Origin of the sequence: Hydromonas duriensis (genome assembly GCF_004363775.1) — a bacterium.
Classification (GTDB): Bacteria; Pseudomonadota; Gammaproteobacteria; order Burkholderiales; family Burkholderiaceae; genus Hydromonas; species Hydromonas duriensis.
In genome coordinates this window covers 1-115,343 of sequence record NZ_SNZE01000003.1, presented here as the reverse complement: position 1 = coordinate 115,343, position 115,343 = coordinate 1, and the positions used below count along the sequence as shown (strand labels likewise).

General features: G+C 48.1%; 105 protein-coding genes (1 of these 105 running past the window's edge). 56 read left to right on the top strand and 49 right to left on the bottom strand.

Annotated elements, in window-relative coordinates; genetic code table 11:
- Together DFR44_RS02485 and DFR44_RS02480 are read right to left on the bottom strand one after the other, a co-directional pair.
- On the bottom strand, positions 1-384 hold the 5' end (the start) of the coding sequence (locus DFR44_RS02485; protein ID WP_133619140.1) for a 50S ribosomal protein L11 methyltransferase. 768 nt of this gene lie to the left of the window's left edge; 384 of the gene's 1,152 nt are visible here — the first part of the coding sequence; its start codon is at positions 382-384; the stop codon falls past the left edge of the window.
- Positions 385-451: 67 nt separating this feature from the next.
- On the bottom strand, positions 452-3,439 hold the full coding sequence (locus DFR44_RS02480) for an Rne/Rng family ribonuclease (RefSeq protein WP_133619139.1): 2,988 nt from the start codon (positions 3,437-3,439) through the stop codon (positions 452-454).
- A gap of 814 nt (positions 3,440-4,253) precedes the next feature.
- On the opposite strand from DFR44_RS02480, the gene DFR44_RS02475 reads away from it, so the two are divergent.
- The 3 genes from DFR44_RS02475 to DFR44_RS02465 all read left to right on the top strand — a co-directional run bounded on the left by DFR44_RS02475 (position 4,254) and on the right by DFR44_RS02465 (position 6,930).
- A complete protein-coding gene (locus DFR44_RS02475) occupies positions 4,254-5,255 on the top strand; it encodes an RluA family pseudouridine synthase (protein WP_133619138.1) in 1,002 nt (333 codons plus the stop codon).
- A 202-nt stretch (positions 5,256-5,457) separates the two neighbouring features.
- Complete coding sequence (gene argB / locus DFR44_RS02470; RefSeq protein ID WP_133619137.1) at positions 5,458-6,375, top strand: acetylglutamate kinase; 918 nt, start codon at positions 5,458-5,460, stop codon at positions 6,373-6,375.
- Positions 6,376-6,483: 108 nt separating this feature from the next.
- Positions 6,484-6,930 carry an HIT family protein gene (locus DFR44_RS02465; protein ID WP_133619136.1) on the top strand — a complete coding sequence of 149 codons (447 nt, stop codon included), beginning with the start codon at positions 6,484-6,486 and terminating at the stop codon, positions 6,928-6,930.
- Between the two features lie 18 nt (positions 6,931-6,948).
- Here DFR44_RS02465 and DFR44_RS02460 read toward each other — a convergent pair whose 3' ends face one another.
- Together DFR44_RS02460 and DFR44_RS02455 are read right to left on the bottom strand one after the other, a co-directional pair.
- Positions 6,949-8,367, bottom strand: coding sequence for a sodium:proton antiporter (locus DFR44_RS02460; RefSeq protein ID WP_133619135.1), 1,419 nt, complete (start codon positions 8,365-8,367; stop codon positions 6,949-6,951).
- Between the two features lie 181 nt (positions 8,368-8,548).
- Entirely contained in the window at positions 8,549-9,886 is a 1,338-nt protein-coding gene (locus tag DFR44_RS02455; RefSeq protein WP_133619134.1) for a dicarboxylate/amino acid:cation symporter, read from the bottom strand.
- A gap of 470 nt (positions 9,887-10,356) precedes the next feature.
- Here DFR44_RS02455 and DFR44_RS02450 point away from each other — a divergent pair, with 470 nt between their 5' ends.
- On the top strand, positions 10,357-11,304 hold the full coding sequence (locus DFR44_RS02450) for a D-2-hydroxyacid dehydrogenase (RefSeq protein ID WP_133619133.1): 948 nt from the start codon (positions 10,357-10,359) through the stop codon (positions 11,302-11,304).
- An 81-nt stretch (positions 11,305-11,385) separates the two neighbouring features.
- Positions 11,386-11,841, top strand: coding sequence for a DUF805 domain-containing protein (locus DFR44_RS02445; protein ID WP_246012024.1), 456 nt, complete (start codon positions 11,386-11,388; stop codon positions 11,839-11,841).
- A 71-nt stretch (positions 11,842-11,912) separates the two neighbouring features.
- Here the strand turns inward: DFR44_RS02445 and DFR44_RS02440 are convergent, their stop codons facing one another.
- The 9 genes from DFR44_RS02440 to DFR44_RS11555 all read right to left on the bottom strand — a co-directional run bounded on the left by DFR44_RS02440 (position 11,913) and on the right by DFR44_RS11555 (position 21,694).
- On the bottom strand, positions 11,913-13,433 hold the full coding sequence (locus tag DFR44_RS02440; protein WP_133619132.1) for a B12-binding domain-containing radical SAM protein: 1,521 nt from the start codon (positions 13,431-13,433) through the stop codon (positions 11,913-11,915).
- Between the two features lie 81 nt (positions 13,434-13,514).
- The gene (gene ggt / locus DFR44_RS02435) at positions 13,515-15,278 is read right to left on the bottom strand and encodes a gamma-glutamyltransferase (protein ID WP_133619131.1); all 1,764 of its coding nucleotides are present in this window, start codon (positions 15,276-15,278) and stop codon (positions 13,515-13,517) included.
- Positions 15,279-15,470: 192 nt separating this feature from the next.
- Positions 15,471-15,938, bottom strand: coding sequence for an 8-oxo-dGTP diphosphatase MutT (gene mutT, locus DFR44_RS02430; protein WP_281275599.1), 468 nt, complete (start codon positions 15,936-15,938; stop codon positions 15,471-15,473).
- Complete coding sequence (locus DFR44_RS02425) at positions 15,935-16,837, bottom strand: ATP-binding protein (protein ID WP_133619129.1); 903 nt, start codon at positions 16,835-16,837, stop codon at positions 15,935-15,937. Before DFR44_RS02425 ends, mutT begins: the two co-directional genes overlap by 4 nt.
- Before the next feature lie 104 nt (positions 16,838-16,941).
- The gene (gene argJ, locus DFR44_RS02420) at positions 16,942-18,165 is read right to left on the bottom strand and encodes a bifunctional glutamate N-acetyltransferase/amino-acid acetyltransferase ArgJ (RefSeq protein ID WP_133619128.1); all 1,224 of its coding nucleotides are present in this window, start codon (positions 18,163-18,165) and stop codon (positions 16,942-16,944) included.
- Between the two features lie 44 nt (positions 18,166-18,209).
- Positions 18,210-19,064 carry a DUF3025 domain-containing protein gene (locus tag DFR44_RS02415; RefSeq protein ID WP_133619127.1) on the bottom strand — a complete coding sequence of 285 codons (855 nt, stop codon included), beginning with the start codon at positions 19,062-19,064 and terminating at the stop codon, positions 18,210-18,212.
- Entirely contained in the window at positions 19,061-19,531 is a 471-nt protein-coding gene (trmL, locus tag DFR44_RS02410) for a tRNA (uridine(34)/cytosine(34)/5-carboxymethylaminomethyluridine(34)-2'-O)-methyltransferase TrmL (protein WP_133619126.1), read from the bottom strand. The genes DFR44_RS02415 and trmL overlap by 4 nt, the downstream gene beginning before the upstream one ends.
- A 15-nt stretch (positions 19,532-19,546) precedes the next feature.
- Positions 19,547-20,890, bottom strand: a complete 1,344-nt coding sequence (locus DFR44_RS02405; protein ID WP_133619125.1) for a tetratricopeptide repeat protein — start codon at positions 20,888-20,890, stop codon at positions 19,547-19,549.
- A 45-nt stretch (positions 20,891-20,935) separates the two neighbouring features.
- Complete coding sequence (locus DFR44_RS11555) at positions 20,936-21,694, bottom strand: ComF family protein (RefSeq protein ID WP_211336884.1); 759 nt, start codon at positions 21,692-21,694, stop codon at positions 20,936-20,938.
- A gap of 58 nt (positions 21,695-21,752) precedes the next feature.
- Between DFR44_RS11555 and DFR44_RS02395 the strand changes: the two genes are divergently transcribed.
- Together DFR44_RS02395 and DFR44_RS02390 are read left to right on the top strand one after the other, a co-directional pair.
- Positions 21,753-22,565, top strand: a complete 813-nt coding sequence (locus tag DFR44_RS02395) for a hypothetical protein (protein WP_133619124.1) — start codon at positions 21,753-21,755, stop codon at positions 22,563-22,565.
- Complete coding sequence (locus tag DFR44_RS02390; protein WP_133619123.1) at positions 22,562-23,206, top strand: SCO family protein; 645 nt, start codon at positions 22,562-22,564, stop codon at positions 23,204-23,206. Before DFR44_RS02395 ends, DFR44_RS02390 begins: the two co-directional genes overlap by 4 nt.
- A gap of 17 nt (positions 23,207-23,223) precedes the next feature.
- Here DFR44_RS02390 and DFR44_RS02385 read toward each other — a convergent pair whose 3' ends face one another.
- The 8 genes from DFR44_RS02385 to serC form a co-directional block, all read right to left on the bottom strand.
- The gene (locus DFR44_RS02385) at positions 23,224-23,772 is read right to left on the bottom strand and encodes a YaeQ family protein (protein WP_133619122.1); all 549 of its coding nucleotides are present in this window, start codon (positions 23,770-23,772) and stop codon (positions 23,224-23,226) included.
- 9 nt (positions 23,773-23,781) lie between these two features.
- Positions 23,782-24,504: an aldose epimerase family protein gene (locus tag DFR44_RS02380; RefSeq protein ID WP_162845124.1), complete on the bottom strand. Its 723-nt coding sequence runs from the start codon at positions 24,502-24,504 to the stop codon at positions 23,782-23,784.
- A gap of 4 nt (positions 24,505-24,508) precedes the next feature.
- The gene (gene aroA, locus DFR44_RS02375; protein ID WP_133619157.1) at positions 24,509-25,810 is read right to left on the bottom strand and encodes a 3-phosphoshikimate 1-carboxyvinyltransferase; all 1,302 of its coding nucleotides are present in this window, start codon (positions 25,808-25,810) and stop codon (positions 24,509-24,511) included.
- Between the two features lies 1 nt (position 25,811).
- A complete protein-coding gene (locus DFR44_RS02370) occupies positions 25,812-26,651 on the bottom strand; it encodes a DUF2059 domain-containing protein (RefSeq protein WP_133619120.1) in 840 nt (279 codons plus the stop codon).
- 88 nt (positions 26,652-26,739) lie between these two features.
- Positions 26,740-27,303 (bottom strand): putative glycolipid-binding domain-containing protein, encoded by a 564-nt coding sequence (locus tag DFR44_RS02365; protein ID WP_133619119.1) that lies wholly within the window; start codon positions 27,301-27,303, stop codon positions 26,740-26,742.
- Positions 27,300-28,217 (bottom strand): prephenate dehydrogenase, encoded by a 918-nt coding sequence (locus tag DFR44_RS02360; protein ID WP_246012023.1) that lies wholly within the window; start codon positions 28,215-28,217, stop codon positions 27,300-27,302. Before DFR44_RS02360 ends, DFR44_RS02365 begins: the two co-directional genes overlap by 4 nt.
- 7 nt (positions 28,218-28,224) lie before the next feature.
- Positions 28,225-29,322 (bottom strand): prephenate dehydratase, encoded by a 1,098-nt coding sequence (gene pheA / locus DFR44_RS02355; protein ID WP_133619118.1) that lies wholly within the window; start codon positions 29,320-29,322, stop codon positions 28,225-28,227.
- A gap of 17 nt (positions 29,323-29,339) precedes the next feature.
- The gene (gene serC, locus DFR44_RS02350; RefSeq protein ID WP_133619117.1) at positions 29,340-30,455 is read right to left on the bottom strand and encodes a 3-phosphoserine/phosphohydroxythreonine transaminase; all 1,116 of its coding nucleotides are present in this window, start codon (positions 30,453-30,455) and stop codon (positions 29,340-29,342) included.
- A gap of 222 nt (positions 30,456-30,677) precedes the next feature.
- On the opposite strand from serC, the gene DFR44_RS02345 reads away from it, so the two are divergent.
- The 4 genes from DFR44_RS02345 to DFR44_RS02330 all read left to right on the top strand — a co-directional run bounded on the left by DFR44_RS02345 (position 30,678) and on the right by DFR44_RS02330 (position 35,154).
- Positions 30,678-31,112 carry an EamA family transporter gene (locus DFR44_RS02345; protein WP_133619116.1) on the top strand — a complete coding sequence of 145 codons (435 nt, stop codon included), beginning with the start codon at positions 30,678-30,680 and terminating at the stop codon, positions 31,110-31,112.
- A gap of 244 nt (positions 31,113-31,356) precedes the next feature.
- Positions 31,357-32,370, top strand: a complete 1,014-nt coding sequence (locus tag DFR44_RS02340; RefSeq protein WP_133619115.1) for a porin — start codon at positions 31,357-31,359, stop codon at positions 32,368-32,370.
- A 294-nt stretch (positions 32,371-32,664) separates the two neighbouring features.
- Positions 32,665-33,762: a porin gene (locus tag DFR44_RS02335; protein WP_162845123.1), complete on the top strand. Its 1,098-nt coding sequence runs from the start codon at positions 32,665-32,667 to the stop codon at positions 33,760-33,762.
- 303 nt (positions 33,763-34,065) lie between these two features.
- On the top strand, positions 34,066-35,154 hold the full coding sequence (locus tag DFR44_RS02330; RefSeq protein ID WP_133619113.1) for a porin: 1,089 nt from the start codon (positions 34,066-34,068) through the stop codon (positions 35,152-35,154).
- A 95-nt stretch (positions 35,155-35,249) separates the two neighbouring features.
- On the opposite strand, the gene tpx is transcribed toward DFR44_RS02330, so the two are convergent.
- Positions 35,250-35,747, bottom strand: a complete 498-nt coding sequence (gene tpx, locus DFR44_RS02325) for a thiol peroxidase (protein ID WP_133619112.1) — start codon at positions 35,745-35,747, stop codon at positions 35,250-35,252.
- 170 nt (positions 35,748-35,917) lie between these two features.
- Here tpx and DFR44_RS02320 point away from each other — a divergent pair, with 170 nt between their 5' ends.
- The 9 genes from DFR44_RS02320 (at position 35,918) to DFR44_RS02280 (ending at position 46,681) form a co-directional block, all read left to right on the top strand.
- Positions 35,918-37,588: a bifunctional protein tyrosine phosphatase family protein/NAD(P)/FAD-dependent oxidoreductase gene (locus DFR44_RS02320; RefSeq protein ID WP_133619111.1), complete on the top strand. Its 1,671-nt coding sequence runs from the start codon at positions 35,918-35,920 to the stop codon at positions 37,586-37,588.
- 168 nt (positions 37,589-37,756) lie between these two features.
- The gene (locus DFR44_RS02315; protein WP_133619110.1) at positions 37,757-38,548 is read left to right on the top strand and encodes a lysophospholipid acyltransferase family protein; all 792 of its coding nucleotides are present in this window, start codon (positions 37,757-37,759) and stop codon (positions 38,546-38,548) included.
- A 143-nt stretch (positions 38,549-38,691) separates the two neighbouring features.
- On the top strand, positions 38,692-39,327 hold the full coding sequence (locus DFR44_RS02310) for a TetR/AcrR family transcriptional regulator (protein WP_133619109.1): 636 nt from the start codon (positions 38,692-38,694) through the stop codon (positions 39,325-39,327).
- Positions 39,328-39,362: 35 nt separating this feature from the next.
- On the top strand, positions 39,363-41,144 hold the full coding sequence (locus tag DFR44_RS02305) for an acyl-CoA dehydrogenase C-terminal domain-containing protein (protein ID WP_133619108.1): 1,782 nt from the start codon (positions 39,363-39,365) through the stop codon (positions 41,142-41,144).
- Positions 41,145-41,204: 60 nt separating this feature from the next.
- Positions 41,205-41,627 carry a DUF2147 domain-containing protein gene (locus tag DFR44_RS02300; protein WP_133619107.1) on the top strand — a complete coding sequence of 141 codons (423 nt, stop codon included), beginning with the start codon at positions 41,205-41,207 and terminating at the stop codon, positions 41,625-41,627.
- 121 nt (positions 41,628-41,748) lie between these two features.
- Entirely contained in the window at positions 41,749-44,142 is a 2,394-nt protein-coding gene (locus tag DFR44_RS02295; protein WP_133619106.1) for a 3-hydroxyacyl-CoA dehydrogenase/enoyl-CoA hydratase family protein, read from the top strand.
- A gap of 114 nt (positions 44,143-44,256) precedes the next feature.
- Positions 44,257-45,453: an acetyl-CoA C-acyltransferase gene (locus DFR44_RS02290; protein ID WP_133619105.1), complete on the top strand. Its 1,197-nt coding sequence runs from the start codon at positions 44,257-44,259 to the stop codon at positions 45,451-45,453.
- Between the two features lie 58 nt (positions 45,454-45,511).
- A complete protein-coding gene (locus DFR44_RS02285) occupies positions 45,512-45,895 on the top strand; it encodes an MAPEG family protein (protein WP_133619104.1) in 384 nt (127 codons plus the stop codon).
- A 30-nt stretch (positions 45,896-45,925) separates the two neighbouring features.
- A complete protein-coding gene (locus DFR44_RS02280) occupies positions 45,926-46,681 on the top strand; it encodes an enoyl-CoA hydratase (RefSeq protein ID WP_133619103.1) in 756 nt (251 codons plus the stop codon).
- A gap of 77 nt (positions 46,682-46,758) precedes the next feature.
- Here DFR44_RS02280 and DFR44_RS02275 read toward each other — a convergent pair whose 3' ends face one another.
- From DFR44_RS02275 to DFR44_RS02265, 3 genes are all read right to left on the bottom strand, one after another.
- Positions 46,759-46,998: a ZIP family metal transporter gene (locus tag DFR44_RS02275; protein ID WP_211336883.1), complete on the bottom strand. Its 240-nt coding sequence runs from the start codon at positions 46,996-46,998 to the stop codon at positions 46,759-46,761.
- A 166-nt stretch (positions 46,999-47,164) separates the two neighbouring features.
- Positions 47,165-48,586: an ATP-binding protein gene (locus tag DFR44_RS02270; RefSeq protein WP_162845122.1), complete on the bottom strand. Its 1,422-nt coding sequence runs from the start codon at positions 48,584-48,586 to the stop codon at positions 47,165-47,167.
- On the bottom strand, positions 48,570-49,277 hold the full coding sequence (locus DFR44_RS02265) for a response regulator transcription factor (protein ID WP_133619101.1): 708 nt from the start codon (positions 49,275-49,277) through the stop codon (positions 48,570-48,572). Before DFR44_RS02265 ends, DFR44_RS02270 begins: the two co-directional genes overlap by 17 nt.
- A gap of 347 nt (positions 49,278-49,624) precedes the next feature.
- Here DFR44_RS02265 and metX point away from each other — a divergent pair, with 347 nt between their 5' ends.
- The 6 genes from metX (at position 49,625) to DFR44_RS02235 (ending at position 55,374) form a co-directional block, all read left to right on the top strand.
- Positions 49,625-50,770, top strand: coding sequence for a homoserine O-succinyltransferase MetX (gene metX, locus DFR44_RS02260; RefSeq protein ID WP_133619100.1), 1,146 nt, complete (start codon positions 49,625-49,627; stop codon positions 50,768-50,770).
- Positions 50,767-51,417 carry a methionine biosynthesis protein MetW gene (gene metW, locus DFR44_RS02255; RefSeq protein WP_133619099.1) on the top strand — a complete coding sequence of 217 codons (651 nt, stop codon included), beginning with the start codon at positions 50,767-50,769 and terminating at the stop codon, positions 51,415-51,417. Before metX ends, metW begins: the two co-directional genes overlap by 4 nt.
- A 164-nt stretch (positions 51,418-51,581) precedes the next feature.
- Positions 51,582-53,189 (top strand): glycosyltransferase family 39 protein, encoded by a 1,608-nt coding sequence (locus DFR44_RS02250; protein WP_133619098.1) that lies wholly within the window; start codon positions 51,582-51,584, stop codon positions 53,187-53,189.
- A gap of 17 nt (positions 53,190-53,206) precedes the next feature.
- Positions 53,207-54,196: a glycosyltransferase family 2 protein gene (locus DFR44_RS02245; protein ID WP_133619097.1), complete on the top strand. Its 990-nt coding sequence runs from the start codon at positions 53,207-53,209 to the stop codon at positions 54,194-54,196.
- The gene (locus DFR44_RS02240; RefSeq protein ID WP_133619096.1) at positions 54,174-54,569 is read left to right on the top strand and encodes a GtrA family protein; all 396 of its coding nucleotides are present in this window, start codon (positions 54,174-54,176) and stop codon (positions 54,567-54,569) included. The genes DFR44_RS02245 and DFR44_RS02240 overlap by 23 nt, the downstream gene beginning before the upstream one ends.
- Positions 54,559-55,374 carry a ChbG/HpnK family deacetylase gene (locus DFR44_RS02235; protein WP_133619095.1) on the top strand — a complete coding sequence of 272 codons (816 nt, stop codon included), beginning with the start codon at positions 54,559-54,561 and terminating at the stop codon, positions 55,372-55,374. The genes DFR44_RS02240 and DFR44_RS02235 overlap by 11 nt, the downstream gene beginning before the upstream one ends.
- Positions 55,375-55,443: 69 nt before the next feature.
- Here DFR44_RS02235 and DFR44_RS02230 read toward each other — a convergent pair whose 3' ends face one another.
- Positions 55,444-56,067, bottom strand: coding sequence for a glutathione S-transferase family protein (locus tag DFR44_RS02230; RefSeq protein ID WP_133619094.1), 624 nt, complete (start codon positions 56,065-56,067; stop codon positions 55,444-55,446).
- A 22-nt stretch (positions 56,068-56,089) separates the two neighbouring features.
- Positions 56,090-58,645: a DNA topoisomerase III gene (locus DFR44_RS02225; RefSeq protein WP_133619093.1), complete on the bottom strand. Its 2,556-nt coding sequence runs from the start codon at positions 58,643-58,645 to the stop codon at positions 56,090-56,092.
- Between the two features lie 543 nt (positions 58,646-59,188).
- Between DFR44_RS02225 and mnmE the strand changes: the two genes are divergently transcribed.
- Positions 59,189-60,574: a tRNA uridine-5-carboxymethylaminomethyl(34) synthesis GTPase MnmE gene (gene mnmE, locus DFR44_RS02220; RefSeq protein WP_133619092.1), complete on the top strand. Its 1,386-nt coding sequence runs from the start codon at positions 59,189-59,191 to the stop codon at positions 60,572-60,574.
- Positions 60,575-60,663: 89 nt separating this feature from the next.
- On the opposite strand, the gene DFR44_RS02215 is transcribed toward mnmE, so the two are convergent.
- The 4 genes from DFR44_RS02215 to DFR44_RS02200 form a co-directional block, all read right to left on the bottom strand.
- Positions 60,664-61,122 (bottom strand): DUF494 family protein, encoded by a 459-nt coding sequence (locus tag DFR44_RS02215; protein ID WP_162845121.1) that lies wholly within the window; start codon positions 61,120-61,122, stop codon positions 60,664-60,666.
- Positions 61,123-61,212: 90 nt separating this feature from the next.
- Positions 61,213-62,160, bottom strand: a complete 948-nt coding sequence (locus DFR44_RS02210) for an ion channel (protein WP_133619090.1) — start codon at positions 62,158-62,160, stop codon at positions 61,213-61,215.
- Between the two features lie 35 nt (positions 62,161-62,195).
- Positions 62,196-63,341: a DNA-processing protein DprA gene (gene dprA, locus DFR44_RS02205; RefSeq protein WP_133619089.1), complete on the bottom strand. Its 1,146-nt coding sequence runs from the start codon at positions 63,339-63,341 to the stop codon at positions 62,196-62,198.
- Positions 63,342-63,346: 5 nt separating this feature from the next.
- Positions 63,347-64,249 carry a hypothetical protein gene (locus tag DFR44_RS02200; protein WP_133619088.1) on the bottom strand — a complete coding sequence of 301 codons (903 nt, stop codon included), beginning with the start codon at positions 64,247-64,249 and terminating at the stop codon, positions 63,347-63,349.
- A 76-nt stretch (positions 64,250-64,325) separates the two neighbouring features.
- Between DFR44_RS02200 and def the strand changes: the two genes are divergently transcribed.
- The 3 genes from def (at position 64,326) to htpX (ending at position 66,792) form a co-directional block, all read left to right on the top strand.
- Entirely contained in the window at positions 64,326-64,829 is a 504-nt protein-coding gene (gene def / locus DFR44_RS02195) for a peptide deformylase (RefSeq protein WP_133619087.1), read from the top strand.
- 66 nt (positions 64,830-64,895) lie between these two features.
- Positions 64,896-65,861 (top strand): methionyl-tRNA formyltransferase, encoded by a 966-nt coding sequence (gene fmt, locus DFR44_RS02190; RefSeq protein WP_133619086.1) that lies wholly within the window; start codon positions 64,896-64,898, stop codon positions 65,859-65,861.
- 64 nt (positions 65,862-65,925) lie between these two features.
- Positions 65,926-66,792, top strand: a complete 867-nt coding sequence (gene htpX, locus DFR44_RS02185; RefSeq protein ID WP_133619085.1) for a zinc metalloprotease HtpX — start codon at positions 65,926-65,928, stop codon at positions 66,790-66,792.
- 38 nt (positions 66,793-66,830) lie between these two features.
- Here the strand turns inward: htpX and DFR44_RS02180 are convergent, their stop codons facing one another.
- The 7 genes from DFR44_RS02180 to DFR44_RS02150 all read right to left on the bottom strand — a co-directional run bounded on the left by DFR44_RS02180 (position 66,831) and on the right by DFR44_RS02150 (position 73,814).
- The gene (locus tag DFR44_RS02180) at positions 66,831-67,082 is read right to left on the bottom strand and encodes a hypothetical protein (protein WP_133619084.1); all 252 of its coding nucleotides are present in this window, start codon (positions 67,080-67,082) and stop codon (positions 66,831-66,833) included.
- Between the two features lie 92 nt (positions 67,083-67,174).
- On the bottom strand, positions 67,175-68,761 hold the full coding sequence (locus DFR44_RS02175) for a DHA2 family efflux MFS transporter permease subunit (protein ID WP_133619083.1): 1,587 nt from the start codon (positions 68,759-68,761) through the stop codon (positions 67,175-67,177).
- A gap of 8 nt (positions 68,762-68,769) precedes the next feature.
- A complete protein-coding gene (locus tag DFR44_RS02170) occupies positions 68,770-69,432 on the bottom strand; it encodes an NAD-dependent epimerase/dehydratase family protein (RefSeq protein ID WP_133619082.1) in 663 nt (220 codons plus the stop codon).
- 75 nt (positions 69,433-69,507) lie between these two features.
- Entirely contained in the window at positions 69,508-70,740 is a 1,233-nt protein-coding gene (locus DFR44_RS02165) for an HlyD/EmrA/EmrK family protein (RefSeq protein WP_133619081.1), read from the bottom strand.
- A 51-nt stretch (positions 70,741-70,791) separates the two neighbouring features.
- Positions 70,792-72,273 (bottom strand): efflux transporter outer membrane subunit, encoded by a 1,482-nt coding sequence (locus DFR44_RS02160; RefSeq protein ID WP_133619080.1) that lies wholly within the window; start codon positions 72,271-72,273, stop codon positions 70,792-70,794.
- A 70-nt stretch (positions 72,274-72,343) separates the two neighbouring features.
- Positions 72,344-72,871 carry a MarR family winged helix-turn-helix transcriptional regulator gene (locus DFR44_RS02155; protein ID WP_133619079.1) on the bottom strand — a complete coding sequence of 176 codons (528 nt, stop codon included), beginning with the start codon at positions 72,869-72,871 and terminating at the stop codon, positions 72,344-72,346.
- A 391-nt stretch (positions 72,872-73,262) separates the two neighbouring features.
- Entirely contained in the window at positions 73,263-73,814 is a 552-nt protein-coding gene (locus tag DFR44_RS02150; RefSeq protein WP_133619078.1) for a c-type cytochrome, read from the bottom strand.
- 421 nt (positions 73,815-74,235) lie between these two features.
- Here DFR44_RS02150 and DFR44_RS02145 point away from each other — a divergent pair, with 421 nt between their 5' ends.
- From DFR44_RS02145 to DFR44_RS02115, 7 genes are all read left to right on the top strand, one after another.
- Positions 74,236-75,264, top strand: a complete 1,029-nt coding sequence (locus DFR44_RS02145; protein WP_133619077.1) for an asparaginase — start codon at positions 74,236-74,238, stop codon at positions 75,262-75,264.
- 27 nt (positions 75,265-75,291) lie between these two features.
- Positions 75,292-76,074, top strand: coding sequence for a TSUP family transporter (locus tag DFR44_RS02140; RefSeq protein ID WP_133619076.1), 783 nt, complete (start codon positions 75,292-75,294; stop codon positions 76,072-76,074).
- Between the two features lie 200 nt (positions 76,075-76,274).
- Complete coding sequence (gene mnmG / locus DFR44_RS02135; RefSeq protein ID WP_133619075.1) at positions 76,275-78,209, top strand: tRNA uridine-5-carboxymethylaminomethyl(34) synthesis enzyme MnmG; 1,935 nt, start codon at positions 76,275-76,277, stop codon at positions 78,207-78,209.
- Entirely contained in the window at positions 78,206-78,898 is a 693-nt protein-coding gene (gene rsmG / locus DFR44_RS02130) for a 16S rRNA (guanine(527)-N(7))-methyltransferase RsmG (RefSeq protein ID WP_133619074.1), read from the top strand. Before mnmG ends, rsmG begins: the two co-directional genes overlap by 4 nt.
- Positions 78,899-78,911: 13 nt before the next feature.
- Entirely contained in the window at positions 78,912-79,676 is a 765-nt protein-coding gene (locus tag DFR44_RS02125; RefSeq protein WP_133619073.1) for a ParA family protein, read from the top strand.
- Positions 79,677-79,684: 8 nt separating this feature from the next.
- The gene (locus DFR44_RS02120; RefSeq protein ID WP_133619072.1) at positions 79,685-80,575 is read left to right on the top strand and encodes a ParB/RepB/Spo0J family partition protein; all 891 of its coding nucleotides are present in this window, start codon (positions 79,685-79,687) and stop codon (positions 80,573-80,575) included.
- A 160-nt stretch (positions 80,576-80,735) separates the two neighbouring features.
- Entirely contained in the window at positions 80,736-81,335 is a 600-nt protein-coding gene (locus DFR44_RS02115) for a 3'-5' exonuclease family protein (RefSeq protein WP_133619071.1), read from the top strand.
- A 75-nt stretch (positions 81,336-81,410) separates the two neighbouring features.
- Here DFR44_RS02115 and yidC read toward each other — a convergent pair whose 3' ends face one another.
- From yidC to DFR44_RS02090, 5 genes are all read right to left on the bottom strand, one after another.
- Positions 81,411-83,084 carry a membrane protein insertase YidC gene (gene yidC / locus DFR44_RS02110; protein WP_133619070.1) on the bottom strand — a complete coding sequence of 558 codons (1,674 nt, stop codon included), beginning with the start codon at positions 83,082-83,084 and terminating at the stop codon, positions 81,411-81,413.
- Positions 83,085-83,196: 112 nt separating this feature from the next.
- On the bottom strand, positions 83,197-83,448 hold the full coding sequence (yidD, locus tag DFR44_RS02105; protein ID WP_133619069.1) for a membrane protein insertion efficiency factor YidD: 252 nt from the start codon (positions 83,446-83,448) through the stop codon (positions 83,197-83,199).
- Positions 83,445-83,900, bottom strand: coding sequence for a ribonuclease P protein component (locus DFR44_RS02100; protein ID WP_133619068.1), 456 nt, complete (start codon positions 83,898-83,900; stop codon positions 83,445-83,447). The genes yidD and DFR44_RS02100 overlap by 4 nt, the downstream gene beginning before the upstream one ends.
- 46 nt (positions 83,901-83,946) lie before the next feature.
- Positions 83,947-84,081 carry a 50S ribosomal protein L34 gene (gene rpmH, locus DFR44_RS02095; RefSeq protein WP_133619067.1) on the bottom strand — a complete coding sequence of 45 codons (135 nt, stop codon included), beginning with the start codon at positions 84,079-84,081 and terminating at the stop codon, positions 83,947-83,949.
- A gap of 154 nt (positions 84,082-84,235) precedes the next feature.
- Entirely contained in the window at positions 84,236-84,448 is a 213-nt protein-coding gene (locus DFR44_RS02090; RefSeq protein WP_133619066.1) for a hypothetical protein, read from the bottom strand.
- 18 nt (positions 84,449-84,466) lie between these two features.
- Here DFR44_RS02090 and dnaA point away from each other — a divergent pair, with 18 nt between their 5' ends.
- The 7 genes from dnaA to DFR44_RS02055 all read left to right on the top strand — a co-directional run bounded on the left by dnaA (position 84,467) and on the right by DFR44_RS02055 (position 92,751).
- Positions 84,467-85,885 carry a chromosomal replication initiator protein DnaA gene (gene dnaA / locus DFR44_RS02085; protein WP_133619065.1) on the top strand — a complete coding sequence of 473 codons (1,419 nt, stop codon included), beginning with the start codon at positions 84,467-84,469 and terminating at the stop codon, positions 85,883-85,885.
- 238 nt (positions 85,886-86,123) lie between these two features.
- Positions 86,124-87,239, top strand: coding sequence for a DNA polymerase III subunit beta (gene dnaN / locus DFR44_RS02080; RefSeq protein WP_133619064.1), 1,116 nt, complete (start codon positions 86,124-86,126; stop codon positions 87,237-87,239).
- Between the two features lie 127 nt (positions 87,240-87,366).
- Positions 87,367-89,811, top strand: a complete 2,445-nt coding sequence (gene gyrB / locus DFR44_RS02075; protein ID WP_133619063.1) for a DNA topoisomerase (ATP-hydrolyzing) subunit B — start codon at positions 87,367-87,369, stop codon at positions 89,809-89,811.
- Positions 89,812-90,469: 658 nt separating this feature from the next.
- Positions 90,470-90,940, top strand: a complete 471-nt coding sequence (locus DFR44_RS02070; RefSeq protein WP_133619062.1) for a hypothetical protein — start codon at positions 90,470-90,472, stop codon at positions 90,938-90,940.
- 4 nt (positions 90,941-90,944) lie between these two features.
- Complete coding sequence (locus DFR44_RS02065; RefSeq protein ID WP_133619061.1) at positions 90,945-91,367, top strand: hypothetical protein; 423 nt, start codon at positions 90,945-90,947, stop codon at positions 91,365-91,367.
- The gene (locus DFR44_RS02060; protein WP_133619060.1) at positions 91,364-91,810 is read left to right on the top strand and encodes a hypothetical protein; all 447 of its coding nucleotides are present in this window, start codon (positions 91,364-91,366) and stop codon (positions 91,808-91,810) included. The genes DFR44_RS02065 and DFR44_RS02060 overlap by 4 nt, the downstream gene beginning before the upstream one ends.
- Positions 91,801-92,751 (top strand): tetratricopeptide repeat protein, encoded by a 951-nt coding sequence (locus tag DFR44_RS02055; RefSeq protein ID WP_133619059.1) that lies wholly within the window; start codon positions 91,801-91,803, stop codon positions 92,749-92,751. Before DFR44_RS02060 ends, DFR44_RS02055 begins: the two co-directional genes overlap by 10 nt.
- Before the next feature lie 273 nt (positions 92,752-93,024).
- On the opposite strand, the gene DFR44_RS02050 is transcribed toward DFR44_RS02055, so the two are convergent.
- The gene (locus DFR44_RS02050) at positions 93,025-95,910 is read right to left on the bottom strand and encodes a M16 family metallopeptidase (protein WP_133619058.1); all 2,886 of its coding nucleotides are present in this window, start codon (positions 95,908-95,910) and stop codon (positions 93,025-93,027) included.
- Positions 95,911-95,981: 71 nt separating this feature from the next.
- Here DFR44_RS02050 and DFR44_RS02045 point away from each other — a divergent pair, with 71 nt between their 5' ends.
- A complete protein-coding gene (locus tag DFR44_RS02045) occupies positions 95,982-97,808 on the top strand; it encodes an ABC transporter ATP-binding protein (protein ID WP_211336885.1) in 1,827 nt (608 codons plus the stop codon).
- Positions 97,809-97,920: 112 nt separating this feature from the next.
- Complete coding sequence (locus DFR44_RS02040) at positions 97,921-98,364, top strand: hypothetical protein (RefSeq protein ID WP_133619056.1); 444 nt, start codon at positions 97,921-97,923, stop codon at positions 98,362-98,364.
- 67 nt (positions 98,365-98,431) lie between these two features.
- Here DFR44_RS02040 and DFR44_RS02035 read toward each other — a convergent pair whose 3' ends face one another.
- The gene (locus DFR44_RS02035) at positions 98,432-99,331 is read right to left on the bottom strand and encodes a DMT family transporter (protein WP_133619055.1); all 900 of its coding nucleotides are present in this window, start codon (positions 99,329-99,331) and stop codon (positions 98,432-98,434) included.
- 154 nt (positions 99,332-99,485) lie between these two features.
- Between DFR44_RS02035 and DFR44_RS02030 the strand changes: the two genes are divergently transcribed.
- The 5 genes from DFR44_RS02030 (at position 99,486) to prmA (ending at position 104,798) form a co-directional block, all read left to right on the top strand.
- Complete coding sequence (locus DFR44_RS02030; protein ID WP_133619054.1) at positions 99,486-101,126, top strand: NAD(P)/FAD-dependent oxidoreductase; 1,641 nt, start codon at positions 99,486-99,488, stop codon at positions 101,124-101,126.
- Positions 101,127-101,219: 93 nt separating this feature from the next.
- Positions 101,220-101,657 carry a type II 3-dehydroquinate dehydratase gene (aroQ, locus tag DFR44_RS02025; protein WP_133619053.1) on the top strand — a complete coding sequence of 146 codons (438 nt, stop codon included), beginning with the start codon at positions 101,220-101,222 and terminating at the stop codon, positions 101,655-101,657.
- A 230-nt stretch (positions 101,658-101,887) separates the two neighbouring features.
- Positions 101,888-102,334, top strand: coding sequence for an acetyl-CoA carboxylase biotin carboxyl carrier protein (accB, locus tag DFR44_RS02020; protein WP_133619052.1), 447 nt, complete (start codon positions 101,888-101,890; stop codon positions 102,332-102,334).
- Positions 102,335-102,453: 119 nt separating this feature from the next.
- Complete coding sequence (accC, locus tag DFR44_RS02015; protein ID WP_133619051.1) at positions 102,454-103,803, top strand: acetyl-CoA carboxylase biotin carboxylase subunit; 1,350 nt, start codon at positions 102,454-102,456, stop codon at positions 103,801-103,803.
- Between the two features lie 101 nt (positions 103,804-103,904).
- A complete protein-coding gene (gene prmA, locus DFR44_RS02010; RefSeq protein WP_133619050.1) occupies positions 103,905-104,798 on the top strand; it encodes a 50S ribosomal protein L11 methyltransferase in 894 nt (297 codons plus the stop codon).
- A gap of 38 nt (positions 104,799-104,836) precedes the next feature.
- Here the strand turns inward: prmA and DFR44_RS02005 are convergent, their stop codons facing one another.
- Positions 104,837-105,154, bottom strand: a complete 318-nt coding sequence (locus DFR44_RS02005) for a winged helix-turn-helix transcriptional regulator (protein WP_133619049.1) — start codon at positions 105,152-105,154, stop codon at positions 104,837-104,839.
- Positions 105,155-105,300: 146 nt separating this feature from the next.
- Between DFR44_RS02005 and DFR44_RS02000 the strand changes: the two genes are divergently transcribed.
- Positions 105,301-106,026 (top strand): SDR family oxidoreductase, encoded by a 726-nt coding sequence (locus DFR44_RS02000; protein ID WP_133619048.1) that lies wholly within the window; start codon positions 105,301-105,303, stop codon positions 106,024-106,026.
- Positions 106,027-106,068: 42 nt separating this feature from the next.
- Complete coding sequence (locus DFR44_RS01995) at positions 106,069-106,950, top strand: SMP-30/gluconolactonase/LRE family protein (RefSeq protein WP_133619047.1); 882 nt, start codon at positions 106,069-106,071, stop codon at positions 106,948-106,950.
- A gap of 115 nt (positions 106,951-107,065) precedes the next feature.
- Here the strand turns inward: DFR44_RS01995 and DFR44_RS01990 are convergent, their stop codons facing one another.
- From DFR44_RS01990 to ilvA, 3 genes are all read right to left on the bottom strand, one after another.
- Positions 107,066-109,333, bottom strand: a complete 2,268-nt coding sequence (locus DFR44_RS01990) for an Orn/Lys/Arg family decarboxylase (protein WP_133619046.1) — start codon at positions 109,331-109,333, stop codon at positions 107,066-107,068.
- Between the two features lie 112 nt (positions 109,334-109,445).
- Positions 109,446-110,081, bottom strand: a complete 636-nt coding sequence (locus DFR44_RS01985; RefSeq protein ID WP_133619045.1) for an MBL fold metallo-hydrolase — start codon at positions 110,079-110,081, stop codon at positions 109,446-109,448.
- A 15-nt stretch (positions 110,082-110,096) separates the two neighbouring features.
- Entirely contained in the window at positions 110,097-111,623 is a 1,527-nt protein-coding gene (gene ilvA, locus DFR44_RS01980) for a threonine ammonia-lyase, biosynthetic (RefSeq protein WP_133619044.1), read from the bottom strand.
- A 198-nt stretch (positions 111,624-111,821) separates the two neighbouring features.
- Here ilvA and DFR44_RS01975 point away from each other — a divergent pair, with 198 nt between their 5' ends.
- From DFR44_RS01975 to DFR44_RS01965, 3 genes are all read left to right on the top strand, one after another.
- The gene (locus DFR44_RS01975; RefSeq protein ID WP_133619043.1) at positions 111,822-112,310 is read left to right on the top strand and encodes a YqaA family protein; all 489 of its coding nucleotides are present in this window, start codon (positions 111,822-111,824) and stop codon (positions 112,308-112,310) included.
- A 67-nt stretch (positions 112,311-112,377) separates the two neighbouring features.
- Positions 112,378-113,382, top strand: coding sequence for a DUF2167 domain-containing protein (locus tag DFR44_RS01970; RefSeq protein ID WP_162845119.1), 1,005 nt, complete (start codon positions 112,378-112,380; stop codon positions 113,380-113,382).
- A 173-nt stretch (positions 113,383-113,555) separates the two neighbouring features.
- Positions 113,556-114,956 carry a tetratricopeptide repeat protein gene (locus tag DFR44_RS01965; protein ID WP_133619041.1) on the top strand — a complete coding sequence of 467 codons (1,401 nt, stop codon included), beginning with the start codon at positions 113,556-113,558 and terminating at the stop codon, positions 114,954-114,956.
- Positions 114,957-115,343: the final 387 nt, after the last annotated feature.

Sequence of the window (115,343 nt, the reverse complement as noted above, 5' to 3'; positions counted from 1 at the left end):
ATCTGGGGCGCGGCGCAGCGGGATGCTGAAATCACCGTTTAAAGGCAACAACAACATGCCTAAAATTCGGGCGCGTTGAGCTTGTGCTTGACGGTGCAAATGAAAAGCCGTTTTCGCATCAATGTCTGTTTTACTTTTTTTAGGCCGCTTGTCGATGCGACGGGTCAATGCTTGCAATAATTGTCGAGCATTTTGATAATCGCCGCGCCAAAGTAAAGCCGTTCCTTCGCAGGCCAATCGGTAGGCCACATCTGCAGGCGTGGCATCATTTGCAATGACAATACGCTTAGGCGCAGGTGCTCCATTTTCTGAGTGCCAAACCGCACGTTGCAGCTCATCGTTTTCCATCCATTCAACAAAAGACGCCGTATGGGTTAAATTCATATTGTTCTCTTTGGGTCGTATATTGGGCGTATAAAAAAAGCAGCCGAAGCTGCTTTTTTGACACAAATTAAGCGTTGTGACTGGTTTCAACCAATTGCAATGGCTCTTCCGATGCTTGTACACGCGGTTTGCGTTCGCGTGGTGGATGCGAGGGCACAGGCGCAGTCATGACATAGGGTGTCACGGCTTCGCTCTTGGTTTGCACCATTTCCAAGCCCACTTTATTGAGCACTTCATCCAAAGGCACTGTTATTGGCTCTACCGCTTGTAAAACAGGGGCTGCAATTGGAGCCACAACAGCAGGTACGGCAGCGGCTTCAGTCTCTTCTTTCACAACACGCACGGGCTCTGCTTCGAACACGTCTGTTGCAGGGGCATTGACGAAGCGGATGTCCGCCACTTGTGCAGGTGTTGCCACCGAGATAGGCGCTACTTTTTCTTCCTCTACTAAAACCGCAGGGGCTTCTTGAGTTGGAGCGACAACAGGTGCTTGAACTGCAACAGGCTCAACAACAAACGTGGTGGTGCTGTGTTGTGTTGTGGGCTGTGCTGGAATTTCAATTGTGATGGGCGAGTGATCCAACGCAGGGGCATCATCACGCATCAATTGCGAAATGGTGTTGGCTGTTGGGCTTAACTCCAACGATGCGCTGCCTGATTGTTGCTCACGCTGCTCCCGACGTTCGCGGCGTTCGCGACGGTCGCGTCCGCCTCGACTGCGACGTTCGGTTCGCTCGGCTTTTTCAACCTGCTCACCTTGGTCTTTGTGCGCGGCTTGTGTTGTTGCCTCGCTGCTTTTTACGTTGTGTTCGGCTTCAACAGCAAATACTGTGGCCGCACTCGCTTCAATCTGACTTGCAGCAGGTGAAACATTTGCAACAGCATTCACGGTCTCAACAACGACTGACGTATCCGCGTCGTCTTTACGTTCAGTGCGCTGGCGTTGACGTTGTTGGCGGGGCTGACGTTGCTGACGGGGTTGACGCTCTTCTTGCCCTTCATTTTCCTTGCGAGCTTCATTGCGCTGTTCTGCATTTTTTTCAGTACGCGCAGCATCGTTATTATCTTTACGCTCATTGCGGTCGTTACGTTGACGGCGTTCTTGGCGCTCTTGACGTTGTGCGGGTTGTGCCTGCTCGCTTTCTTTGCGCTCACCATCCTCTGCCTTGCTATTGCGGTCATTGCGCTCGTTACGGTTGCGACGACGTTCGCCACGCTGCGCACGGTCTTCGTTACGATTGCGGTTGTTGTGCGCATTGCGACCGCGCTGAGATGACTTTTTCTCCGATTCAGGAGCCGCTTTTTCGGGTGAAGCCTTAGGTGCACCGAAGAAAAATGCTTTTAAGCGAGCGATAAAGCCGAGGGCTTGTCCCGCAGCAGCATTCTTAGTTGCTGGGGCGCGCTCCGTTGGCGTTGGCGCGGGTGTCGTTGGCAAAATGCCTTTGACTGCCGCTTCTTGACGAGGTGCGGCGGCTTGAGCTTCTTTTAAATTGTATTCAACTTCTTCCGTTGGTTTTTCAACTTGAGTGTAGCTGGCCTGTACCAAGTCCAAACGCTCATCGTCGTGACGCATGCGGTCAAGTTTATAGTGCGGCGTTTCCAAATATTTATTTGGAATCAAGATGATATTGGTTTTTGTGCGGGATTCGAGAACGTGAATTTCAGCACGTTTTTCGTTTAACAAGAAGGTCGCCACGTCCACGGGAATTTGGACATTCAACGCGGCCGTGTGCTCTTTCATGGCCTCCTCTTGAATAATACGCAAGACGTGTAACGCCGACGATTCGATGTCACGAATCACACCTGTGCCGTTACAACGTGGGCAAGTGGTGTGCGAGCCTTCTGACAATGACGGACGCAGGCGTTGTCGCGACAACTCCATCAAGCCAAAGCGTGAGATTTTGCCCATTTGTACGCGCGCGCGATCGTGACGCAATGCTTCTTTTAAACGCACCTCAACGTCTTTTTGATTTTTAGACGACTCCATGTCAATGAAGTCAATCACAATCAAGCCGCCCAAGTCACGCAAGCGCAATTGGCGTGCGACTTCTTCGGCCGCTTCCAAATTGGTGCGGTAGGCGGTGTCTTCGATGTCAGAACCACGGGTGGCACGCGCGCTATTCACGTCAATTGAAACCAACGCTTCTGTGTGGTCAATCACAATCGCGCCGCCTGATGGCAAAGGCACGGTGCGCGCATAAGCGGTTTCAATTTGATGCTCGATTTGAAAGCGTGAATACAATGGAATGTCGTCGGTGTACAACTTCACACGATGAACATTTTGTGGCATGACCGCGCCCATGAAGGACTGGGTTTGCTCAAAAATTTCGGGCGTATCGATGAGAATTTCACCAATATCGGGCTGGTAGTAGTCACGAATGGCGCGAATCACAAGGCTCGACTCGAGGTAAATCAAAAAGGGCGCAGGGTTGTTGCGTTGACCTTTTTCATTCAAATCGGGTTCAGCCGCGCCCGCGATGGCGTTCCACAAACGCAACGAGTGGTCTAAGTCCCATTTTAATTCTTCGGCTGAACGGCCAATACCCGCTGTGCGTGCAATGATGCTCATGCCTTGTGGAATGTCGAGTTGGCTCATCGCCTCACGCAATTCGTTGCGTTCTTCACCTTCAATGCGACGAGAAACACCGCCGCCGCGTGGGTTGTTCGGCATGAGCACGAGGTAACGACCCGCCAATGATACAAATGTGGTTAAGGCCGCGCCTTTATTGCCGCGCTCTTCTTTTTCCACTTGAACAATGATTTCTTGACCTTCGGTCAAGGCGTCCTTGATGCTGGCGTTGCGTGCATCGACCCCTTGTTTAAAATAGCTGCGCTCTACTTCTTTAAAAGGCAAGAAACCATGACGCTCTTCGCCATAGTTCACAAAACATGCTTCCAAAGAAGGTTCAATACGGGTGATGATGCCTTTGTAAATATTGCCTTTGCGTTGTTCGCGTCCAGCGGTTTCAATGTCGAGGTCGATGAGCTTTTGACCATCAACAATTGCCACGCGCAGCTCTTCTGCATTCGTGGCATTAAATAACATGCGTTTCATTTTTATAAACTCCAATGCGAGTCAATACTCGCGTTCTAGCAACCGAGGCGTTGCAGACCGAGTCCTGGACGTGTGGAGTTAAAAAAGAAAGTTGTGTCGCATACTTGTAATGACAAGGCGCACATTAGACGCTATACGCAAGCGCACTGTAGGCTTGCGAATGCTGGCATTGCTGACGCGCCTCATTTAAACACGTAGATGTAGCTCAAGCCCAAATATGAAATGAGCATCGAACATCCAACGGTATGGGGGCGTTGCGTGAAATATTGGCAGTCGAAAACGACGTTGCATCACTCAAAATGCTGCGCGCATCAACATGCGTCATCAGCGAATCAACGAGCGATTCGGCGAGCACTTCATTTTTAATATGTACCCGTCGAATCAATATCTAACACTGTGCACCACCGCGTGGCGTTGGTAAAAACCATTGCCAATTTTTAAGTGGATTCAAAATGAATATTGGTATTTCAAACCCACTGCGCAATGACACGACGCATCGTGCCATCTAAATTCTTTTCAAAGTTCACATGACGTCCACATGGTGTTCTCACAAATGCCGTTCGCATGTGTGACCAACACCGTGTTTGGACACCCGTTTTCGGTGGCTTGCTGCTGGCATGGGGGTCGTTTCTTAACGACGATGCCCAATCAAATAGCAAACCATTAGGGAAAATCGGTTAAACCTGTTTACAATAGCGTCAATGAACGGTCTTTGGTCACAAAAGATCGCCCGTGCAGTTTGTAGGACCCATTGGTCTGTGACTTTAAGTTAAAAGTCTCTAGGCTGCACATAACGCCGACAAATTATAACAAAATGAAACACTTACGCAAGACTTTTGAACAAAAAAATGTCAGTTCGCTGCAAATCGCCGAAAAAAATACGACGCCTGCGCCCGTCAGTGTTCGTTTGCACACTGTTGGCGAAGAGGAAGCAGGGCAACGCATCGACAATTTTTTGCTGCGAATTTGCCGAGGCGTGCCTAAAAGTTGGGTGTATCGTGTCGTTCGCAAGGGCGAAGTTCGCGTGAATAAAGGCCGCGTGGATGTTGAATACAAATTGCAAGTTGGTGATGTGGTGCGCATTCCGCCCGTTAGGGTTGCTGAAAGAACCAGCAAACCCGTTCCTACGGCTCGCGCCACCAAGTTGCCCGTGGTGTACGAGGATGATGCTTTATTGGTCATCGACAAACCCGCTGGTCTGGCGGTGCATGGTGGTTCAGGCGTGTCATTTGGCGTGATTGAACAGTTGCGTGCGGCTTATCCAGATTTTAAATTTATCGAGCTGGTTCATCGGCTGGATAAAGAAACTTCGGGTTTGCTGATGTTGGCCAAAAAGCGCAGCGTTTTAGTGGCGCTGCATGAAACCATTCGTTTAGGGCAAATGGACAAACGCTATTACGCCATACTCAAAGGCGAGGTGACCGATAAAGAGAACCATGTGCGCGTGCCTTTATATAAATTTGTGGCAGCCAATGGCGACCGCCGAGTATTGGTCAGTGAAACGGGGCAAAGCGCGCACAGTCGCTTTAATATTGATAAAGTCCTGAATGGTTACACTGCGGTGCGCGTAAAAATCTACACGGGGCGCACCCATCAGATTCGAGTACACAGTGCGCATTTAGGCCATCCCATTGTCGGTGACGATAAGTATGGCGACTTTGATTTAAACAAGGCATTGGCGAAACAAAAATTCGACCGCATGTTTTTACATGCGCATGAATTGCGTCTTAAGCACCCCGTGACGGGTGAAATGTTGGCACTCACTGCTGAATTGCCGATTGATTTTGTTCAATTCATTAACAAACACTCTGTTTAATCGAAAATTGTGTGTTCACTATCGCCAAGCCAACCGCTCCACCAATCAACTCAATCATCGACCTTGATATAAAGCGACATATTTTTTCACGCCATCTGATAATGAAGCGTTTATACTTTTGAGGTTTGAATTATACGGTTGATTCGAACGCCCTCATCAATCAAATCACATTGAACTTTTAATGGAAAACCGAAAGCCAATCATGCCACACAACCCCGACGTTAAAGAACTTTACGAACAAATAGCAACCATTTCACCGAATTTAAAAGCTGGCATTCTGGCCGAGGCCTTGCCACATATTCGCCGTTTTCAAGGCAAAACCATTGTCATCAAATACGGCGGCAACGCCATGACCGATAAATACTTGCAAGAGTGTTTTGCCCGTGATGTGGTGTTGCTTAAACTCGTGGGCATGCAGCCGATTGTGGTGCATGGCGGCGGGCCCCAAATTGACAATGCCCTAACTCGCTTGGGTAAAAAAGGGGAGTTTATTCAAGGCATGCGGGTGACGGACAAAGACACAATGGGCATTGTTGAGGCGGTGCTGGGCGGGCAGGTTCAGGGTGAGATTGTGGGTTTAATTAATCATGCGGGTGGGGCGGCGGTCGGTTTGTCTGGTCGCGATGGGCATTTGATTCAAGTGAAAAAAATGTTTTTGCAGGACATCAAAGACGCGTCTATTCAACATGACATTGGACAGGTGGGTGAAGTTACCAAAATCAACCCTGCCGCGGTGACGGCTTTGATTAATGGCGGCTTTATTCCTGTGATTTCACCCATTGGTTCCGATGAGCAGAACCAGTCTTACAACATCAATGCCGATGTTGTGGCAGGCGAGTTGGCACGGACGCTGAATGCGGAAAAATTGGTGATGTTGACCAATATTAAAGGGGTGCTGGATAAGGACGGTACGCTGTTAACGCATTTAAACACGGGGACAATCGATGCGTTGGTGGCAGATGGTACGTTATCAGGCGGCATGTTGCCAAAAATTTCATCCGCGCTTGATGCCGCAAAAAGCGGAGTCAATTCAGTCCACATTATTGATGGTCGAGTACCACATTGTTTGTTGCTGGAGATTTTGACTGACGCGGGCGTGGGCACAATGATTTCAAATTGACCGAGCGGCTAAGGTGGGGGCATTTGTCTTTAACATCCCTCGCCCATTCGTTTTATTGTTGTAAACAATCATACAATCATTTATACAACCTTTTTTAGTAGAGAAATCATGCGTCCTATTTATGCCCCTAATCCGAGTTGTGAATTATGCTCTTCTGACGGCGGCGAGCTGGTTTGGCAGAATGACAACTTGCGCGTCATCATGGTCGACGACCCACATTTTGCTGGTTTTGTTCGGGTGGTGTGGCAGGCGCATGTGTCCGAAATGACCGATTTACAACCTGCGCAGCGCAGTCAATTGATGCAAACGGTGTGTTTGGTTGAAACGGTGATGCGCCAAGTTTTGCAACCCACTAAAATCAATCTTGCCAGCTTGGGCAATATGACGCCGCATTTACACTGGCATGTTATCCCACGCTTCGCGAATGACATTAACTTCCCCACCCCCATCTGGGCACTCACCAAAGAACAAGCCGCGCAAACTGCGCGGCCATGTGTATCGCCCGAACAACGAGATGCATTAGTGACCGCATTACGCATCGCACTTTGGGCATGATAACGCGGTGTATGGCTGCTAGCCAGCCCTGAAAAAAATCACCGTTAAGACTAAAAACAGCGGTATCAAGATTCCAAAAGACCACGCCAAATAACCAAAAAACGATGGCATTTTTAAGCCTGAATGCTCGGCGATGGCTTTAACCATAAAGTTCGGTGCATTGCCGATGTAGCTGAGTGCACCCATAAATACCGAGCCAGCGGAAATTGCGGCCAAAGTGCTGGCGTAGCTGGTTGTTAAATGCGCCACATCGCCCCCAGCAAGATTGAAAAACACCAAATAAGTCGGCGCGTTGTCTAAAAAGCCAGACAACAACCCTGTTGCCCAAAAGTATCGCCCATCAATCGGTACGCCGTTGGCATCATGCACCGCGCTCACCAAACTGGCGAACGGCCCTTGTGAACCTGCTTGCAACATGGCAATAACAGGCGCAATGGTCAAGAAAATGGCAATGAACAATTTTGCCACTTCAAATACAGGCTCAAAATTGAAATGATTAAGCAAACGCACATCCTGCGCGGTGAAGCGCCAAGACAATCCCGCCATCAGCACCAAACCGACGTCGCGCACCAAGCTCGGCAAAGGAAGTGGCGTGCCTAAAACATGGAACACCACATCCGATTGCCACAAGCCACTGAGCAACACGAACAGAACTGCGCCAAGTAGCCATACAAAATTCAAACCACCCTCAAAACCGATATCGCGCGTGTCGGGCGTCGGATCCATAATGGCGGGCATATCCTCCTCGCGGTTGTGGTAGTAATAAAGGTCAATCAAGTAAAAGACCACAAGCAACAGCGCAACGGACAGCAAGGTTTCAGGCAAGATGTTTTGTAAAGTCCACAAAAAAGGCACGCCTTTTAAAAACCCTAAAAATAGCGGCGGGTCACCCAACGGGGTTAATGAACCACCGATATTGGCCACCAAAAAAATAAAGAACACAACCACATGTATTTTATGTTTGCGATTGTCATTGGCTCGCAACAGAGGGCGAATCAACAACATTGCCGCGCCTGTCGTGCCCATTAAACTGGCTAAACCAGCACCAATCGCCAAAAAAGCGGTATTCACTTTAGGGCTGCCATGCAAATTGCCTTTGATGTAAATGCCGCCCGAAATGATGTACAAACTGGCAATGAGCGCAATGAAAGGAATATACTCGGCCAACACAGCATGCGCGGTGATATGAAGCACTTCACCGATGCCCAATTGAACCGCGGCTGGAATTAAAAATGCGGCCGCCCAAGCCGCAGCCACTTTGCCAAAATGTTGATGCCAAAAATGAGGCGCAACCAGTGGAAATATAGCAATAGACAATAAAACCCCAGCAAAAGGCAGTGCCCATATCAAACCCAGACTCGACAGCCCACCGCCTTCAGCAGCAAAGGCTGAATGACTAAACAACGATATCAATAAAATAAACAGATTTTTTAACATTAGAACAGCCTTTTCAAGAGAGGCTTCATTCTAACGGTCATCCCCCTTCGAGCACAAGTGCAAGTGCCGATTGCTTTCTGATGGTTTGTGATAACCCATAAAAAAAGCGAGCCTAAGCTCGCATTTTTTATGAGGTAAATAGTAAGGTTATTACCCGTCAGTACGGGTAATAAAGCCTTTTTTATGCCGCGTGATGATCCAAAGTCGCTTTGGCTTCAGCTTCAATATCAGCCGCACGTTTTGCGGCATCATCCGCCGAAAGTAATTCACCTTCCCATTTTGCCACAACAGCCGAGGCAATTGAGTTACCCACTGCATTAGTCGCAGAACGACCCATGTCGAGGAAGCGGTCCACGCCCAAAATCAACAACATACCTTCAACAGGCAGACCAAACTGCGCCAAAGTACCCGCAATCACCACCAAAGATGCGGCAGGAATACCAGCCATACCTTTAGAAGTCACCATCAACGTGAACAACATGGCGATTTGCGTAGTTGTTGACAACGGAATATTGTAAAACTGAGCAATAAACAATGATGCAAACGTGCAATACATCATTGAACCATCAAGGTTAAATGAATAACCCAAAGGCATCACGAAGCTTGAAATTTTGCGGTTCACGCCAAAACGGTCCAAAGCATCCAAGATTTTTGGATAAGCCGCTTCAGATGATGCGGTTGCAAAAGACAAGAAGAAAGCTTCTTTTACTTCGCGCATCAAAGTGAACACGCGTTTGCCCAAGAATACATAACCTGCGAGAATCAACAGCGCCCACAATGCAAACAACGCGATGTAGAACGAGCCCATGAATTTGCCGTAAGTCACCAAGACCGACAAGCCTTTTTCTGCAACCACTGTAGAAATAGCCGCAAAAACAGCCAAAGGCGCGAATTTCATCACGTAGCCTGTGAGCTTAATCATCACGTGGCTTAACTGGTCGATGATGTCAACCAAGCCATGACCTTTGTTACCGATGGCACCCAAAGACACACCAAAGAACACAGAGAAAAACACGATTTGCAACAATTTGTTGCCTGCAGCCGCATCAACAAATGAAGTTGGAATCAATTGTGCAGTAATAAACGCAACGAAACCAGAGTCTTTCACACCTTGAGAAAAGCCATCCAATTTGGCCTTACCCGCAGCGATTTGCTCAGGTGTCAACGCCGTTAACGTACTGCCAACACCTGGTTGGAATAAGTTAGCAAACATTAAACCCATGAACAAAGAAACAATCGAAGCCGTGACAAACCACAACAGGGCTTTCAGACCCACTCGACCCACTTCGCTACCTGAGCCCATTTGCGCGATACCCACAACCAAAGTTGAGAATACCAATGGTGCAATAATCATTTTAATTGCACGTAAGAACAATGTTGAGAGTAAACCGATATATGACATATCGACTTCAAACATTTTCGAGTACACCATCCAACCGAAAACGATACCCAAAACCATTGCGATAAGAATATAAGCCGCTAAACGACCACTGCCGCTTTTTGATGCATTGCTATTCATATTAGCCATCATATTTCCTTTTACCTTTTTACTTTATGTGTCACTTTAAAGGGGTGGCGCTGCCTTGTCTCCCCCGTTTAACCTTACGGCTTACCTCAACCTTTTCGCGGGATGAAACCCCGTGTGGATGATTCAATGAATGTGTTGTGAGTGCTACGCACTAAAAAAATTCACCAAGCCCCCGAAAAAGATATCGCATTATAAAGGCTGAAAACTGTTTTTCAAGTATTTAAATGGCATAATTGATAAAAGCGCAAAGTTTATGGTTAGACTAGATTTAATTGCTTTGTATTTATTGTTATTGCCAATAAAATCAATATAATTTATTACGTAAACGTGCTGTTGAAGTTAGGTTTAAGGTGGAAAAATGATGAAGAATACATTTTTTTCACTTTTAGAGGCCACCTAAAGTCAAAAATGTGTTTAAAAGAGACAACATTAAATCCAATTAATACATGTAAGGGCGAGACATGCGAGGATTGATTTTATCCAAATCTGCAAAAGATTATGAGTTGCTATGCCACACAATGGCATTACCCATCCAAGACATGTTTGTATGTGAGCGTGCAGATGCGGTATTGAACTTATCGGCCGCCGACAAATCAGAGATTTCATGGGTGTTTGCAGAGCCAAGTTTAGCGATACAAGTGCTCCATGAATTGCCCGCCTTGAAATGGCTGCAGTCGACATGGGCTGGGGTTGAGGGTTTGCTGGCGGCAGGCATGCGGCGCGATTACGCCTTAACCAACGTCAGGGGGTTATTCGCACCGTTGATGACCGAGTATGTACTCGCGCATGTGCTGGCACACGAGCGACAACTGTTTGCGCATCGTCAAGCCTTCCTTGAACGACGCTGGCACAACACACTCAACGGCGTGATTCGTGGCAAGACGATTTTGCTTTTTGGCGTTGGCTCAATTGGTGCGGGCATGGCACAAGCCTTTAAGGCTTTGGGGATGCGTGTGTTCGGTGTGATGAACCTCCCCCGTGAAGTGGCGCATGTCGATGTGGTTGGTGGTTGGACGGATGTACAGAAGTTATTGCCTCAAGCCGATTATGTGGTGAACGTATTGCCCAACACCCCCGCCACACAAAATATTTTTGACGCGGCGTTTTTTAAGCTCATGGCTCAACATGCTCTGTTCATTAACGTTGGGCGTGGGCAGGCCGTGGTTGAAGCGGACTTGGCGACGGCATTACAATCAGGCGACATCGCGGGCGCGGTGCTGGATGTGTATCGCACGGAGCCTTTGCCTGAGCACCATGTGTTTTGGGACACGCCACATTTAACTTTGACCTCACATACCGCCGCACCGAGCATTCCAGCCGAAGTGTTTGATATTTTCAAAGATAATTTTGAGCGGTTTAATCAAGGCTTGCCGCTGAAATATGTGGTTGATTTTGACAAGGGGTATTAAAAAATACTTCCCTCAATATTTGCAATCAATCTATGGCTTTCACGAATACAATTACAATTTATCGGTGGCAACATTTTTTTGATGCAATCTGGTGACAAATTAGACGGCTGTTTGCCCCACTGCCATCAAACCAAAAATCTTGGGGTTAAAATGAGAGGAAATGATATGAACTGGTATTTGGATGTCTTGAAAAAGTATGCACAATTCAGTGGAAGAGCTAGAAGAAAGGAATATTGGTATTTCACATTATTCAATTTTATTATTAGCATTGCACTGGGAATCATAGACATCCGCTTTGGCAGTTTTAGTTCTGAAGTGGGGGTGGGCCTACTTGAAGGATTCTATGCTTTAGCAGTATTAAGTCCAAATATTGCTGTATCAGTACGACGACTTCACGATACAGAACGCAGTGGTTGGTGGCTTTTAATCGCGCTGATTCCAATTGTCGGGGCAATAGTACTTCTGGTATTTATGACTCAAGATAGCAACCCTGGACAGAATCGATACGGCGAAAATCCGAAAAAATTGGCGTTCTAACACACTCATCAACGGTAAGGTAATCGCTGTTACTATACGTTGATGATGACGTATAAAGTATTTTCAAAAAATCAACCCATCTGATGTCGCGCTTGCCGCGCCAGTGCGGCATCGGTGCGTTGTTTGGTTTCAATGGTTAAGCCCCGCGCCATCCACGGCAGTTTGCCTTGCGAGCCGCTGCTGACATAATCCGCCGTGACAGCAGCGCGAATGTCATCATGCGCATGCGGTTCACTTTGACCAATCAGCCAGTTCGCCACTTCCGTGTACAGTCGTTCCAGCGCAATGCTGTGGCTGCGTTGCCATTGTGCATGCAGATATTGTGACAACTCATTAAAGCGCGCATACGGCGCATCGCCTAAAATCAAGGGCAAAGTTTGATTAAACCGCCCTGAGTTGGCGATGTTGTCCCAATATTTGGCAAAGTGCTTAAAATCATCCAGCTCATTTTTAGTCACATCGGCCGTGCTGATGATTTCGTAAGGCGGGCTGTCGCTGTAAACCATTTTGAAGGTTTTTGTATGGCGAATAATCGGCGTTCCGCGCAGGCGTTTTAAAATGCCCAATTGAATTTCATGCGCTCGCCAACTGTATAAACGGTCGAACCCTTCGGCAAAGCTCTGCATGGTCTCACTCGGCAAGCCTGCGATTAAATCCACATGCAGATGCGCTTGACTGTGCTCGCGCAACCAAGTGATGTTGTCTTGTGCTTTGGTTAAGTTGGTTTTGCGCGAAATGTGCTTTTGCACTGTTGTATTTAGGGTTTGGATACCCAGCTCAAATTGCAAGCTGCCCGCAGGGTATTGAGCAATGGCGGATTTGAGCAGTTCAGGCAAGTGGTCGGGAATCACCTCAAAATGCACAAACAATGGGTCATCGGGTGCCGCCGTGATTTTTTCTAAGAAAAAATCCAAAATGCGCCGACCTGTTTCGGGTTTAAGATTAAATGTGCGATCCACAAATTTAAACGTGCGCGCCCCGCGAGCGTACAACGCATTCATTTCAATTAAAAACACATCCAAGTCAAACGCCCATGCGGTTTTATCCAAACTCGACAAACAAAACTCGCATTTAAAAGGGCAGCCGCGTGAGGCTTCAACGTAAATATTACGATGTTTTAAATCATGGTCGGTGTACAGCTCATAAGGCAAGGCGATGTCGTTTAACGGCGGCTGTTCGCCTGCATGCACCTTCATGAGCGGCTTAGGGCCATGAATCAATGCGGTAAGCAGTTTGGGCAACGTCACTTCGCCCCAGCCCGTCACAATGTAATCAGCGGCTTTACAAATCGCTTGAGCGTCCACTTCATAAGACACTTCTGGGCCACCCAAAATAATCACGGTCTGAGGTGCGCGCGCTCGAATCGCTTCGATTAAAGCCAGTGTCTCGTTGACATTCCAGATGTAAACGCCCAGTCCGATGATGCGTGGCGCATCTTTGAGAATGTCCTCGCACATATCAGCAAGCGGGGTTTTGATGGTGTATTCGGCCAGACGCGTATAAGCTGCGTGTTCACCTAAATTGGCGAGTAAATAACGCAAGCCCAACGAGGCGTGAGAATAACGGGCATTAAGGGTGGCAAGGGTAATCATGGCGACATTATAGGGCTTATATCAAATGGGCACAAAAAAACAGCAGCTCGAAAGCTGCTGTTGATGTTGGCTAAGAATGAATTACTCTCCGCGCACCGTGCCTTCACGACGTGCATCCCCACCACCCAAATAACCATTTTGGGTTTTAACAATTGCAGACAAGCCGCTGACCATCTCGGCTTCTACCGCGTCATGCCCTTTGGCTTTCAGTTCTGGGATGAGTCCTGCTAAAGCTGTACCTTTTTCAACTTGGGTTTTTGGCCCGTTGCGGCTGCCGTAGTGCGGCGCATTCACGGCGGTTTGCGGATCCATTTTCCAATCAATTAAGTTGGTCAACGTTTGAGCCACATAGCCAATGATGAGCGAACCACCTGGTGAACCTACAACCATTTCAAGTTTTTTGCCTGTTTTGTCGAACACCAAGACAGGTGCCATTGACGAACGTGGGCGTTTACCCGCTTCAACGCGGTTGGCAACGAGGCCATTTTTGTCTTTATCGGCAAATGAAAAATCGGTCAATTGGTTATTCAACAAAAAGCCTTTGACGAATTGACGTGAACCGAACTGGTCTTCAATCGATGTGGTCATTGAAACCGCATGACCTTGCGCATCAACAATGGAAATATGCGAAGTTGAGGGCAACTCAGGCGAACCACTGTCGATTTGGGCGACTTTTGCACCTGCTGGCTCGCCTGCGCTGGCGGTGCCGAGGGTTTTGTCTTCAGAAATCAAGGCGGAACGGGTTGCAAGGTAATTTTTGTTGATTAAGCCCGCAGTCGGTACGCGCACAAAATCAGGGTCGGCTAAATATTTACCACGGTCGGCGAAAGCCAAACGCCCCGCTTCGGCGAAGTAATGCACGGCTTGTACCGAATCTGGTTTAATGGCTTTGAGGTTAAATCGCTCAAGTGCGCCGAGCATTTGCAGCACGGCAACGCCACCCGAACTTGGGGCGGCAGGGCCGCAGATTTTGTAATTGCGGTAATCGCCACACACGGCTTGGCGAATCTTGGGTTTATACGCCGCCATGTCCGCAAGCGTCAATTTGCCAGGGTTGGTTGGGTGACTGTTGACTTTATCCACAATGGCTTTTGCCACTTCGCCCGTGAGCAAGCCTTTTGAGCCTTTTTGCGCGATAACTTTCAGAACCGCCGCGTATTCAGGGTTGGTTAAAACCGTACCGACCTCTTTGGGCGTCACGCCGTCCGCTTGGTAAAAATACGCTTTAGCGGCTTCGTCTTTATTCAAATATTTTTCGCTTTTAAGCAAGGTGTTCAGGCGAGGGGAAATCGCAAAACCTTTGGTCGCCAATCGAATCGCTGGCTCAAACAAAGTCGCCCAAGGCAATTTGCCCTCGCGCTTGTGCGCCAACTCAAGCATCGCCACCGCGCCTGGCACACCGACCGAACGACCACCGACAACGGCATCATAAAACGCCATGTCTGCGCCTGCATCTGTTTGGAACAGCTTTTCAGTCGCCGACTTGGGCGAGGTTTCGCGTCCATCGTAATTGGTGACGTGATGGCCGTCAAAGGTCAATAAAAATGCGCCACCACCGATGCCCGACGACTGTGGCTCCGTTAAGCCCAACACCATTTGCGCCGCAACCGCCGCATCCACCGCAGAACCGCCTTTAGCGAGCATTTCATAAGCGGCATCCGTTGCCAAAGGATTGGCGGTTGCCGCCATGAATTTTTTAGCCGATACCGACGTTTTGCCTTTGGTAAAGCCGCTGGCTGCTTCGGGCGAGGCGCTATCAAACGCCCATGCGTTGTGCATCAAGCCAAGCGCAGCCAGTGCAACGGTGGTACTGAGAACATTTTTTTTGAACGATGTATGAAACATGAGTCTGACTCCATTGTTATAGTTTTCGAATGAGATGGGCTAAAACCAACCCCTGATTCATTAAGCGCGGGCTTAATCCGAGAACGATAACAGAAAAAAAGAGCCAAAAAAAGACTTTTACGCATCAGCCATACAAATTTAAGAGGATACTGACACAGCAAACGCATGTTTATTTAAATGATGAAGCACGCTTTAATGGTTTGGTGTCCATTGCGCCAATTGCGCCAACAACGGTACGGTTGCTGGCAACACGGGTTCGGTTGATGGCGTGCTGACCGTACCATCATCGTTGACGTACAATTTTTGCCAATGCAAGGCTTGGTTTTCGCGTCCGTGCGGTTTGCCGCGCCATTCGCTGATGATTCTAAAATGCAGCAACACATGCGCATGCGGATACACATGCTCAACCTCCAACCAGCGCATTGAATCGGCAATGTCAATGCCCAATTCTTCATGCAACTCACGCGCAAGTGCAGCGTGAATACTTTCGCCTGATTCCACCTTGCCGCCAGGGAACTCCCAAAATCCCGCCATCGGTTTACCCTCGGGGCGTTGCGCAAATAAAAACTCGCCCTGCGTATTGCGCAAGACCCCCACAGCAACATCAAGCCGTTTGGGCGCAATGTCTATGGTTGAATCAAAATGTGAAGGTTCGCTCACGATTGTCCTTGTATCATATTGGATAACAAAACTTGCCCCGCCCATTGCCGCGCAAAATGCTGCGCCACACGTGCGCTGCGAGAACCGCGCTCAAGGCTAAATTGCAAAGCGGCTTGTTGCATCGCTACAAGCGCCTCATTATCCGCCGCGCTCCAACCCAGTCGCGCCAAAGCATGCTCAACAATGCTTAAATAATCATTTTGTTTAAATGGATAAAAACTTAGCCACAGACCAAACCGCTCCGAGAGGGCAATTTTTTCCTCCACGGTCTCAGAAGGGTGCAACTCATGGTCGGATGGGTGCGAATAACCGACATTATCCGAATCATATTCAGGCAACAAATGGCGGCGATTTGACGTCGCATACACCAACACATTCTCAGCATACCCATTGAATGAGCCGTCCAGCACTGTTTTTAGCGACTTATAACCCGCATCCTGCGCCTCAAAAGACAAATCATCACAAAACACAATAAACCGCTCAGGACGATGACGAATCAAATCAACAATGAGCGGCAAGTCATGTAAATGTGCTTTCTCCACCTCAATCACCCGCAACCCTTGCGTTGCAAACTCAGCCAAACACGCACGCACCAACGATGATTTACCCGTACCACGCGCGCCCGTGAGCAACACGTGATTCGCAGGTAATTTATGGATGAACTGTCGGGTATTTTGCAGCACGGCGGCTTTTTGACGGTCAATCGACTGCAGCTCATCCAAATCTTGCAAACGCGGCTCTTTCAATCCCACCAAACAACCACGCCCATGCCGCACTTGCCATAAATAAGCATGCGCTGACCAATCGACATCCTGCTCGTTGGAGGGTAAAAGCAGTTGGACACGAGAAAGGGTGTCTTTAATCTTTTCGAGGGTTGTGTTAAGGAGAGTGTTGTCCATTCAATTCATATTCCAGTCATATTCCAGCCTATTCGAGGTCTTTCTGGTTTGAAACACCCAGCGGAAGCGCACATCGCTTTTATTTAAGTGGAAGTGTGTCGATTTTACGAGCGATAATCCGCATTAATCGTCACATATTCATGTGAAAAGTCGCACGTCCACACGGTCGCATGCGCTTCTCCGCGGTGGAGCACAATGCGCACGGTGATTTCGGCTTGATTCATGACGGCTTGGCCTTGTGCTTCGGTGTAGTCTGGGTGGCGGCCGCCTGCGGTGGCCACATGAACATCGTCCAAATACACGTCGATGGCATCAACGTCTAAGTCTTTCACACCCGCGTAGCCGATAGCGGCGAGGATGCGCCCGAGGTTTGGGTCGCTGGCGTAAAAAGCGGTTTTGACCAAAGGGGAGTGCGCGACGCTATAGGCGATGCGTTTGGCTTCATTGTCGTTTTCGGCGCGCTCGACCACAATCGACATGAATTTCGTCGCACCTTCGCCATCCCGCACAATGAGTTGCGCCAGTTCGGTGGCGACTTGTTGTAAGGTGTTGGCGAAAGCGGTGTAATCGGCCGTACCTTGGGTTAGCGTCACGCCGCTTTGGTGGGTTGCCATGATGATGAACGAGTCATTGGTTGAGGTGTCACCATCGATGGTGATGCTGTTAAATGAGCGGTCGGCGATGGTTTTGGTGAGGTCATCGAGGTCGGCTTGCGCGATGCCCGCGTCGGTCGCGATGTAGCCGAGCATGGTGGCCATATTGGGCTTAATCATGCCCGCGCCTTTAGAGATGCCTGTGAGGGTAATGGTTTTGCCTTGAATTTGAATCTGTTTCGAGACCGCTTTGGGCAATGTGTCCGTGGTCATAATCGCTTGCGCGGCGTTGTACCAATTGTCTTCTTTTAGATGTTCAATGGCGGCGGGTAAGCCTGCGAGCAGGTTGTCCATTGGTAGGTGCTCTAAAATCACCCCCGTCGAAAAAGGCAGGACTTGGGTATCATCAATGCCCAGTTGTTTTGCCAATTCGGCGCAGGTGCGCTCGGCGTTCGCCAAGCCCAATGCGCCTGTGCCTGCGTTGGCGCAGCCTGTGTTGACGACCAAGGCGCGGATGCCGCGACGCTGTGCAAGGTGGTTTTTGCATACACGAACAGGTGCGGCGCAAAAGGCATTGGTGGTGAATACGCCAGAGACGGTGGTCTGTGGCGCAAGCCGAATCACCAAAAGGTCTTTTTTATCCGCTTTGCGGATGCCTGCTTGTGCAAACCCCAGTTCGACACCCGCAACGGGGTGAAGCTGTTCTGCTGTGATGGTGGGAAAATTAACGGCCATTGTTCTTCTCTATGAAAAAGGGGTTGTATTCATCCGTAAGCGGGTCATGTCGATGCTAAAGGCATGAGGCGCGTGCGCCCAGCCCTGAAAACACGAGTGTCATTGTAAAACGTTTCATCCTCGTTGTCTGCGCAGAAATGCGGCACGCCGAGCATGGGGAGGGGACAAAAATCGCGCGGATTTTCTGACCAATTTTGTAATTCGTTCGCCAGTTGGACGTCCAAACTGTTTAAACGCTCCGTCAAGGGTTGTGCAAACCAATCCGCATCAACGACCATGACCCACGTATGAGCGCACATGGCTTTGCGCGGCGTTGTGAGTTTATCCATGAGGGCGTGGCCAAAGGTATACAACGCGGCTTTGGCATCGGGGCGATTCAGACAAGGCTCGTCCCAATCGGTTCGCGGAGCGATTAAAGCATTGTGCCAATCAAACGCGCGTAAAGCGTCGCCAATCTCAGGTGCGCTGGTGACTAAAATCGCTGCGTTTTCATCAAACAAAGTCAACGCATCGCGGGCGACCCCTCGGGTGTGTTGTACGCCATGAGCCGCAATATGGATGGCTTGGCGCGCGTTTAAAACCGCCTTGCTCAATGGAAAGGTCAACCAGATGCAGGCATTGAAAAAATCATGCAAATTCAAGCGCGTCGGCACGCCGCCTGTCGCAGCGATGTGCGCTTCATAAGCCACCCCAGCGGGCAAGTCATCTTGCGGAATGAAATGCAGGGGTTGCCCTTGCCCTGTCTTTTGATGTCGCCCCGCAAGCGTGTTGTTTAACGTCAAGATTAAATCGCTGCTGTGGGCTAAGTTTTGAAGTGGTTTTAGATGGTACAACCAAGGCGCAGACCAGTCGATTTGTGATTGCGCCTCGATGGGTAAACCGTTTGATAACCCGTTCATTGCCCACCTGCAAAGTCACATTGTCGCCACGCTTCATAAACAATGATGGCGGCGGTGTTGGATAAATTTAAACTGCGATTATTTGGCATCATGGGCAAGCGAATGCGTTGTTGGGTTGGAAAACAATCGCGCACATGGTCGGGCAAGCCGCGCGTTTCTGAACCCAACACGAACCAATCATTCGCTTGAAAGCGCGTTGAACTCAAAACGTGTGAGCCTTTGGTGGTCAAGGCAAACATTCGTTCTACATCGGGCTGGGCTTTGTCCATAAAATCACCCCAATCCTCATACACTTTCAAATTGGCAAATTCGTGATAGTCTAAGCCCGCACGTCGCATGCGCGTGTCATCCAACGGAAAACCCAGCGGTTTGACTAAATGCAATTGCGCACCTGTGTTGGCACACAAGCGGATGATGTTGCCCGTATTGGGCGGAATTTCAGGTTGTACAAGAACGAGATTAAACATGGGACTTTCGAGAGGTTAAATACTGAGATTCAGGTCAACTTGAAGTTGCTGAATCACGCCGCGCCAGTCGCCCAGCGTTGGTTGACGAATGATGGTGGTGTTGGGATACCATAACGACACGGTTTCCTCATTCATGTGTCGCCAATCAAGTGAACGACCCGCGAGGAAATATACTTTTTGCCCGATGCTGCCCGACAGATGCGTCATAAACGAGTCTATCGACGCCACACCATCCAAGCCGCTGACAATCGCCGCCGCTTCGTCAAAAGTGACATCCTCATCCACCACCGTGCACAGCGAAGCCAGCCCTGTGTTTTGAAATTCGGTTAAAGCAACGCCGCGTTGAAAGATAACCCAATGCACGTTTGGCATACCAAACAACGGCAATAAGTTTGCCAACGGAATGTTACGCCCAACAGCATCGTGTGTTTCGCTATGCCAAGCCAGACCAATGCAACGCCGACCTGCGGCTCGGATTCGAATGTTCTGAACCAGCTCCTCGGCCGATGCTGACACGGGGGCGGTCAAATACTTGGGTTGGGCGAGATAGCCGAATTTAGGATGCAAATAAGCACACAACCCAAATGGGTCCGTCCAGCAGTCAAATTCATGACCATTATGGTTGTCTATGATTTCTAAATCTGCGCACGAGCGCAATAGACCGTGAATGCGGTGGTTGTAAACCAAGCCAAGAATACGCTTCGCCCCCAATGCCTTTAACCCTTTGACATAACGGCAAAATTGCATGTAATCGCCATAGCCCCCCACGGGAAACAGCAAAATGGTTTTGCCTACAACGGACTCACCTTCCCAGTATTGCTCAACGTTCCAACCTTGGTTCAACAAGTCTTGGCGGAAAGTTCGAAACATTTTTCGACTGGCAAGATGCCGATAATTCAACATGCCCACCGCAGTCTGCCCCGCCGCCATTTGGATGGTGCCCATGGTGTATTGGGCATAAGGGTCATCGGGGTGGGCTAGACTCGCGGCCTGTTGAATTGAAAGCGCCTTGTCATACATGGCTAAATTTGTATACAACCCTGCGAGCCAAGACTGCTCACCCGCAACGTTGCTCTGCTCGCGTCGCTGCAAGTAAGGTAAAGCCAAATCAGCCAATCCCAATTGGGCGCAACAAAAGGTTAAAACAGTGTGAGCAAACAGATGATTCGGATTAAGCTCAAGCAGCTTCAATATCAGTTCAAGGGCTTTGGCAAATTGCATTTGTGCCTGCATCACAAGAGCGAACACATACAAGGCGTCTACATTATGCGGCTCATGATGCAAAAGTTGCTTGGCGGCCTGCTCCGCCTCATCAAAGCGTTTTTGCTGATACAGCTGGTTGATGTGTTCAACGGTCATATGACTCTTTCTACGATGGAATTGGGCGAAGCCAACGAATGGCGCTCATTTTACGCGTCGCGCCCGTGCCAACACAAGCGCGTCCACGCTTTTTGCACCTGCGGCCAAACACACCGACGCCAACTCATGCAGTGTCGCCCCCGTGGTGTACACATCATCAATCAACAAGACACGTTGCCCCGTTAAATCGCGCGTGACCGCGAACGCGCCTTTGATTTGCTTTCGGCGTTGCTCAGGGCTGCTGGACACTTGCAAGGCGGCATGATGTAAGCGAATGCTCGCATCAAATGCGAGTAGGGGTGACGGTTGTCCCCGCGCCCAGACAATTTGCTTCAACACATGATTCAACGGCACAAAACCTCGCTGGTGCGTAAGCGCATTGAACTGCGGCACGGGCATCATCAGGTCTGGGGCATGCGCGCTCACATAAGGAAGAAGCGTGCTTTGTAACGCATCGCCCAGCGCAGGCGCGGCTTGCAGCATATGGTGAAATTTATAATTCAAAATCAGGTGTTGCAACGCGCCGTGATAATCGGCAAAAGCGAATGTGTAACGCACGGGCGGTGGTGATTGCAAGCAACTGAGACATTGAGCGTCATTCGTTGTCAAAACAACCGCGCAGCTTTGGCAACGGTACGCCGAGCGTCCCGTTAAACCATCGGCGCATTGTTGACACAAACGCGGCGAAAAATCACTGGCTCGCCCTGATGCGCCACAATGAACGCAGCCGCCCACCCAACGCGCCAAGCGGTTGCGGAGCCGTAGGGTGGACTGATGCGACCATGATAGAATGCTGTTTTTCATAGTTTCATCTTATCATGACTTATTACGCCTTATTACGTCCTATCACGCCTTATACCCCATGAACTCACCGAATATCCCCGCCGCACTGGTGCATTATGTTGCCCAAGGTTTGATTGAACGCAGTGTGTCGATTAAAATTTTGCCAACACTGATGCGCGAAATTAGCCCTGCGCCGTTGCCTAAAACATATTTTGTGCAAGCGGGCTTAACAGCAACATGCGCACAATGGCAGTTGAGCGACCGCGCGAACACATCGCTGCCCTTGTTAGAGCGATTAAAAAGCACTGTGGGCATCGGTTTTACACGTCAAACATGGGCGCAATTAAGCACGGGAGCAGCACATCAACCCGCCGCGCAGTTGGTCTTCGCGCCGTTGGTGTTGGATGCCGCCGAGGACGTTTTACAAGCCTTGGCATGCTTACCCGCATGGTTCGCCGATGATGGCGTTTTGTTGTTCGCCACCCTTGCGGCGGGCGGTTTACCCGAGCTGGTCAATGCACAACCTGAATGGCTGGAACTGCTGGGGCATTGGCCCAGCATCATGGATGCGGGCGCACGCTTGCAAGACTTACGCTTCGGACTGCCTGTGTTGGATGTGGAAGCCGTACCCTTGTCATACAGCGACTTCAATACCACGTGGCATGATGTGACGGCTTTTGTACCTGCTTTGCGCCACATGGACACGGCATCGGCCGAGCCTTGGAAAGAGCGGCTGCGACATTTGTTTGACAACGGCTTGCGAGACCTCAGCTTACAAGTGCTCTACGGTCAAGTGTGGCAGCCCACAGCACCCAAATCTGAACGCACGGAACACACCGTTTCTTTGGAAAGCCTCACGGCTCAATTGGAACACAGGAGAACATTTAAATGAAATGGTTCAGTTGTTTATTAAGCTATTTTTTGAACCCTATTTTCAGAGCGCATGTGTGGACGGCGTTAGGCTTCACTGCATTGGGCTTGACGGCATGCAGTCCTGCCCCGCAGTTTTTGAATCAAAACGTCAGCGGCGCAGGCTTGCAAACATCAGTTGAATTGACCACCGCGGCGGGGCAGCCATTGCAACTGAACGCGGCCTTGCCCAATCACGTCACCGCGCTGTTTTTTGGCTTTACGCAATGCCCAGAAGTGTGTCCCACAACGATGGGCACGATGAAATTGGTTAAGCAAGCCTTGCAAAAAGAGGGCGTAGACCCGAATCTATTGCGCGTTGTCTTTCTTAGCGTAGACCCCGAGCGCGACACCGCGTCAATTTTGAACGCATATACCGCAGCGTTTGACCCCAGTTTTATTGGTGTATCGACCGACCTGACGCGCACCAAGGAAGTGGCCAAGGCCTACAATGTGACTTTTGAAAAAGTCGGTACAGGCGAGTTTTACACCATGAACCACACCGCCAATTTGTACCTGATTGACAGCACGGGTCGCACGCGGGTGTCTGTGCCTTACGGCGCATCGGCGGACAGCATCGTGCATGATGTCAAGCAGCTATTGGCACTCAACAACATTCACTAATCAACCTCATAATCGAACTAAGTTAAGGCGGCCGCCGTTTGCAACACATCAACGTGCATCAAATGCGCCCCCGCCTCGTCACTGAGCCACATTTCACCGTCTTGGATGCTGCATTGCAAAGTCATATTGCGTTTAACCAATTGTTTCAGCGGTTCAGTATCGGGCAGATTGAACACCGACACTTTTGCCAATTGTTTGATTTTTGACGCGTTGTCTTTCCACCACATATCCGCGATGTTGCCGCCGTATAAATACACAACAACATTGTCGGAACGTCCACATGCCTTGCGAATGCGCTTCTCATCAGGCAAGCCGACATCAATCCACACATTAATCGCCTCGGTATAGTCTTTTTGCCATAAATCAGGCTCGTCGTCAGTCGACAAACCCTTGCCAAACACCAGCCGCTCGTGCGCGTGACGCGCAAACGCCAAAACCCGAACCATCATGCGTTCTTCGGTTTCGGATGGATGTTGTGCCACGGTCAAACTGTGTGTTTCGTAATAATGCCGATCCATATCGGCGATTGATAATTCAACTTTAAAAATCGTGTGTTTCAGAGCCATGTATGCAATCTATTCATCTATTAAAGTAATCGTCAGTTGCCCGACCCACGTTTCATTCGGCGCGAGGGTCTTGGGCGTCAGCACAACAGGCTCAACACAAACAAAGCGTTGCCAATCGGCATGAGGAATGTCTTGTAAGGCATGCTGCGCGGATGGGTTCCACACCTGCCACGCATCAAAACCGCTTTGCGTTAATTGCACATTCATATTCGGCGAATACAAGCGAATGGATGGCGAAATCGGATGGTGCTGGTCGATGTCGCGCGTTTCCAGTTGTTGCGCACCGAAGTCTAAAACGGGCGTATCCAACAAACCCTCCACGCGCGTTTTTAGCACATCACCCACCAAAAAATACGGATGCAAGCCGCCCGTCCATGTGAAAGCCGTCTCGCCGACATTGCGCACCTCAAAATATATCGCAACGTGCTCATCTTCAACCGAGGCATCCACATTCAATTGCGCCCGATGTGGCCAATTCTCTTGCTCGGTCAACAACAGGTTGGCGGACACACAGCCCTCAAGCATCGAAAACACCTGCCAATCCAACGTGCGGGCAAAACCATGCTTGGGCAATGCACCCAAAGTGCCAAATTGTGGAAACAACACAGGCACGCCACCACGAGCAGGCGTGGGCGCCGATTGTAACACCTCAGGGCAATAAAAAATCTCTTTACCGAGCAGATGGGCGCGGAGGATTTGACCGCCGAATGTTTGGGCTTGAATGTTGTTCATGGTTTTATGAAAGCAATCCTGACAACACCTCAAAATACGTCGGAAAGGTTTTGCCCACGCATTTCGGGTCATTAATCGTCACGCCAACCGCGCTCAACGCCACGAGCGAAAAACACATCGCCATGCGATGATCATCGTACGTATCAATGTGAGCATGTCGCCAGCCATCCGCTGCGGGTGGGGTGATGACGATGTAATCTGCGCCTTCCTCCACCGTCGCCCCAACCTTGCGCAACTCAGTCGCCATCGCGCTGAGGCGGTCGGTTTCTTTCACCCGCCACGAAGCGATATTCGTCAACTTGGTTGTGCCTTGAGCAAACAAGGCGGCGGTGGCCAATGTCATGGCCGCATCGGGAATGTGGTTGCAATCCAGCTCAATGCCGCGCAGTTGCCCATTTTCAATACCGCGCACTTCAATCCAATTCTCACCCATCATCACATTTGCGCCCATGAGTTGCAGGGCATTGGCGAACTTCACATCACCTTGAATGCTTGACAAACCAACGCCCGTCACGCGCAACGGCCCACCACCGAGCGCACCCAGCGCAAGAAAGTACGAGGCCGATGATGCATCACCCTCCACGTAAATGTCTTTGGGCGACCCATACGCCGCACCCGCCTCAATCGTGAACGACGACCAGCCGTCGCGTGTCACTTGCACGCCAAAACGCGCCATGAGATTCAATGTAATTTCAATATACGGCTTAGAAATCAACTCGCCGACCACATGAATCGTCACACGGCGATTCAATAACGGCGCGGCCATCAGAACAGCCGTTAAAAACTGACTCGAGACATTGCCCTTAATCGACAGGCTCAGGTCACCATCGGGCAACTGCGCGGGCGACAGCACAAACGGCGGATAACCCGCATGACCTTTGTACTCAACTTGCACACCAATTTGCTGCAAGGCATCAATCAAATCACCAATCGGCCGCTCATGCATGCGCGGCACGCCATGTAAATGATACGTGCCCTTTTGCAACGCCAGCACCGCCGTCAACGGCCGAATCGCCGTACCCGCGTTGCCCATGAACAAATCGGCATTTTTATTTGGAAAGTCACCGCCCGTACCCGTCACGTCGTAATCGTGCTCGGCGATTTGCTTAACCTGAACGCCCAACACATTCAGCGCATCTAGCATCACCCGCGTGTCGTCCGAATCAAGCACATCACGCACGCGCGTGACTTCGCCTTTCTTCGACAGTGCGGCCAGCAATAACACGCGATTGGAAATGCTTTTAGAGCCGGGGAGTTTGATGTCGCCACGGGCAGCGGTGGCGGGGGGGAGGGTGATGTGTTCCAATTTATATCTTTCTACATTTTCTGTCATTGACAACTTGTTCGGCTGTTAGGTCACTTTTTAAAACCCAAAAACTTTTAACTTCAGGGCTTGAGGAATGGTTTTGAAAAATGGTTCCAATTTGTTTTTGGATAAGTAACATTTCATTTTTTTGCTCAATGACTAAACTACCATCTTCTAATTTTGAGCCAACTCTTAAACTCTTTAGGGCGATTGCTCTTTCTTGGCTTAAACATTGTCTTTGTTTATTGCGTTTTTCTTGGTAAGCAAGTGCTTGTTCCTTTTGTTTGTTCTGTAATTCAGTTAGGGATGCTGCGAGCTGAAGACCCTCAAAAATTGCGGTATCACGAGTACTTGAGTCAAGTACATAGATAAATTTTTCAGGAGAACTGTAAGAAGTTGCTTGATTTATAGTATTACCATCATATATCCACGTAAAGTTCTTGTCGTTCATCTTACAAAACAAACTACTAAGTTTTTGAATTTCAGCTTTTTTATATAAAGTATAGTTTGTGTAAAAAGAAAGCTCCGTTTCGTTCGGATCATCTAATATTTCGCCGCCATTTGAAATGCACCAATTCTTGAATGTTTTAACAGTACCTTTCATCGAAGTGCCTGAAGAAAAATACCCTCCTTGACCTAATCGATATTTAGTAAAGCCTTTCCTTAATTCCGTAACGCCTGAGCCTAAAAATAGTTTTTCAGTATTGCTGCTGCGAATATATTTGTTGATAAGCTCGATTTCAGATAGACCTAATAATTTTTCATTTGAATTTTGTGCGTAAGCAACAGATGAGCAAAACATGCTTAATACGATAAGTTTTTTAAGTTTAAAAGTTCTCATTTGCCCTCCTCGGTAAAAGTCATTGCACTTTAGTATGCTGGTATTATTCACTAGTTTGAAAAACAGTCAAAGACTGCCTATAGTGACCTCACGAAACCAAGCGAATAAAGGTCTCTGGATAATCCAAAACCAATCCATGTTCATCCACCGCCAAATCAGCGCGAAAGCCACGAAACAATCCTTCGTAAGTGTAGCGTGCTTGTCCATGAGCGGTGTAACGTTGCGGCATTTTGCTCACTGTTAAATCAGGCAAGTGAATATATGCAGCTTGAATGTCTTGGCTTTGTCCAGCTTGTAATTTCAAGCGGCCAATGGCGAGGCTGTTGGTGAAGGGGATAGCAGAAATATCAATTTCCAAGCAACCAAATAATTCGGGGTGTTCAACTCCTTCGCCGTCGTGCCATACACCATCGGCATCTATGGACAGCTTTAGCGTATGGATGCCGTCGCTGCTGACGCGCAGTTCGAGTAATTGAAAACGCCAATCATCGGTGCATAGAATGCTGTACGCCGCGCTATACACTTGTCCTTCCTGTTCGCGCAACAAGCGGCTGTCGATGCGCAGACCCATGCCCGTTTCCAAAACATGAACATGCTCCAAACCGTAATCATCCACAGGTCGCCACGCCGCTTGCGCAATCAAGCCAGTCATTGTTCTTTACCCCAAGCCAGTCGTTTTTCACTGGCTTTTTTAAACTGCTCCAAAATCTCATCCTCGTCTTGCGCGACTATTGCATCGCGCAGTTGTTGCGCGTGTTGCAAGTAGGCATCCATTTCGGCAACGATGGCACTTTTATTCGCCAAACACACATCACGCCACATCTCAGGGCTGGCGGCGGCGATGCGGGTGAAATCACGAAAACCCGCGCCTGCCATGGCAAATTTGTCGTTCGACAAGTCGGAATCAGCAACATGATTCATGAGTGCGTAAGCGAGGACGTGCGGCAGGTGCGAGACGGCGGCGAAAATTTCGTCATGTGCGGCGAGGCTCAGTTCGTAGACCAATGCGCCCGTGGCTTGCCACAGCGCGGCGACGGTGTCGATGTCGGCGGGGCGATTATCAGCGTGCGGGCAAATCATGACCCGTTTGTTGACGTACAAATCGGCCAGTGCGGCGGCGGGGCCGTTGAGCTCGCGTCCTGCGATGGGGTGCGCGAGAACGAATTGATTGATTTTATCGCCCAGTGCGGCGTGCGCGTCTTGATAAACCGAGGTTTTGGTGCTGCCAACATCGGTGATGACGGTGTCGGGTTGCAGGTGCGGGGCGATTTTTTCACACACGGCGCGGGTTTGCCCAACAGGCATGGCGAGTACGATGAGGTCGGCGGTGCGCACGGCTTGGATAAATTCAGCCGAATCGGCCATGACGGCGGCATCGACAATGCCCAATTGAATCGCTTCGTCCATCACCGCTGCGCTGCGCCCCGAGCCGATGACGTGCCTCACCGCGCCTGCTTGTTTGAGCGCAAGGGTGAGCGAACCGCCAATCAAGCCCGCGCCGATGAGGAGGAGGTTGTTGATTTTCGGTACCGACTGAGGCGGAAAAATTTTCATGTGTGTGTTCATGGTGCGCTCATTCAGTCACTGGATACGAGCCGAGACATTTATAAAAAGCGGCATTGCTTTCGAGTTGCGCCAGCGCGGCCTTGACGTTGTCTTGCTCGATGTGCCCCGCAAAATCAATGTAGAAAAAGTATTCCCAGCCTTTTTGTTTGGCAGGACGCGACTCAAAGCGCAACATCGACACGCCGTGTTTGGCAAAAGGTTCGAGCAAGGCGTAGACCGCGCCCGCTTTGTTGGGTGTGGCGAGAATGATGGAGGTTTTGTCGTTCGGGCTGAGGCCGCAGATTTGCTTGCCGATGATGATAAAGCGCGTGCGATTGTTGGCGTCGTCTTGGATGCCCGCGACCACGGATTGTAAGCCATACGTGGTCGCGGCAATGTCGCTGGCGATGGCGGCTACACTCGAGTCGTCTTGCGCCATTTGTGCGCCTTGCGCGTTGCTGCCAACGGGTTGTTGCTTGATGTGCGGGTAATGTTCTTTGAGCCAATGGTGGCATTGTGCCAAGGCTTGCGGGTGGGCAACGATGGTGGTGACGCCGCTCATGTCGCCGTTGATGTGCAATAAGTGATGGTTGATGGCAAGCGAGACTTCGCCACAGATTTTTAGCGGGCTGGACAGCAACAGGTCCATCGTGCGATTAATCGCGCCTTCAATTGAGTTTTCAATCGGTACAACACCAAACGCCGCGCCGTCAGCCTCAACGGTACGAAAAATATCATCAATGGTGCTGCAATCAATCGCGCGAATCGCATGACCGAATTGCTTAACCATGGCCTGCTCGGTGTACGTGCCTGCGGGGCCGAGAAAGGCGACTTTGACGGCTTCTTCCATCGCGCGACATACGCTCATGACTTCGCGCCACAAGGCTTGCAGGTGATGCGAGGGCAGCGGGCCGGGATTGCGCTGGGCGATTTTTTCTAAAACCTGCGCTTCGCGTTCGGGGCGAAACACAGGTTGATTGTATTTCTGTTTGACGTGACCAACCGCTTGCGCGAGCTTGGCGCGTTGGTTGAGCAGTTCGATGAGTTGCGAGTCTAGCGCGTCAATTTGTACGCGCAACGGTGCGAGTTCGCTGTCAACATTATGTAAATTTTGATTGTCCGACATGCTGCGTCCTTATTATCTTATGATTGAGCGTGTTGGCGTTCAAATGCTTGCATATAGGCAACCAAAGCCTGCACCGCCTCCATCGAGACGGCGTTGTAAATCGAGGCACGCATGCCACCGACCATTTTGTGCCCCTTCAAACCTGCCAAGCCTGCGGCCAATGCACCGTCCAAGAAGGTTTGATTCAGCGATTCGTCATTCAAGAAAAAGGGCACGTTCATGCACGAGCGGTATGTGGGCTGCACGTCGTTGCGGTACAAGCGGCTGTTGTCGATGGTGTCGTATAGTAATTTGGCTTTGGCATCGTTGATTTTTGCCATTTCAGTCAACCCACCGTTGGCTTCGAGCCACTCGAACACCAAACCTGCGCAATAAATGCCCAATGTTGGCGGGGTGTTGAACATCGAGTCATTGTCAGCGACATTGCGCCAAGTGAACGCCGAAGGGCAAATCGCCTGTGCACGGTCGAGCAAGTCGTCACGCACGATGACAAAAGTCACACCCGATGGGCCAATATTCTTTTGTGCGCCGCCATAAATCACACCGTATCGGCTCACATCCAATGGACGCGACAGAATGTGCGAGGACATATCGGATACCAAAAACGAGCCGCTGGCTTCAATGCGTGCAGTCAACTCGGCGGACGGATACCATTCAACGCCGTGAATCGTTTCGTTGGTGCAAATCGCCACATAGGCGCTGTTGTCGGACAACTGCCATGAGCTTGGCTCGGGGTAATATGTAAAACGACCTTGGCCATCATCGGCGTTGGCAATGATGCGTGACTCGCCGTATTTGCCTGCTTCTTTTTGCGTTTTAATCGACCATGCGCCCGAAATCACGTGATCAGAAACAGTGCGTTCACCACCAAGCAAGTTCATCGGAACAATGGCGTTTTCACCAATCGCCCCACCTTGCATAAATAAAATGTGATAATTCGACGGAATATTCAACAATCGACGTAAGGTATCACGCGCGCGCACGAGCACTTCGGTAAAAACCGTACCGCGATGGCTCATTTCCATCACGCTCATACCCGTACCCTTAAAATCAAGCAGTTCAGCTTGCATTTTTTGAAGAACGGGCAGCGGCAGGGCGGCAGGGCCTGCGGAAAAATTATAGACGCGGGTCATGAAATATCCAGTCAAAAGGGGAAAGCGGTCAGTGAAATACAACCGCAGAAGAATAATGCTCTCAATTATAGGCAATTGGTGGTTTAAAAGCAAAAACCACTCAAAGATAAAGAAAGATAAAGCCCGATGCCAGTTCAACGAACCTATAATTCATCTCAACCCGCCACATCAGGCCGCTGACTGACAATACACATCTAACTAAACCATTAAGAAGGAAACGATATGACTTCATCAAACAGTTGGTTCTTTTGGGCGGCATTATCGGCGTGCTTTGCTGCAATGACCGCCATTTTTGCTAAAGTTGGCATTCAAGGAGTCGATTCTGACTTTGCAACGCTCATTAGAACCGTCATCATTGTGTTTGTCTTATCCGCATTTGTGGCCTACGCAGGCAAATGGCAAAACCCGTTGACACTCCCCATAAAAACATGGGTCTTTTTAGGTTTATCTGCCCTAGCCACAGGCGCATCATGGGTGTGTTATTTTCGCGCACTACAAATCGGTCAAGCCTCTCAAGTTGCCCCCGTGGATAAATTCAGCCTTGTTTTGGTCGCTGTATTTGCCTTTATCTTTTTAGGTGAACGCCCAAGCGGACAAGAGTGGCTAGGCATTTTGCTAGTGGCGGCAGGGGTTTTGGTTTTAGCATTCAAAAAGTAGGGAAGCACAGCACACAAACGATGCCTCTGCGCTCGGCTGTGCATTGTTGTTTTTAAACTACACAAACCCTACATATTTAAAATTTTAGTAAAAACAACTACAAATTATGTTCATAATTCACACATCTTAATCACGAGAAGTCGAATTAGGAGCAATAAGCTTGAGGATACAAGCAAGGTTTTGGCAAGAAAGGCTTGCCCCGCCAAACCATTACCCTTAATTTAACAGCCCTTTAGGAGCAAAAATGAAAAAAAGTTTAATCACACTGGCAATTTTGAGTACAGCAGTAAGCGCAGCACATGCAGCATCAAACGTCACCTTATACGGTCGATTTGATATTGGCTATTTGAAAAAATCAGACACATCATTACAACAAGTAAGCGGCGGCGACGTTCGTCTCGGTTTAAAGGGCAGTGAAGATTTGGGCAACGGCATGTCAGCCACCTTCCAATTAGAAGGCCGCTTTGATGGCGATACGGGTGCAAAATCATCAAACCGTACATTCTTTGATCGTGAATCAACTGTTGGTATTAAAGGCGCGTTTGGCCATGTTCGCTTCGGTCGTTCAATCTCAGCCTTTGAGCAAGGTATTAGCTATATTGACATTGGTCGCCGCTCATCTGCACACTCTGTTTACAACGAAAATTACGGCGTTGCCACACGCCACAGTAATGCGATGTTTTACAACTACTCCGCTGGCGCATTTTCTGGCGGCTTTGATGTGACAACAAAAGGCGGTTACAACGACGGCGTCTCTACTTCTGAGGGCAATTCAGGTACAAAAGCAGGATGGGGCGCATTTGCTAAATATAAAGCAAACGGCTTAGAAGCTGGCGTTGCTTACCAAGACGACGGCGTACAAACGGCTAAAAAAATTCGTAAAGAATGGGGCATTGGTGTCGCCTACACATTCAAACCTGTCACCGTTGGTTTGTCCTATGCAGCAGGTAAAGACGATGTCGTCGGCACACAAGCCAAGCTCAAAAACTATGGTGGCTACATCCAAGCCGCCTTAACAGCAGACGACTCACTGATGGCAATGTACCGTCGTGAAGAATTAAAGAATAAAAATACGACAACAGGCATTGAACTGAGCAAAGAAAAAATCACTCACTATGGTCTTGGATATGTTCACAACTTAAGCAAACGTACTTCTGTTTACACTGATATCGCCCGCATCAAAAAAGACACCACAGGCACGACATCAAGTTCAAGCAGCTACACATCTTACGACATTGGCATTCGCCACTACTTCTAATCATAGAAACGTAAGGCTTGATAAAAAACGTGATTTTACAATCACGTTTTTTATTTGCAATTGAAATAGAAGCAAATCAAACTTTATAAATTGTTGTATTTTAGAAACAAACTGTTGTTTTAATGCCGAATGACCGTCTCGCCAACCTCATAAGGGTAGACAAAAAGAAATCGCAGTAGAATAATGGGCGCATCGATAAGTTGTACGAAACGATTTGTCGGCGTGCTCCGCAAGGGGCTGTTGTACTCAATACTGAGAGCAACAATTAAGTTTAACTTTTCTGGGGATAAACAAATGAAAAAATCATTATTGGCTTTGGCCGTATTGGCTTCAGCTGCTGGTGCAGCAAACGCAGCTTCAAGTGTGACTTTGTACGGTCGCGTTGACGTTGGCTACGAAAAGTGGTCAGGTTCATCTTTGACTCAAGCTGGTGCTGGTGAAACACGCTTGGGCATCAAAGGCCAAGAAGATTTGGGCAACGGTTTGGCTGCTACTTTCCAATTGGAAGGTCGCTTTGATGCAGACACAGGCGCAAAAACTTCAGGCAAAGACTTTTTTGATCGTGAATCAACTGTCGGTTTGAAAGGCAACTTCGGCCACGTTCGTTTCGGTCGTTCTAAGTCAGCAATGGAACGCGCTTTGGGTGATTACGCTCCAGGCGAACGCGTTGCAACAGCTTTTGACCCATACTCTTCAAACACTCGCCACAGCAACGGCATGTTCTACGATTTCGCTATGAACGGCTTTAACTTCGGTTTTGACGTGACAACTAAAGGCGGCGCTACTGGCAACACCAACGAAGGTGCTGACGGTCAAAAAGTGGGCTACGGCATCCACGCTGGCTACCAAGTTGGTGGTTTCCGTGTAAACGCAGCTTACCAAGCTGACAAAAACGGCACTGGCATCAATAGCTACAATACTGCGACAGTAGGTCAAAACGTAAGCTCAGTAACACCAACACCATTAAGCTCTACTGGTGAGAACTTGACTTTTGGTTCTCAAAATGAATGGGGCTTAGGTATGGCTTACAAGTACAAAATGGTTGAGTTCGGCGCCACTTATGCACGTGCTGAGTCTGCAAGCAATGCTAAAGTAACTTACGCGTTACTCGATAGCAACAACAACATCGCTGCTTTGAGTTCAGTTACTGGCAAACAACGATTGACTACTTTGGGCGCATACATCACTGCTGACGTGACAAGCAATGACTCTGTTTATGCTCGTTACCTCGAAAAACGTGGTGGCGGCACATTGGATGGCAAAGCAAAAGTATACGCTTTGGGCTACTCTCACGCTTTGAGCAAACGCACTTCAATCTATGCTGACGTTGCTCGTTACAAAAACGACGACTCAACGACTGCATACGACATCGCTTTGCGTCACGCATTCTAATTTAATGCTAGCTTATGGCTAGTTTAAATTGAAAAGCAAAAAAACCTCTCTTCGGAGAGGTTTTTTGTATTTTTAAGGTATAAAACATGCGTTGTATTTTCGAAAAACTGTTTTGCAAAAAAGAGACGTATTGTGCTTAATCTACATTTTTAAAAATTTAATTTTGAGTTTTACTAGACAAAAAACCCATAATTTAACGATAATGTGGTTGTCAATTTGCTACGCAAGCAGCAAAAGGCAGGCTTAATTCATGACACTCAATAAGCTTTAATTACAAAAAAACCTACCTGTGAGGAAGACAATATGAAACAAACTTTATTAGCATTGGCAGTTCTTGGCTCATTTGCTGGAGCTGCTTCAGCAGCATCTAGCGTGACGCTGTACGGCAAGGTTGAGACCGCATACCAGAACCAAACCAAAGACAACTTGAGTACCACTCAGGGCGCTGCAGGTGAGTCTCGTTTGGGATTTAAGGGAACAGAAGACTTGGGCAACGGCATGTCAGCATTCTTTCAGTTGGAGCACAAAATCAATGCCGACACGGGTGCGAACAACGGTGATTTTTTTGAGGAAAAATCCATTGTTGGTCTTAGCTTTGCGAATGGCGCTCACAAAATCTATTTTGGTAAGTCGAACTCTCCGATTGACCGCATTGGTAACAATGTAGGTCATCTGTCTACCGATATTGCGGTTAAGTCTTCAATGGGCGGCTGGAGAAACGGTGCTTACTATGACTATACTTCTGGTGCTTTGTCTGTGGGCGCTGCGGTCACGACTAAAGGTGGAGCCGCAGGGAACTCAAGTACAACTATTTCATCAGGAACTGTCACCGAAGGTCAAAGTGGCACGAAATCATCTTATGGTGCTTACGTTTTATACGCGCCTACCAATTGGAGCTTAGGTGCGGCATGGCAAGCGGATAATGACAATACTGGCGCGAATGTGCCGTCCGCATATAAAGCACAGCTTCCAGATACATTTAATGTATGGGGCATCAAAAACGAATGGTTAGTGACAGGTTCGTATACATACAAACCCGTGACTTTTAATGCATCCTATGCGGCCGCTAAGTTTTACAATGACGCCAAACGTAAAATTTGGCAAGCCTCGCTTGTGGGGCAGCTCACCTCCAATGACAAACTGTTTGTAAACTATAACAACATCAAGACAACCTCTTTAGGTGCGACGATGGAAAAACAATACCAGTATGGCTTGGGCTATATTCACAGCTTGAGCAAGCGCACTGAAATTTTTGCTAATGTTGCGCTCGTTAACTCAAAAGCAGGGCTGTCTACGACGGTGGATTCTGACGGTAACACCATTGCGATTCCAGACTCGAATGACCCCATCAAATACACCAAGTGGGATATTGGCTTGCGCCATTCTTTCTAATTGTTTGATGACACAAATTAGATAATACCCCGCTTTGGCGGGGTATTTTTACTTCAGCATCGCCTTAAAAAAACGACTCATAAAATGATTGATATTCAATTTAATGCGGTCAAAGCAGCTTCGTAATTCGGCTCATCCGAGACATTGTTCACTAATTCCGTATAAATCACTTTCCCCGCTTCATCCACCACAACGACAGCGCGAGCGGTTAATCCAGCAAGAGGGCCTGCTGCCATTTCGACACCATAATCTTTGCCAAAAGTGCTGCGAAACGCCGATAAGGTATGGACATTTTCAATGCCTTCTGCGCCACAAAACCGCCCTAAAGCAAACGGTAAATCTTCGGATACCGTGAGAACGGTCACATCCGCTTTAGATGCTGCTTGCTCATTGAACTTACGGGTTGAGGTGGCACAAGTCGGCGTGTCAATCGACGGAAAAATGCTGATGACAACTTTTTTACCCGCAAACTGAGCAAGAGTAACTTTTTCAAGTTTGGCATTCGTCAACTGAAATGCAGGCGCTGCGCTGCCAACCGCAGGCAACTCACTTACGGTATCGACTGGATTGCCACGTAATAAAACTTGTGCCATGATGATTTTCCTTTATGTTTGTTTTGAAGGCTTGATTATAATCGCAGTTATACAAACCTGCTGGCGGCGCTCTTGGCACGATTGGGCTTGCGTTGTTTAATGCGTGCAATTCAATTACAATACAATGGATTGATACGAGCGAGATAAACCATCGTAACCAAAGGATATATATGACCATCGCCATCACTGCCCATACCCCTCTTTTTGGCACCACCGCGCAAACCTGTCCAGAAGACATGTTGCAAATCGCGCAAGCAGGCTATAAAACGGTCATCAACAACCGACCTGATTTTGAGGGTGGGGCCGATCAGCCGACATCAGAGGACATCGCTCAGGCAGCAACGGCAGCGGGATTGAATTTTATTGCCTTGCCTTTTTCGCCTTCTCAAGTCACTCCATCCCTCGTTGAAGAGTTTGCTAAGGCGGTTGGGGACGCGCCTAAACCGATTTTGGCATTTTGTCGCACAGGCACTCGCTCAACCAACATTTTTCAAGCCGCAGTTGCGATGGGCTTACTCAACCCAAATGATTTGAGCTTCGTTAGCGATTCAAATCATTCCGTCACAGACGATACAGCGGAAAAAAAAACTCCTGAATTAGGGCAAGGGAAGCAAAATCTCCATCGTCACCACGATGTTTTAATCATCGGTGGCGGTTCGGGTGGGATTGCATTGGCGGCCAGTTTACTTAAGCGTCAGCCTGATTTGGATGTCGCCATCGTTGAGCCCGCAGAGCATCATTTTTACCAACCCGCATGGACGCTGGTTGGCGCGGGTGAATATGATGTAAAAAAGACCAAACGTCAAATGCACGCTGTGATTCCTGCTAAAGCCAAATGGATTAAAGCAGCCGTCACACGTTTTCAACCCGAACAAAACACTGTGATTTGCGCCACAGGTGAAGTGTTGACATACCAACAACTCGTTGTAGCGCCTGGCTTGGCATTGTTATGGGACTCAATTCCTGGCTTGGTCGAGACCTTGGGTAAAAATGGCGTGACATCGAATTACCGCGCAGACCTTGCGCCCTACACTTGGGAATGCGTACAAAACCTTCAGAGTGGCGTTGCTCTATTCACGCAGCCCATGGTGCCGATTAAATGCGCAGGTGCGCCGCAAAAAGCCCTCTATCTTTCAGCCGACCATTGGCAAAAAAACAATCGCCTCAATCGCATGCACATCGAGTTTCACAATGCAGGCGGTGCATTGTTCAGCGTTGCCGATTTCATCCCGAACTTGACGAAACAAATGCAAGCCTATAACGCTCAAGTCAATCTCGGCTCTAATTTAGTCGCAGTTGATGGCGCGGCAAAAAAAGCATGGTTTGAACGTAAAAATGCGGATGGTCAAATTGAACGCATCGAAAAATCTTTTGACATGCTACATGTGGTGCCGCCACAAAAACCCCATGCATTTGTTAAAGACAGCCCCCTGTCAAATGCAGACGGCTGGGTTGAGGTCGATAATGCCACATTGCAACACCCGCGCTTTTCCAATGTATTCGGCTTAGGCGATGCAATGAGCGCGCCCAACTCAAAAACCACTGCGGCGATTCGCAAGCAAGTTGTGGTGCTCGCTGAAAACCTGCTGGCACTGCGTGACAATCGTCCGCTTCCGATGGCTTACGATGGTTACAGCGCTTGCCCAATCACAGTCGGCAACGGCAAATTGATTTTAGCTGAATTTGGTTACAACGGCGTGTTAATGCCCACCTTCGGCAATGACCCCACCACGCCTCACGCTTCGGGCTGGTACATGAAAAAATACTTATTCCCACGCGTCTACTGGCACTTAATGCTAAAAGGCCATGAAATATTGGCTCGCCCAAAAAGAACAAAATAAATGACTCGATATTGTTGCAATCCATATTTTGAGAACGATTGACTGTTTAGACTGTTTAAACCGTTAGTTCACATTTAAGTCGATTGCGATGTGTCAACGTATTCGACAAGACATCAAAACCCATCGACAAAGCAAGATAGCTGGCTTTGCCGTATTTATAGGATATTTATGAAAGTGTTTGGTTTATTATTTGCGCCAATTCGGTTGTTTTTGTTTCTGATTCATGTTGTCGATGGTTTACTGATTACTTTGACGATATTTCGTTTTTTCAACTGGCATACGCGCCAAAATTTCATTCGCATATGGTCGAGAATACTGTTAATCCTACTGGGTGTGCGCCTGAAAATTGACCAGCCTCCTGTAAGCAAACCCATGCGCGGTATGCTGGTCAGCAACCACACATCATGGATTGACATATTTGTGACCAATGCCGTACAGCCTGTGCGCTTTATCGCCAAATCGGAGATTAAGAAATGGCCTGTGCTCGGCACATTAGTGTCAAGCGTCGGCACTTTATACGTCGAACGCAAAAACCGACACGCCATCAGTCAAACCAATCAAGAAATCACAGCGTCAGCCAAAAATGGGGATTTGGTAGGCTTATACCCAGAAGGCACAACCACCGATGGCACGCATATTTTGCCGTTTAAAAGCAATTTATTCCAACCCGCAATTGATAATGAAATGCACATTTATCCGCTTGGCGTGACGTACACCCAAAACGGTCGATATACACCCCACGCGGCTTATGCGGGAGACACCAGCCTCGTCAGCAGCCTATGGCAAATTGCGTCCAGCGGCGGCATCACGGCACACGCACGTTTTGGCACGATTATTCCAGCAGCGCAATACAACACGCGACAAGACTTGGCAAAAGCCACTCAGGACGCCATCGCTCGCTTACTTGGGCAACACATCATTGCGGAGGAGGTTTATGCGCAAATACAAACAGGGGTTTAGGCTCTTTCGCCTTAAACAGACAAGCTTTGACACAAACATGACAACTAAGTGTAAATAAATGAAATTTTTTGACGTACGCCTATTGACAGGTAGGCTGCTTTTATTGAAAATAGAACGGACGTTCGATTTTGTTGGGATCCATCATGGTTATTACAAATAACAACACTTCGAATGAGCGTTCCGCCGTTCGCAAAGGTGAGCAAACCCGTTTAGCGATTTTAGACGTAGCACTTGAAGTCGCTGCACGAGATGGTTTAGAAGGCGTGACCATCGGCATTTTGGCAGACCGATTAGGCATGAGTAAAAGCGGGGTCTTCTCACATTTTGGTTCTCGTGAAGAACTCCTTATCGCCACGCTTAAAGAATACGAACATCGTTTTTTAAATGATGTCCTCAAACCTGCCGTTAAAGAGGCTCGCGGCTTGGCACGATTGAAAACAATTTTAGGTAATTGGTTCACTCGACTGGGTCACGAAAATGAGCAGGGTTGTTTGTACATTTCTGGCGGCGTTGAATACGATGACCGACCTGGAGCCGTACGCGATGAGCTGGTGGGGATGATTGCTCGCTGGGAAAAAGAGTTGGAACGCGCAATTCGTCAAGCAATGGAGACGGGCGAATTACGTGACGATGTGCCCATTGACCTGGTTATTTTTGAGTTGTATGGGTTGGCTTTGGGGTTTCATCACAGCGCTCGACTGATGGGTCGCAACAATGGTTCAAGCCTCATTCGCCAAATTTTTGAACGAATTTTAAAACAGTACCAACGCGTGACTTAACTATAAAACTGTCGCGCATTACATTGGAGACAAAAATGGGTTCATATGTACCGCCACTGCGCGACATGCAGTTTATTATGCACGAAATGTTGGATGTTGAATCCACACTCAAAACCTTGCCTGCATACGCAGACATTGATGCAGACACCATCAATGCCGTGATTGAAGAAGCAGGTAAATTTGCCTCTGAAGTGGTGTTCCCACTGAACCAATCAGGCGACCAAGAAGGCTGCCACTGGCATGATGGCGTGGTCACAACCCCAAAAGGCTTTAAAGAAGCGTACAAGCAATATGTTGAAGCAGGGTGGCCCTCGTTATCATGCGACCCCGCTTATGGCGGGCAAGGCTTGCCCATCAGCTTAAACAACGCTTTGTACGAAATGCTCAACTCTGCCAGCATCGCTTGGACCATGTACCCAGGCTTATCACACGGCGCTTACGACGCCTTGCATGCACATGGCACAGAAGAGTTAAAAAACACATACTTACCTAAACTGGCATCAGGCGAATGGACAGGCACGATGTGCTTGACCGAGCCTCATTGCGGTACCGATTTAGGGCTTTTGCGCACCAAGGCCGAACCACAAGCGAACGGCAGCTACGCCATCACAGGCACAAAAATTTTCATTTCGAGCGGCGAGCATGACATGGCTGAGAACATCATCCACCTCGTACTGGCTCGCTTACCTGGCGCACCTTCTGGCACCAAGGGCATTTCACTGTTTGTCGTACCAAAATTTATCCCAACCAGCGAAGGAGCGATTGGCGAGCGCAACCCCGTTTCCTGCGGCTCTCTTGAGCATAAAATGGGCATCCACAGCAACTCGACCTGCGTCATCAACTTAGATGGAGCTTTGGGTTGGTTGGTTGGCGAACCGAATAAAGGACTGCAAGCCATGTTCGTCATGATGAATGCGGCTCGTTTAGGTGTTGGCATGCAAGGCTTGGGCTTGACCGAAATTTCGTATCAAAATGCTCGCAATTACGCCAAAGAACGTTTACAAATGCGCTCTTTGTCTGGTGCTAAAGCCCCCGAAAAAGAAGCAGACCCCATTCTTGTTCACCCTGATGTGCGACGCATGTTGCTCACGCAACGTGCTTATGCCGAAGGCGCACGCGCCTTTACCTACTGGATTGCGCTTGAAATAGACAAAGAGTTGTCCCACCCCGATGAGTCGGTTCGCCAAGATGCGGCTGACTTGGTGGCATTATTAACGCCTATTGTTAAAGCATTTATTACCGACAACGCGTTTGAATGTACCAACCACGGCGTACAAGTTTATGGTGGGCACGGTTTTATCGCCGAGTGGGGCATGGAGCAATATGTCCGTGATGCCCGCATCACGCAAATCTATGAAGGCACCAATGGCGTTCAAGCCTTAGACTTACTGGGGCGTAAAATTTTGTCTGACATGGGGGCCAAACTGAAAAAATTTGGAGAGATTGTCCGCCAGTTTGTTGAGGACAATGGCGTAGACCCAAAAATGCAAGAGTTTGTTAATCCGTTGGGAGACATCGCGGTTAAGGTCGAGAAATTAACCATGGAAATCGGCATGAAAGCCATGACGAATCAAGATGAGGTCGGCGCAGCTTCCGTGCCTTATCAACGCGTGGTTGGGCACATGGTGTTTTCATATTTCTGGGCGCGCATGGCAAAAATCGCCTTGAATAAACAAGACCAAGATGATTTTTACAAAGCCAAATTGGCAACGGCACGGTTCTACTTTGCCAAATTGTTACCTGAAACGGCTGGTTATATCCGCCAAGCACGAGCAGGCAACGCATCGTTAGCTGAAATGCAAGACGCGTGGTTCTAAAAAATCATACACATATAATATTTATTGCAACACATCGTTTGTTCAACCTAGGAGACAACAATGAAAACATGGCAAAAATTAAGCCTCATCGCAGCGGCTTTAACCCTTTCTACAGCCGCATTCGCCGATCCAACAGGCACATGGCGCACTATTGACGACAAAACAGGTCAAGCCAAATCACTTGTTCGCATCAGCAACGAAGGCGGGAAGTATGTTGGTCGTATCGCCGAAATCTTGAATGGCCCGAGCGTCTGTGACATTTGTGAAGGCGAATTTCATGGCAAGAATCTCATTGGTCAAACCATTTTGTGGGGACTGAAATCCGAGGGGGACAATAAGTACGGCGGCGGACGCATTCAGGACCCAAAAAACGGCAAAACCTATAATGCAAGCATGGTCGACAATGGCAACAGCTTGGATGTACGCGGATATATTGGCGTGAGTGCCTTGGGTCGCACTCAAAAATGGCAACGCGTGAAATAACAGCAGTATCCAATGACGGACGGGTCGGGCTGAAACCCGCCCGTTTCGTTTTTTCGTGAATGGTGTTCATCTGTCGGCAGAACGCACGGCTGAACATAACAGTGAATGAAGGATGTGAAAAGTGAGTAATTTGGTTATTAGAAAAGTCGCCGTACTTGGCGCAGGCGTGATGGGCGCGCAAATTGCTGCGCACCTGACCAACGCTAAAGTCCCCGTCATACTGTTTGACTTAGCAGCCCAAACAGGCGCCAAAAACAGCATCGTTGACAAAGCTTTGGCGGGCATGAAAAAACTGTCCCCTGCGCCATTTGGCAACAGTGCCGACGCCGCGTATATTGAAGCCGCAAACTATGAAACTGACCTGAGCAAAATTGCAGAATGCGACCTCGTCATTGAGGCCATTGCTGAACGCATGGACTGGAAGCATGATTTATACGCTAAAGTTGCGCCCCATCTCGCGCCACATGCGATTTTTGCCAGCAACACTTCTGGTTTATCCATTAATGAATTATCCAATGGTTTTTCAGCCGAACTCAAAAAACGTTTCTGCGGTGTGCATTTTTTCAACCCGCCGCGCTACATGCACTTGGTCGAGTTGATTCCAACGGCCACCACCGATGCAGACACGTTAAACAAACTCGAAACCTTCGCCACGACCACCCTAGGTAAAGGCGTGGTGCGCGCCAAAGACACGCCTAATTTCATCGCCAATCGCGTTGGCGTATTCTCGATTTTAGCCGTCATGGCCGAAGCGCAAAAATATGGTCTACCCTTTGATGTCGTTGACGACTTGACGGGTACCAAGTTGGGACGAGCGAAGTCTGCCACTTTCCGCACCGCCGACGTGGTCGGTTTGGACACCATGGCGCACGTGATTAAGACCATGGAAGACAATCTGGCCGATGACCCATTTGCCAGCTGTTACCCCGTTCCTCCCGTACTCAAAGCATTGGTTGACAAGGGTGCGCTGGGTCAAAAATCAGGCGCGGGTTTTTACAAAAAAGAAGGCAAAGACATCAAAGTATTGGATGCCGCCAAAGGTGAGTACGTCACTGGCGGCACTAAAGCGGACGAACTGGTCGCGCGTATTTTGAAACGTCCTGCCGCCGAACGCTTTAAACTTTTACGCGAAACCGACCATCCGCAAGCTCAATTTTTATGGGCAATTTTCCGCGACGTGTTTCATTACATCGCGATTCACTTAGACAGCATTGCTGACAATGCGCGTGATGTCGACTTTGCTATCCGTTGGGGCTTTGGTTGGAATGAAGGGCCGTTTGAAACATGGCAGTCTGCTGGCTGGAAGCAAATCGCAGAATGGGTTGCAGAAGACATCGCCGCAGGCAAAGCTTTGTCAAATGCTCCATTGCCCGCTTGGGTTGGCGAAGTGGATGGCGTTCATTCGGCAGCGGGTTCGTATTCACCTGCGAAAAAGACTGTTGTACCTCGCTCAGACTTACCTGTTTATGCGCGTCAAGCGTTTCCAGCCGCTTTATTTGGCGAGAACACCGCCGACCCCAAAACAGCAGGCACGACGGTTCACGAAGACCAATCGATTCGCCTATGGCACCAAAACGATGGCGTGTTAATCGCTTCATTTAAATCGAAAATGAACACCATCGGCCCTGAAGTGCTCGCAGGATTGCAAAAAGCCGTTGAATTGGCTGAAAAAGAATACAACAGCTTGGTCATTTGGCAAACCGCTTCGCTCACGGGCGGTCCATTCTCGGCGGGCGCAGACTTACAAGCCGCAATGCCATTATTCATGAAGGGCGGGGCAGCGGCCGTTGAGCCTTTTGTTAAGGCATTCCAAGACACCGCAATGCGTCTTAAATACGCACAAGTCCCTGTGGTGGCTGCCATGGCAGGTTTAGCTTTAGGTGGCGGTTGCGAATTACCGTTGCATTGTGCGCATCGAGTGGTGCATCTTGAAACCTACATCGGCTTGGTCGAGCTTGGGGTCGGTCTTGTACCCGCAGGCGGCGGGTTAAAAGAAGCGGCCTTGCGCGCCGCACAAGCTGCAGGCGCGTATGGCTTTACCAACTTGACGGAATTCATCAAACCTTGGTTCCAAAACGTCGCCATGGCGAAAGTCTCTAAATCAGCTCTCGAAGCGCAAAAAATGGGATACGTTGCCACATCTGACACCGTTGTATTTAATGTACATGAGTTGTTATACGTTGCTAAAGCTCAGGCCAAAGCACTGGCAAATGCGGGTTATCGCCCACCATTAGCGACGGCAAACATCACTGCTGCGGGCCCTTCTGTGCAAGCGACATTGCAATCCATTATCGCCAATATGCGTGATGGCGGCTTTATCAGTGCTTACGATGGTGAGTTGGCCACTCGTGTCGCCAATATATTGACAGCGGGTGGAGTAGAAGCGGGCACGAATGTGGATGAGGCGTGGCTGCTCAAATTGGAGCGTCAAAACTTCATTGAAGCCTTGGGACAACCAAAAACCCAAGAGCGCATCATGGGCATGCTTTCAACGGGCAAGCCTGTTCGCAACTAATCACGTCAGAATTTACTGTGCTGGGTGTACACACACCCAGCACAGCTTGACAGCCAAAACAACCATCGTCATGACTTCACGCATGACGCCATTGAAAAGACAAAGGGGTTTTTCATGACTCAATTACAAGATGCCTATATCGTTGCGGCCACACGGACACCCGTGGGCAAAGCACCTCGTGGTGTATTTAAGAACACCCGCCCAGATGATTTACTCGCGCACGCTTTGCGCAGCGTCGTCAATCAAGTACCAAACCTAGATCCTAAACTCATTGAAGATGCCATCGTCGGTTGCGCCATCCCACAAGGGCCTCAAGGTTTAAATATGGCTCGCATGGGCGTACTGTTCGCGGGCCTACCCAACACGATTGGCGGCGTGACGGTCAATCGCTACTGCGCTTCAGGCATCACGGCCTTGGCCATGGCTGCCGACCGCATTCGTACAGGGCAAGCGGACGTGATGATTGCCGCAGGTGCAGAAAGCATGAGCATGGTACCGATGAATGCGATTTTGACCGACATGAACCCCGCTATTTTCACAAAAGACGAAAATATCGGCATTGCTTACGGCATGGGATTAACCGCTGAAAATGTGGCGAAGCAATGGAACATCAGCCGCGAAGCGCAAGATGCTTTTGCTGAAGAATCACATCGTCGCGCCTTAGCGGCGCAGGCGGCAGGGCACTTCAACGCCGAAATCACGCCGTATGATGTATCGGACATGGGCGTCGACTTAGAGAACCAAACACTCAAAGCCAACACCTTCACCGTGTCACAAGACGAAGGGCCACGAGCGGGCACGACGGTTGAAACTTTGGGCAAACTCAAACCCGTGTTTGCCGCCAAAGGCAGCGTGACTGCTGGCAATTCATCACAAATGTCGGATGGGGCGGGCGCGTTAATGGTTGTATCCGAACGTATGCTTAAAGAACACAATTTAACCCCATTGGGTCGTTTTGTTTCATTCGCAGTGCGTGGGGTTCCGCCTGAAATCATGGGTATTGGCCCTAAGGAGGCCATTCCCGCCGCCTTGAAACTGGCGGGATTGAGCATGTCAGACATGGACTGGATTGAATTGAATGAAGCCTTCGCCGCGCAAGCCTTGGCAGTGATTCAAGACCTCAACATGGATGCATCAAAAATAAATCCCCTCGGCGGAGCCATTGCCTTGGGTCACCCACTCGGTGCAACAGGAGCGATTCGCGCGGCAACCGTTTTGCACGGATTAAAGCGCACGGGCGGCCGTTATGGCATGGTGACGATGTGTGTTGGGACAGGGATGGGCGCAGCTGGTATCATTGAGCGTTTGTAATTTTCTCAACCTCACTTTGCCCATGTCAATGGGCTTTTTAATTTAGATTGGAATCATCATGCTTTTTGCTCATTGGATGCTGTTATTAGCGACTATCCTACCCATCGTTGCAGTGGCAATCGCCAAATCGCAACCAGGCTTTGACAACCACAACCCACGCGCTTATTTGGAGCAGTTGCCCGAAGGTTCTATGCACAAACGGATGGTGGCCGCCCAAGCGAACAGCTGGGAAGCTTTAATCATGTTTGCGCCCGCCGTATTGTTGGCGACGATGCTTCATGTTCAAGCAAGTACTTTGAATCTGCTTGCTGGTGTGTTCATTGTTGCGCGCATCGTATATTTATGGTGCTACGCCAAGGACTTGGCGACACAACGTTCGTTGGTCTGGACAGTAGGCATGGTGTGTATTCTTGGATTATACATCGCGTCTGCGTTGTCGTAACCCCCACCTTCAAACTCATGAGGACATAAAATGAGCATCCTTTCTCACATTGACGACGCTCATGTCGGACACATTCAAATCAGCCGTGCTGAGCGCAAAAATGCGCTCACCGCCCGCATGTATGATGCCATGGTGACGATTTTGCGCGAATACGATGCCGATGATAATGTGCGCGTCATTTTGCTATACGGGTTACCTGAAATGTTCTGCGCGGGCAACGACTTGAGCGACTTTCTCGAAAACCCCATCAATGACGCGAACAGTCCCGTGATTCAATTTTTATACACCTTGCGTGACTTGCAAAAACCTTTGGTCATGTGCGTCAACGGTGTGGCGGTTGGGATTGGTGCCACCATGTTATTGCATGCCGATTTTGTTGTGGCCGCAGAAGACAGCAAGTTTCAACTGCCTTTCATCAATCTGGCTTTATGCCCAGAAGGTGGCTCGAGTTTGTTGCTGCCTCAACGGGCGGGTTATTTGCGTGCGGCCGAAAAGCTCATGTTCGGTGAGTTTTTTAGTACTAAAGACGCTTTCGATATGCAAATGGTGACACACATACTGCCGCATCATGAAACCTTGCGTTATGCCGTGCACCAAGCCCATCGGTTGGCAGAAAAAAGCCCCAGCGCCATGCGTGAAACCAAGCGTTTACTTAAAACCGCCAATGCCAATGCTTTACATCAGTGCCTAGACGCTGAAATTTCATCTTTCGCTCAGTTGTTAAAAGGAAATGACGCCCGCGAAGCCATGACTGCTTTTTTAGAGAAGCGCAAGCCTAACTTTTAGCAGCAGCGCATCGGACAATAAAAAAGCCATGACATTCGTTCATGGCTTTTTTAATTGAAAATATCAACCGCCTCAACTCAACTGTTCATTAATTGAATGGCCCAAAACACTAAAAACCCAGCAAATAAGCACAAAGTTGAAACAGGTTTTTCTTCAACCTCATGCGCCTCAACCAACAACTCATCCGTCACCAAGTACAATAAAGCCGCAACGCCAAATGCCAAAATTGCGCTGATGGTCGATACAGAGGCATGGGCCAACAAAAGGTAGCCCGCGAACGCACTGAGCAACACAAGGCCACCGAGTAAACTTGTCATCAACGCAACACGCCAGCCCTTTATTCTTTTATTTATTAAACACATCACAAAGGCATCTATTAAACACCAAGCAGATACCAAACGAAGGCAACAGCTTGGGTAAACGGGTCAATAATAAACCTTAGGCATATTAAACATTTTAAATAAACGATTTTAACAAGCGACTTTACACAACAGGAAAGCTGAACTTCACCCCGAAACCATGAGGTTGCACATCAAATGTTTCAATCTCGGTTTGGTGCAACTGCGCGATTCGCATGATGATTGACCACCCCAAACCAGCACCCGTCGCCGTTTGCCCAGCGGGGCGATAAAAACGCTCACCTAAACGGCTTTTTTGTGCCGCATCGAGGCCGCAACCTGTATCGCTGATGACCAAGGCCCGTTGAGTGATGTGCACAAATATCTGCGCACCCTCACCCGCATAACGTTGGGTATTGTCGATGAGGTTGCGCAAGACCAATGCCCACAACAGCGGTTGTCCGAGCACGGTCGGACGCGCGTCCACCTGAATATGATGTGCATCATCTGGAAACCCCGCCTCGACCAACGCATCTTTGACCAATCGCTCAAAATCAATCGGTTGATGTTCAATCTCAGAACCATGCTCCAATCGCGCCAAGAGCAACAATTGACTGACCACATGAGTGGCGCGATCAACCGCCTGCGTGGCTTTATTCAAGGCCTTTTCACGAATATCAAGGCGCTGGCTAGTTGCGGCGAGCTCAAGCTGTAATCGTGTTGCAGCCAAAGGCGTCCGCAGCTCGTGTGCCGCATCCGCTGTAAATCGCTGCTCGCGAGCGAGGGTTTGTTCCACTTGCAGGAATAATAAATTCAGCCGCTCCTGTAAAGGCTTTAATTCTTTGGGAACGCTCATCGTCATTGGAGCCAGATTGTCCACCGCCCGAGTCGCCACATCATCCGTGAACGCATGAATGGGCTTTAGTCCACGGCGCAAAGCCCAGTACAAAACAGGAATCAGTAGCAACAATCCCAACAATGCCACCGCCGCCATGCGCTGGGCCAGAATCATCGCCAACTCGGTCGCACCGTCATTGGGGGAGGCGACAACCAATTCCAACTCGTCACTTTGGCGTGCAGAAACCAGCCAGTTACGCTCATTGAACTGGACAATATGAGGTTTTTTTGAGAAATCATACTGACGGGGCAGTGCAGGGGTGCTGCTGGCATTGAGCAAAGCCCCCGTTTGTAAATCATAAATGGCGAACTCCAACCCCGTCCCCATTCCGAGTGCATGACCTCGATTATTGGACTCGCTCAACCGACCATCCAGTTTTTCCCACAACATGTCTGTTGCTGGTGTTTTTTGTCGGTGTTCACGTGGCTCATGATTTGTATCGCGCGTTGCTTGACGGCCTTGATTATCGTCGTCGTCATCATCAAGGTTGTCCCACAGCATGTCGGCAAATTGGATATGTTGCTGCACCAATGCCCAACGCGTCATTCGTTTGGCTTCCCAAGTCAAGACCGCCGAAAACAAGCCCCAAACAATCACTGTGGAACACAGCAACAAAACCGTCATGCGCCAAATCAATGACAACTGAAAAGACTTAAACCAGCGGATCATGAGATGTCTCCGATTGAGTGGACTCACCCTGCTCATCGCCCATGCGCCAACCAAGGTTGCGCGTATTGACAATGGCATCTGCGCCCAGTTTTTTGCGCAAATGGGATAAATGCACGTCTAAAGCGTTGCTTTCAATGTCCACCTGCCAGCCATATAGTTTTTCTTCGAGCTGCGTGCGCGAGATGTGGTGCGGTCGATTGGCGACCAGAATGTGCATGAGGCGAAATTCAATCGCCGACAAAGCCAAGCCTTTGCCTTGTTGCGATACGCTTTGATGTGCGATGTCCAGCTCAAAATCACGCCACATCAATACGTTGGTTGGCTGCTGGGCTTGACGGCGCAACAACACGAGCAAACGCGCCACTAACTCAGTTAAAGCAAAGGGCTTAATCAAATAATCGTCCGCGCCCGCGTTCAAACCCAGTACACGGTCTTCAATTGCATCTCTCGCTGTCAATAGCAAAACAGGCAGCAGCATTTTTTGAGCCCGCATCCACTGCAAGACTTGCAAGCCATCTTTCACGGGCAGGCCAATGTCCAGTACCATAACATCGAATGTTTGTTGCGTTTGCAAGGCCGTTATCGCTGACTGGCCATCACGCAACCAATCGACTAAAAAACCTGCCTCGGTCAAGCCATCGACCAAACCTTCACCAAGCAGCGCATCGTCTTCGACCAACAATAAACGCATGTGTTTTCCTTTTCAAAACCAGCCTTCGCCCAATATACAGCGATTGTATACCTATCCATTTAACTGAATATTAAAGCAAGTGATTGGCTTAAATTTAAGTTTTAATTTAAGCTTTAACAACCGAATGAAAACAATCTAACAAACACCGCATCCAGCGTCAGGCTTGACGGCGGCTTGGCGTTGCTTAAAAAACAGGGCTGTGTTACATTACCGCCATGCGCCGATTTGTCATCTGCTTGCGGGCGCGGGTTAATCAGTATTAAACCCAAAACGGCTAAATGATTCACCCAAGGGGGCGTTTAGCGAATCGTTGAACGAACCCTTGGGTTTTTGTTTGGATACTTTTTATGTCAACACAACCATCATCCACCTTGCAAACCAAAGCGAACACCATGTCGTTTGATGCGCCATTGCCTCTGGCAAGCGGAGCCAGTTTACGCGATTACCATTTGGTTTATGAAACATACGGCACACTGAATGCGGCACGCGACAATGCGGTATTGATTTGCCATGCCCTTAACGCGTCACATCATGTGGCAGGCGTCAACGAGGCGGGTGAGATAGGTTGGTGGGATAATATGGTCGGCCCAGGTAAGCCTGTGGACACCAATCGTTTTTTTGTGGTGGGCGTGAACAATATCGGCTCTTGTTTTGGTTCAACAGGCCCCATGCACACCAACCCCGCCACAGGCAAGCCCTATGGCTCTGATTTTCCAGTGGTGACCGTCGAAGACTGGGTGGATGCGCAAAAACGCTTGATGGAAAAACTGGGCATCGAACAATGGGCGGCCGTTATGGGCGGTAGCTTAGGTGGCATGCAAGCCTTGGCGTGGAGCATACATTATCCAACTGCCTTGCGTCATTGCGTCATCATCGCCTCCACCACAAAACTTTCGGCACAGAATATCGCTTTTAATGATGTCGCGCGTCAGGCCATTTTGACTGACCCTGATTTTCATAGTGGGCATTTTTACGCGCATGGTGTTGTGCCTCGTCGTGGTTTGCGCGTGGCTCGCATGATTGGACACATCACTTATTTATCAAACGATGCAATGGCCGAAAAATTTGGGCGTGAATTGCGCACTAGCGATGACTATCGTTTCAATTACGATGTGGAGTTTGAAATAGAATCGTATCTGCGCTATCAAGGCGATAAATTCGCTGATTATTTCGATGCCAACACGTATTTATTAATCACCAAAGCCTTGGATTATTTTGATGCTGCTCGTGAGTTTGGTGGCAGTTTAAGCGGCGCATTGGCTGCGACAAGGGCGCAATATTTCATTGCCTCATTTACCACCGATTGGCGTTTTTCACCTGAAACCAGCCACGAATTGGTTCAGGCTTTAGTTAAAAACAAGCGTAAAGTCACTTACGCAGAAATCAACGCGCCTCACGGACACGATGCTTTTTTACTCGATGACGCACGTTATCACAAGGCGGTGCGCGCTTATTTCAATAATATTAGCTTGAGCGAGGGAGGGGCGGCATGAGTGTGCACACAACGGCTATCGAAAAAGAACTCAATTTGGCGGACCTGATTGCAGGCGTTGAGCGGCCTGATTTTAACGTCATCAGCGCGTGGGTGCCTCAAGGTGCGCATGTGCTTGACTTGGGCTGCGGCGATGGCAGCTTGTTACACAAGCTGCGCACGGAGCGAGACATCACGGGGTACGGTGTCGAACTTAAGGACAGCAATGTACAGGCGTGCATCAGCAAAGGTTTGAATGTGCTGCAACAAGATTTAGAACAAGGATTAACGTGGTTTGAGGACAACAGCTTTGATGTCGCCATTTTGTCGTTAACTTTGCAGGCCGTACACAAGACCGAAGAAATGCTGCGCGAAATTGTTCGCGTTGGCAAAACCGCGATTGTTTCCATTCCCAACTTTGGTTATTGGCCGCACCGCTTATCCGTACTCAAAGGACGCATGCCCGTTTCAAAAACGCTGCCTTACCAGTGGTATAACACGCCAAATGTTCGGGTTTTAACCATTCCCGACTTTATCCAACTTGCCCATGATGTGGGCACTCAAGTGCTTGAGCAAGTGGTGCTGCGCGATGACAAAGTGATTCGGTTTGCACCCAATGCGCGTGGCAGCTTGGCCGTGTTTAAACTATACAAAGACATTCAAAAATAACCCCCTTCAGCGAAGCAAATGAACCAAGGGTCAAGCCATTATGAATGGCTTATTTTTACCATAGCCTTTGGCTGACTGTCGAAATATGCTTTAATAACGGGTTGCTCAAATAGCGAGCAATAAAGCGCATTTCATCTCAACTTGTAGCGAACACAACTCAAATAATGAACAACCTAGTTCCTCGCCGACCAACTTGGCCGTACTTAATTTTAATCCACGTTTTGTTGTGGTGGCTGGTCACATCCTTATTCAATCGAGGCTTGGACAATTACGGCGACATGGTTGAAAACTATGCGTGGGCACAAAGCATGGATTGGGGGACTTTCAAACACCCGCCTTTGGTGGCTTGGATTGTGCACGCATGGTTTATGTGGATGCCAACAACGGTATGGAGTTATTACTTACTCGCTTGGCTCAATGTCGGATTGACCTTATGGGGCATTGCGGCACTTGCCAAAATATTCGCTCTGAATGCCTCATTATCCAACTCGCCTTTGCGCAGCAATGAAACGGTCGCAGATATACAGTGGACTGCGGTTGCTTTCGGCAGCCTGCTGTTTCCTTTGAGCACGTTGGCCTCAAAGTACAATGCGAATGCTGTGTTGCTGCCTTTTTGGGTTTGGGCCACGGTATTTTTATTGAAAAGTTGGCTTGAAAAGGGCTGGCGAGGTATTTTGAGCACGGTGGCTTTGGCTCTGTTTGCTGCGCTGGGCATGCTCGGCAAGTATTACACGGGGGTATTGTTGTTTGGTTTTTTTATAGCCTCGCTCCTTCATCCCGTTGGACGCCGTTGGTATCGAAGCAGTAAGCCTTACGTGTCGCTTGTGCTTTTTTTGATTTTCTTAATGCCTCATCTTCAATGGGTTAAAGCACACGATTACATCACGTTTAAATACGCCGAAGAGCAGGGTGATGGGCATGTGTCGATTAAGCACCTGATTAGCTTTGCGGCAAGTTATTACTATTATGCGGTGTTGTTATGGCTGGCGGCTTTTATTTGCTTGTTACGACCTGATTCTGAGCACAACTCTAAGCAGTCTATAGCCAATATAACCAAGTCTGTGTCGATGTTTTTTAAAACAACATTCCCACGAGCGTCCGATGGTCTCTTGTGTCTAGCGTTTGCGTTGTTGCCCATGTTGATTTCGATTGCCTTTGCCATCACGGGTTTTGTTGAACTGACGGCGCACTGGGCCATTCCTATTTGGTACGCACTGCCTATTTTAGCCATTGCCAAAAGGCAACGCCCGATGGACAGCATCACATTAGCTCAATTGTGGCGCGTGATGCTGTGTATTTGGACATTGGTTGCGTTGGTTGGCGCGGGGCGAGGCGTGTTGGTCAACACCCCGTATGGTCAAATCAGCATTCCTCGAGAAACCCTCGCCAACGCCATTGCGCAAGACCCCAACACACAGCACATTGGCTGGGTGAGCGGCATGTGGCAAGAAGCGGCATCGCTGGCTTATTTTATGGATGCGAAAAATGCCAACCATCCAAGGGCTTTACCAACAACGCCCGATTCTAAAGATGCTTTGCTGAACCCTCTGAAAGATTGGCAGCACATGAATGGGCTGATCGTCTGTGTTTTGTTGCCAGCTAAGTATGCCGCGCCTGCGGATTATCTGGCATGTAAAAGCAATACCGAAACTTGGTTGCAAGCCCATCAAAGCAATATTGACAAAAAAACATTCAATGTGCCTGCGCCCGCATGGTTCGGCACAAGTGTTGCGACATTAACCGCAACGGTATACTATTACCACGCTCAATAACGAATAGTAAAGCCGCCATGCCCAATACGCCTTTTAAAATTAGCTGTATCGTTCCCGCACACAACGAGTCGTCACACATCGAAGCGTTCATTGCCGCGTTGACGCAAACATTGAGCGCTGAAAGCCCTCATGTTGAAATCATCGTTGTCAATGATGGCAGCACCGACAACACCGAAGCGATTGTGCAAAAATTGTTACATCACTATCCGATTCGCTATTTGTCTTTGTCGCGTAATTTTGGCAAGGAAGCGGCTTTGTCCGCAGGCATTGCATTTGCGGATGGTGACGTCACACTGCTGATTGACGCTGATTTTCAACACCCGCTGGAGCTGGTGCCCGAGATGTTTGCGCTGTGGCGTTCTGGTTTTGATATGGCGTATGGCGTCATCAACGACCGCTCTGACGAATCCACACTGAAACGTTGGGGCAGCAATGTGCTGTACAAACTGCTCGATGCGAAAAACAGTAAATTCTCAATTCCACGCAATGCAGGCGATTTTCGGCTCATGGATCGAAAAGTAGTGGAGGCCTTGCAACAGCTACCTGAGCGCAATCGCTTTATGAAAGGTTTGTATGCTTGGGTCGGCTACAAATCAGCCGCGCTGCCGTTCCGACCCGCACCCCGCGCAGGTGGCGAATCGAGTTTCAATGCCAAACGACTTTTTGGCTTGGCGGTGACAGGCATCACCTCATTTTCATCCCTGCCTTTGCGGGTGAGCGGCGTAGCAGGCATCGTCATTTCTTTAGCTGCGTTTATCTACGCTTTATATATTGCATGGCAAACCCTTGTGTTTGGTAATGAAGTGCCTGGCTGGGCAACCTTAACGGTTGGCATGATGTTTTTTTCAGGCGTGCAACTGATTTTGATTGGCGTGCTGGGTGAATATGTCGGTCAAATTTATGAAGAAGTCAAAAAACGACCGCTGTACCTGATTGACAAAAACCAAGCCAGCCCCATGCTGACCAACACCCCATCACAAGCAAATGAAGACCCATCTACCCATTAAACGCTTGATGCAATTTGCATTGGTTGGCGGCGCAGCGGCACTGACTCACTATGCCACTGCGATGCTGTGCGTGTATGTGTTGGCTCAAAACGAATACGCAGCCAATGTGATAGGCTTTCTTGTGGCGTTCAGTGTGAGTTATTTAGGGCAGTCCTTGTGGACGTTTGCAGACAAAAACACACCACGTCAACATGCGTTGCCCCGTTATTTTTTAACCTCACTGACGGGCTTCGGTATCAACACCGTTTTTTTATACATGGCTCTGTATATCAATCTGCCGTACCCGTTGGCATTGCTACTGGCCATCGCAGGCTCCGCCTGCTTTGTGTATATCATCAGCTCAACTTGGGTCTTTCGACATCATGGCAACTAAACACATTCACTTGGCATTGTGTGCCGACGACTATGGCTTAAGCGAAAACATTGACCTCGGCATCGTCTCGTTGTTGCAAAAAGGTCGCCTCAGCACTGTCAGTTGCATGACCCGCTCCCCACGCTGGCTCACGGACTCCGCGCCTTTGCTGCGACAACAACAGGGTAATTTTGAAAAAGGGGTGCATTTGAACTGGACTGAGCCATTCCCGCTTGAAGCGGCGATGCCGCTTAACACATTGATTATCAAAAATTATTTAGGCCAGCTTGACCAAACGACCATAGAGAAGCGCATTCACGCCCAGTTGGATGCTTTTGAGCACGGGTTAAACGCACAGCCCGACTTTATTGACGGTCATCAACACGCCCATCAATTCCCTCAAATTCAGAAAACATTATTGAAAGTGCTTAAATCGCGTTACAACAACCACAAGGTTTGGGTGCGCAATACCGTCCCCAGCACCGCGAACTTCAACTTCAAAGAGCTGGTTTTAAAGCACCTTGGCGGTCGTTCATTACAACGACGGCTGACCACAGCAGGCATCCCCACCAACCATGGTTTTTTAGGCGTATACGGGTTTGATATTTTAGAATATGACCGAATTTTTGAGTTGTGGCTCAAGCGCGCCGACAACCAAACACTCATCATGTGCCATCCAAGCCAAGGCGAGGATGAAAGCGACTCCATCAGCAAACAGCGTGTGGTTGAATACAAGTTCTTTGCGTCTTCGCGTTTCGTAGAACTTCTTAACGCCAACGCTGTCGTGCTCCAACCGCTCAAAAATCAGCTTTTACTTGCGCAATAAAACCAGCAATTAAAGCAATGGCACCAGTCTGACCGCAGTTGCTGCGGCCACCACAACTGACGCCATAAACTAAACCAAACCGTTCCGCCCATGCACCATAAAAGCGGGCCTCTGACTCAATCGCTCATAGTACCCCATCACAAATGGCAAGTCCGCATGCGCCATTGGCGTCATCACCCAACGATTGACCGATAAACCAAGTACAACATCTGCCAAAGTAAAGGCTTGCCCCGTGACAAAAGCACCTGTACGTGCCAATTGCTGATTAAGGATGCTCATCTGACTGTTCCAAAGCGCCACACCAGCATTCGTTTTTTGTTCGTCCTGATAATCCACATGTTGACGAGCCAAACTCATAAAAGCATAACGCCATGAATTATTGAGTTCAGTCGCCTGCCAATCCATCCATTGCTCAACCCTTGCCTTTTGCTCCGCATCAATTGGCAACAAATCGAAACGCTTGTGACGATGCACCAAGTACCTGCATATCGTATTTGACTCCCACAAAACCAACTCTTCATCGCGAATCACAGGCACCATTCCATTCGGATTCATTGACAAAAACTCTGGCGTAGTGGTTGGCGCAAAGCCCGTACCATAATCTTCACGTGTGTAGTTAAGATTGAGTTCTGCGCAAGTCCACAAGACTTTACGTACATTTATGGATGAGGCCTTTCCATAAATTTTCAGCATACCGAACTCCTTATATCTGCATTTAGCTGCTTTTCTTTGCCGCCGTTTTTTTAGTTGTCGTTTTTTTCACGGGTTTGTCCGCCTCATCCACTGCTTTTGCCAACTTGCTTGTGCCTTTTTCAGCTTTTGGTGCTTTGGCTTCAAACTCAAAGCCGATTTTTCCGTTGGTGTTGACCAAAAACGCTTTGAACATGCGCCCCGTACGGGCAGACTTGAAACTCGTGAGCAAGTCCGTGCGGCCTGTACTGAGCAGTTTTTCCATTTGCTCTCGAGCAATTTCTTGTTGCAAAATCACTTTGCCCGAACGGAAGTCACATTTTTTATCAGCACCAAAGCTGTGTTCACACGCATAACGTGTGCCTGCGTCGTAAACCTTGCCTCCGCATTTTGGGCATGCGCCCACAGGGGTTTGTGCTGAAAAATCGGGCATTTCTTCTTCGTCGCTGCTTTGTCCAAAATCGAACTCCATTTTGTAACGAGCGGGCGACTCTTTGTCTTCGACGATGCGTAATATTGCTGCAAATGGCCGACCCATTTTGCTGCGGAAGCCTTGCAACAGAGGTGTTTCTCGAGTGGCAAGTAAGTCCTCTACTTCTTGCAACTCGAAAGTGCGACCACCTGGTGTTTTTGACATCGAAAATTCGCATTGGGTACACGCAAAACGGCGGTAGTTTTCTTTCATTTCGCCACCGCAATTCGGACAAGGCGTTTTTAGCGTGGCGTAGTCCCCTGGAATGGTGTCGGCATTGAATTCTTTGGCGCGCTTAACAATGATTTGCGTCATTTGCTGTACATCGCGCATGAAGGCATCGCGCTTAATTTCGCCGCGCTCCATTTGGGCCAATTTATGCTCCCAGTCACCTGTAAGCTCTGCGGACGTTAGCTCTTCAACACCTAAACCTCGCAATAAAGTCAACAGTTGAAAGGCCTTGGCGGTGGGGATGAGCTCGCGGCCTTCACGCACGAGGTATTTTTCAAATAACAAGCCTTCAATAATTGAGGCGCGTGTTGCTGGCGTGCCCAACCCTTTGCCGCTCATGGCTTCGCGCAACTCGTCGTCTAAGAGTTTTCCTGCGCCTTCCATCGCCGACAACAAGGTCGCCTCTGAGTAGCGTGCGGGCGGGCGAGTGGCCAGTCCAATTAAGTCGATGAGGTCTGTTTTGACTTTTTCATCGGCTGCTACGGCGACGAGCGTATCGTCTTCTTTTTGCTGGTCGCGACCATAGATAGCCTGCCAACCTGCGTTGACCATGACGCGGCCTTCTGTTTTAAAGTGATGGCTTAAGACTTGGGTGATGCGGGTTGTGACCATGTATTCGGCCGCTGGGAAGAATACAGCCATGAAGCGTTTCACCACGAGGTCGTATAGTTTTTGTTCTGGCTCAGACAGACTTTTAGGTGCTTGTAAGGTCGGAATGATGGCGAAGTGATCGGACACTTTGCTGTTGTCAAAAACCCGCTTGTTTGGTTTGACCCAACCATTTTTTTCAATTTGTTGAGCAAAACGGGTGTAGTTGTTTTGCTCTTTGAGCATGCCTATCGTTTGCTTGACCGTGCCGATATAGTCTTCGGGCAGGGCTTTGGAGTCCGTACGCGGGTATGTTAACACTTTGTGTTTTTCGTATAAGGCTTGCGCAAGGCCGAGGGTGTTTTTTGCAGAGAAGCCAAAACGTGCATTGGCTTCGCGCTGCAAGCTGGTGAGGTCAAATAAAGCAGGGGCAATTTGTGTACTGGGCTTGGCTTCTTCTGTGACCGTGCCTGTTTGCCCTTCACATGCCATAACGACGGTTTGCGCCGCCATTTTGCTCCACAAGCGCGAGTCTCTGCGCTCGGGGTCTGTTTCGTCTTTTTTGAACTTGGGATCAAACCAGCGACCTTTGTATACGCCTTGGGCGCACACAAATTCAGCATGCACTTCCCAATAATCTCGCGGTTTAAAGGCACGAATCGCTTCCTCGCGCTCAACGACCACCGCCAAAGTCGGTGTTTGTACGCGACCCACTGTGGTCAAAAAGAACCCACCGTCTTTTGAGTTAAAAGCGGTCATCGCACGCGTGCCATTGATGCCAACCAGCCAATCCGCCTCCGAGCGTGAGCGTGCCGCATCGGCAAGGTTGAGCATTTGTGCATCACTGCGCAAGTGCGCCAAGCCGTCACGAATTGCTGTTGGCGTCATGCTTTGTAACCAGAGGCGTTGCGATGGTTGCTTGGCCTTGGTGTATTGCATGATGTAGCGGAAAATCAATTCGCCTTCTCGCCCCGCGTCACAGGCATTAATGACGTTGGTGATGTCTTTGCGTTTGAGCAGCTTGGTCAACGTCTTTAGTTTCGCCTCTGACTTGGCAATAGGGCGCAAGTCAAAATGGGGCGGGATGTGCGGCAAGTGAGTAAAACTCCATTTGCCGCGTTTAATGTCATATTCTTCAGGCACGACCAATTCAAGTAAATGACCGACTGCCGCCGCAATCACGTAGTCTTCATTTTCGTGAAAATCATCTTTTTTGGTGCATCCGCCGATGGCTTTGGCGATGTCGTTAGAGACCGAGGGCTTCTCGGCGATGATGAGGGTTTTGCTCATGGTGTGCCTGTCTATGTGCTAAGTTGGAAAACCTGCGACAATTGACAATTTGCGCAGGTTTTAAAATAAAGGTAAGTGCAAAACAGACCGTTGACATTGTCCCGCATTTAAATACGAGCAATGGTTAAGGTTGATTTTCGGGCTATCATACGCGCAAGCAGGTAATTTATGCAAGCGAAGCGAGTTAAAACCATTTTTCAAACAAGGTTTTTCTGCCGCTTTCGCTGTTTTCTGAACCTATCTGAATTATTAAAAAAGATAAGAATTTTGACCGTTATGCCGAGCCTGCTTGCGAACACAACGCACAAATTCTTGCCGATGCTTGTGGTTGCACGTGCGCTTCATGCTTTAAAAAACCAAGGACAATGCTCAAAAAATGAAATTTATTTGCGCTGATTAACCACTTACTTTTTAAACAGAAGCCCAACGCAACACTTACCCTCAAACGCCACCATCTCGTCATGCGTTTGGATTCGGCTCAATTGGGCCAGCAAAAATGCTACAATTCGCCGAAAAATCACCCATCCTTTTGACGGTTCTTTTATGCCCAACCACCCAACCAGCCCCCCGATTGTTGCCATTGCCACTGCCACAGGTCGAGGCGGGGTCGGCGTCGTGCGCGCTTCAGGCTCGTTTGCAGCCATTGATGCTTTGGCACAAGCCATATGTGGGCGCACACTCACGCCTCGCCATGCACATTATGGTGCTTTTTTGGATGAGCATCATCAGCCAATTGACCACGGCTTGGCTTTGTATTTCAACGCACCTCATTCGTATACGGGCGAACATGTCCTTGAATTACAAGGGCACGGTGGCCCCGTGGTCATGCAATTGCTCTTACGCCGCTGCCTCTCAGTGGGCGCTGCGCACGGCATGCGTTTGGCGGCGGCAGGCGAGTTTACCGAACGTGCTTTTTTGAATGATAAAATTGACTTGGCACAAGCAGAAGCGATCGCTGACCTCATCGAAGCCTCAACCGAAGCAGCGGCGAAAAGTGCTGTTCGCTCACTTTCTGGCGAGTTTTCGTCGCGCATTCACACATTGGTTGATAAAGTGGTGCACTTGCGCATGTTGGTCGAGGCCACGTTAGACTTTCCCGAAGAGGAAATTGATTTTTTACAAAAGGCCGATGCGTTTGGCCAACTCGACCGCATTCAAGCTGAACTTGCGGGCGTATTGAGCACGGCAAAGCAGGGCGCATTACTGCGGGACGGCGTCAACGTGGTTTTGGTTGGACAGCCCAACGTTGGCAAATCCTCCTTGCTCAATGCGCTGTCAGGGCAAGATGTCGCCATTGTAACGCCCATTGCAGGCACCACCCGCGACACGGTCACCCAAAGCGTACAAATCGACGGGGTGCCGCTAAACATCATTGATACCGCAGGGCTACGCGACACGGATGATGTGGTTGAAAAAATCGGCATTGAGCGTACATGGGCCGCTGTCGAAAAAGCGGATGTTGTCTTGCATTTGATTGACGCCACCCAAGCCGAACAAGAACGCCTCGGTGACACCTCGCTGCTCAAGGCGCTTGATGAGAAAATTCCATCGGGCGCACCCCGTTTGACGCTGATTAACAAATCCGACTTGCTTGAACAATCCGCCGTCAATGATGACTCTCGAATGTACATCAGCGCAAAAACAGGCGAAGGTCTGGACCCGTTACGTGCCCGCTTGCTTTTCATCGTCGGCTTTGAAAAAACTGCCAGTGACGTATTCATCGCCCGTGAACGCCACTTAACCGCATTGCGCCATGCCGACGAACACATCCAAACCGCATACGCGCACGCGCTAACACAGGACCAAAAATTAGATTTATTCGCAGAGGAACTGCGTTTGGCTCAGGAACAGCTCAATCAAATCACGGGCGCGTTTACGTCCGATGATTTACTGGGTGTTATTTTTTCAAGTTTTTGTATCGGAAAATAAGGGCATTGGGCAACAAAAAGCCCTTCTAAAAGAAGGGCTGGTTCTAGCAGGGCAGGCCGCTTAAGCCTTCGCCCATTTTTTAATTGTTGCTAATGTTGCGTCTCGCCCTCAACCTCATCCATCAAGCCATGCAACAGCACATCATTGATCTCTTGATTGTCGGCCCACAAAATCGTGAGCAACAAGGCTTTGAAACTCTCGGGCTGACCCATCGCTTGAATAGGCAACATCAAGCAACGCTCAATGATGATTTCACGTTGTTTTTCATCAATGCTGCCTGCATGCACAAGGCTATCTAGCATCGCCAAGTTGGCGTCACCAATTTGTGAACGTTCACTGACATGATAAATCCTTTGACTAAACGCAGCCATACCCGCAACCTGCACAATATTTAAAGGTGTGCGCAACTGCTCAACCCATAAAATGGCGGAGCGAACCTCTTGCTCCTCAAAACCTTCGTTCGCCAAACGACGAGCAAGGGTGAGCGCATCTGGGCATTGGGCAATGCCGCCATAGTTTTCAAACAAATAAAAGAAAATATCGACCACTGAACATTCCATAAAAAAAGATAGCGGCGCACCCATTTTCCAAATGTACGCCGCTCTGTGTTGCTATTTTACGTCAAAAACGCATTGTTTTCACGATTTGCTGGTTTCAACGGGGGAAATGGCTTCGGTTTCATGAAACAAACTGTTGTCCACATGCGACACCCCATCGGCATCAATGTAAATCGAATCAATATAACGATGATTCCATTTAATATCCCTGTGGCTGTACACTTGTCGGGCTTGCATTTGCTGTGTGGTTGACTCATCAAGCCCCTGTAAAATCAGCACCATATCCAAATCCATTTTGGCCAAGTCGTCTGCAGTCATGCCATATAAAGGGCTGGTTTCGTCAATGACATGCATCACCGTCCAGCCGAGAAAAAACATGGGCTGGTCGTTACGAATGAGCTTCAAATCGTGAATGCGTCTAAATACCGTGCCCTCAACACTGGTTTCTACATACAACACGGACAATTTGGCTTGAACATCCACGATGAAGTTATGGCGCGCGTTCGCGGTGCGAATCAACAAAGTCGGCTGACCGTTGACGACCGAAATCAAAGGTGAGTTGGCAAACATAATGCGCGACCTTGGTTTTGAAAAGCGTGCAAAAATCAGCCCCGTGAATACAGCGACGTTCACCGTCCCAACAAACATTTCAGTGGTGGCAATGATATGAGCATATGTTGAAACAGGGTGCATGTCACCATAGCCCACGGTGGCCAAGGTTTCGACACTGAAGAAAAACGCACCCAAGAGATTTTGAGGCAATAAATTGGCGATTCCATCTGGTTGACGCATGTATAAAGCGGCAAACCCCAAATTAATCAAAACAAAAAGAAGCGTAAATACGGTGAAAAACTGCGTCCAAGTGGCTGACAGGGCGTAGTGATACAGGTCATGCCACAGTGGGGTTTTGTTGCCGTGAATGACCACTTGGCGACTGCCCACCGTGAGCACCCTTGACCTAACTTTTTTCTTTTTTACAGTGTGTGAGTTCATGTGTGTTTTACTTTCAGCCCCATTAGGTTCAGCCATCGCTCGCCATGGGTTGCATGTTTTGGTTACATTTTTTAAGAACGTTGGTTATACACATTTCCTGGTCTTTTTTCAATCCGTCCATCGAGTTCCAGCAACATCAACTCGCTCGAGAGCTCCGCTATCGACAACTTGGTTCGCGCGGCCAACGTGTCTAAATCGCAAGGGTCAAACCCCAAAGCCGTCAGGATTTGTGTTTGCACATCCGATGCGGGCGCGAGCGCTTTGGAATTGGCTGTGACTGGCATTAAGGCTTCATTCGGCACAATCTGCAACTCTTCTAAAACATCCTGCGCGGTCTCGACCAATTTTGCCCCTTGGCGAATCAAGGCGTGGCAACCACGCGCCAAGGGTGAATGTATCGAACCAGGAATGGCAAAAACCTCTCGGTTTTGTTCCGCCGCCTGCCTCGCAGTGATGAGAGAACCCGATTTCAACGCGGCCTCAACCACCAAAACCCCTTGTGACAGCCCTGAAATAATCCGATTGCGCCGAGGAAAGTTGCTCGCCATGGCTTTTGTGCCGAGCGGAAATTCACTGACAATGACGCCGTCTCGTGCCACTTGATGCGCCAAATCGCGATTGCGAGCGGGATAAATGATGTCGCACCCCGTGCCAATCACTGCGATTGTAGAACCTGCGTGCGCATTTGCCTTGAAAGCAGCCAGTGCGCCGCGATGCGCCGCCGCATCAATGCCCAAAGCCAAGCCTGAAATGATATTCATACCGCCCGCTGCGAGTTGTTGGGCAAACTGTTCGGCATTGCTAACGCCCTGTGCCGTTGCATGACGGCTGCCAACAACGGCAAGGTTGGCATTGTGATTAAGCAGCGATAAACGCCCTTTGACGTACAACACCGCGGGCGGGTCGGCGGTGGTCAATAAGTGTTGAGGATATTGGCGACAAGACAACGACACCACATGATTTTCAGGCTGCCCGCGCCACATCAGCGTCTCATCAATCTGTCGCTTCAACGCCTCGCTAGGCTCGGACAAAAGGGCATTGGCGACCCGCTCACTCACCACTTTGGTTAAGCTCAAATAACTTTGTGCAAATACCGATTGCGGCAAGCCGAACGCTTTGAGCAACACATGCGCAGTCATATCGCCCACACCGCTGGTTGCCATCAACCGCAACCACGCGGCCAGTTCATCATCCGTTAAAAAGTCATTGTTATCCATAGCCGTTATTTTTCGTATTGCAACCCATCACCAACCTGCACTTCGTGCGCACTGTGGCGCACCTTTAAAACGCTCATCTTATCAAAAACCTGTGCCACAACCGCCTCACCAAACGCTTGAGCCATATCTAAATTTGGCTTCACTTCTTTTAGCAAACGCCATTGTTGATTCAACGCCACGCCTTGAGTACGGCCCTTATCAATCACAATCAATGCAGATGACCCGCCAATGCGCTCGGCATTCAGCAAAGCCAAAATACGCGCAAAGCCTTCAATTTTAGCTGAACGGTTGTCGACAGAGGCTTGCTCAATAGCGATTGTTGACTGTTCATCACACCCAACAGGCAGTAAGCGGTCGGTGGAGACCACTTCACTGTAAGTACGGCTAATGCGTAAGGGAAGGGTTCTAAAATCTTTGGGTGTATTGGCGCTTGCGGTCGACACAACACTTGATTGCGCAGAAACTTGCGCCCAGCCGACCGTTTCAATAAACAGCCCCAGTGTTTTGTTGTCAACACCATCCTTAATTGTGCGGCTGCGCACGATGCGAACAACATCGGGTTTGATGTCACCTGCCTCAACATTTTTGTCCTCAACCTCTAAACGCGCGGGCAACTGCACAAAAATTACATCGTTTTTTTGAAGCAACGCTCGTCCATCAGCAGCCATAAAGGGTAGAAACTGTGCATCTAAATCTGTTTGAGCCCCTTCATCTATGGGCACAAACCAGCTCTTTTGCATCTGCGTTTGCTCCAAAACCACATGCGCCGCCATGCCCAAATCTGTGGTACAGCTCACGCCCATCAATTGCGCTTGTTTGTGCGCCCATGCCAGCGAGCTCATCATCAAAACACCCGCGATGAAAGGGCGTAGGGCTGTGGTAAAATACCGCTCGTTACGTGTGCTCATGCTGGTTTTCGCTGGTTAAAATCAAAGAAAGTCAATGTGGCATGATAGTCTAAATGAATAGTTGAGTATAATTTTTATGGCCATTTTATCTATTTTAAAATTCCCAGATCCGCGTTTACACAAGGTGGCTAAACCCGTGACCGCTGTGGACGAGCGCGTGCGTCAACTCGTTGCGGATATGGCCGACACCATGTATGACGCCAATGGTGTGGGCTTGGCCGCCACACAGGTGGATATTCACGAGCGCATTGTGGTGGTGGATGTGTCCGAGGAGCGTGACCAGTTGCAAGTGTTTATCAACCCAGAAATCATTGCTCAGAGTTTGGAAAAAAAAGAATGGGAAGAGGGCTGCTTGTCTGTGCCAGAAGTGTACGACATCGTCACCCGTCCCGACCGCGTGCGCGTGCGCGCAATGAACCTCGATGGCAACTGGTTTGAGCTGGACTGTGATGAGCTACTGGCCGTGTGTTTACAGCACGAAATCGACCACTTGAATGGCAAGGTGTTTGTGCAACATTTATCAAATTTAAAGCAAACTCGCATTAAATCGAAACTTAAAAAACAAGCGCGTGCTGAGTAATTTTTACAACCGCACCATTAAAGTAGCCCCACCTTGAGCCATCGGCTCTGATTTTTTCGGACGGATATGAATATCGTTTTCGCAGGCACGCCTGTTTTTGCAGCGCAAGCCCTACAAGCCATTATTGACGCGGGCTTTAATGTGCCGCTGGTCTTGACTCAACCTGACCGCCCCAGCGGTCGTGGCATGAAGCTGACCGCCAGCCCAGTTAAACAAGTCGCCCTGAGCCACAATATCGCGGTTGCACAACCGACTTCGCTCAAACTGGATGGCAAATACCCGCTAGAAGCAGCCGAAGCGCGGGTAACTTTGGCGGCGGTTGAAGCGGACATCATGGTGGTAGCGGCATATGGTCTGATACTGCCTGCGGACGTTTTGACCATGCCCAAACATGGCTGCATCAATATTCATGCCTCACTGCTCCCACGTTGGCGGGGCGCAGCTCCGATTCATCGTGCAATTGAAGCGGGCGATGCTCAAACAGGCATCACCTTGATGCAAATGGATGTGGGGCTGGACACGGGCGATATGCTGGCAATTCAATCTTGCGACATTGCTGCCAACACAACCACCGCGACACTCCACGACACCTTGGCCACAATGGGGGCAAACATGGTGGTTGAGTACTTACAGGCGTTGCAAAACGGCAACCCGCCCAGCGCAACCCCTCAACCCGCCGAAGGCATCACTTACGCGCAAAAAATAGACAAAGCCGAGTCGCTCTTGAATTGGACGCAAGATGCCTCCATTTTAGAACATAAAATTCGGGCGTTTGACCCTGCTCCAGGATGCGCGGCTAAAGTCGATGATGCACAGTCCTTCAAAGTATGGGCGGCACAGGTTCTAAGCCATGACGCCTCATCACTACCAGCGGGTACGATTATCAATGTCAGCAAGCAAGGCATTGACGTGGCATGCGGGAGCGGTACTTTACGCATCACCGAAGCACAGCGGGCAGGTGGAAAACGCCTGCCTGTGGCGCAGTTTTTAGACAGCTGCTCCTTGACTGCAGGCATGCGGCTAGTGTGTTAAGCTTAAGTCCTGAATCTGTTTTTGAAGCATTGTGCGCTTCCAACTTTTTTATAGGAACACAACCATGTGGAATATGACCAAAACCTTCATGTTAATGGCGGCGATTACCGCGCTGTTCGTTGCGCTCGGTCAAGCCATTGGCGGCCAGACGGGTATGATTTTTGCTGTTGTTTTATCTCTGGCGATGAACTTTTTCTCATACTGGTTTTCAGACAAAATGGTCTTGAAAATGTACAACGCACGCGAAGTCGACGCGCAGTCCGCGCCTGAGTTTTACAGCATGGTCAGAGAGCTCGCCACTCGCGCTGAGCTGCCCATGCCCAAGGTTTATCTTATCAACGAGGATGCGCCCAATGCCTTCGCCACAGGGCGTAATCCAAACCATGCGGCCGTGGCGGCGACCACAGGCATTCTACGCGCCTTGTCTCCGCGTGAATTGCGCGGCGTGATGGCGCACGAGTTGGCGCACGTCAAGCACCGTGACATTTTAATTTCCACCATTGCTGCGACCATGGCAGGTGCGATTTCGTCATTGGCGAATATGGCTTTGTTCTTTGGTGGACGTGGCAACGATGATGAAGAGGGCGGTAGCTCAAATATATTCACCACCCTTGCCATGATGATACTCGCGCCTTTAGCCGCCAGTTTGATTCAAATGGCGATTTCTCGTTCGCGCGAGTATGAGGCTGACCGTGGCGGTGCCGAAATTGCAGGAGAGCCTTTGGCTTTGGCCTCTGCCTTGGACAAAATTCAAAAATACGCCCAAGGTATTCCCTTCGAAGCGGCGGAAGGCCATCCCGCCACTGCGCAGATGATGATTATCAACCCTTTATTCGGTGGCGTTTCCAAAATGTTTTCAACCCATCCCGCGACTGAGGAGCGCATTGCGCGCTTGCAAGAAATGGCGCGAACGGGGGTCTATCCTGTTTAATATTTAAAAAAAGCGCGGTTCTATCCGCGCTTTTTTATTCATTTTTTACGATTGACATCGGGTGGATTGTTAAAAGCTTCGTAGCGTTTAGCTAAAATCAGCCAGTCAATCTGTGCAATGACCGCCCCCATAAAAGCGTACAGCCCCACGCCTTGCCACGAGATGGCCCGATCGCCTAAATATTGTATGAAGGTAATGAGCACCGCAACCAGCATCGCCGTGCTGAGGATGTAAACCAACCGTCCTTTTGCCAGCAGTTTTTCAAAGCGGATAATATGAGCGGGTTTCATGTTTCTCTTTCGTTCTCTTCGGTTCTCTTGTATACAAATGGCACGACAATTATCGCGCCATTTTATCTCAAATCAGAAACAAACCGCTGCCTTTAATGACCGCCTGACGCTACCGCGCCTTTCACGGGTTTCGCCAAAAACACACAGAACATGAGCATGACAAATAGGCCTGCGGTGAGGTACAACACATCTAAAGTCGCCATGGTGCCCGCTTGTTGATTGACAATGCCATTGAGTGCGTTATACCTTTGCGCCTCGTTTAAACCGCGCTGCGTCAACTGCAGCATGTATTGGTCGTACATCGGGTTGCCTGGATGCAAATCCTCAACCAACCGCGCATGGTGAAAGGTGGTGCGACGTGACCACAGCGTCACGAATACCGCCGTACCAATCGCCCCACCCAAGGTGCGCAAGAAATTTGAAAAACCTGCGGCCGCCGTGATGGCCTCGCCTTCCAAGCCTTGCATGATGATGCCTGACAAAGGGATGAAGAAGAAGGGGATTCCCAAACCGAACAAGAAGCGTCCCAGCATGATTTGATTCATGGAGGCATCGGGCGTCAACAAGCTGCTGTACCACGCGCCAAATGCAAACAAACCAAACCCTGTCAGCACCAAGTAGCGTAAATCCACCTTATGCATATTCATGCCAATCACGGGCGAGAAAAATATCGAGAACATCGCCACAGGCGACACCGCCAAGCCTGAGTGAAAAGAGTCGTAGCCCATGACCGTTTGCAACCACAGCGGCATCACCACCATATTGCCGAAAAACACAGTAAAACCAATGGTTTGCAAGGCTGTGCCGATGGCGAAATTACGGTTTTTAATCAGCCGCACATCCACCACAGGATGCTTATCGTACCATTCCCAAACCACAAGAAAAGTCAATCCAATCACAGCGATGATGCTTAAGGTCACAACCTCATTGGACTGAAACCAACCCAAGTCGTTCGCATGCTCAAGCATGTATTGCAACGAGCCAACACCCAGCACCAGAAAGACCAAGCCCAAGGCATCAATCGGTTCGTATGACACTTCCGTGTCACGCCCCTTGAGCAGGGTGGATATGCTATACACACAAAATGCGCCAATCGGGACGTTGATGTAAAAAATCCACGGCCACGAGAAATTCTCGGTGATGTACCCGCCCATCACGGGGCCGACCACAGGCGCAATGACCACCGTCATGGCCCAAAATGCCATTGCCATTCCACGCTTGGCGGGTGGATAGCTGTTCATCATAATGGCCTGACCCAGCGGAACCATTGGGCCTGACACCAAGCCTTGCATCAGTCGAAAAGCGACCAGCATATTGTAATTCGTCGCCAAACCGCACAATACCGAGAACAGCGTAAATAAAGTAACCGACAAGATTAACAAGCGCACTTCGCCAACGCGACGCGACAACCAGCCCGTCAATGGCACCGCGATTGCCGCAGCAAGCGAATACGAGCTGATAATGGACGTGCCTTCATTGGCAGAAACCCCCATCGAACCCGCTATCGTTGGGACGGCGACATTGGCAATCGTGGTGTCCAACACCTCCATAAAAGTCGCCAATGCTGTGGCAACCGTGAGCATGGCAAGCGCCGCGCCTTTGAGTGGAGGAAGCTCGACGCGCTCCTTGCTTTCAGTGCCGTTTGACTCAATCGAATCGACCGTGGTGACAGAACTCATTTTTTTCTTTATTTAAGGATGCGCAGCACATCGGATTCAACGATGCGCACGCCATAATAATTTTTTTGCGCCAAAGACACTAAAGCACGCGCCACTTGCTCCGCGTGTATGGCTTGATATTTTTTGAGCGGGCCAATCAAGAAGCGATTGAGCAATGGCGCGAGCGATTGTGCTAAACGCTCCATGACCCGACGCTCTTGTCGCTCGCCCAAAATCAACGAGGGTCGGACGATGACTGTGGTTGGGAGTTTGAGCGCAATCACTTTTCGTTCAACTTCACCTTTGACGCGGTTGTAAAACACATTCGATGTGACCGACGCACCCAGCGCAGTCACCATCAGAACCTGCCGAGCGCCGTGTTTTTGTGCCCACTTAGCCACAGCATGCGGATACACGCAGTCCACTTGATAAAAAGCCTCTTGTGAACCCGCCGCCTTAATCGTTGTACCCAAGCTACAGAACACGTCGTCAACAGGTATGCCCAACGTGGGTAAAGCGTCAAAATCCACTTTAAATTCTATCAGCTTGGGGTGTGTGCGCCCCAGCTCACGTCGGGTTAGTACAATGACTTGCCCATAAGTGTCCGATTCAAGCAGACGGTTGAGCAAGAGTCGCCCAACCAAGCCTGTGGCGCCTACAATCAAAGCTACTTTTTGTGGTTTTATCGACATACGCTATTCTTTTTTGTTCAAACAGTGGGTTGACCTGCATTCATATCAATCCGTGTTGGCTCGCCTTAAAGCAACTTAATGCAAATTGCTCTTAATAATTTTGTCCGCTTCTGCATTGGCTTCCACTTCGTCTGACTGGTACACCGTGGTTTGCAGATTTTCAGGAGCGGCCATGCCATTCACCGCGCCCAAAACCGCACCATCGCGTTTATGCGTATCCACACGAGCAATCATTGACATGCCTACCCGCAAAGGCGTTTTTGCCAACTGCTCTGATTTGAGCAATATGCGCACAGGTACTCGCTGCACAATCTTAATCCAGTTGCCCGTGGCGTTTTGTGCGGGCAACACTGAGAATGCAGAGCCAGTGCCAATTGCGATGCCTTGCACTTCACCGTCAAAAGTCACTCGGCTGCCATACATGTCCGATTTGATGGTCACAGGCTGACCGACGCGCAAATTGGCCAATTGCGTTTCTTTAAAGTTGGCATCGACCCAGACTTGATTCGCCGCAACAAGGTTCATGAGTGGCGTGCCTGGTGAAATTTGTTGCCCGACTTGCACATAGCGTTTGGCGACAAAACCATCCATGGGCGCCAGCACCGCAAGTCGCTTGTTGTTGATGTAGGCGGTGCGGAAGCTGGCTTTAGCCGCTTCAATCACGGGATGATTGGCAATGGTTGTGCCTGCAACCTGCGCCACGGCTGTACTGCGTTGGGCCTGCGCCACGCCGAGAGCGGCTTGCGCTCGAGCTAGGGTATCTTGCGCTTGAGCAAATTCTTCTTTGCTCACCGCACCCGTTTTGACCAGCGGCGCACGGCGGTTGACGGCATCTTGTGCTGTTTTTAAATTCACACGCGCTTGGAATAATTGAGCATCAGCGACATTGGCGTTATTAAAGCTTTGTTGAATTTGGCGCACCGTTTGCGACAACTGAGCGCGCGCTTGTGATAACGCCACTTCTGCATCGGTTGGGCTTAACTTGACCAGCGGCTGGCCTGCATGCACCTCTTGATTTTCATCGGCTAAAATCGCTTCAACCGTGCCGCCTGTTTGGGCATTGATGGCAACGATATTTCCGTTCACATACGCGTTGTCTGTTTCTTCTTCATAACGCAAGACAACAAAGTAATACGCCAACCAAGCTAAACCCGCCAGCAAAAACAAGCCGCCGATGAGCAACATTTTGCGTTTGCGCGTGCGCTCATTCTCGCTATTGTCGGTGTTTTGGTCTTTCGGTATCACGCTGACGGTTGCAGGTTGGGTCACTTCTGTCTGCGCAGCATCATTATTGTGCTCTGTACTCATGATGTTCCTTGTTTAATCTGTGTCTTTAACTTCAAATGTTTAAACGATTCGTTATTGTTGCGGCGTTACGCTCTGCTTGCTTTCGCCCCACAAGCCTTCAAACCCTGTGCCAAGACTAACGGCGAGCTTGGCCTCTTGGGCGCGACGAGCGGCATATTGGGCAATCAATGTGTCTTGCGCACTCAGCACGCTGGCTTGCGCCACGAGGCTTTCCATTTGTGGCGCAATGCCTTGTGCGTAGCGCGACTGTGACAACTGCGCCAAGTGTTCGTTATCGTTTACGAGGCGTATCTGCTGCGTGATTTGCGTGGCTGTATTGCGATAACTCGCCAATTGTTGCCCTGCATCCGAAATCGCTTGGTATACCGTCTGATTATATTGCGCGATGGTTGAGTCCAGCACGGCCTGCTGGTTTCGCAATTTTGCATTTAAAGCCGCACCACTAAAAATCGGCAGCGTAATGGCTGGCTCTACCGTATCAAAACGACTGCCCGCTTTAAATAAATTATTTAACCCAATCGCCTGAAAACCCGCTGATACGCTCAAATTAATGTTCGGATAAAACTCTTTTCGTACGGCATCAACATTCTCACTGGCGGCGATGATGTAATGACGCGCAGCGGCGATGTCTGGGCGCGCACCCAAAATGTCGGCAGGCAGCTCATTGGGTAGACTTAACCCAAGCCAGCGATTCGGCATTGCGACATGAGGCAATTGAGCAGGGGTTGTACCAACTAAAGCGGCCAGTTGTGCCATTAAAATTTCTCGTTGCGCGACAAATGTGCCGCGCAGTTGTTCAAGTTGAGCAATCACGCTGTCAATTTGCACACTGGCTTGCACAGGCTGCAAGCCAGCTCGCTCACGTTCAGACCAGCGCATTTTATTGGTGTTTTGTAAGTCAATTTGCGAGGACAACAATTTTAAGCGACCATCAAGCGCCGCCAGTTGCGCATGCAATCCAATAATATTTGCAGCGATGGTTTGTCGCGCCGCCTCGTATTCGAGGTCGGCCGCAGCGGCTTGACCCAATGCCGCGCGATATTGCGAACGCTTGCGCCCCCACAAGTCCAAGTCCCACGACAATGAGGCGGCCACCACACCTGAATATTTCCACTCGCCACCTAAAGCGGGTGGGTAAATATAATTTTCAGAATAGGTTTGCCCCATCGGCGCCAATCGAATACCGCCCGATGGATACGACAGTTTTTTAACCGCATCGGCCGCAACTTGTGCGCTTTCCACTCGAGTTGCGAGCACCTGTAAGTTCGGCGAACCTGCAAACGCCTGCTCAATTAGGGCATTGAGCTGCTCATCTTGATATTGCCGCCACCAGCCATTTTTCGGCCAATTCGCACGCGCCTGCGCGCTGGCTTCTGGCAGTTTGAGCTCACTCAAAGACACTTGTTTGAGCGGTTCATGCGTACCGCTGACAATGGCACAGCCCGAACCGAGTGCCGTCAGCGTCACAATCAAGCCTGCTCGGCTGATACTGTTCACAATCGGCTTTAGCCCTGTTTTTTGTTTTTCCATCATTTACTCAATTTACGGAGGGGTTACCCATTCACCTAATCGGACACAAACTTGCACCACTCATTTATTTTGATTATTCAGCAGTTGTTTGAGTAGCAAGCAATAAAGGTGCTGTTTGAGAGAGTTGCGACTCTTTTTCGGCTTGAGCATTCAAAACCAACAACAGCGATGCCTTCAAATCAGATTTTTGTTTGTCCGACAACACCGCCAAATACTCATCTTCGGTTTGATACGCAATTTCGCGCGCCTCTTTAAACAGACGCTCACCTTCTAGCGTCAGCACGACACGGTATTGGCGCCTATCTTCTACATGCCGCACCCGCTCAACCAAGCCACGCTGTTCTAACGCGTCTACCAGACTAACCATTGTACTACGGTCAATCAATAGGCCTTTGGCGATATCTAACTGTGAAAAAGACGTATTTTTATAAGCGGCACACAAAATCAAAAAACCTTTTACAGTCAAATTAACTCGCGCCAAATGTTTATTAAACAAATCCGTACAGCCATGTGCTGCTCGGTTGATTAGTGCAATCACTGGTTTCATCTCGTTAGGGATGGCTGAAAAAACACAGTCTTTTTTCTCGGTTTTAGAGTTCATAAAAACTTTGTAAATATTTAATCATTTATTTTAATAATCAGTTTACCTGATTATTTTATTTTGTCAATTAATATAAACCTTAGTCTATTCTTTAACCCTCGCCCAATCAAAAATGCGACACGAGGAGACTTTGTCACTGATGCAAATACCAATGGTGCATTTTGAAATAAAAAAAGCCTCAAGTTAAAAACTTGAGGCTAAACGTCATTTCTGACCACCCCGCTTAGGGAGGAAAAGCGGGGGAGGCTTGCGCCTAGGTCATAATGTAATACAAATGGATAAAAAAAACAAGTGCTTTGTGGAAAATACTTAGAGATTTGTGTTTTTCATCCAACTTATTTGCGCTTTAAGCATGGTTATTTTTACCTAGTTAGGCAAATAAAGTAAAAAATCATTTCTTAGTTGCGTCAGCCGCTGCACCTTTAGCAGCTGGATCAACAGGCTCAGGGAAATGACCGCCTGATTTGCCCGTCATGTACACAATGGCTCGACCAATCTCAAGGTCTGATAACTTAGGGTTACCTCCTCGAGCAGGCATTTGGTTAAAACCCTGCACCGCATGTTGAAACAACATGTCATAACCCTTACCAATGCGAGGCGCCCAATCACCGTTGGCACCAATTTTAGGCGCGCCATTTGTACCCGCTGTGTGACAGCTTGTGCACAAACCTTCAAAAACCTGTTGGCCTGTCTGCGGACCCTTAACCGCTGGAACCAGCTCAAAACCAGCAACAGGACGCAAGCGGTCTGCAATAGCCGCGGCACTCATATTTTCGCCTGTCGTTGCCGTAGATGGGTTAATCGCTTGCGCCAGTAAATACAATAAAACCAATGGGGCAGCGGCCAAGCCAAAAGCAACGCCAGCGACGCTTAAAGCACTCTTAGCGTCGAGTTGTTCAGTTTCGTCATGTGGGGTGTGAAGGGGCTGTTGCGACTGTGTCATTTTAAGTTCCTGTAGCGTGAGGCCGTAAAGCCGTGCGGTTCAATGAATACCTCTATTGTAATCTTAAAACCATAATAAATAAATGGTTAAGCCACATTCAAATGCAATTCGATTTGAAATTGCCACACTATGTCCACATTCTGTGTCGCTTTGCCACAATTGCAGTAAGGCACAACCAGAGCTGTACTGCAACGCGCTAAAAATATAGTTGAAACATTGGACAACAACGATATTGAGCTTACCCATAAACACCTTTACCTATACATACACGAACTCAGCTACAATAGCTTAGATTGTTGTCAAGCAGCTCCAATCAAAGCAACATCTGTTGCAATATTACAAAACAATGGCAAACCTCAGCGCTTTTTAAAAAGATTCAACACTCACCGACAATCAATAGTCGGCTTTCATTTTCTACAATATGAAAAAAATACATGTTTTTTTTACAGGCGGCACCATTGCCATGCGCACAAATGCCGAAGGTTTACTTGTTCCAGCCGTTTCTGGAGACGAATTAACAGCCTCCATTCCCGCATTAAAGGAAATTGCAGAAATTAGCAGCACTCAAGTATCTAACTTACCCTCGGCACAAATGTCACCCAATAAAACACTAGAACTGCGCCAACACATCATAGACACACTAACGGATGAATCCATTGCGGGCATCGTCATTGTTCACGGCACAGATACCTTAGAAGAAACCGCCTTTTTATTGGATGCATCGCTTGGAGACAATCAGCTCCACAACAAGCCCGTCGTCCTCACTGGCGCAATGCGCAGCAATGATCAACTGTCCAGCGATGGAATGGCAAACTTGCTGGCTGCAGTGCGCGTGACCTCCGATGATGACTCTCTCAAGCGCGGCGTCATGGTTTGCTTGAATCAAGAAATTCATAGTGCTAGATATGTGCGCAAAATGGATACCAGCAGCTTACACACTTTTTGCTCGCCTCAGTTCACCGCTCTGGGACGCATCTCACACAATCAGACCGTTCAATATCTTGTGCCCGCCCAACGTTTCACCCCTCACATTGATGTTTCACGTGAAACATCCGAACTCCCGCGCGTAGACATCATCAACATGTATGCAGGTGCAGACGCAAGCCTGCTTCACGCCAGCATCAAGCTCGGGGCACAAGCCATTGTGGTGCAAGCTGTTGGCGCGAGCAGTGTCAACCTCGAGTTGTACGATGGCATCGTGCAAGCCATCGAACAAGGAGTTGCTGTTGTGATAGCCTCCCGCTCACCTTTGGGATTATGCGAACCTGTTTATGGCTACAAAGGGGGAGGGCAAACCTTAGCTGAACTGGGCACATGTTTTGCACATGACTTGCCCGCACACAAAGCGCGCCTCTATACACAGCTTTTGTTATCGCGCTCCCAGCACAACAACGATGATGCCATCGACCACATCCAAAAAGGTTTTCAACAACTCAAACTGCCTCACTAATATTATTCAACAACAAAAGAGACAACCATGGACTTTTTAACACCCGAACTATTATTACTATTACCACTCGCATTCGTCGCGGGCTTGATTGACTCCGCCGTTGGCGGTGGCGGCTTAATTCAAGTGCCTGGTCTATTCGGCATCCTGCCTCAACAAACACCAGCAACCCTATTGGGTACGAACAAATTATCAAGCATTTGCGGAACAGCCATCGCAGCCAAACAATACGCCAAGCGCGTCCAGCTCAATTGGAACATGCTCAAAGGCGCAATTATAGCCACACTCATTTTTTCGGTTGTTGGCGCAAACGCCGCCGTTTTGTTACCCGTCCAGTATTTACGCCCCATCATGCTGGTTCTTTTGCTTTTGATGGTCACCTATACTTTTTTGAAAAAAGATTTGGGTCAAATGCACATTGATTTAAAACTAAGCACGAACCAAGAAAAAAAGCGTGGTTTAGCGGTAGGGGTAGGTATAGGCCTGTATGATGGTTTTTTTGGGCCAGGGACTGGTTCTATTTTAGCTTTTGTATTTGTTAAACTATTTGGTCACGATTTTTTGAAAGCCACTGCACATTCAAAAATCTTAAACCTTGCCGCCAATTTTGGTGCGCTTGCACTATTCGGATTGCAAGGGCATGTTCTTTGGCTCACTGGCGCACTGATGGGAATGAGCAATATATTGGGCGCATTGTGTGGCACACATGTCGTTACAAAATACGGAACGCCTTTTATTCGCAAAGTTTTTATCGTCATTCTGTCAGTCACGATTGTTAAATTCACTTACGACACCATCAAGGTTTTTCTTTAAAACACCATACATATTCTCATGAAAATGCGCAGTTCACTGCGCATTTTTTGTTTCACGTGAAACATAATCGCTTTTCTAGTTATCAAACCCGATGGATTAGGTTCAAAAAAACAACTCATTTGTATGTTTCACGTGAAACACAAATGAAGAAAAGAACAACTACGGTATAATTATGGCTACTTTAAGAAAGCTGTTTAAACATGATTTACCAAAAAAATTACGACGTGATTATCATTGGCGGTGGACACGCAGGTACAGAAGCTGCGCTCGCCTCGGCACGCATGGGCTGCCAAACACTTTTGCTGACGCACAATATTGAAACTTTAGGGCAAATGAGTTGCAACCCATCTATCGGCGGGATTGGCAAGGGACATTTGGTTAAGGAAGTGGATGCGCTTGGCGGGGTTATGGCGCGAGCAGCCGATTTAGGCGGGATTCAGTTTCGTATTTTAAATTCAAGTAAAGGTCCCGCTGTTCGTGCCACACGCGCGCAAGCCGACCGAGTGCTGTACAAGGCTGCGGTACGTCACGCATTAGAAAACCAAGAAAACCTTGATTTATTCCAACAAGCGGTTGACGACTTGATTGTTGAAGGCGACAAAGTGACAGGCGTTATCACTGAAATCGGCATTCAATTCAATGGCACTTGCGTGGTGTTGACAGCAGGCACTTTTTTAGGTGGAAAAATCCATGTCGGCCTAAACAACACAACGGGCGGCAGGGCAGGTGACCCAGCGGCGCTGCGCCTATCGGATCGGCTAAAAGAACTCAACCTTGGACAAGGACGGCTAAAAACAGGCACACCGCCACGAATTGACGGACGCACCATTGATTACAGCCGAATCACTGAACAACCTGGCGACCTAGACCCTGTCCCCGTTTTTTCATTCATGGGTCGAGCCGAACAACACCCGCGCCAAGTCCCGTGCTGGATTACCCACACCAACGCACGCACGCACGAGATTATTCGCAACGGCCTATCACGCTCGCCCATGTACACGGGCGTGATTGAAGGCGTGGGGCCGCGCTATTGCCCATCAATTGAAGACAAAATTCATCGGTTTGCCGATAAGGAACAACATCAAATTTTCTTAGAGCCAGAGGGCTTAAGCACGCACGAATTTTACCCAAACGGCATTTCAACCAGCCTCCCATTTGATGTGCAAATTGACCTTGTGCGCTCCATGGTCGGCTTGGAAAATGCGCATATTTTGCGCCCTGGATACGCCATTGAGTACGATTACTTTGACCCTCGCGGGTTAAAAGCCACTTTTGAAACCAAAGCCATCGCCAACTTGTATTTTGCAGGGCAAATCAACGGCACCACAGGCTACGAAGAAGCCGCTGCGCAAGGTCTGCTCGCAGGTGCAAATGCGGGCAGACGCGCACAAAACAAAGAAGAATGGCGACCCGCACGACACGACTCGTATCTCGGCGTATTGGTGGACGACCTCATCACAAAAGGGGTCAGCGAGCCTTACCGCATGTTCACCAGCCGCGCAGAATATCGCTTATCGCTCCGCGAGGACAATGCAGACGCGCGTTTAACCGCGATTGGTCGTGAGTTGGGCTTGGTTGGTGATGCGCAATGGCATTACTTTGAACGCAAAATGGAAGCCGTTGCGCGTGAGCAAGAACGTCTCAAGTCCACTTGGGTCAATCCAAACAACTTTTCCACAGAAAGCGCGACCGCATTACTAGGCAAAAACATCGAGCGCGAATACAGCCTCGCTGATTTGCTTCGCCGCCCTGAAGTGACGTATGACAAACTCATCACGGCCGACAATGCACGTTTTGCGCCGAGCGTTTCATTGGCTGACAACCCGATTGACGAGCAGATTGTCAAAGAGCAGGTTGAAATAGCTATTAAATACGCGGGCTACATTGAGCGACAAAAAGACGAAATCAGTAAACACGCCAATCACGAGAGCACGCGCATCCCAAGTGACTTAGACTATATGGATGTCAAAGGCTTATCCATCGAAGTGCGACAAAAGCTCGCTAAAAATGCACCCGAAACCGTTGGACAAGCCGCACGTATATCAGGCATCACGCCCGCCGCCATTTCGCTGCTGCTGGTGCACATCAAACGCACCAACCAAGCCCATGCGAAAAAAATGGAGCAGGGCGCATGACTCGTATCACCGCTTTCAACCCAATTCACGTTCGCGCCCAACTTGACGCAGGCTTAGCACAGACTGCCCTTGAAGTCAGCCTTGAGCAACGCAGCCAGCTCGTTGAATACCTCAGTCTCATGGCAAAATGGAACCATGTCTACAACCTATCCGCCATCCGCGATGCAGACAAAATGGTCAGTCATCACCTGCTGGATAGCCTTGTCATATTGCCCATTTTAGAAGAGTGGATAACTGATTTGAATATGAGTGAACACGCCATTTCCGTACTCGATGTCGGTACGGGCGGTGGTTTGCCTGGTGTGGTATTAGCCATCATGCGTCCAAATTGGCAACTCACTTTAATTGACCCTGTCCATAAAAAAACAGCGTTTTTACAACAAGTTAAGGGACAGCTAGCACTCACCAACTTAAATGTGATTACAGGGAAAGTGGAAGACTTACCGACAAGTCAAAGTCACAACATCATCACCAGCCGCGCTTTCGCCAGTGTCATTGATTTTGTGCAATTGTCAGAAAAGGCGCTTGCCGACAACGGCTTCTTTGCTGCGATGAAAGGGGTCTTTCCCGAAGATGAAATGGCAGAGCTTCATCGAGCATTCATAGGAAAATGGAACGCCACTTCGGTTGAACTGCACGTCCCCCAATTGGATGCACAACGACATTTGATACAACTAAAACGCAGTTAAAAAAGGCCAATACATGACAAAAATATTCTGCATTGCCAATCAAAAAGGCGGGGTCGGTAAAACCACCACCACTGTTAACCTAGCCGCCGCACTCGCCAAACTTGGACAACGGGTGCTCTTGGTTGACCTTGACCCACAAGGCAACGCCACCATGGGCAGCGGGGTCGACAAACACAGTTTGCCCTCAACGGTATACCACGTGTTGCTCGGACTAAAAAGCATCCAGAGTGCCATTGTGAAACCGCCCGAAGTCGGATACTCACTGCTCGCCGCAAACCGTGACTTGGCTGGGGCTGAGATTGAACTGGTTGATTTAGAACGACGCGAATACCGTTTAAAAGAAGCGCTTGCGCAAGTGCAAACACACTACGATTATGTGTTGATTGATTGCCCACCCTCGCTGTCGATGTTGACACTAAACGGCTTGTGCAGCGCGCAAGGTGTGATTATTCCCATGCAATGCGAATATTTCGCCTTGGAAGGCTTGAGCGACTTGGTCAACACCATTCGCAGTTTGCACGCCAACCTCAATCCTGATTTAGAAGTGATTTGCCTATTGCGCGTCATGTTTGACATGCGCATCACACTGCAACAACAGGTCTCTGATCAACTCAAAGCACATTTTGGCGACAAAGTATTCAACAGTGTCATTCCACGCAATGTACGCCTAGCCGAAGCACCCAGCTACGGCTTGCCAGGCGTCATATACGACCCCTCATCACGCGGTGCAAATGCCTATATTGAATTTGCCGAAGAACTACTGACACGCAACTATTAGGACAAGACATGGTGACTAAACAAAAAAAAGGGCTTGGACGCGGACTTGAATCGTTACTCGGCGCATCCAACAGCATGAATCAACAAGCACATGACGCCGCAGAAAACCCTGCAGGCAACTTGCAAATGCTCGCGCGCGACAAAATGCAAGCGGGTAAATACCAACCGCGTAACCACATGGATGAAACCGCACTGACCGAGTTGGCCAGCAGCATCGCCTCCAATGGCTTGATGCAACCCATCACCGTCCGCGCCATCGGCAACGACCTCTACGAAATCATCGCAGGTGAACGCCGCTATCGAGCCGCAGGCATCGCTGGGCTAACCGAAGTACCTGTGCTTATCGTTGATGTGGATGACAAGCAAGCGCTCTCGCTTGCCCTTATTGAAAACATCCAACGCGAAGACCTTAACCCACTCGAAGAAGCACAAGGCTTGCAACGCCTCATCGCCGAATTCAATTACACACACGACACCTGCGCCAGCGCCATTGGCCGTTCACGCAGTGCGGTGTCAAATTTATTGCGTCTATTGAACCTCGCCCCCGCCGTGCAAACCATGCTACTTGCAGGCGATATTGACATGGGGCACGCACGCGCCTTGCTTAGTCTTGAATCCGCCCAACAAGTGATGCTCGCACAAGAAATTAACGCCCGTCGCCTATCCGTACGCGACACTGAAAAACGCGTGCAAGCAATTTTAAAAGGCGAGGGCGACAAGAAAGAAAAAATGCGCGTCGTCTCTGGCGACATCATTCGCCTCGAACAGCAATTGTCAGATTGTTTAGGCGCAGCAGTCTCACTCAAAATGGGCAAAAAAAATCAAGGCAAGATGGTCATTGAATTTGCCAATTTGGACGTATTGGATGGGATTATGGCAAAACTGGGCACGCCTCAATAAAGTCAAAAAAACATGCCGTCCGTCGGCATGTTTATCAATATCCTTCAAACCTCATCATTCAACTCATTCCATTCAGCCATAAACACGCTATCATCCCTAATTCACCATTCACCCCACCCAATCAGCTTCCAATAGAAGCGTGATTACAAACACCTTTTTTATGGCCAAATCAGAAATTTATTTTGTCACCGACATTGAAACCGACGGCCCCATCCCAGGGCCTCACTCCATGCTGTCGTTTGCCAGCGCAGCGTATTCTGCTGCGGGTGAGCTGCTTGGCACATTCAGCACAAATTTAGAAATGCTCGAAGGCGCGAGCGGTCATCCGTTTACCATGAAATTTTGGGCTGGAGAACCAGAGGCGTGGTCAGCGTGTCGCCTCAATCCAGTTCCTCCAGAAACGGCCATGAAAGATTTTGTGAAATGGATTCGACAGACCTGCGGCAACAGCAACAGCCCCGTGTTTGTTGGCTATCCTGCTGGATTTGATTTTACATTTATATTTTGGTATTTAATCAAATTCACGGGCGAATCGCCGTTTTCATGGTCTGCTTTGGACATGAAAACCTTTGCCATGGCCATAACGGGATTGCCTTTTAAACAAGCCATCAAGCCGCGTTTGCCAAAAGAATGGCTGCCCGAAGATTTGCCTCATACCCATATCGCTTTGGATGATGCGCTCGAACAAGGTCATTTGTTCAGCCAGATGCTCAAGGTCTGGCGCGCACAGCACGACGAACAACAGATTGACTCAAATTAATTCAAATACATAAAAAAAAACGGCGATATAACATCGCCGTTTTTTTTAGTCTAAGACTGCACCGTATACTTTAGATTAAGGCTTAGGTGCTGGATCCATAATGTGCTTGGTGATGTACCACTGTTGCGCAATAGAGAAAATATTGCTGACAACCCAGTACAAAACAAGACCCGATGGAAAGAAGAAAAAGGTCACACCAAAAATCAAAGGCATCATCAGCATCATACGTGCTTGCATCGGATCGGCTGGTGTTGGGTTCAATTTGGTTTGAATGAACATGGTAATCATGTACAACACGGGCAAAATCCAAAGCGGGTCAGGCACGGATAAATCCTTAATCCAACCCATCCACGGCGCGCCGCGCATTTCAACTGCGGCTTGCAACACATAAAACAAAGCGATGAAGATTGGCATTTGCACCAACATTGGCAAACAACCACCTGCTGGGTTTACTTTTTCTGCTTTGTACAACTCCATAGTAGCTTGATTCAGCTTCATGCGGTCTTCACCGTACTGCTCTTGTAAAACCTTTAATTTAGGCGCAAGGGCTTTCATTTTCGCCATGGATTTATAACTCGCCGCCGTTAAGGGGAAGAATGCCAATTTCATTAAAATTGTCAAAGCAATAATTGTCCAACCCCAGTTGCCGATGAATGCATGCAAAAAACCCATAAACCAATGCACAGGCTTGGCAATAATCGTCAACCAACCATAATCAACGGTCAATTCTAAACCTGGTGCAATGGCCGCCAAAGTTTTTTGGTCTTGCGGTCCCACATACAGTTGAGCGTCAAAACTGGTTTGACCTGCAGGCGCAACTTCAGGCAAACTCGTGATTTCACCAACGTTATACGCGGCGAAAGGGCGGCTCTGAATCGTATCCGTGTAAAAAGTGCGCTCAACTTTTTCAGGCATCACCCATGCCGAAACGAAGTAGTGCTGCACCATACCGACCCAACCATTGTCAGCCTTGGTGGTGTAATCAACTTTGCCTTTTGCAATGTCTGCAAACGGAACTTTTTTAAATTTATTTTCTTCGTTATACACCACAGGACCCGTGTAGGTCACATAAAAACGCGAGTCACCTATATCCGATGTGTCACGCGCAAGATCCAAGTACAAGCGGGGTACAAACGCGTTGGCACTGGCATTATCAATTTCGTGTTTGACATCAACAAGGTAACTGCCACGTTTTAACGTGTAAATTTTACGCAAAGTCACGCCATTGTTCTGCGCAGTCAAAGTGATGCTCACCGCATCTTGACCGTCTTTCATTACGCTTTCAGGCGCGCTCGCAGTAAAAATGGTTTTGTGATTTAAACCCAACTCTGCATTGGCTAAACCACTGCGAGCGAAATACACTTGATTTGGATTTTTAACCTCAGGGTCGCTGGACGCGCTATTAAACAACACTGTATTTAAAGAATCGTCGTGGTTGTTTTTAAACTGCTTCAATTGAGCCAATTGCACCACACCGCCTTCGGTGTTGATTTTCAGACGCAACACATCATTTTCTAACAGCAAAGCTTGACCCTTGAGCTGAAAACCTTCTGCGCTGTTACTTGGTTTAGCATCGCTCGATGTAGACGATGCAGAAGCAGGCGTAACCGCACCACTGGTTTTAGATTCAACAGCAGCAGTTGATGCCGTTGGCGCTGGCATGTGCTGTAACTGCCAGTTATTCCATAACAACAGCAAAGAACCTGCAAAGACCAACCACAATAGGGTACGTGGTGAAAAATTCTTCATTATTTTTTCTCTAAACAATTAAATCAAACAATTAGGACCCGCCCGCATTTGCTAAAGTAAGTACACTTACTAAAACACCTCATCAAACACGCACAACAAGCTGGTTATTATATCAACTCCTGCGACAACCGCAGCTTTGATTTAACGCTTCGACCGTCGGTACCTCATCGATACCACCTGGATAACCGGGACGACACCTTGCAATGCGTTTCACCGCCAACCAACCACCGCGCCATGCACCATGTCGTTCAATCGCAATAATGGCATAACGCGAACACGTTGGATAATAACGGCAATGATTCGCTGTCAAAGGGCTAATCAACAACTGGTACGCACGCACCAAAGCAATAAATATGCTTTTCATAGCGAAGTGCCTTCGTCACGCGAACCTTTTCGGGTTTTAAGCTGCGTTGCAAAAACCATGCCTTGAGCAAATAAGTCAAACAACTGAGCAGCCCATTCACGTTTTAAAGCTGACGACAAGGGCAAATGATTCACCTTGCTCTTTAATCGCACCACCCATAAACCATCAGACAAATCGGCAGCATGCAAACGAAAATACTCACGCGTTAACCGCTTAACCGTGTTCCGACGTATTGCATGCTTTGCTAACTTTTTGGGTACCACGATGCCAATTTTTGACCAAGGCTCGGTTACAGAAGTTGTTTTTGTACCTGAAGTTTGGGGGGAGTGCGCACAAAAATGCAAAGCAAAACATTCTGTTTGAGCACACGTTTTCATGCGCAAAGCGGATGCATACGCATCCGCTTTGAGTATTTTACGTGTACGAGGCAAGCCTAAATTAGGTCGCACCATGGCATCAACCAAAACATCTATCGGCTAAACCAGCCATACGACTAAATTAAACTGCCAAACGTGTACGGCCTTTAGCGCGACGAGCGCTCAAAACAGCACGACCACCACGAGTTTTCATACGAGCACGGAAACCGTGAGTGCGTTTACGACGAACCACTGAAGGTTGAAAAGTACGTTTCATATTATCTCTACCCAAACAAAAATTGCACAGTTGCAAAAAATTCTTCCGAAAGCAACGCTGTGTTGCACATCAATCTTGGATGCACTTTGCGCTTTCACGAATCAAGCATTAAACCCGATTTCTCTAATAATTGCAATAGTTTACTGATGTATTCTCATAAATTTAACGCTTTTACATATAAAACTGTGGATAACTTTGCCTGTTGATGCTTAAAAAGTGTAAAATAGCCACATCTTAAAAACTCTAAATCAGAACTATCCATCATTTGACTTTTAAAAGTAAAACCGATGTTGGCTGATGGCGCAGTTTTATCCCCCCAATAAAACGAATTTGCTTTTTTGAGTTCAGACTCAAATGGGTTAATCATCTATTTTCGAGTGTATATATGCTGGTATTTTGGCAAGCCTGTTTAAATCAACTAAAAAAAGAGCTGACGCCTCAACAGTTTAAAGCGTGGATTACGCCCTTGGCTCCTGTTGATTACAACGACAATAACAATGACAACGCGGTATTAACCATCAGCGCGCCCAGCCGCATCAAAGCCGATGCATGCGCACGTCAATTTGGTGAACGATTGCAAGCTTTGGCTCAAGAATACTGGGGGCATCCCGTTCAAATCACGTTTACTGTATCTGCCAAAAGAGCCGTTACAAAGACAACCGTCGCAACAGAAACAGCTGTACCCAATAAAAAAGAAGTTAATACTCACTCATCTGAAATTCAAGACAAAAAAGCCTCTACCGAAAAAACAGATGAAGCAAACGAAAAGTTATTCAAAGATTCTAACCTTGAAGCAGAGCTAACTTTTGATAGTTTGGTCACGGGTAAAGCGAATCAATTGGCCAAAATGATTGCCTATGAAGTGGTTGAGCAACCGGGTCGAAAATACAATCCATTTTTTATTTACGGTGGTGTAGGTGTGGGTAAAACTCACTTAATGCATGCCATTGGAAATGCGGTTCTTGAGCAAAACCCAAGTAAAAAAGTTCGCTATTTATTTGCCAACACTTACGTGAGTGAAATCGTAAAGGCTTATCAAAATAATAAATTTGACGAGTTTAAACAGTACTATCAAAGTTTAGACATGTTATTAATTGATGACATCCAATTTTTTGGCGATGGTAAAAAAGAAGGCACACAGTTTGCGTTTTTTGAATTATTCGAATCTTTAATTCGTGACAACAAGCAAATTATTATTACCAGCGATCGTTACCCAAAAGCACTTGAAGGCATTCAAGAACGACTGCGCTCACGATTTGAGTCGGGCATCAGCATTGAAATTGAACCACCTGAATTAGAAATGCGGGTAGGCATTTTGTTAAAAAAAGCAGCTCATGAAGGCATTGCTTTGTCAGAAGATGTGGCTTTTTTCATAGCCAAACTTCTGCGTGCAAATGTACGAGAACTTGAGGGTGCACTAAGAAAAGTGATTGCATACTCTCGTTTTCACAAACAAGATATAACGGTTGAAAGCACAAAAAGCGCACTTAAAGATTTGCTCAACAACAACCAAGACCAGATTTCCATCGAATCCATTCAAAAAGCAGTTGCTGACTTTTATAAAATCAGCCTCGTTGACATGCATTCTAAGAAAAGACCAAAAAATATTGCCTTTCCTCGACAAATTGCCATGTTTCTTGTGAAAGAGTTGACCCAAAAAAGTTTACCTGAAATTGGCGCAGCGTTTGGTGGGCGAGACCATACCACTGTTCTGCACGCAGTACGAAAAATCACTGAGGACAGACGCGTTGACAGTAAATTAAATCACGAAATACATTTATTAGAACAAATTCTAAAAGGATGACTCTATTTAATAGGGTATTTTTTAAAATTTTGAATAAGTTGTGGGTAAGCTGTGAATAAGTTTTAATAAAAAAGGATAACTTTTAAAAGCCAATTAAATTCTGTCTTTTTCAAGGTTTTATCAACAAGGCATCCACAAGATAAAAACTACTGTAAAATGTTGTATTGATTGTTTTTTTAGCTTTATCCACAGAAAAAGTGTGAGTAAATAAATATAGTTTAATAAAAGGATTTTTATTATGGAATTGGTGAAATGCAGTAAAGACACATTATTAAACCCACTCCAGGTGGTATGTGGCATTGTCGAACGCCGTCATACACTGCCTGTATTGGCCAATGTGTTATTCAAAAAGAGTGCAAACACCTTGACATTAACCAGTACGGACATTGAAATTCAAATTAAAACCCAATTGTCTGTCGAAGATGGTGAAGCAAATGATGTCAACACCACGGTTAATGCTAAAAAATTACTGGATATTTTAAAATCATTGCCAGAAGGTAAAGATGTAGCCTTAAATTTAAAAGACAACAAAGTGGCCATCAGCTCAGGCAAAAGTAAATTCAACTTACAAACATTGCCAGCCAATGATTTTCCAGAAATGGCAAAGACAGGTGAATTTACTCATAAAATCACCATAAAACAAAAAAGCCTGACTGAATTACTCAACAAAGCTCATTTTGCAATGGCTGTGCAAGACATTCGTTACTATCTCAATGGCATGTTAATGATGGTTCAAGGCAATGAATTGGTCGTTGTTGCAACGGACGGACATCGTTTAGCGTATGCACAGACGTCAACAGACCAAGATTTAGGTGAAAAGAAAGAATTCATCTTGCCTCGTAAAACAGTTTTAGAGTTGCAACGCTTATTAAAAGACAATGATGAAGACGTTGTAATTGAATTGTCGAACAATCAAATTCGTTTTACTTTTAATGACATTGAATTAACGTCAAAGTTAGTTGAAGGTAAGTTCCCTGACTATCAAAAAGTGATTCCAAAAGATTACACCAAAGCTGTACAAATCAATCGACAAGTTCTACAACAGGCCTTGCAACGTGTTGCCATTTTGAGCAATGAAAAATTCAAAGGCGTTCGTTGTTTAGTTGAAGCAAATACGATTAAAGTCAGCTCAACAAACACCGACCAAGAAAATGCATTGGAAGAACTGGACGTTGAATACTCAGGTGAACCTTTAGACATTGGTTTTAATGTTCATTATTTACTTGATGTACTCAGTAACCAAAAAACTGAAAACATTATTTTGAACTTGGGTAACAGCGCAAATCAAAGTGTTTTAATCACCGTAACCGAAGATGACACATTTAAATATGTTGTGATGCCAATGCGTATTTAATAAAAAATTAAAGGCGATTTTTAAGCTAATAATGGTTCAACCATTTGATTTATTTAGATTTTTAAACGCTGTTGAATTTGATACGAATAAATAGTTTTATATTTTCCGTATTTTCTTAAGGAAGAAAATGACTAATCAAGCAGTAAACCAACCCGCTGAATACGGTGCCGATTCAATTAAAATGCTTAAAGGCCTAGAGGCCGTGCGCAAACGCCCTGGGATGTATATTGGTGATACAGGCGATGGAACGGGCTTACACCACATGGTTTTTGAAGTACTGGATAACGCCATTGATGAGGCCTTAGCGGGACACTGCGACGATATTGTCATCACAATTCACCCTGATAACTCCGTCTCTATCAGTGATAACGGTCGAGGCATTCCAACCGATATTCACAAAGAAGATGAGTTTGGTCGAAGTGCAGCAGAAATCGTCATGACAGAATTGCACGCAGGCGGCAAATTTGACCAAAACAGTTATAAAGTCTCTGGTGGCTTGCATGGTGTGGGTGTTTCAGTCGTTAATGCTTTATCAGACTGGCTTAAATTGACCATTCACCGCGAAGGTAAAACCCATGCCATGGAGTTTCGTGCAGGTGAGCGTGTTAAACCTTTAGAAATTATAGGCAACACCAACAAAAAAGGCACTGAAGTGCATTTTTTAGCAAGCACTGAGATTTTCGGCGATGTGACATTTCACTACGAAATTTTATCTAAACGCATCCGTGAATTGTCTTTCTTGAACAACGGCGTGAAAATGCGTTTAATCGATTTACGCAACAACAAAGAAGAAGAATTCGCGTTCAGTGGTGGTATGGCTGGTTTTGTCGAATACATCAATCGTTCTAAAAGCACACTGCATTCAAAAATATTTCATGCGGTGGGCGAAAAAGACAATGTTTCTGTTGACGTCGCCATGCAGTGGAATGACAGCTATAACGAATCGGTGCAATGTTTTACCAACAACATTCCACAACGTGACGGCGGTACACATTTAACAGGCTTACGGGCAGCAATGACGCGCGTCATTAACAAATACATTGATGAAAATGATTTTGCTAAAAAAGCCAAAATCGAAACATCAGGCGATGACATGCGCGAAGGGCTGACCTGCATATTGTCAATTAAAGTGCCTGAGCCCAAATTCTCATCACAAACAAAAGATAAATTGGTTTCATCCGAAGTCCGTTTACCCGTAGAAGACATTGTGGCAAAAGCATTAAGCGACTTCTTACAAGAGAACCCCAACGAAGCAAAAATCATTTGCAACAAAATCGTTGAAGCTGCCCGCGCCCGTGATGCAGCGCGTCGTGCGCGCGAAATGACACGGCGTAAAGGCGTATTAGACGGCGTTGGTTTACCAGGAAAATTAGCCGATTGCCAAGAAAAAGACCCCAGCATGTGTGAAATTTTTCTTGTCGAGGGTGATTCCGCAGGTGGCTCAGCTAAACAAGGGCGAGACCGCAAGTACCAAGCGATTTTACCGCTCAAAGGTAAGATTTTAAATGTTGAAAAAGCCCGTTTCGACAAGATGTTGTCCAGCCAAGAGGTAGTGACCTTAATCACAGCACTTGGTACAGGCATTGGAAAAGACGATTACAACGTTGAAAAACTGCGTTATCACCGCATCATTATCATGACCGATGCGGACGTTGATGGTGCGCACATTCGCACCCTGTTGTTGACGTTCTTTTACCGCCAAATGCCCGACTTGGTTGAGCGGGGACATATTTATATCGCACAGCCACCGTTGTATAAAATCAAACAAGGCAAAGACGAACGCTATATCAAAGACGATGCAGAAATGAACCAATACGTGCTCAATATTGCATTGGAAAAAGCCCGTTTAACGACGCACACCGAACAAGTCATCGAAGGAGACACCTTGGTTGAGTTGGCGCGCCAATACCAACTGGCCGAAACCATTGTGCGCCGTTTATCCAACTCGTATGAACCCTTACTATTGCGCGCCATTGGCGACGGCTTAATGCTCGATTTAAGCAGCAAAGAAAGTGCGGAACAAAGCGCAACTGCATTGCGTGACTATTTCTCACACCAGCCCGCGATTAAATTGGATGTATGGGTGCAAGAAGATGCGCATGGCATGCCACGTTTGATGATACATCGTCGCCATTTTGGTAATGTTAAACTTTCGTACGTCACGCAAGAATTTACCCAAAGTGCCGATTGTTTGAATCTGAAACAAAGCGCGAAACTGTTTGGACAACACATGGGCGTTGCTCAATCTGAACATTGGGTCACTGTTAGCCGAGGTGAAGGCGAAAAAATGCGTCAAGCCCGCGTAAAAGATTTTCATCAAGCAATGAAATGGTTGCTTGAAGACGCAGAGCGTAACATCAGCAAGCAACGTTATAAAGGCTTAGGCGAAATGAACCCAGACCAATTATGGGAAACGACAATGGATGCTTCAGTACGCCGCTTGTTACAAGTGAAAATTGAAGATGCGATTGCCGCCGACCAAATTTTCTCGACACTGATGGGCGATGACGTTGAACCTCGTCGCGCATTCATTGAGACCAATGCGGTGTATGCAAACAACGTAGATACCTAATATGTATCGGATTTGTCTCAAATAAAAAATGCCCTAACGGGCATTTTTTTTTGCTCGTCATATTGAATTACATCTCGCTATTGGGAAAAAGGAGTTTGGGGCTGGGGAGAATTATAAGTATGGGGGTAATGCGTGAGATATAGAACTGAAATTTTTAGGGCTATCTCTTCTGTAAGTCATTCACCAACTCAAAAATGTATTGTTGTTGTCGTATAGGCAGCAAAGCAAACTTTTTAATCATCATTTTTTGTAATTCTGTATACTCGCGTTCTATATTTTTTGTAGGTTCGTGACCAGTTTTTAACCACACACTCGAAACACCCAGCCAATTAGCTAGAGTTTCGATTTTGTCAACTGAAGGTATAGCTTGAGCGGTTAATCATTTGTGTGTGGTGGCGCAAGTTAAACTGCGAGACATTTGAGTGGGACGGGCAAATTCAAACCATACGGGTATTTTGCAGGCGATGATTGGTCAATAGATACAAGAAGCGTGGCTCTTAAATGACAGAGAGGTGAGCAGTCTCAATGTAGAAATGGGGTTTTCACGGATAGGAATGCAAGTTCCTAATTTTGAAATTAACTCAAGTGATATGCGTTTTGCTGCTGCAAATAACCAATGTAAAAATGCCCTTCGGCATCGAGATTTAAAGGCGGGTAAGTGAAAAAATCAACTAATTTAAAGAAAAGTCTTTTGTTGTTAGGTTTAACAATTAGCAGTGCCTGTTTTGCAAAAGAAACCATTGTTTGCCAATCTAAAACTCTTGATGAGATGATGCTTTATCTTGATACTGGTAAGCTTAAAGGAAAAACTATAAGCTGTATCAGCGGCGATTTATGGGCTGTTGATGGGAACAGTTGTTCGGCGAATGGTTACTATGCTTTGCATGCTAATTCAGGTATCCTATTTTCCTTTGTAAAGAGTTGGCAAGATGCAAGTGATGGTGATACTCTAACTTATTTTTGGAAGAATGAAGCAGGTATTCTTTTTTCTGCATCAGGGGTACTTGCAGGTGGTGATGGTGTCGAGTTTTATTTGAATCGCCATACAGGGAAAGCCGTTTTTAAAAACCATGTTTTAAATCAAAAAGTCGATTTTTTTTGTTCAAAAATAAAAAAGAACAAGGTGTAAAATCATGAGCAAATATAAGAAATCATTTATTTCACTTGCTTGTGTTTTTTGTTCAAACATAACAGCTGTTTATGCTACGCAAATGGAGGATGGTTATACTTGGACAGCAAGTGATAACACTGGAAATAATTTTTTTATCCATTACCCCAGCATTCAATTTGACGCCATAAATCCAAACTTGGTTTATGCTTGGTTCAAATATATTCCTGCAAGCTCAAAAGGCTATACTCAAACGCGTCAAATCATTGATTGTTCAAATCTCCTTTCTGCAGTCACAAACATAATTGCTTTTGATAGGTTTGGCAAGGCAATTAGTCGTGTTCAAACGCCGATACAATTTGTAGCAACTAACCCAAATTCGGTGGGTGAGATGGGATATAAAGCCGCTTGTACACACAAAGCCTATTTACAACGAGTTGTACCGTGAGTGATAAATTAAAAATATGGTTGTTTTTTGGGGTTGCCTTTATCGCATGGGCGATCTATGACGACCACAAAGTAGCCCAACGCAAACAAGAAAAAGAGGCTAAAGAGGCGGCTTGCTTGGTAAGTCGTGATTGTCAAAATGTAGACACAAAAATTCAATCGCTTTCGGATAAAACACCATTGGTGCAATCACCCAAAACAGGCGATTTTTTTTTCAAGGGTGAAATTTGCACAAAAAATTGTGCGGAACTTCAAGCGGGTTATTATTGGGCTGACCGACTTGGAGTATCAAAAGACACAGCCTGTGATGGGCGTAATCCATCATTTACGAAAGGGTGCTTGCTGTATGTATCCGAACGAGAATCTGAAATGAGCAATGACACTTACGAAGAAGACACAAGAGAAATTCCTGATTATTGCGAAATGGATGCACGATGCAGGTAAAAAATAGCGGCTTGAAAAATGTCACGCTAATTATTTTTTTAGTTGCCGCCCTTTTGGGTTGTGGTAAAACTGAAAACAAACCACCCAGCACGGCAGGTAAAACATCAGAGCTCGTTTTTGTGAAATATCAGGGCATGGTTGATGTATCACGTATGCAATGTGAGACTATTACACGCAGTTCATTTATCAACCGTCTTTGTTATGACGCGATTGAAAGGTATACGGTGGTACTTTTACAAAATGAGTATTATCATTATTGTGGCGTGCCGAGTAACATTATTTCAAATTGGCGTGAAGCTGATTCAATGGGAAGATTTTACGGCAAAAATATCAAATCAAATTTTGACTGTAGACTTTCAACACCCCCTGCATATGCATTTAATAATAAGAGCAATCCCTCAATGGTTAACAATACGCCTGCTGAAAACTTCAAGTCAACACCTGAATATATTCCTATAGCACCCGCATCAAGCACACCTGAGCCGTTGATACAGCAAGAAACTGCACCATTAAATTCTGTTGATGCTCGCTCATTAAATGCTGATGGTATTCGTTTAAGCAAACAAGGCAACATCGAGCAAGCGTTATTAGCCTTTGAGCGAGCGGCACAATTAAACCCAAACGATGGTGAAATTTTGGGCAATCTTGCTTATAGTCATTATCAACAGGGGCATTATGAAGCGTCAGAGCAGGTACTTTATCGTGCGTTGAGTATCAAACCTAAGCGTGGCGCATCGTGGATTTTGATGGGTCAACTTCGCTCGGTGCGTGGTGACTTGAATGGTGCAGTTGAAGCATTGGATAAATATCTGTATTTCTCCAGTCGCAAGAACGCAGCAGTTGAGCAGTTAGTCGGCTGGGCAAACGGTTATGGGGATGGAGCGAATATCCCAGTGCTTAGACAGGCTGCCGCACAATCTTTGGCTAACGCGGGTTATTAATAGCTCAACAGTGTAGTGACTCATTTTTGATTGATGCAGCCAGCGTTGCATTAAATGGTATTCATAATAAAAATCTTGAGAAGCGTGCATTATGGTACGTGTTCGCCAAAGTTGCACTTTAAAATCATCGGGCGTGTGAACATCATCCAACAATAGCATCAACTGGGGCAGGCTTAAAAACCAACAGTTAAAAAATGGTTGCCGATTATGATTGTCGCTTCTAAAATCTGAAGCACTCATGGATAGTGTGGAGTGTGGGCGGTAAGCGAAGCATCACTCTGGTTTTAAAACTGCAGTCACCCCATCGCTGGATAAATATTTACGAGCGGTGTTTTGAATATCAGATACATTCAACGCATTCAAACGTTGTTCATAAGTCAAAATGTCTTGCGCAGACACACCATTTTTTTGGGTCGCTTGTAATTGATTGAGCCAAAAAGAATTGTTCTTTAGTTGCTCTCGATAACCAACCGCACGGGCTTTTTGAAACTTTTCTAATTCTTGAGCCGTTGGACCTTTATCGATAAGTTGTTGCAGAACGGACAATGCGCTTTGTATCAACGTCTCGCTGTTTTCGGGTTTACAGGGAAAATCAATTGAAAAGCTAAAGTGTGCATAAGGCAGCCTATCGACATCACCTTGTGCTTGAATGCTATAAACACCGCCTTGCTCTTCGCGCAATTGATCAGTTAAACGCATGGTCATGATGTGGCCAATGGCGTCCAAAGCCAAACGTTCTGAGCGGTCATAGGTAGTTTCGCCGCCCCAAGCGATGTGAACAAGGCTGAGTGGTTCTTTGCCCTTAGCAACTTCAATGGTGCGTTTAGAAAAATCAGGTCGGTAACCATTGTCTTTAAAAGAAGGCGTTGCATCAAGATTGCTTGGTAAACTGCCCAAATACAATTCGCTCAGACGTTGTAAGGTTTTTGGATTGATTTGACCCACAAAGGTAAAGTGCATGCCATTGGCGTTATCCATCGCCTGACGCATGGATTGATAGGCCAAATCGTAATCGGTCGCTTGCCAATCGGTTGCGCTTGGGTAGGCCCCATGAAAACGAGGGTTGTGACGATTTAAGTTGCGCTCAACGGTGTCCTGAAATGCGGCCATGCGGTCGTTGCTGAGGTTGGCAGTAGCGGCAACGGCGCGTTCTAAATAACCTTTGAAACTATCAGGGTTGTGATTTAAACCCGTGATAAGGCTGTAAATCATTTGCATCGCCGTTTCGATGTCTTTGGGGGCAAAACTGCCACTGACGCCCTGATGGGTTTCATCGGATGACAGGGTGATTTTTACAATTTTATCGGCGAGCAAATGAGACAACTGGGTTTTAGATAAACCATTGACCCCAGCTTCGGTCAAGGCATCAAATGCCCAATGCGTCTTACGCCACACTTCATCCGATAGTTGCGAAAAGCCGCCAGCTTGGTGGCCGATGAATTGCACTTCATCCTGATTAAAATCAGTTGGTTTAAAACTTACTTTGACGCCATTGGATAACGTCCAAGTGGTTAAGTTAAGAGATTTATCATACGAAGTGGCAATGATTTGGCCCGCCTTGGGTAGGTTGTTGAGTAAAGAGGTGGGCTTGGTCTTTTCGGCATAAGCTTCGACCTTTGAATTTTGAGCCAAAATCTGCTCGATGTCGTTTAATGACAAAGCCTTGTCACCATCATGGCTGCTGACTAAAACAATGCGATTGTCGGGCGTAAAATAACTGCGTGCTAGGGCATCAATGTCTTTTAGCTCAATGTAGGGTAAATAAGCACGTTGGCTCGATGCTTCCCATGCAAGGCTTGGTAAATATTCGCCTTCTGTTTCGCCGCGAATGTACTCGGCGGCTTTATCAGCCGATTCAATTTTATTTCGATTGTTAAACTGATTCAGAGTCAGCGACAGCATTTGTGCTTTGGCACGGCTCAACTCAGCCTGCGTGAAACCATGCTGCACAATGCGTTGTACTTCACGTTGCAAGGCAGTCAGGGCGGATTTTTGCTGTTCAGGCGCGGCATCGGCAGTAAGGTGCAATGCCGATTTGCTGCGCACAATGCCCGCAACACTGCCAATATAAGCCGATGCGCTGACAAACGGAGGCTGTGCAGAGTCAAGCAGCTCATTGAAACGACTGTTCAACATTTGTGAAAGCAATGTATATTTGAGAACCTGAATATAATCCGCAGTGGTTTGTGTGAGCATCTTATCTTGGCGTTCTTTTTGTAGCCACGAGATGGTGTTGCTTGGTAAGTCTTTGTCTTCAAATACCGCAATCATGGGCTTGGGATTATTGTGCAACTTTACTTCTGGCAAGGTGATGGCTTCAGTTGGATTGTTGTATTTGGCAAAATGCTGCTGAATTAAGGCTTTGCCTTGCGCGACCGTGACATCGCCAACCATAACCACCGCCATCAAGTTTGGGCGATACCAACGTTTGTAAAATGCGCGTAAAGTGCTCGGTGGCGCATGTTCAATGATGTCTGTTTTGCCAATGGGTAATCGTTTGGCATACAAAGAATCTTTGGTCAGCACCGCCAGACTTTGTTCTTGGATACGGGCTTGCGGATTTTGAGTGCTTGCGCGCCATTCTTCTAAGATGACGTTGCGTTCTTGTTCAATGTCTGAATCAGCGAGTGTGGCGTTAAAAGCCCAGTCTTCTAAAATTTGCATCCCTTTGGCCAAGTTATTTGGGTCTGCTGTGGGAATGGGTAGGATGTATACGGTTTCATTAAAACCAGTGTAGGCATTCAAATCCGCACCGAATTGAACACCCATTTTTTCCAGTTGGTTGACCAACTCATGCTTAGGAAAATTCGTCGTACCATTGAAAGCCATGTGCTCCATGAAATGAGCCAAGCCTTGTTCATCATCGCGTTCATTGAGTGAGCCTGTTTTAACGATGAGGCGCAACTCAACTTTTTTTTCAGGCGTGCTGTTGGGCAAGATGTAGTAATTTAATCCATTGGCCAGTTGTCCTTTTGTGAGGCGCTCATCAACAGGGATTGGAGAGAGCAAGGAAGATTCAGGTAATGGCGCACGGGCATGGATATTGATACTTAAAAAAGAAGCGCTCAATATCAGAGTGGCAGAAATAAGATATTTAAAATGATTCGGTCGCATGGTCATCCGTTGACTGATAAAATGGTTGGCAAAAAGCCGTTGCATTGTAACCCACCAACGAAAAACACCTTATCAACATAAAGAAAAAAACACAAAGAAAAAACAATATGAATACAATTTTCCAATGGTTTGAAAATCGCATCGACCCCTATCCAGATACCATCATGCAGCCGCCTCGCAAAGGCTTGTTGCCTTTCATTTGGGCGTGCTTAGACGGCATGCGCGGCTGGATGTTGATGATGATTATATTAACCGCATTGATTGGTGGGTTTGAGGCCTATTTGTTTAGCATGATGGGTAAAGTCGTTGATTGGCTTGGACACACCTCACCCTCCGAGCTATGGGCGAACCACCGCACCGAAATTATCGTGATGTTGTCGCTCATTGCGTTCAGCCCGCTGGTCGTACTCACACAGTCCATGATTAAACTTCAGGCGCTACAAGGTGCTTTTCCGATGCGCTTGCGTTGGAATTTTCATCGCCTCATGCTGGACCAAAGTATGAGTTTTTATCAAGGCGAGTTTGCGGGGCGCGTATCGGCTAAGGTCATGCAAACAGCCCTTGCGGTCAGAGACACCGTGATGAACATCGGCGATATGGTGGTTTATGTCTCGATTTATTTACTCACCAGTGCCGCCATTTTAAGCGGCTTTGATGCGTGGTTGGTTTTACCCTTTGCTTTGTGGCTTGTCGGCTTTTTTGGCTCCGTGTTGTATTTCATGCCGCGATTGGGCAAAACAGCACAAAGACAGGCCGATGCACGCTCATTGATGACAGGGCGCATCACAGATGCATACGCCAACATCGCCACCGTCAAACTTTTTTCGCATGGCCGCCGCGAATCGGCTTATGCGCAAGCCGCCATGCGCGAGTTCATGGTTACCGTGCACAGCCAAATGCGCTTGGTCACGCAGTTGGAAACCACAAACCATGCCCTGAGCATGATGTTGATTTCGGGCACAGTCGGTTTGTCGTTATGGTTATGGTCGACGGGTCAAGTCGGCGTCGGTGCAGTTGCCGCCGCCACAGCAATGGTCTTGCGTTTAAATGGCTTATCACACTGGATTATGTGGGAATCCGCTTCGTTATTGGAAAATATAGGCACGGTACAAGACGGCATGAGCACGCTGTCGCGTCCCCATTCCATTGTTGACGAACCCACCGCCAAGCAATTGACCGTCAAAACAGGGCAAATCGAATTTAAAGACCTCCATTTTGAATACGAAGCGGGCAAACACTTGCTTGACAATTTCAATTTAAACATTCGTGCAGGTGAAAAAATCGGTTTGGTTGGTCGCTCGGGCGCAGGTAAAAGTACGATTGTGAATTTATTGTTGCGATTTTATGACGTGCAATCAGGGCAGATTTTGATTGACGGTCAAGACATCAAACAAGTGACTCAAAACTCCTTACGCGCCCACATCGGCATGGTCACGCAAGACACCTCGTTATTGCATCGAGCCGTACGAGACAACATCATGTATGGACGACCCGATGCGAGCGAAGCCGATATGCGTCTTGCCGCCGAACGAGCAGAAGCGATTGATTTTATTGAAACATTATCCGACGCGAACGGTCGGCAAGGCTTTGATGCGCATGTTGGTGAGCGAGGCGTCAAACTGTCAGGCGGACAACGCCAGCGCATCGCCATTGCCCGAGTCATGCTCAAAGATGCCCCGATTTTATTGCTCGATGAAGCAACCAGCGCACTCGATTCCGAAGTCGAAGCGGCGATTCAAGCCAGTCTGTACGAATTGATGGAAGGCAAAACTGTCATCGCCATTGCCCACCGACTGTCTACGATTGCCGCAATGGATCGGCTGATTGTTTTGGATAATGGCAAAATCATCGAGCAGGGCACGCATGCAGAGTTGCTCGCGCATAACGGACTGTACGCGCGCTTGTGGGCGCATCAAAGCGGTGGTTTTTTGGGCGACGATTAAAAATTATTGCACTTCAGTATTCGTAAATGACCCATATTTGTTTTAATGGCAATTCGTTTACAGTGATTGACAAACAACTTAGCTCCAGTCGGCTGATTTTTAAAGGATGATTATGTTAGAACATTTTTTTGCAAAAACCATTCGATGGTATTTAATCATAACGGGTTTTCTAACGTTCACTGTGTTGTCCGTTGCTTTTTGGCCCATACAGACCTTATCAGGACAATACGGATACAGCCCAGAAATGTTGCAGGGTTTTGAGTATTGGAAAGTCATTTACCAGCATTGGGGGATTATGGTTGCTGGCGTTGGCTTGCAATTACTGATTTCAATCAAGCATAAAGAACTGCGTTTAATGGCGATGGCTTTCAGTGGTCTTGAAAAAGCATGTTTTGTTTATTTTTTTGTGACCCATGTATGGGGCGAGCAGCAAGAATGGTTCTGGGGCTGGAAAATGATTTTTTTCCATGACAGCTTGGTGACTTTATATTCGATGGTGTTCTTAATGTACTGGTTGACTCGTGATAAAACCAAGGTGGCGGCACATTTAGCCTAGTCTTTTTTTTGGGGGACCCATCAATTCAATTCACAGGCGATTTGAATTAAACCTGAGCAAAATAGCCCTATTTTGCTCGTTGCCACACCGTCATCATCACCCCCGTAATCGTTACCAATCCGCCAATCAACACCATGATGTGCAATCGCTCGTTCAACAACAATGCGCTGAACAACACGCCAAAAATTGGCGTGAGATTGATGAATGGCGCGGCGCGCGCCGCTCCTATAATTTTGACGCTGTCTGTAAATAGGGTGTAGGCAATTGCCGTGCCAAACAACCCCAAATACAGCAAACACAACCATGTCATGAGTGAAAACTGCGGAATCAGCAGCCAAGGTTTTTCGCTAAATGAAGCGAAGCCGAGCAAAATCAGACCCACTGCGCTGGCGTAAAAGGTTGCGACCAATGGCGATAAGGTTTTGGTCGCGCGTTGGCCGATGAATGTGTAGGCCGCCCATGAAGCCACGCAACCGAGGATGAGCAGTTCGCCAACCCCGATATCGCCTTGCAAGAATTTTTCAGGGTGACCATTGGAAATGACCAAAATACAGCCTGCGAGCGCAGTGAGGATGCCTGCCCCCTTGAGTGCCGTCATTGGCTCTTTAAACCACAACCACGCGACCAAAGCGATAAGTACGGGGTTAAGTGCAATGATGAGTGCCCCGTGCCCCGCGCTGATGTGCTGCAAGCCCGTAAGAAAGAAAAAGCTGTATAAGAAAAAGCCCGTAAAGCCCATCCAAAAGACCGTGCGGCCACTATGCCAATTCAACGGTGGAAAGCCGCCTTCTTGTCGCCACACCATCCAAGCCAAAATTGCCACCGCAACAATCAGCCGAGTGAATGCGCCTGTAAATGGCGGGGCTTCTTCGACTAAAATATGTGCGGCCACCCAAGTACCGCCCCACAGCAGGGTGGCGACGATGAGTTTGAGATAAACCGAAAAGTATGAGGGCTGGGTGTTCATTGGATAGGGGTGGGCAAGAGCCGAGAGAAAAGCCAACAGTGTAGCGTAAAAAATAAGGTAAATATTTATAAAATAGAATGTCTCAAATGAACAACTATACGGTTGTGATGAACCCCTATACAATGTGGGTTTACGATATTTTTGTTTGAATGTTATGCCTCACACCTCTTCTATTCGCATCACTGAACTGCGCTTACCGATAGACCACTCGCCTGAAGCCTTGGCTGAAGCCATTGCCAAACGATTGGATTTGAAACACAGTCCATCGTTGGTGTACACGGTTTTTAAACGCAGTTACGACGCACGCGGCAAGTCGACTCAGATTTTGTTGAGTTACATTGTTGACGTGCAGGTGGATGATGCCGCTCAGATGTTGAAGCGGTTCGCTGGCGATAAAAACATCAGCGCAACGCCCGATACGCGCTATCACTTTGTGGGGCACGCCAATGCGTTGTCGGCACAAAAAAAACGCCCCGTTGTGGTGGGTTTTGGACCATGCGGAATTTTTGTCGCCTTGGTTCTGGCGCAGATGGGTCTAAAACCAATTGTTGTCGAACGTGGCCAAGCGGTGCGTCAACGCACGCAGGACACATGGGGTTTGTGGCGCAAAAAAATTCTTAACCCTGAGTCAAACGTACAGTTTGGCGAGGGCGGCGCAGGTACGTTTTCAGATGGCAAGCTGTACAGTCAAATCAAAGACCCAAAGTTTTATGGACGTAAGGTATTGACGGAGTTTGTCAAAGCGGGCGCGCCTGAAGAAATCATGTATGTCAGTAAACCGCACATCGGCACGTTTCGTCTGGTGAGCATGGTTGAAAAAATGCGGGCAGAAATGATTGCGCTGGGTGCAGAGATTCGCTTTGGTGCAAAAGTGACCGATGTGTTAATTGAAAATGGTCAGATTCAAGGCGTCCAGCTCGCCGATGGCGACATCATTGAGTCCAACCATGTGGTCATTGCTTTAGGCCACAGCGCGCGAGATACGTTTGAAATGTTGCACAAGCGACGGGTTTTTATGGAACCCAAGCCTTTTGCCGTTGGTTTTCGCATCGAACACCCGCAATCATTGATAGACAAAGCGAGGTTTGGTAAGTACGCTGGGCATCCGATTCTCGGTGCGGCGGATTATAAACTCGTGCATCACGCAGCGAATGGGCGCGCTGTGTATAGTTTTTGCATGTGCCCTGGCGGAACGGTGGTCGCGGCCACATCAGAACCGAATCGCGTGGTGACCAATGGCATGAGCCAATATTCGCGCAACGAGCGCAACGCCAACTCGGGGATTGTGGTGAACATCACGCCCGCCGATTACCCTGAAACTGCACCGACAGACCTTGCGCTCGCGGGCATCGAATTTCAACGATTTTGGGAAAGCCGCGCGTTTGTCTTGGGTGGCGAAGATTACAGCGCACCCGCACAGCTCGTCGGCGATTTTGTGTCAGGTCGTGCCTCCAGCGAGTTTGGTAGAGTGCAGCCTTCCTACAAGCCAGGCACTAAGCTAGGCAGCTTGGACAGCAGCTTACCGAGTTATGCGATTGAAGCCATACGTGAAGCGCTCCCCGCATTTGACCGCCAAATTAAAGGCTATTTCATGCACGATGCGGTGTTGACTGGGGTAGAAACCCGCACCTCATCACCGCTGCGCATCACGCGCGGCGATGACATGCAAAGTTTAAATGTCAAAGGCCTATACCCCGCAGGTGAGGGGGCGGGTTACGCAGGCGGGATTTTGTCCGCGGGTGTGGACGGCATTAAAGTCGCGGAGGCGGTTGCTTTAAGCTTGACGCAACCATGAGTTTAAATTTATACAGAACGCACCTGCAACTTCACTTCGTTCGCGCAAAATGGCTTAAAGTGAAGGCAACATCGTTTATTGCAAAGGAAAATCATGTCATCACGTATTTTGGTTATTCATGGCCCAAATTTAAATTTGTTAGGCACGCGAGAGCCAGAGGTGTATGGTTCGAGCACCTTAGAAGACATTAACCGTAATTTAAAAGAAGTTGCCCATCATTTAGGCGCACAACTTGATGCGGTGCAACACAATGTTGAAGGTGAGTTGATTAACATCATTCACGCAGCGCGAGGCCAGTACGACGCCATCATCATCAATCCCGCCGCCTACACGCACACCAGCGTGGCGTTACGAGATGCGTTGGCGGGTGTGGCGATACCGTTTGTGGAAGTGCATATTTCAAATGTGCATCAGCGCGAAGCATTTCGTCACCATTCCTTTATGTCCGACATTGCCGTTGGTGTGATTTGTGGTTTAGGGACATATGGCTACGAAGCCGCTTTACGGTTTTTGCTGCAAAAGCCGTTGTAATTAGAACGCTTTGCCACAAAATTTTCACTGAACGCGCGTGCTATTTTATTTCTTTTAACGAAAATTCGGCGAAATTAAAGCACACTTAATAACAGATAAGCGATATAATCGTTATCCCGCACAATTTAAAACATGGCAACGGTCATGTTTGAGTTGCGTTGAAACGACATTGGTGGCGCGTCATTTTACAAAAAACATTGCGCGCCATCACTTAGAAGGAGTGATTTTCCATGGATTTACGCAAACTAAAAACCCTCATTGATTTGGTGTCTGACTCAGATATTTCAGAACTTGAAATCACCGAAGCTGAGGGTAAAGTCCGTATCGTTAAAGGGGGCGCGCCCGTAGTCATGGCCGCAGCACCTCAGTATGCCACTGCACCCGCCGCTGCGCCAGCCGCACCCGTAGTAACTGAAGCTGCTGCTGCGCCCGCCGCTGAATCAGGCCATACGGTTAAATCGCCCATGGTTGGCACTTTTTACACATCCTCTTCACCAGGTTCACCTGCGTTTGTTGAAGTCGGTACATCGGTTAAAAAAGGTCAAACGGTCTGTATCATTGAAGCCATGAAGTTGCTCAATGAAATCGAAGCGGATGCGGATGGCGTGATTAAACAGGTTTTGGTTGAAAATGGTCAGCCTGTTGAGTTCGGTCAACCTTTATTCATCATCGGTTAATCTCAGCACTTTGCCTCCTGAACATGCTTTAGGAGGTATCGCTTTAATCCTTCGACGCTGCTCGTGTTCTAAAAAAACATAAGTCTGACCGTGCAGCGTGCATGAAAGAGAGCACCATTATGTTTGAAAAAATTCTTATCGCCAATCGTGGCGAAATCGCCTTGCGTATTCAACGTGCCTGCCGCGAAATGGGCATCAAAACCGTCATGGTTTATTCAGAAGCCGACCGCGAGGCCAAATATGTCAAGCTCGCCGATGAGGCCGTGTGCATTGGCCCCGCGCAATCTGCACAAAGTTATCTCAACATGACCGCCATCATTGCCGCGGCTGAAGTGACCGACGCTCAGGCGATTCATCCTGGTTATGGCTTTTTATCAGAAAATGCCAATTTTTCGGAGCGCGTAGAAGAATCAGGTTTTGCATTCATCGGGCCAACGGCTGAATCCATTCGCATCATGGGCGATAAAGTGGCGGCCAAACAAGCCATGATTGCCTCAGGCGTGCCCACGGTTCCCGGCTCACCAGAAGCGTTGGGTGACGACCCCAAAGAAATCATTCGCATGGCGCGGGACATTAAATACCCCGTCATCATCAAGGCTGCGGGCGGTGGCGGTGGTCGAGGCATGCGCGTTGTCCACACAGAAGCCGCTTTACTGAATGCGGTTGCGATGACCAAAGCTGAGGCGGAAGCCGCGTTTGGCAATGGCAATGTGTACATGGAAAAATTCCTACAAAACCCACGCCACGTTGAAATTCAAATTTTGGCCGACACGCATAAAAACGCCATTTATCTGGGCGAGCGGGATTGCTCTTTGCAACGTCGTCATCAAAAAGTCATTGAAGAAGCCCCTGCGCCAGGTATTCCACGCAAGTTGATTGATAAAATTGGTGCGCGTTGTGCGCAGGCGTGTAAAAAAATTGGTTATCGCGGCGCGGGGACATTTGAATTTTTGTACGAAGACGGCGAGTTTTATTTCATCGAAATGAATACCCGCGTTCAAGTGGAGCATCCTGTCACCGAATTGATTACAGGCGTGGACATTGTACAAGAGCAAATTCGCATCGCTGCGGGCGAAGTCTTGCGCTACAAGCAAAAAGACATCGTGATTAAAGGTCACTCAATTGAGTGCCGCATCAATGCCGAAGACCCGTTCAAGTTCACCCCAAGCCCAGGACGCATCACAATGTGGCATGCGGCGGGCGGCCCCGGTATTCGCGTTGACTCACATGCATATACCAATTATTTTGTGCCACCGCATTACGATTCAATGATTGGCAAGTTGATTGCCTACGGCGACACGCGCGAGCAGGCCATTGGCCGTATGCGCACGGCGTTGTCTGAGATGCTGGTCGAAGGCGTGTCAACCAACATTCCTTTGCATCGTGAAATGATGGAAGACAAGGCGTTCCAAGAGGGTGGTTTTAATATTCACTATCTTGAGCATAAACTTGAAGGCCGCGCCAAATAAGCGGATTGGCGATTATTCAATCTATCAAACACATACACCACGGGAAAAGTAAACAGACGCTTTTCCCGTCTTTTGTTTTTTATTAAAAGGCGACATGATCCATGTGGACAGAAGTATTAATTAGCATTGACGAAGCTCATGCCGAAGACTTATCGGACGCGTTGATGGAAGCGGGGGCGTTGTCCGTCTCGGTCGAGGATGAAAATGCCGACACGGATGCTGAAGTGCCTTTATACGGCGAACCAGGTATGGAGCCGACCACACACGCGTGGCAACAATCGCGCTTGGTCGTTCTTGTTGAGCCTGAGGCCGATATTGAAGACATGCTCGCGGTTGCGTTTGATGCGTTGGATTTGCCTGTGCCTGCGTACATCACACGCAAAGTTGAAGCTCAAGACTGGGTGCGCCTCACGCAAAGCCAGTTTGAGCCAATTGAAATCACGCGCAATTTGTGGATCGTACCAACGTGGCACAACGCGGAAGACGAAGCCGAGCGAATCAATCTGCGCCTTGACCCTGGTCTTGCTTTTGGTACGGGCAGCCACCCAACCACGCGTTTGTGCTTGCAATGGCTGGCGGCGGAGATGCCCAAAGGCGTGACCGTACTCGATTACGGTTGTGGCAGTGGTATTTTAGCCATTGCCGCTAAAAAACTGGGTGCAGGCGATGTGATTGGCACCGATATTGACCCACAAGCGGTACAAAGTGCCATTGATAACGCCTCGGCGAACGATACGCAGGCCCGTTTTGTATTGCCCGACGGCATGGTCAGCGGTTCAACGTATCAAGTTGTGGTGGCGAACATTCTCTCGAATCCTTTGAAATTACTTGCACCTGCCTTGGTGAATTATGTGGCTGAGGGCGGGCATTTGGTGCTGTCGGGTATTTTAGAGCGTCAAACGGAAGAGCTTATCGAAGCCTACTCGCCGTATATGAAAATGGCATTGTGGCGTGCAGATGATGGATGGATTGCGTTAGTCGGTCAAAAAGTTTAACTTTAAGATATATCATTTTTACGTGCCATGAACCATGGTCATGGCTGGGCATCAAAAGTCATGACCCATTGTTCAATGGCCATATACAATTGCGCAGCCGCTTGCCCTTTCGCCGTCAGCGTATAGGCCAATTCCTTTTTTTCAATCAAACGGTTGTCGATGGCCTGACGCAAGGTTCGGTTCAGTTGACCTGAGGTCATAAAGGGAAAGTTGTTTTCAAGAGAGCTGAATCGTTTATCCGATTCATGCAGGCTTAGAATAACGCCGCCCATCCATCTTGATTTCAGTTGGTCAATGCCTGTGCTCAAGTCACATTGATTGATGTTGCAACTTTCTGAGCGATTAATCTCATTCATGACGTTTCCCTAATTTCATAATTTATTAAACAACTGCAAAAAACACTCGCAATATTGATAGTATTTTTTCTAAACAAATCGATTTATGATGTGCGCACCCAATGGACAGCATGAGCTGTCAATTTTTTAATAATGAAGGTGTCAATATGTCTAAAAAATTAGTTGTGATTACAGGGGCCAGCAGTGGCTTTGGCTTAGAGTTAGCAAAAGAGTTTGCCGCTCAAGGCTATCCGATGTTGCTTTTGGCGCGTCGAATTGATGGCTTACAAGCATACAATTTTAAAAACACATTGATTAAATCAGTTGATGTGACGGATTACACGTCGTTCCAAGCCGCGATTGCTGAAGCCGAGGCATTATATGGCAAAACGGATTTGCTGGTAAATAACGCGGGCATTATGCTGTTGGGCAGCTTGCTCGACCAAAACCCAGATGAATGGCAGTCGATGTTAAATGTCAACGTGATGGGCGTTTTAAATGGCATTCAACTGGTGATTAAAAACATGGTGGCTGCCAATACAGGCACGATTGTCAACGTCTCTTCAATCGCAGGTCGTAAAACATTCCCGAACCACGCCGCTTATTGTGGCACAAAATTCGCTGTACATGCCTTGACCGAAACCGTGCGCCAAGAAGTGGCTTTGAGCAACGTGCGTGTTTTGACCATTGCCCCTGGTGCCGCAGAAACAGAGCTGTTGAGCCACACGACCTCTCAAGAGATTATTGATGGCTACAATGAGTGGAAAGAAACCATGGGTGGTAAATCGTTAGACCCCAAATACATTGCCAGCTCGGTTCGTTTTATGTATGAACTGCCACAAGAAGTGTCTATCCGCGAATTGGTGATTTCAGCAACGCGACAAGATGCTTAATATTCAAGTCGTGATCTAAGTACTAACACAAAGGAGATGGGTATGAAAAAAAATTTAATGTTGGCCGTATTGACCGCGTCATTCATGTGGAGCAGTGGTGTTGGTTTTGCCAAAGAAGCAACTGCGCCTCAAATGCACATGCCCGTTATTCAGGGAGATATTTCCGATTTGCCTGGCGTAGAGTCGATAGTCTTTGATAAAAAAAGCAATGCTTATTTTGCCAGCTTACAAGCAGGCTCAACCGTTGGCGATGGTTCAATCGTGATGATTTCAGCGGATGCTAAAAAAGTCATCAAAACTGTCGCCACTGGCTTAAATGACCCGAAGGGCATTACTATTGTAGGTAACCAACTGTATGTGGGTGACTTAAGCCAGTTGGTGCAGGTTGATTTGACAACGGGCGTTGTGACCAAACATTCGCCAGAAGGCGCGCAGTTCCTCAATGACACGGTCGCCGACAGCCAAGGACGGATTTATGTATCAGATATGTTCACGTCAGCTATTTATCGCTTAGAACATGGAAAAGTGACCCTTTGGATGCAAAGCGCAGAATTGGAAAATCCAAATGGATTATTGTTTGTCAAAGGCGATTTATATGTTGCCGCTTGGGGGCGTTTTACCGATGGTAAGCCTCTAAATGCAACTCAAGGTCGGTTGTTAAAAGTCAATCCGAAAACGAAAGTCATCACCCCAGTCACAGCCCAAGCCTTGGGCAATTTAGACGGCTTACAACTTGATGGTAAAGGTAACTTTATTGTTTCTGATTGGAAAAAAGCCGCGGTCTACAGCATTACGCCTGTGGGCGTCGTGACTCAATTATTGAGTTTGCCTCAAGGTGCAGGCGATGTGTTTTATTCTGCGCAGAAAAAATTATTGATGGTGCCGATGTCGCGTGAGGGCAAGGTGCGTCGCTACACTTGGTAGGTTCATCGGGATTGTTGACGTTGTTGTACAAAAGCCTGACTTTATAAGTCAGGCTTTTGTACGGTCAACATCTAAAATGATGTCTAAACGCCTCTCAATCAACGGGAGGTAATGTTTAGTCGTTTGATGACGTGTTCACACAGTCAACGAAATAGCACATTTTGCCATCCACTTCAGTCTTAATCAACCCATGCACATCTTGCTCAAAACCAGGGAATTGCTGGTTGAATTCGAGTGTAAAGTGCAAATAATCAATCGTCATTTGATTGAAATGCTCACCTGGAACCAGCAAAGGGATGCCTGGCGGATAAGGCGTCACCAACGAGCCTGTGACGTGGTCGGTGGTTAAATCAAGGACATTGACGCGCGTGTATTCGCGACGTGCCATTTTTGCCCACGCGTCGGAAGGACGCATCGCAGGAATAACGGGGGCAATGTACATGTCGTGCTGAATGCGCGCGATGTCGTGTTTTTTATACGCTTCATGGATGGCTTGACACAAATCTTTCATGCCGAGTTTTGCATAGCATGGATTTTCTTTCACAAACTCTGGGAAAATTTTGACCAAAGGTTTGTTGTCATCGTAGATGTCTTTAAACTGCTGCAATTCCGTGAGCAGTGTGTTCCACTTGCCTTTTGTGATGCCAATATTGAAAATCAAGAAAATCGAGTACAAACCGACTTTTTCAATGATGATGCCGTAGTCCGCCAAGTAATTCGCGACCAATGCTGCGGGAATCCCTGTTTCGCCGTACTCTCCGTCAATATTAAAACCAGGCATCAAAATGGTGGTTTTAATCGGGTCGAGGATGTTCATGTCTTTTTCAATGCCTGAAAAGCCGTGCCAGCGATCGTTGGGGGCAATGGCCCAGTCAGATTGACGACCGACCCCTTGTTCAGGCAGCGCATCAGGGCCCCAGACTTTAAACCACCACGAATCCGCGTATTCTTCATCCGCCTTGTGCATGGCATGGCGAAAATCCATGGCTTCAATCAAGCTGTCGTTGGTCAACGCATGGCCGCCTTCACCCTCCATCATCGCTGCTGCCACGTCGCATGAAGCAATAATTGAATATTGCGGGCTGGTCGAAGCATGCATCAAATAGGCTTCATTAAAACGGTGGCGGTCAAGCGGCTGCTCCACAGCGTCTTGCACCAAAATTTGAGAGGCTTGCGACAGTGCCGCGAGCAGCTTGTGCGTCGATTGGGTGGCGAATACAGTGGATTTTTGTGTTCGACCTTTATCTCCATTAATCGAATAATAGTTGTCATAAAACGGGTGAAAATACGCATGCGGCATCCATGCTTCGTCAAACATCAAGGTTTGTATTTTGCCATCTAACATCTGTTTGATGGTTTGAGCGTTGTACATCACGCCATCGTAAGTGCATTGGGTCAGTACAAAAAATTTAGGTTGCTGCGTTTTGTCTTTGATAAACGGGTGTTCATTGATTTTGCGCTGGATGGTCTCCATCGAAAATTCAGATTTTGGAATCGGCCCGATGATGCCGAATTTATTGCGCGTTGGCGTGAGAAAAACAGGAATCGCGCCCGTCATGATGATGGCGTGCAGGCTTGATTTGTGACAATTGCGGTCAACAATGACAATGTCGCCAGGGGCGACGTTGGCGTGCCATACCATTTTGTTAGACGTAGACGTGCCGTTGGTGACAAAAAAGCAGTGGTCTGCTTTAAAAATTCGCGCGGCATTGTCTTCTGATTCACGCAAAGGGCCTGTGTGTTGCAACGGTTGTCCCAGTTCTTCTACTGAGTTGCATACATCGGCGCGCAGCATGTTTTCACCAAAAAACTGATGAAAAATTTGACCGACAGGGCTTTTTAAGAAGGCCACACCGCCTGAGTGACCAGGGGCGTGCCAAGAGTAAGATGAGTTTTGCGCGTAGTTGACCAAACGTTTAAAGAAAGGCGTGAATAAGCCATCCAGATAAATATGCGCTTCACGCAAGATATGACGCGCCATGAACTCGTTGGTGTCTTCAAACATGTGAATGAAACCGTGCATCTCGCGCGTGATGTCAATTGGCAAGTGACGCGCGGTGTGGGTGCGACCGTACAAAAAAATTGGAATATCATGATTGCGATAGCGAATTTCTTTAACTAAATTGCGCAAATCGCTGATGGTTTGCGTCGCCATATCGGCAAGTTGCTGTTCGCCATTTTCAGGTTCATCAATCGACACCACAAATGCACACGCACGCGCAGCTTGCTGCGCCAAGCCAACAAAATCACGCGCGTGAGTCATGGCAACGACCTCTGTGCCAAGCGACTCAAAGGCTTCGCCCAGAGCACGCATGCCCGTGCCTGCAATGTTATCGGAGTGATAATCTTTATCAACAATGATGATGGGAAAATTGAATTTCATGATGTGTCTCTTATGGGCTGTTAATATGGGGTGCATCAAATTTCTTGTGAACAACAGATGATAAATAGTTGATAAATAATTACAAAGCGTCAAAAAATACGTTTTACCCAGTCTAACCAATTAGATACGGATTATGCACGCGCTCGCGTCCAAACGTCGAGGTTGGGCCGTGCCCAGGTATAAATTGCACATCGTCCCCTAAGGGCAACAATTTATTTTTAATGCTGTGAATCAAATCCGCATGGTTGCCGCGTGGAAAATCAGTTCGACCAATCGAGTCTTTGAACAACACATCACCGACCCACGCCAGTTTTAAGTCCGCCGAATAAAACACCACATGACCTGGTGTATGCCCTGGGCACAGAATAACCGATAATGTATAGTCCCCAACTTGCACCGTATCGTTGTCGTTCAGCCAGACTGTTGGCGCGAAAGCCTTGGCATGACCGAATCCAAAACGTGCCGATTGTTCCGTTAAGCTGTCCAGCCAAAATGTGTCATCAATGTGCGGGCCAATAATTGGCACGTCGCCCAGTGCGCTCGCCAGCTCGGGGGCGCCCGCGGCATGGTCAAGATGCCCGTGGGTGAGCAGAATTTGGGTGACCGTTGCGCCCGCTTGTTTAATCTGCGCCAAAATTTGCTCAATGTCACCACCAGGGTCAACCACGGCGGCTTCCTTTGTGCGGTCGCAGACGATGAGTGAGCAATTTTGTTGAAACGGCGTGACGGGGATAATAAAAACTTGCATGGCGTTTTAACCAACCTATTTTAAAAACAATGTATACACGGGGTTGTCGGTTTCATCCCAGTAGCGATAACCAAGCGTCGGCAGGAACTTTTTGAAAGAGGCGCGTTCAGCAGGAGGAACTTGAATGCCGACCAGCACGCTGCCAAAATCACCGCCTTGGTTGCGGTATTGGAATAACGAAATATTCCAATGGGGTGATACTGAGGTTAAAAACCCCATCAACACACCCGCGCGTTCAGGAAACTCAAAGCGATAAATCAACTCATTGGTCGCACCTGCGCACGCGCCGCCAATCATATTGCGCACGTGTTGTTTAGCAAGGTCGTTGTGCGACAAATCCGTGTTGGCGAAATTATGTTTGGCGAATTTTTCAGACAGTTTTTCAGATTCGCCATGATGGCTGATGGCGACGCCGACCATGAGGTGCGCGCGTTGCGCATCGTTCATGCGGTAGTTAAATTCGGTCACACTGCGTTGTCCGCCGAGCAGCTCACACAGGCGTTTAAACGAGCCGCGCTCTTCGGGGATGGTGACGGCAAATAACGCTTCACGCGCTTGCCCCGCATCGGCGCGATCCGCAACGTAACGCAAACGGTCAAAATTTGTATTCGCGCCCGAAGCGATGGCAACCACATGCTTGTCTTTCCATTTGTGCAGCTCGGTGTAAGCTTTTAAGCCCGCAATGGCCATTGCGCCCGACGGTTCCAAAATCGAGCGCGTGTCTTGAAACACGTCTTTAATCGCCGTGCTGATGTCATCGGTACTGACACACACATAATCGTCAACATACAGCTTAGCCAAGCGAAAGGTTTCTTTACCGACCAGTTTCACCGCCGTACCATCGGCAAAAATTCCCACGTCTTTTAAAGTCACGCGCTTATTGGCTCTGACAGATTGCAACATGGCATCGGAATCAATGCTCTGCACACCAATGATTTTAATTTCAGGACGAACCGCTTTGACATACGCCGCGATGCCCGCAATAGCACCGCCGCCGCCAATCGGCACAAAAATCGCATCAATCGGCTCAGGATGCTGACGCAAAATTTCCATTGCCATCGTGCCTTGACCTGCGATGACATCAGGGTCATCAAAGGGATGGGCGAAGTTGAGCTTGTATTTTTTTTCTAACTCGATGGCGTGGTTGTAAGCGTCGGTGTATGAGCCGCCGTGTTGCACCACTTCAACATACGAGCCTCCGAAGCGTTTAATGGCCTCGATTTTAATCTGCGGGGAAGTTTCGGGCACAACGATGGTGGCTTTGCATTTGAGTTTAGCGGCTGAAAAAGCCACGCCTTGCGCGTGATTGCCTGCTGAGGCGGTAATCACGCCTTGCTTAAGCTGCGCGGGCGTGAGCTGCGCCATGCGGTTGTAAGCGCCGCGAATTTTGTAAGAAAACACCGCGTGCGCATCTTCGCGTTTTAAAAAGACGTGGTTATGAATTTTCTTCGAGAGTTGCGGCGCAAGCTCCAACGGGGTTTCGTTGGTCACGTCGTACACGCGAGCGGTTAGGATTTTCTTTAAATAGTCAATTTGCGGCATAATGGTGCTCTTGAGTGAGGAGGACTCGGAATTGCCCTTGTTTATAATCCACAAGGGTAACAGGTTCGTGAGAGCGCGACAACCCCAAGAATCAATGAAATATGTAAAAACTGGCTTCTGTCTTGTGCTCTAAAAAGTACTCTTAACGCAAGCCATAGATGATTTAAAAACAATCGCATTTGATTAAGAAAGATATCCATGCCTGAATGGTTAAATACCTTGTTGACGTATTTTGCTTTGCCTGATGTCGGTCTGCCTGCCGTCTTCATCGTGGCCTTTGTCTCGGCGACTTTGCTGCCTATGGCAACTGAACCCGTGCTGTTTGGCTATGTCAAGCTGAACCCCGACCAATTTTGGTTGGCTATTGTGATTGCGACGATTGGCAACACGGCTGGCGGTATGGTGACTTACTGGATGGGGCGCGGTGCTAAAAATGCTTTGGCCAAGCAAAAACCCGTTGTGCATTTAATTTGGTTGCAGCAGCTGGGTGCTCCTGTGCTCTTGCTGTCGTGGGTGCCGCTGATTGGGGATGCCTTGTGCGCAATGGCGGGGTGGTTGAAGTTGCCGTGGCGAGGGGTGTTGTTGTGGATGGGCTTGGGTAAATTCATTCGTTTCGCTGTCGCCACGGCTGTTTTGATGTGGATTCCCGATGGGGTGTGGAAAAGTTTACAAAATATTATCAATTAATCAAAATTAGTTGATGCCTGAGGGAGGGGGGGAAAGCTATAATCTTGAGCTTTGTGGAGAAAAAGTGATGAAGAAGGTTGTATGGGGAATGTTTTGGGCGCTGGTCTGCTTGAGTAAAGTGACTTGGGCAGTCAATGATGCTGCGATTCAGGAGGCGTGGGCAGCAGCGGATAAGGTGGCCCAAAAAGGACCGTTTATCGCTCGTGTTGCGGGTCAAGCAGAGTTAAATATTCCCAAAAACTATTTTTTTGTGCCACAAAAAGAAGCACAGGCTTTAATGAAATCGTTTGGTAATGGCGAGTCACCCGAACTGTACGGCATCATTGTGCCCGCCGATAGCAATGATAATGGCATCTATACTGTTAAGTTTGTGGCCGATGGCTACGTCAAGGATGATGAAGCCAAGGATTTAAAAGCCGATGAGATTTTGGAGCAATACAAAGAAGGTACTGAGCAAGGCAATAAAGAACGCGTGGCCCAAGGCTTTCAAGCGATAGAGGTCTCTGGTTGGGCGCAAAAACCAGTTTATGATGCACAATTGCACCGCTTAACTTGGGCGATGGTTGCTCATGACAAAGGGGCGACAGGGACGGAAAACGATAGTGTCAATTATCAAACACGGTTGCTGGGACGAGAAGGCGTGTTGAGCGTGACGTTGTTGGCGGAGCCTAAATACTTAACCGAGAGTAAGGCGAAAACGGATGAATTGACCGCAGGCTTACATTTTGTAGATGGCAAGCGTTACGAAGACTTTAGTGCCAGCTTAGGCGATAAAGTGGCTGAATACGGTTTGGCGGCTTTGATTACGGGTGCGGTGGCGAAAAAGTTGGGGCTGTTTGCCTTGATTTTGGCTTTTTTAGCCAAGTTCGCCAAACTCGCGTTGGTGGGCGTGCTGGGCGTGTTTCCATTTTTAAAGCGTTTTTTCAAAAAGAAAGATGCGGATGGGGCGACAGCACAAGTGCCTACAACGGATGTCAGTGCAAGCGAAACTGAACCTAAATCAAGCGCACCAATGGAACCTGTTTCAATCAAGCAAATACCCGATGAGTTGAAAGACAGCACCAAAATGTAAAACACAAGCGTATGAACGCGTGTGAATTAAAGTCAGAACAAAAAGCCAAGGTTTACTTTGGCTTTTTGTTTTTGAAGGCGCTCATTTTAAAAGGGTTCGCTTGTGTTGATGGTATTCATTCTTTACACTGGTGGCATCAACGCGACGCATCAGACAAGGCTTAAGGGAAAACCATGAATTTCATCGACTTAGAAACTTTCCGTATAAACAAACGCGCCCAAATCGCCGCAGGGCAGTACGAAGCCCCATTGATTGAAACCATGCAAATTGCCGAAATGATTTTGAATCATCCTCGTGCGCAGTCTAGGGTGTTTTCATCAGACATATTGGACGATGTGTGCATCAAGGCGGGTGAGGCGGCTTGGGCGCAGGTTTCACCCAAACCACCGACGAGCAGCTTAAGTGAAGCCGAGCGGCCGTGGCTCTTTATCGCCACATACATGTACCCCGCAGGCGGTCATACAAAGGTGATGGAAGATTACATCAAACTGGCCAATGGGCGGCCGTGTGTGGTCTTGTTGACTAATTTAGGCAACGGCGACCCCGTTGTTCATCGTGAGCAGTTGTATGTCGATGAAGTCAAACGCCTTGGCGCCCGCGCGGACATCAGCGTGACAGGCGGGGTGTTGGACAAACTGCGCTGGTTGCAAGAAAAAATTGTCACACTGAATCCCGCCAAAACATTTTTATTCAACCATTACTACGATAGCGTCGCGCTCGCAGCGAGCGTCGTTGTACCACGCGGCACGGGGTATTTTTTACATCATGCCGATTATAAATTTTCACTGGGCGTGCAAGCCGCTCATTTAAACCATATTGATTTTCATGCTGCGGGTTTATGCTTGTGCCGAGACAAGCTAAAAGTGCCGAATCAAGTGTACTGGCCGTTATCTGCAACCGATTACGGTGCGCGCACTGCGGATGATTTTTATAAAAACGGTCGTCTCACCACCGCCTCATCGGGCGCGTATCATAAATACACATCGCCTTACCCCTACAGCTACGCGGATTTAATTCCACACATCATCAGTGCCACCGACGGCTGTCACGTTCACATTGGTGAATTGCCCGCAGAAGTGCTGGCGCAGATAGCGTCCAATTTAGCTCAACACGGCATTCCACGCGAACGCCTGATTTATGTGCCCGTTGTCCCGTCGATTTGGCAGGCAATGAGTGCCTATGGCGTGGATGTGTATTTACCCTCATTCCCGACGGGTGGTAATAAAGCGACGATTGAAGTCATGGGCAGTGGCACGCCTGTTGTTTCACATTTGGGTATGGGGCCGTTTCGATTTATTCTGGGCGGTGATTTTGCGGTCTATACCGATGCGTTGCGCTGGAAGCATCCCGATGAGTTATTTGCAGCGTTGCGACAGATGAATTATCTGGAGGTTTTGCAACAGCATCGTCTGGCCGCAAGAGCCAATTATGATTTGAACTACGCCGAACACTTCACCCGTGCCTTAATTCACGACGAGCGTTTAGCGCACGAAGGCTTGCATGAAATTCAAATCGACACGGTCAATCCTGAAGACGTACAGGATTTTATTTTCAACGAGCATTACAAGGTGTGAGCGCTTATTTATCGTATTCTTTTATATCAGCAGCACACGCCAGAAGTGAAAATTTTTGATTTATTGAGGTGTATACAACAACAAATGCAAACATTCAAAATTTGTGTACAAAAGTAATGTAGAATTTAAGTCCGTATTTTTCAAATGCGCTGCTAAACTGCCCGTTAAAACTGAGTCCAGGCTAGGGATGGAATACGACAAGCCTTAAACACCCATCTTCAAATTGGCAGCGCACAAATACACCGTCAATCACCAAAAAAAAGAACCCCTAGGGAGAACCCATGTCAAGCAGCCGCACCATCACCCTCACAGGCCCGAAGCTCCCGGTCACTGCGATGGGCACGCACCTCATTCTATTCCGTGAGCTCGAAGGCAGCGACGGCATCA

Bases quoted from the DNA above. Each gene is read 5' to 3' on its own strand.
- DFR44_RS02125 (WP_133619073.1), top strand. From the start codon at position 78,912: ATGACAAAAATATTCTGCATTGCCAATCAAAAAGGCGGGGTCGGTAAA.
- DFR44_RS02330 (WP_133619113.1), top strand. From the start codon at position 34,066: ATGAAACAAACTTTATTAGCATTGGCAGTTCTTGGCTCATTTGCTGGA.
- accC (WP_133619051.1), top strand. From the start codon at position 102,454: ATGTTTGAAAAAATTCTTATCGCCAATCGTGGCGAAATCGCCTTGCGT.
- DFR44_RS02385 (WP_133619122.1), bottom strand. From the start codon at position 23,772: ATGGCTCTGAAACACACGATTTTTAAAGTTGAATTATCAATCGCCGAT.
- DFR44_RS02440 (WP_133619132.1), bottom strand. From the start codon at position 13,433: ATGATTACCCTTGCCACCCTTAATGCCCGTTATTCTCACGCCTCGTTG.
- DFR44_RS02380 (WP_162845124.1), bottom strand. From the start codon at position 24,504: ATGAACAACATTCAAGCCCAAACATTCGGCGGTCAAATCCTCCGCGCC.
- DFR44_RS02265 (WP_133619101.1), bottom strand. From the start codon at position 49,277: ATGCGTTTATTGTTGGTCGAAGACGATGCGCTGCTTGGTGAAGGTTTG.
- DFR44_RS02065 (WP_133619061.1), top strand. From the start codon at position 90,945: ATGAGCAAATATAAGAAATCATTTATTTCACTTGCTTGTGTTTTTTGT.
- argJ (WP_133619128.1), bottom strand. From the start codon at position 18,165: ATGGCCGTTAATTTTCCCACCATCACAGCAGAACAGCTTCACCCCGTT.
- DFR44_RS02345 (WP_133619116.1), top strand. From the start codon at position 30,678: ATGACTTCATCAAACAGTTGGTTCTTTTGGGCGGCATTATCGGCGTGC.
- DFR44_RS02245 (WP_133619097.1), top strand. From the start codon at position 53,207: ATGCCCAATACGCCTTTTAAAATTAGCTGTATCGTTCCCGCACACAAC.
- def (WP_133619087.1), top strand. From the start codon at position 64,326: ATGGCCATTTTATCTATTTTAAAATTCCCAGATCCGCGTTTACACAAG.
- DFR44_RS02305 (WP_133619108.1), top strand. From the start codon at position 39,363: ATGGGTTCATATGTACCGCCACTGCGCGACATGCAGTTTATTATGCAC.
- DFR44_RS02100 (WP_133619068.1), bottom strand. From the start codon at position 83,900: ATGGTGCGACCTAATTTAGGCTTGCCTCGTACACGTAAAATACTCAAA.
- DFR44_RS02445 (WP_246012024.1), top strand. From the start codon at position 11,386: ATGCAATCTGGTGACAAATTAGACGGCTGTTTGCCCCACTGCCATCAA.
- DFR44_RS02175 (WP_133619083.1), bottom strand. From the start codon at position 68,761: ATGAGTTCTGTCACCACGGTCGATTCGATTGAGTCAAACGGCACTGAA.
- DFR44_RS02160 (WP_133619080.1), bottom strand. From the start codon at position 72,273: ATGATGGAAAAACAAAAAACAGGGCTAAAGCCGATTGTGAACAGTATC.
- DFR44_RS02395 (WP_133619124.1), top strand. From the start codon at position 21,753: ATGAACTCACCGAATATCCCCGCCGCACTGGTGCATTATGTTGCCCAA.
- yidD (WP_133619069.1), bottom strand. From the start codon at position 83,448: ATGAAAAGCATATTTATTGCTTTGGTGCGTGCGTACCAGTTGTTGATT.
- DFR44_RS02340 (WP_133619115.1), top strand. From the start codon at position 31,357: ATGAAAAAAAGTTTAATCACACTGGCAATTTTGAGTACAGCAGTAAGC.
- dnaN (WP_133619064.1), top strand. From the start codon at position 86,124: ATGGAATTGGTGAAATGCAGTAAAGACACATTATTAAACCCACTCCAG.
- DFR44_RS02235 (WP_133619095.1), top strand. From the start codon at position 54,559: ATGGCAACTAAACACATTCACTTGGCATTGTGTGCCGACGACTATGGC.
- metX (WP_133619100.1), top strand. From the start codon at position 49,625: ATGTCAACACAACCATCATCCACCTTGCAAACCAAAGCGAACACCATG.
- DFR44_RS02035 (WP_133619055.1), bottom strand. From the start codon at position 99,331: ATGAACACCCAGCCCTCATACTTTTCGGTTTATCTCAAACTCATCGTC.
- rsmG (WP_133619074.1), top strand. From the start codon at position 78,206: ATGACTCGTATCACCGCTTTCAACCCAATTCACGTTCGCGCCCAACTT.
- DFR44_RS02460 (WP_133619135.1), bottom strand. From the start codon at position 8,367: ATGTTAAAAAATCTGTTTATTTTATTGATATCGTTGTTTAGTCATTCA.
- DFR44_RS01985 (WP_133619045.1), bottom strand. From the start codon at position 110,081: ATGCAAGTTTTTATTATCCCCGTCACGCCGTTTCAACAAAATTGCTCA.
- mnmG (WP_133619075.1), top strand. From the start codon at position 76,275: ATGATTTACCAAAAAAATTACGACGTGATTATCATTGGCGGTGGACAC.
- ilvA (WP_133619044.1), bottom strand. From the start codon at position 111,623: ATGCCGCAAATTGACTATTTAAAGAAAATCCTAACCGCTCGCGTGTAC.
- DFR44_RS02170 (WP_133619082.1), bottom strand. From the start codon at position 69,432: ATGTCGATAAAACCACAAAAAGTAGCTTTGATTGTAGGCGCCACAGGC.
- DFR44_RS02270 (WP_162845122.1), bottom strand. From the start codon at position 48,586: ATGATCCGCTGGTTTAAGTCTTTTCAGTTGTCATTGATTTGGCGCATG.
- DFR44_RS02450 (WP_133619133.1), top strand. From the start codon at position 10,357: ATGCGAGGATTGATTTTATCCAAATCTGCAAAAGATTATGAGTTGCTA.
- DFR44_RS02120 (WP_133619072.1), top strand. From the start codon at position 79,685: ATGGTGACTAAACAAAAAAAAGGGCTTGGACGCGGACTTGAATCGTTA.
- DFR44_RS02290 (WP_133619105.1), top strand. From the start codon at position 44,257: ATGACTCAATTACAAGATGCCTATATCGTTGCGGCCACACGGACACCC.
- DFR44_RS02320 (WP_133619111.1), top strand. From the start codon at position 35,918: ATGACCATCGCCATCACTGCCCATACCCCTCTTTTTGGCACCACCGCG.
- DFR44_RS02285 (WP_133619104.1), top strand. From the start codon at position 45,512: ATGCTTTTTGCTCATTGGATGCTGTTATTAGCGACTATCCTACCCATC.
- DFR44_RS02370 (WP_133619120.1), bottom strand. From the start codon at position 26,651: ATGAGAACTTTTAAACTTAAAAAACTTATCGTATTAAGCATGTTTTGC.
- DFR44_RS02180 (WP_133619084.1), bottom strand. From the start codon at position 67,082: ATGAAACCCGCTCATATTATCCGCTTTGAAAAACTGCTGGCAAAAGGA.
- DFR44_RS02150 (WP_133619078.1), bottom strand. From the start codon at position 73,814: ATGACACAGTCGCAACAGCCCCTTCACACCCCACATGACGAAACTGAA.
- DFR44_RS01975 (WP_133619043.1), top strand. From the start codon at position 111,822: ATGCCTGAATGGTTAAATACCTTGTTGACGTATTTTGCTTTGCCTGAT.
- DFR44_RS02405 (WP_133619125.1), bottom strand. From the start codon at position 20,890: ATGACCGTTGAACACATCAACCAGCTGTATCAGCAAAAACGCTTTGAT.
- serC (WP_133619117.1), bottom strand. From the start codon at position 30,455: ATGACCCGCGTCTATAATTTTTCCGCAGGCCCTGCCGCCCTGCCGCTG.
- aroQ (WP_133619053.1), top strand. From the start codon at position 101,220: ATGTCATCACGTATTTTGGTTATTCATGGCCCAAATTTAAATTTGTTA.
- DFR44_RS02335 (WP_162845123.1), top strand. From the start codon at position 32,665: ATGAAAAAATCATTATTGGCTTTGGCCGTATTGGCTTCAGCTGCTGGT.
- DFR44_RS01995 (WP_133619047.1), top strand. From the start codon at position 106,069: ATGAAAAAAAATTTAATGTTGGCCGTATTGACCGCGTCATTCATGTGG.
- DFR44_RS02225 (WP_133619093.1), bottom strand. From the start codon at position 58,645: ATGAGCAAAACCCTCATCATCGCCGAGAAGCCCTCGGTCTCTAACGAC.
- accB (WP_133619052.1), top strand. From the start codon at position 101,888: ATGGATTTACGCAAACTAAAAACCCTCATTGATTTGGTGTCTGACTCA.
- DFR44_RS02280 (WP_133619103.1), top strand. From the start codon at position 45,926: ATGAGCATCCTTTCTCACATTGACGACGCTCATGTCGGACACATTCAA.
- DFR44_RS02425 (WP_133619129.1), bottom strand. From the start codon at position 16,837: ATGGACAACACTCTCCTTAACACAACCCTCGAAAAGATTAAAGACACC.
- argB (WP_133619137.1), top strand. From the start codon at position 5,458: ATGCCACACAACCCCGACGTTAAAGAACTTTACGAACAAATAGCAACC.
- metW (WP_133619099.1), top strand. From the start codon at position 50,767: ATGAGTGTGCACACAACGGCTATCGAAAAAGAACTCAATTTGGCGGAC.
- DFR44_RS01990 (WP_133619046.1), bottom strand. From the start codon at position 109,333: ATGAAATTCAATTTTCCCATCATCATTGTTGATAAAGATTATCACTCC.
- DFR44_RS02415 (WP_133619127.1), bottom strand. From the start codon at position 19,064: ATGAACGGGTTATCAAACGGTTTACCCATCGAGGCGCAATCACAAATC.
- DFR44_RS02275 (WP_211336883.1), bottom strand. From the start codon at position 46,998: ATGACAAGTTTACTCGGTGGCCTTGTGTTGCTCAGTGCGTTCGCGGGC.
- DFR44_RS02240 (WP_133619096.1), top strand. From the start codon at position 54,174: ATGAAGACCCATCTACCCATTAAACGCTTGATGCAATTTGCATTGGTT.
- DFR44_RS11555 (WP_211336884.1), bottom strand. From the start codon at position 21,694: ATGAAAAACAGCATTCTATCATGGTCGCATCAGTCCACCCTACGGCTC.
- DFR44_RS02455 (WP_133619134.1), bottom strand. From the start codon at position 9,886: ATGAATAGCAATGCATCAAAAAGCGGCAGTGGTCGTTTAGCGGCTTAT.
- DFR44_RS02230 (WP_133619094.1), bottom strand. From the start codon at position 56,067: ATGCTGAAAATTTATGGAAAGGCCTCATCCATAAATGTACGTAAAGTC.
- DFR44_RS02250 (WP_133619098.1), top strand. From the start codon at position 51,582: ATGAACAACCTAGTTCCTCGCCGACCAACTTGGCCGTACTTAATTTTA.
- prmA (WP_133619050.1), top strand. From the start codon at position 103,905: ATGTGGACAGAAGTATTAATTAGCATTGACGAAGCTCATGCCGAAGAC.
- pheA (WP_133619118.1), bottom strand. From the start codon at position 29,322: ATGTCGGACAATCAAAATTTACATAATGTTGACAGCGAACTCGCACCG.
- DFR44_RS02310 (WP_133619109.1), top strand. From the start codon at position 38,692: ATGGTTATTACAAATAACAACACTTCGAATGAGCGTTCCGCCGTTCGC.
- DFR44_RS02090 (WP_133619066.1), bottom strand. From the start codon at position 84,448: ATGATTAACCCATTTGAGTCTGAACTCAAAAAAGCAAATTCGTTTTAT.
- DFR44_RS01965 (WP_133619041.1), top strand. From the start codon at position 113,556: ATGAATTTCATCGACTTAGAAACTTTCCGTATAAACAAACGCGCCCAA.
- tpx (WP_133619112.1), bottom strand. From the start codon at position 35,747: ATGGCACAAGTTTTATTACGTGGCAATCCAGTCGATACCGTAAGTGAG.
- DFR44_RS02055 (WP_133619059.1), top strand. From the start codon at position 91,801: ATGCAGGTAAAAAATAGCGGCTTGAAAAATGTCACGCTAATTATTTTT.
- DFR44_RS02000 (WP_133619048.1), top strand. From the start codon at position 105,301: ATGTCTAAAAAATTAGTTGTGATTACAGGGGCCAGCAGTGGCTTTGGC.
- DFR44_RS02475 (WP_133619138.1), top strand. From the start codon at position 4,254: ATGAAACACTTACGCAAGACTTTTGAACAAAAAAATGTCAGTTCGCTG.
- DFR44_RS02360 (WP_246012023.1), bottom strand. From the start codon at position 28,217: ATGAACACACACATGAAAATTTTTCCGCCTCAGTCGGTACCGAAAATC.
- ggt (WP_133619131.1), bottom strand. From the start codon at position 15,278: ATGTTTCATACATCGTTCAAAAAAAATGTTCTCAGTACCACCGTTGCA.
- dprA (WP_133619089.1), bottom strand. From the start codon at position 63,341: ATGGATAACAATGACTTTTTAACGGATGATGAACTGGCCGCGTGGTTG.
- DFR44_RS02050 (WP_133619058.1), bottom strand. From the start codon at position 95,910: ATGCAACGGCTTTTTGCCAACCATTTTATCAGTCAACGGATGACCATG.
- DFR44_RS02155 (WP_133619079.1), bottom strand. From the start codon at position 72,871: ATGAACTCTAAAACCGAGAAAAAAGACTGTGTTTTTTCAGCCATCCCT.
- gyrB (WP_133619063.1), top strand. From the start codon at position 87,367: ATGACTAATCAAGCAGTAAACCAACCCGCTGAATACGGTGCCGATTCA.
- mnmE (WP_133619092.1), top strand. From the start codon at position 59,189: ATGCCCAACCACCCAACCAGCCCCCCGATTGTTGCCATTGCCACTGCC.
- rpmH (WP_133619067.1), bottom strand. From the start codon at position 84,081: ATGAAACGTACTTTTCAACCTTCAGTGGTTCGTCGTAAACGCACTCAC.
- DFR44_RS02165 (WP_133619081.1), bottom strand. From the start codon at position 70,740: ATGAGTACAGAGCACAATAATGATGCTGCGCAGACAGAAGTGACCCAA.
- DFR44_RS02210 (WP_133619090.1), bottom strand. From the start codon at position 62,160: ATGGCTGAACCTAATGGGGCTGAAAGTAAAACACACATGAACTCACAC.
- DFR44_RS02005 (WP_133619049.1), bottom strand. From the start codon at position 105,154: ATGAATGAGATTAATCGCTCAGAAAGTTGCAACATCAATCAATGTGAC.
- htpX (WP_133619085.1), top strand. From the start codon at position 65,926: ATGTGGAATATGACCAAAACCTTCATGTTAATGGCGGCGATTACCGCG.
- DFR44_RS02140 (WP_133619076.1), top strand. From the start codon at position 75,292: ATGGACTTTTTAACACCCGAACTATTATTACTATTACCACTCGCATTC.
- DFR44_RS02115 (WP_133619071.1), top strand. From the start codon at position 80,736: ATGGCCAAATCAGAAATTTATTTTGTCACCGACATTGAAACCGACGGC.
- DFR44_RS02365 (WP_133619119.1), bottom strand. From the start codon at position 27,303: ATGACTGGCTTGATTGCGCAAGCGGCGTGGCGACCTGTGGATGATTAC.
- DFR44_RS01970 (WP_162845119.1), top strand. From the start codon at position 112,378: ATGAAGAAGGTTGTATGGGGAATGTTTTGGGCGCTGGTCTGCTTGAGT.
- DFR44_RS02300 (WP_133619107.1), top strand. From the start codon at position 41,205: ATGAAAACATGGCAAAAATTAAGCCTCATCGCAGCGGCTTTAACCCTT.
- dnaA (WP_133619065.1), top strand. From the start codon at position 84,467: ATGCTGGTATTTTGGCAAGCCTGTTTAAATCAACTAAAAAAAGAGCTG.
- trmL (WP_133619126.1), bottom strand. From the start codon at position 19,531: ATGTTTAATCTCGTTCTTGTACAACCTGAAATTCCGCCCAATACGGGC.
- DFR44_RS02200 (WP_133619088.1), bottom strand. From the start codon at position 64,249: ATGAGCACACGTAACGAGCGGTATTTTACCACAGCCCTACGCCCTTTC.
- DFR44_RS02465 (WP_133619136.1), top strand. From the start codon at position 6,484: ATGCGTCCTATTTATGCCCCTAATCCGAGTTGTGAATTATGCTCTTCT.
- yidC (WP_133619070.1), bottom strand. From the start codon at position 83,084: ATGAAGAATTTTTCACCACGTACCCTATTGTGGTTGGTCTTTGCAGGT.
- DFR44_RS02390 (WP_133619123.1), top strand. From the start codon at position 22,562: ATGAAATGGTTCAGTTGTTTATTAAGCTATTTTTTGAACCCTATTTTC.
- DFR44_RS02315 (WP_133619110.1), top strand. From the start codon at position 37,757: ATGAAAGTGTTTGGTTTATTATTTGCGCCAATTCGGTTGTTTTTGTTT.
- DFR44_RS02480 (WP_133619139.1), bottom strand. From the start codon at position 3,439: ATGAAACGCATGTTATTTAATGCCACGAATGCAGAAGAGCTGCGCGTG.
- fmt (WP_133619086.1), top strand. From the start codon at position 64,896: ATGAATATCGTTTTCGCAGGCACGCCTGTTTTTGCAGCGCAAGCCCTA.
- DFR44_RS02030 (WP_133619054.1), top strand. From the start codon at position 99,486: ATGCCTCACACCTCTTCTATTCGCATCACTGAACTGCGCTTACCGATA.
- DFR44_RS02040 (WP_133619056.1), top strand. From the start codon at position 97,921: ATGTTAGAACATTTTTTTGCAAAAACCATTCGATGGTATTTAATCATA.
- DFR44_RS02145 (WP_133619077.1), top strand. From the start codon at position 74,236: ATGAAAAAAATACATGTTTTTTTTACAGGCGGCACCATTGCCATGCGC.